Origin of the sequence: Microbacterium trichothecenolyticum, assembly GCF_030818955.1 — a bacterium.
Lineage (GTDB): Bacteria > Actinomycetota > Actinomycetes > Actinomycetales > Microbacteriaceae > Microbacterium > Microbacterium trichothecenolyticum_B.
Window position 1 is genome coordinate 2,167,062 of sequence record NZ_JAUTBF010000001.1, and the last position, 115,343, is coordinate 2,282,404.

Here is a 115,343-nt window from a genome sequence, read left to right on the forward strand (position 1 = left end):
TTGGTAGAGCGCACGACTGAAAATCGTGAGGTCACGGGATCGACGCCCGTCGGAGCCACTGGACCCTCGTGAGGCTTCTACTCACGGGGGTCTTTCTCGTTTCTGGACGCCGCGCGCGCCTCGCGCGTGCGCGGACGCACGCGCTTTCGCGCAGACGCCCGTTCGAGCACAGGCGATCACGCGAGAACAGGCCGCCCGGCGCCCAGACCGCCCTGCTTTCGCACGATGGCCTGTTCTCACCGACGCCTCCGCCACACCAACGCCTCCGCCCCGCCGACGCCTCCGCCACACCGATGCAGCCCCGCCGACGCCGCGCGCGCGTGGGTGGTTCCGCGGGCCACCGGACAGCGCTACTATTAGTTGACTTTTAGCAAGCACCTGGCGCCCGACTCCGCCTTCTCGAGCCGCCCGCCACCCCTTCTCGATGAGGACGAATGTCAGACATCACCCAGAGCCGGCGCGCGCGCACCGCCGCCACCGACACGGTCATGACCCACCGCATGATCATGTTCGTCATCTTCGGCCTGATGGCCGGAATGTTCCTGTCCGCCCTCGACCAGACCGTCGTCGGCACGTCTATCCGCACGATCGGCGACGACCTGCAGGGCCTCAGCCTGCAGGCCTGGGTCACCACCGCCTACCTGATCGTCTCGACGATCGCGACGCCCATCTACGGCAAGCTCTCCGACATCTTCGGACGCCGCCCATTGTTCCTGCTGGCGATCCTCATCTTCATCGTCGGCTCGATCCTCGCGAGCTTCTCGACCTCGATGATCGAGCTCGCCGCGTTCCGCGCGATCCAGGGACTGGGCGCCGGTGGCCTCATGTCGATGCCGCTCGCGATCATGGGAGACATGCTCGCGCCCCGCGAGCGCGCGAAGTACCAGGGCTACTTCCTCGCCGTCTTCGGTATCTCCAGCGTCATCGGCCCGCTCGTGGGCGGCCTGTTCGCGGGAGCCGACCAGATCCTCTGGATCACCGGCTGGCGCTGGGTCTTCCTCATCAACGTGCCCATCGGCATCGCCGCGCTCGCGATCGTCTGGCGCTTCCTGCACCTTCCCAAGCAGCCGCGTCACTCCGTGCGCATCGACTGGTGGGGCGCGACGACCGTCATCGTGGCGCTCGTGCCGCTGCTGCTCGTCGCCGAGCAGGGCCGCGAATGGGGTTGGGGCTCGCCGATCGCCCTCGCCTGCTACGTCGTGGGGGGCCTCGGCATCCTGGCCTTCGTGATCGCCGAGCGAGCGATGGGAGACGACGCCCTCATCCCGCTGAAGCTGTTCCGCTCGCCGACCTTCTCGATGGCGACCGTGATCGGCGTGCTGGTCGGGTTCGGCATGTTCGGCGCGATGCTCACCCTGCCGCTGTACCTGCAGCTCGTGCTGGGCTCGAACCCCACGCAGAGCGGTTTCGAGATGCTGCCGATGATCCTCGGCCTCATGATCGCCTCGATCGGCAGCGGTCAGATCATCGCGCGAACCGGCCGCTACCGGATGTTCCCGATCATCGGCACGCTGCTGATGTCGGTCGGCTTCTTCCTGCTGACGTTCCTGAAGTACGACAGCCCGTACTGGCACGTCGCGATCGCGATGCTCGTCATCGGTCTGGGTCTCGGCCAGCTCATGCAGACCCTGACCATCGCCAGCCAGAACTCGGTGGGCCTGCGCGACATGGGTGTGGCCACGAGCGGGTCGACGTTCTTCCGTCAGATCGGCGGGACATTGGGCACCGCCGTCCTGCTCTCGCTGCTGTTCACGCTCATGCCGACGAACGTCATCGGATCGTTCAGCGACCGTACGACCCTGACCGACGCGCTCGACGCCGCCCTCGACCCGACCGTGTCGTCGGCCCCGGCGAACCAGAAGATCATGTCGGCGATCTACGCCCCGATCGTGTCGCGAGCGACCGACGCCGTCACGACCCAGCTGCAGCAGAACGTGCAGCAGGCTCAGGATGCCGCGACCCAGGCCGTGGCCCAGAAGGTCGCCGCCGGGCAGCTCCCGGCCTCGGCCCAGGCGGCGGCGACGCAGGCCGCGATCGCCCAGGCTCTCACCGCCGCGACCACGCAGGTCCAGCAGCAGATGCCGGTCGCGCGCATCGCGTCGGACGGGACGGTGAGCCTCGACTTCTCCGACGCCGCGCAGCGTGCCGCCTTCGTCGACACCATCGCGACGAACCTCGAGGACCAGTTCCGCGCCGGAGACGACAACGCCTCGGTCGGCGACTCCACGCTCGACGACACCTCGTTCCTGGTGAACGCCGACCCGCGCCTGGCCAAGCCGTTCCTCGTCGGGTTCAACGCGTCGGCGGTGAGCGTCTACGGGGTGGCGATGTCGGTCCTGCTGCTGGCCTTCGTGCTGTCGCTGTTCTTCCGCACCCCGCCGCTGCGCGCCAAGTCGGGCCCTGCAGGAAGCCGCCGACGAGCGCCGCGGACGAGAAGACGAGGAGAAGCGCGCCGACGAAGCCGCCGCTCAATCGGGCGCGCTCCTCGCCCCGTGAGACGGTGGGGGCGGGCCGTCGTCCGCCCCCACCGTCTCACCCGGCCTCGCGGGCCCGCAGGTGCTTTCGCAGAACTTGCCGGATGCCGACTGCGGCACCGCGGGACGAACCCCACGCGCCGCACCTTGTTGTGCGGTGCGACCTCGGCCGCGACCAGGTCCTCGGGGGTGAGCTCGACGCCGCGCGCGACGACGACGAAGGCCTCGGGAATCTCCCGCCGGTCGTCGTCGAGGGCGCCGATGACGGCGGCATCCTGGATTGTCGGATGCGATAGCCGGACGTGGGGTCGATCAGCACGACACGGTCGAGATCGGACGCGTCCAGCGCGCCCCTGACCCCGCCTCACAGGAGGGCGAGGAGCACTCCCCCGCCGGCTCCGACGAGGACCACGACCCATGCCGGAGCGCGCAACGCCGTCAACAGCACGAATCCGACGACGGCGAGGACGAACGCACCGGTCCCGGCGATCGCGGTCGTGAACACCGGGGTGTACAGGGCCGCGCCCAGGATGCCGACCACCGCGGCGTTCGCACCCCGCATCGCCGAGCGCACCGACGCACGCCCGCGCAGGGCGTCCCAGAACGGCAGCACGCCCACCAGCACGAGCAAGCCGGGGAGGAAGATCGCGACGAGGGCGACCGCCGCGCCGACGACGCCGCCCGGGCCCACGCCCGACACGGCGCCGAGGTAGGCGGCGAAGGTGAACAGCGGGCCCGGCACGGCCTGCGCCGCGCCGTAACCCGAGAGGAACGCCTCGGGAGACACCCATCCGCTCTCGACGACGCCCGCCTGCAGCAGGGGCAGCACGACGTGCCCTCCCCCGAACACCAGGGCACCCGAGCGGAAGAAGACATCGGCGAGCGCGAGCGCGCCCGAACCCGTCACCGAGGCGAGCACCGGGAGTCCGACGAGTCCGACGCCGGCCGCCACGAGGCACGCGATCGCGACCGCCCGGGGTACACCGAACGCGACCAGGTGAGACCCGGGAGGCTCTTCGGTTCCGCGAAGGAGCAGCAGGCCCGCGAGGAACCCCACGGCCAGGGCGCCGATCTGCCCGAGCGCTCCGGGCACGAGCAGGGCGAGGGCGAGGGCGACGACCGCGATGCCCGCGCGGCGCGCGTCGGGGGCGAGGGTGCGGGCCATCCCCCACACCGCGTGGGCGACGATCGCAACCGCGATGATCTTCAAACCCGACAGCACCCCGTCGCCGACGGAGCCGCCCACCAGCGCCGCGCCCGCCGCGAACGCGACGAGCAGGACCGCCGAGGGCACCGTGAACCCGACGAAGGCGGCGAGAGCCCCGAGGGCGCCGGCACGCTGCAAGCCGATCGCGAAGCCGACCTGGCTCGATGCGGGGCCCGGGAGGAACTGGCACAGCGCCACGAGGTCGGCGTAGGCGCGGTCGTCCATCCAGCGACGTCGCTCGACGAAGTCGGAGCGGAAATAGCCCAGGTGCGCGACGGGACCACCGAACGATGTCACCCCCAAGCGCAGGAACGCGAGGAACACCTCGCTCACGCGGCCCGGTCGTTGCATCCCTCGATCATCGCGGCGTCAGGCGAACAACGGGTGAATGTCACGACAAGGGAACGCGCAACAGCTCGTCCACGAGTCGGAGCGTCACCCCCGTGAGCTCCTGGTCCGTCGAGACGTCGCCACCGGCGATGCTGTCGCGCAGTCGCTCCACCTCACCGACCATCGGATTGGCCGGCGCGTCGACCTCGATCACCTCGACCTGCCCCTCTCGGGGCGAAACGGTGAGGCGTCGCGGCGCGTCGATCGCGTCGATCGACAGCGAACCCTGTTCCCCCTGGATCTCACTCGGCAGGCCGGTGTCGGTGATCTTCGACCAAGCGACGTCGGCGACGAACCCGTCGTAGGCGGCGATCGCGCTGCCCAGGCCGTCGGTGCCGGAGGCGATACCCACGCGCACGCCCCGTATCGCGCGCGGCGCGCCGAAGAGTCGCACGAGGGCGTGCAGGGGATAGACGCCGAGATCGCGCAGCGCGCTCCCGCCGAGGGCGGGGTCGAAGATGTTCGTCTGCTCGCCCGCCAGCACGTGGTCGTAGCGGGCCGAGCGCTTCTCGTAGCGGAACGAGACGCGGCGGATCTCGCCCAACCGCGGCAGCGCCGCCCGTACCGCGGCGAGACCGGGGTCGTACGCCGTGCGCATGGCCTCCAGCAGCACGACGCCGCGCGCGCGGGCGTGAGACACCGCGGCATCCCACTCCCCCGCCGTCAGCACCGCGGGCTTCTCCACGAGCACCGGGATGCCGGCATCCACCGCCGCACGCACCTGGTCGCCGTGCAGGGCGTTGGGGCTCGCGAGATACACGGCATCGACATCGGAGGCGGCGAGCAGTTCGTCGAGGCCGACCGCGATGCCCGGTGCGCCGATCGCATCGGCGAACGCGCGGGCACGCCGGCCGTCGCGGGAGGCCACCCGCGAAACCTCCACGCCCTCGAGCTCGCCCACCGCCTCGGCAAGGCGCTCCGAGATGCTGCTGGTGCCAACGATGCCGATGCGGATCATGGGTCCATCCTCCCGTCCGGGATGCGCTCGCAGAAACCGTCCCGGAAATGCGCGAATCGTCCCGGTATGATCGGCCGGGTTCGCCACCCGAAGCCCGAGGCACCATGACCACCACCCGCGCACAGCACCGTCGCCGCGTCTCCCGGCGTGCCCGCGCCCGGCGAACGCTCTTCGCCTCCGTCGCCATCGTCCTCATCGCCGGAGGCGTCACGGCCTTCGCGCTGACCCGCGGCCAGGCCGGTTCGCCCGTGGCCGACGCCCCCTCGGCCCTCGACACCCCCTCGGCCACGCCGACGCCCACTCCCACGCCGCTCACCGCCGCCCAACAGCTGCTCGCCACCACGACCGACACCAAAGCGTGTGCGGTGTCGTTCCAGGGCGAGGGCATCTCGATCGCCCCCGCGCTGCAGTCCGAGGGCACCCGCTACCAGGCTCTGCCCATCCCCCGCGCCGACGGCCGCGTCTTCGCCGGGTGGTACGCGACGCCCGCCGACGCGACCGCGATGAACCTGCCCGCCCGTCTGAACGGCGCCGACCTCGTCTCGTGCACGGACCGGGAGCGGACGCTGTTCGCCGGGTGGACGACGCCGGCAGCGAACGAGGCCGAGAATGCCGGCATCCCGATCCTGATGTACCACCAGTTCACCCGGAACCCCGAGGGCGAAGACAACTGGCTCCGGCTGAACTACGCCTACATCGGCGACTTCGACGCGCAGATGGCCTATATCCAGGAGTCCGGCTTCTACCTGCCCACCTGGGACGAGCTCAGCGCCTTCATCGACGGCCAGCTGTTCCTGCCGAAGCACTCGGTCATCATCACCGACGACGACGCGGACAGCTCGTGGCTCGAGCTCGCGGCGCCGATCGTCGACGCACGAAAGCTCCTCACGACGTCGTTCGTCATCACGTCGGCGCGTACCGAGCCCACCCCGAATCAGTGGGTGCTGCAGCGCTCGCACACGCACGACATGCACCGCGCCGGCGCCAACGGCAAGGGCCGCATGGTCAACGAGGATGCCGACACGATCGCCGCGGACCTGGAGAAATCCGCCGAGATCCTCGGGGTGAAAGAAGTCGTGGCCTACCCCTACGGGCACTACAACGAAACGACCAAAGAGGGCATGCGCAAAGCCGGCTTCGAGCTGGGCCGCACGATCGAGTCGGGCTATGTGCGCATCGGCACCGACAAGCTCGCACTCCCCGTCGTGCGGATGAACTACGGCATGAAGGTCGACGACCTGAAGGAATACATCGGCTGAACCCCCGGCGGGTCTGCTCCTCCCCATGGGTGAAACACCCGGTACCTCTCAGGTAACTCCGAAATAATGCGGGATCGAGCACGCGTCGGCCCTTCTACGCTGTGTACTTCCGCCTTACTGAGAAAACGCGAGCATCCATGCAACTTTCCGTCATCGTTCCGACCTTCAATGAGGGTCCCAACGTCGCCGAGCTCGTGCGGCGGACGGCACAGGCGTTGGTCGGTCGCGAGGTCGAGGTGATCTTCGTCGACGACTCCACCGACGACACCCCCGACATCATCCGCGCGGTCGCGGCGACGGCGACGATCCCGGTGCGCCTGATCCACCGCGACGACCCCGTGGGCGGGCTCGGCGGCGCCGTCGTCGAGGGGATCCGCGCGGCGGCATCCGAGTACTGCGTCGTCATGGACGGCGACCTGCAGCACCCGCCCGAGGTCATCGCCGACCTGCTCGCCCGCGTCGAAGAAGGCGACGCCGACGTGGTCGTGGCCTCGCGATACATCGCCGGCGGCACCTCCGACGGGCTCGCCAACGCGGTGCGCACCACCGTGTCACGGGCGTCGACGCTGCTGACCAAGGCGATGTTCCCGAAGAAGCTGCACAACTGCTCCGACCCCATGACCGGGTTCTTCCTCATCGACCGCCGCGCGCTCGAGGTCGACGAACTGCGCCCGCGCGGGTTCAAGATCCTGCTCGAGATCCTCGCCCGCAAACAGATGCGCGTCGCCGAGGTGCCGTTCTCGTTCGCGCCGCGCTTCGCCGGGGAATCCAAGGCCTCGTTCAGCCAGGGCATGCGCTTCCTCACCCAGCTGACCATGCTGCGCTTCGGCCGCATGTCGGCATTCGCGATCGTGGGCGGTCTGGGCGCCGTCGCCAACCTCGTCATCATGTGGGCACTGACCGCGGTGGGCGTGCAGTACATCGTCGCCGCGATCGTCGCCAGCGTCATCACGATCGTCGCCAACTTCCTCGCACTCGAATACCTCGTCTTCGCCGACATGCGGCAGGAGTCGGGGCTCATGCGCCACCGCTTCATCAAGTCGTTCACGTTCAACGGCGTCGAAGCGATCGTGCGAATCCCCGTCATCTGGCTGCTCGTGAACCAAGCGCACATCCAGAGCGTCGTCGCAGCCGCCCTCACCCTGATCGCCGCGTTCGTCGTACGCTTCGTCTTCCACGCCCTCGTCGTCTACGCCCCCACCAAGAGCCGCGTCGGCAAAGCCGTCCGCGCCATCGAACCCCTCGAAGACGAACTCACCGCCTGACACCGGGCGGGCACGAGCGGCGTACGCTGGAACCATGTCCAGCGAAGCCCCCATCCGTATGTTCGGCGCCGACTGGTGCCGTGACTGCATCCGCACCAAGAAGCAGCTCGACGAGCTCGGCGTCGCGTACGAGTACGTCGACCTCGTGGCCGAACCCGCCGCAGCCGATGTCGCGAAGGAGATCTCGGGCCGCACGAGCATCCCCGTCGTCGTCTACCCCGACTCCAGCCATCACGTCGAGCCGTCGAACGCCGACGTCGAGGCCAAGTTGCGCGAGCTGTCGCTGATCTGACCCGGTCGGCATGGCCCTCACCACCGCGTGGCCGGTGCGCCGCGCGCTCACCGGCGAGGCGGGCACGGCGTTGCCCGCCTTCGTCGACCATCACGTGCACCTGCATCTCATCGATGCCGCGGCGCTGCCGTCCCGCGGCATCGCCGCGGTGGTCGATCTGGGAGGCGACCCCGCAGCCCTCGCGCGTCACGCGGCGGGTCTGCCGCGCGTCGCGTATGCCGGCGCGTTCCTGACGGCCCCCGGTGGCCACCCGCGAGGGCGGGCGTGGGCGCCGGCCGCCATCGTGCACGAGGTGTGGTCGTCGTCGCGCACGCCCAGGGAGCGCGTCAGGTCGAGCGGGCGGTCGAGGCCGGCGCCACCGCACTCGCACACACCCCGTTCGACGCACCGGTGTCACGCCACCTGCTCTCGCGAGCCGTCGCGGCGGGCCAGGTATGGATCTCGACCCTCGACATCCACCGCGGTGCCGCGCGGGCACAGGCCATCGCCAACCTGCGGGCCTTCGCCGCTCGCGGGGGACGCGTGCTCTACGGCACCGATCTCGGCAACGGTCCGCTGCCCCTCGGCGTCAACCGTCGAGAACTGCTCGCCCTTGACGAGGCCGGCATCCACGGCGACGCACTCGTGAGCACCCTCACCGACCCGTGGCCGGCCGCCTCACCGTTGGACACCGTGTCGACGTTCATCGCGGGCGCCGCCCCCGCCTCCCCCGACGACGTACCGACGTGGCTGAGCCGCGCCGCCGTCGTCCCGACCGAGGAGCTCGCCCGTGCCGGCTGAACACGCGTACGACGCAGAGGCAGCGGCGCTCGACGCCGCCGACCCGCTCGCCGCTCATCGCGCCGCGTTCGTCGGCGCAGAAACACCGCTCGTCTACTTCGACGGCAACTCACTGGGCCGCCCGCCACGCGCCACGGCCGAGCGGCTGTCGCGCTTCGTCACCGAGGAGTGGGGCGGGCGCCTCATCCGCGGCTGGGACGAGAACTGGATGGAACTCCCCTTCCTCATCGGCGATCGCATCGGCGGCCTGGCCCTCGGAGCGGCCGCCGGTCAGACCGTGATCGGCGACTCCACGACCGTGCTGCTGTACAAGCTCCTGCGCGCGGCCCTCGACGCGCAGTCCGCCCTCGACCCCGAGCGCGTCGAGATCGTCGTGGGCCGTGACGATTTCCCCACCGACCGCTACCTCGTCGAGGGCATCGCCGCCGAGCGCGGCGCCCGAGTCGTGTGGATCGAGGTCGACACCGCGCGAGGAGTGGATGCCGATCTGCTCCGCGCCGCCGTGGGTCCCCGCACCGCGGTGGTGCTGCTGAGTCACGTGTCATACCGCTCCGGCTTCCTCGCCGACGGCCCCGGCCTCACCGCCATCGCGCACCAGGCCGGCGCGCTCGTGCTGTGGGACCTGTGCCATTCGGCCGGGTCCGTGTCCGTCGAACTCGATGCCTGGGGCGCCGACCTGGCCGTGGGATGCACCTACAAGTACCTCAACGGCGGGCCCGGGTCGCCGGCGTTCGCCTATGTCGCCGCGCGGCATCAGGCGACGCTCACGCAGCCCGGTGCAGGGGTGGATGGGGGCGGCCGACGTCTTCTCGATGGGGCCCGTGTACCGCCCGGCCGACGGCATGCGCCGTTTCCTGTCGGGAACACCGCCGGTGCTGGCGATGGTGGCGATGCAGGACACGCTCGATCTGCTCGCGGCGGCCGGTATCGCCGCGGTGCGCGAGAAGTCGGTCGCGCTGACCGAGTTCGCGCTGCGCGTGGCCGACGGCATCCTGCATCCGCTGGGCGTGCGGCTGGCCTCGCCACGCGATCCCGCCGAGCGCGGCGGCCACGTGACGCTCTCGCATCCGGCGATGCGCGCCGTGACCGCGCGGCTGTGGGCGGGCGACGTGATCCCCGACTACCGCGACCCGCACGGTCTGCGCATCGGACTGTCGCCCCTGTCGACGAGCTTCGCCGAGACACTCGCCGGCATGCGAGCCATCGCCGAAGCGGTGCACGCCGAGGCCTGAGCCAGCGGGCTCCCGGTCGGTTCACGAAAACGACCGAGGGACCTCGAACCACCGCGGGCTAGCCTCGAACGGTGATCGATCCGCTCCTCATCGTCGTCGTGGGCGTGGTGGTGGTCGCCCTCGCAACGGTCATCGCGCCGCGCTTCAACATCGCCGGCCCCCTCGTTCTGCTGGCCATCGGTGCCGGGGTGAGTCTGCTGCCGTTCGTGCCGGCCTTCACGCTCGACCCCGAGGTACTGCTCGTGGGAGTGCTGCCCCCTCTGCTGTACTCGGCGGCCGTGCAGCTGCCGGCCGTGGAGTTCCGCCGCGATTTCGCCCCCATCGCCGGCCTCTCGGTGCTGCTGGTGGTGCTCAGCTCGCTCGCGCTCGGGCTGTTCTTCTGGGCGGTCGTCCCCGGTCTCGGCCTCGCCCTCGCGATCGCCCTCGGCGCGATCCTGAGCCCCACGGATGCCGTGGCCACCTCGATCGCCAAACGCCTGGGCATCTCGCCGCGTGTGGTGACGATGCTCGAGGGCGAGAGCCTGCTGAACGACGCGACGGCCCTGGTGCTCCTGCGCACGGCGGTCGCCGCCGTGGCATCCGGTTTCGCCTTCGGCGATGCCCTGACGAACTTCGCGTGGGCGGTCGTCGTCGCCCTCGTGCTGGGCGCGGTCGTCGGGTGGGTCAACCTGCGCGTGCGGGAGCGGGTGATCAACTCCGCCGCCAACACCGCGCTGAGTTTCACCGTGCCCTTCATCGCGTACCTGCCGACCGAGCACCTCGGCGGCTCGGGGCTCGTGGCGGCGGTCGTTGCGGGGATCGTGACCGGCCAGGGCGCAGCTCGGCGCTTCACCCCCGAACAGCGCATGAGCGACCGACTCAACTGGCGCACCATCGAGCTCATCCTCGAGGGCGGCGTCTTCCTCGCGTTCGGCCTCGAGCTGAAAGACATCGTCACGAGCAACCTGCGTGAGCACGAGGGGCTCTGGCACGGCACGTGGCTGGCCCTGTCGGCCCTCGGCATCACGCTCGTCGTGCGCGGGCTCTGGGTGGCGGGTCTGGTCTGGGTGCAGGGGCGCCGCAGCCGCAGGCTGGGGCTGCATCAGGGACGCATCGAAGACGCGCAGCAGCGCCTCGACCGCTTCGAACAGGCCTACCGAAACGGCTCGATCGACGCGCGCGGCCGCGGCGACGACCCGGCTCGGGCAGCGCGACGCATCGGGTGGATGCGGCGCCGGATCTCGCGCACCATGGCCGATCTCGACTACTACCGCGGCACGCCGCTGGGGGCACGGCACGGCGCGGTCATCGTGTGGGCCGGCATGCGTGGGGTCGTCACCCTCGCCGCCGCGCAGACACTGCCCGAGGACACCACGCAGCGCCCACTGCTCATCTTCGTCGCTTTCCTCGTCGCCCTGTTCAGCCTGGTGCTGCAGGGGCTCACGCTGCCGGCCGTCGTTCGCGCGGTCGGTTTGGCCGGCGATGGCGGAGAGGGCCCCTCGCGCGAGGAGCAACAGTCGCTCGACGCGGAGCTCAGGGCGGCGGCCACCGACGCCCTGCGAGCGGGCTCGCTGGTGCGCCGCGACGGCGAGGCCTTTCCCGCCGACATCGTCGAACGCGCCGGAGCGCGACTGGCGCAGCCGCCCGACGACGAGGCCACGCACCGGGTGCGGGATCTGCTCGAACTGCGTCTGGCCTCGCTCGAGGCGATGCGCCGACGATTGCAGGATCTGGGCCACGATGGCCGGTACAGCACCGCCGCCCTGCGTCACGCCCTGGCGGAGCTCGACGCCGATCAGATCAGCCTCGAGCTGCGCCTCGACGACGGCCAGGACGACTGAGGCGCATGCGGTTCCGCGGAATCCGCGGTAACGAGCACGCGACCGGACGACTCGGCACCGACAGCGAGGTCGCCACGCACATCGCGACGGGCTCGCGTCGCCGGTGGGAAGCCTCGCCATCGGATGACGATGGATGGCTGCCCCCGCCGTATCGCAGCGCGCATGCGGCACAATGGTGGCGGAGGTTTCCCATGAGTGATCCGACCCCGACGGTGCCGTCACCCGCGGATGCCGCCGGGACGAGCCCCGTTCCGCTCGCGCACGCAGCGGCCGAGTGCCCGAAGTGCTTCACCGAGTTGCAGAGCGACCGGGACTGGTGGCGTGCGCGCCCCGCCGGCTCCCGCCTCGTCGGCCTCGTCGTGGCGCGCGCCGACATGCCCACCATCAAGCAGCAGCGCGACGACCTGACCCGCTTCGGCGTGCCGATCGAGGGTTTCCGCCACCCCGCTCCCGAGACGCTCGAGGGCTGGGCGACCCGGCTCGACCGGTTCTTCGGCACCCTGACCCGGGGCGACGTCCTTGTCGTCGCGAGCGTCCACGCCCTCGGCCTCACACGCGAAGACGAGACCCGCGCGGTCGCCGACCTGCGTCGTCGCGGCGTCATGGTCAAGGTGCTTCCGCACGGCGACCGTCATCTGCACGACGCCGCGCTCAGCACGCACCCCTGAGGTGTCGGCGGTTCGCCGCGCCGGACGGGCCACGTCCGGGTGCCCCCTCAGGCGGCATCCTGGTCCACCCGTGCGCGGGCGAGCGCCGTCTAAGGACGGGAATCGCCCGCCGTCTGGGCGTCGAAGGCCTCGCGCACCGACACCGTGTCGTAGACGATGTGCAACCGCTCGATCCGCCCGTCGGGGGCGAGCTCGGCGACGTCGACCACGGTGAAGGGAGCGGGCGAGCCGTCGGCGAGCACCCAGTCGAAGTCGAACCAGAAGCTGACGACGGGGCCGCCGTCGGCATCCTGCATGACGCTGCGCAGCGTCAGGCGCGACGACTGCGTGTCGGCGAAGAGCAGCGGATAGAACTCGGCGGCGGCGAGCTCACCGTACAGCGGCGACGAGACGCGGGCGGACGGGGCGAACAGCGCGAGAACGGCCTCGAGATCGGCGTGCTCCAACGCGGTGAGGTAACGCTCCACGAGCGTAGACGGGGTCATCGAAGTCCTTCCGGGCGGCGGCGGCCCGTCGTGGGCCGACCGCCTCATCATTCTGCCCGTCGTGACCTCGTCGCTTCCGCCGCAGATCTGCCAGCCAGGCCCACACCGGCGGGGAATCTGCCGCGCCCCGCCGCGACCATGACGACGGTGCCCCCGCAGACGTATCCGCGAGGGCACCGATGGAGACGAGGTCAGCCCTGAGCGCGACGGTTGGTGCGCGGGTTGCGCGCGCCGACGACCATGCCGGTCGTGGGAGCACCGGATGCCGAGCGGCCCGCGCCCTGCGGACGGGCGGCGCCGGAGCCGGCACGCTGTGCGCCGCCGGTACCCTGGCCGCGACCGGTGCCGGAGCGCTGGCCCTGACCACGGCCGCCCTGCGAGGCGCGACCGGCGGCCGGAGCGTCGGCCGACTGGCCCGAGCCACCGCGGCCGGGACGACGGCGACCGCCACCGGCGACCGGGGCCGCGGCATCCTGAGCCTGACCGCGGGCGGCGCGCTTGCGCTGCGCGTTGGCGCCCTGCGAGCGTCCGCCGCCCTGGGGCTGCGCGACGACCGGCTCGGGCTTGACGTAAGGGGCGACCTCGCCGACGAGCGCGACGACCTCGGGCGACGTCGGGGTCACCGCGGTCGGAGTGGCCGAGATCTTGGCCTTGCGCAGGATGTCGAGGGTGTCGCGGCGCTGCTCGGGCAGCATGATCGTGACGACGTCACCGGCGGTGCCGGCGCGGGCGGTGCGACCCGAGCGGTGCAGGTAGGCCTTGTGCTCGACGGGCGGGTCGACGTGCACGACCAGCTCGACGCCATCGACGTGCACGCCGCGGGCGGCGACGTCGGTCGCGACGAGCACCTTCGCGCGGCCGTCGCCGAAGGCGGCGAGGTTGCGGTCACGCGCGGGCTGCGACAGGTTGCCGTGCAGATCGACGGCGGGGATGCCGGACGCGGTGAGCTGCTTCGCGAGCTTCTTGGCCTGGTGCTTGGTGCGCATGAACAGGATGCGGCGGGCGGTCCCCGAGGCGAGAGCCTGCACGAGGTCCTTCTTGGCGTCAGCGTCGGCCGGGGCGAAGACGTGGTGGGTCATCGCGGCGACGTGCGAGTGCGCCTCGTCGACCGAGTGCAGCACCTCGTTGCGGAGGAACCGCTTGACGAGCTTGTCCACGCCGTTGTCGAGCGTCGCCGAGAACAGCAGGCGCTGACCGTCGGCGGGCGTGCGGGCGAGCAGGCGGGTGACGCCCGGGAGGAAGCCGAGGTCGGCCATGTGGTCGGCCTCGTCGAGCACGGTGATCTCGACGTCGCCGAGGTTCGCGAAGCCCTGACCGATGAGGTCTTCGAGGCGACCGGGGCACGCGACGAGGATGTCGACCCCGGCGTTCAGCGCGTCGACCTGACGCTTCTGGTTCACGCCGCCGTAGACGGTGGTGGTCACCAGACCGAAGGGCTGGGCGAGGGGCTTGATGACCTCGTCGATCTGGTTCGCCAGCTCGCGCGTCGGGGCGAGCACGAGCGCGCGGGGCTTGCGGCCACGACGACGATCGGTGTTCGCCGCGAGGCGCGCGACCAGCGGCAGCGAGAAGGCGAGGGTCTTGCCCGAGCCCGTCTTGCCGCGGCCGAGCACGTCTCGCCCGGCGAGGGTGTCGGGCAGGGTGTCGGCCTGGATCGGGAAGGGCTCGTTCTTGCCCTGGGCGGCGAGAACGTCGATGAGGGGGGCGGGTACGCCGAGGTCGGCGAAAGTCTGGGACGTCATGAAATAACTCCTGCCGCGGCGCACGCGCGCACGGCGGTTCGGGATGCCGCGATGCTGCGGCTGCAATGGGCGAAGGCGCCGGGTGGCGCATCCGTTCGCCGTGAAGGTCAAAGGCCCGAGAAGAGGGGGCCGGTGCGTTCGACGACGCTCGGAGCGAAAGCTCCAGCCATCAGTCTAGCGGGTGGGGCGGTGTTCTCCGTCGCCCGACGGAGGCGCCGCGGTTCGCGGCCCCGTAGCGTCGACGCATGGACACCGCCTCGATGATCATGGGCGCCGCGATCGCCTCCGTGGCCTGGATCGGCTTCTATCCGTGGGCGAAGCTGCGCCGCCTCCGGGAGCTCGAAGCGCAGATCGCCCCTTCGGGGACAGCGAGCGCGCAGGACTGAGCCTCACGCCGCCGCGCGCCAACACCCCCGCACGTGGTCGTCGACCATGCCGGAGGACTGCATGAGCGCGTACATCGTGGTGGGGCCCACGAAGCGGAGTCCGCGGCGACGCAGCTCTTTGCTCATCGCCGTGGACTCCGGCGTCACCGCCGGCACCTCGGCGAACGTGGTCGGGGGCTCGTGCGTCGCGGGCGCGAAGGACCACATCAGTTCGTCGAACTCGCCGTCGGCCATGCCGGCGACGATCTTCGCGTTGCCGATCACGGCCTCGATCTTTCCGCGGTGGCGGATGATGCCGGCATCCTGAAGCAACCGCTCGACGTCGTCGGGGCCGAACGCGGCGACGGTCGCCGGCTCGAAGCCGTGGAACACCTCGCGAAAGCGCGGGCGCTTGCGCAGGATCGTGATCCAGGCGAGGCCGGCCTGGAAGCCCTCGAGGCTCATCTTCTCGAACAGCGGGCGGTCGCCGCGCAGCTCGGTGCCCCACTCTTCGTCGTGGTAGCGCTGGTACTCGGCGTCGGATCCCGCCCAGGCGCAGCGGGTGATGCCGTCGGCACCGGTGGTGAGGTCGCTCATACCCCTCAGGCTAGGGGCGACCTCCGACACCGTGTCTCGACTGCGGAGCGGCGGCGGCACCAGAACAGGTGATCGCACGAGAGCAGGCCCTCCCGCGGGGCTCCCGCCCTGTTCCGGGCGTATCCCCTGTTCTCGCGGCCTCAGGCACCGCGGTTGCGACGGCGACGGCGACGGCGACGACAGGGGATGCCACCAGAACAGGCCGCACCCACGGCACATCGACCTGTTCTCGCCGGATCCCCTGTTCTCGACGCGCGCGCCCCGCATCACAGCAGCCGCGTCGGCAGGGCCTCCTCGACCACGCCGTCGCCGTCGCGGTCGACGCGGTAGACGGCGCCCCCGGGCAGCTCGGTGACGACGTCCACGGCGCGGGAGCCCTCGTACAGCACGCCCGTGCCCTCGTCGAGGCCGAACCCGCCCGGGAGCGCCCCCGACCCCACCGCCGCGTGCAGAGCCGGGCGCCGCTGGGCTTGCGAGTCGTAGTGGACCCCGAGCGAGCCGGGGATGAAGCCCAGGCCGTCGGTGATCGTGCGGATCTCGCCGAAGCCCGAGGTCGGGCCGCCCTCGTGCCAGCAGATCGCCCCCGCGGAGGTCCCGGCCAACAGTGTCCCGCCCTCCCACGCGCGGCGCAGCACGGTGTCGAGACCGTGCGTCCGCCACACCGGCAGCAGGTTCGCGACGCTCCCGCCGCCCACCCACACGAGGTCGGCCGCGTCGACGACCTCGGCCAGGTCGGGCGCGGTGCGTCCGAAGAGGCGCAGGTGCGAGGCATCCACCCCGGCCGCCATCGCCGCGGCGAGCTCGCGCCCCTCGTCGACGCGCTGATCTCCCCCGGCGGTGTTGACGAACAGCACCCGCGGGCGCCCCTCGACTCCCGTCAGGTCGAGCGCGAAGCGCAGCAGGGGGCCGAAGCCCACGTCGCCCCACGAGGCCTCGACCCAGCCGCCGCAGGTCGCGAGGATGCGCGGCGAGGTCACGACGTCACCGCCACGGCATCCGCGTTCCACGCTCGCACGCGGGGCTCACGCCACGAAGCCCCCGCCAGGGAGAACGCGATCAGACGCTCCTCCCCCGCCTCGAGCCCGAAGGCGTTGTCGTCGAGCCAGGCCCCGGGGGCGGTGGGGAACCCGTCGACGAGTACGATCGGTGCCGGGACCTCACCGACGTTGCGAACGTGCAGCCCCCCGTCGCCGAAGCGGGCCTCGAGGCGCGTCCGCGGCTGCTCCTTCAACGGGGCCGGGCCGGTCCGGTACGGCGCGAGCAGCTCCTCGATCGGCCGCTCGGTGAGGCTCTCCAGCGGCTCGGCCTCGAGGGCTTCGACCTCGGCGCTGCGCGGCTGCGCGTTCAGCGCGTACCAGGCCGACGAGATCCGGCGGCCGTCCGCGTCGCGCAGATACACCGCCAGCACGAGCGGGCCGGCGTCGGGCACCTCGGCCTCGAGCGTGAACGCGAGGGCGTGGGCGTCGGCATCCAGATCGACGGATGCCGTGCGCTCGGCGATCACGCCGAACCGGGCGTCGTAGATGCGGGCTGTGACGGTCGCGGCGAGGGCCGCGGGAGTGTCGTTGGCGACGTGCACCTCGGCCGAGAACACCTCCCCGGCCTCGAACGACGTGCGGTCGTACACCGCGAACGCCGACCGGGGCGCACCGAACTGCCGCGCCCGGTAGTACGACAGCTTCGCGCGGCCGTAATAGTCGACGATCGCCCAGGACGCTCCGGGGAAGACCTCGCCGACCTTGTAGAACCAGTACGCCGCGGTGCGCTCCCCCGCGTGGGCGCGCAGGCGTTCCGAGGCGAAGCGGAGGGCATCGCCCTGGGCGAGCTGCGCGTACTCCACGAACGTCGCCCAGTCGGTGAGCGGTCCGTAGTGGGCGTAGCGCGCCTGCTTGAACAGGTCGAAGAGCGAGAACTGCGCCTGGTGCTGCACGATCGCGCCGTGCGCCGGCGGCGGCCACTCCTCCAGCAGCGCCGGATCGAGGAAGCGCGCCATGCTGTCGAGGTCGCACGGGCTCGACAGACCGTACTCGCCGAACACCGGCGGGACGTGCGTCGCATACGCCTCGACGGGCTCGCCCTCGTGGTAGACGCCGTAGTAGTGCTCGCTGCCGCCCCACGGGTCGGTGCGGTGGAAGGGGCGCGTCGGGTCGTACTGCCGCACGCGCGTGCCGATGACGGTGAGCAGGTCGTCGCCCGACACCGTCTCGGGGTTCTCGTTGCCCCCGCCCCACATCACGAGAGAGGGGTGCGACCGCAGCCGCCGCACGATGCGCGAGGCCTGCTCGTCGACCGTCGCGAGCGTCCGGCCCGTGGCATCCAGTCCGAAGCTCAGGGGGAACTCCTGCAGCACGAGGATGCCGCGGCGATCGCACTCGTCGTAGAACGCGTCGCTCTCGACGGTGCCGCCGCCCCACGCGCGGAGCATCTGCAGGTTCGCACGGACGCACAGGTCGAGCAGGTGCCGGTCGATTCCGAAGCCGCGGCGGGCCATGGGGTCGGTGAAGCACCAGTTCGCGCCCTTGAGGAACAGCGCGCGGCCGTTGACGACGAAGCGCCAATCGTAGACGTCGTCGCCCGACACCTCGGGGAGCGGGCGCATGTCGACGGTGCGGATGCCGACGGCCACCGCCCGCGCGGAATCCTCCACGCTCGCCTCGACGCGGTACAGGGGCTGGTCGCCGTAGCCGAACGGCCACCAGAGCCGCGCGTCCGGCACATCGACCTCGACCGCGTGCCGGGACGTGCCCGGGGAGGCCACGGCCTCCGCCGTGACGTCGGCGACGACCGTGCCGTCGGGGTCGAGCACGCGCACGCGAGTCCGGACGGCACCGCCCTCGGTGTGCGCGATCAGGTCCCACTGCACGCGGAGGCGCGCATGCCCTTCGGTCGCGGCCACGGTGGAGACGAACAGGTCGTCGAGCTCGAGGTCGGGCACGCGTTCGAGGCGGACGCTGCGCCAGATGCCCATCGAGATGAGGTGGCCGTAGTGCCAGCCCCAGCCGGGCGACGGCTTGAGGACGCCGTGCCAGTCGCGCGGCGGCGGGTCGATGCGCACGACGACCTCGTCCGTGCCGTCGCCGCGCAGGAGGGAGGTCACGTCGATCTCGGGGCCGCCGTACATGCCCGAGTGCCGTGCGATCGGTTCGCCGTTGACCCAGAAGGATGCCGTCTCGTCGACGCCGTCGAACGCCAGGCGCACGCGCTGCCCGCGCCAGGCGCCCGGAACGTCGAAGCGGCGCGCGTACCACCACTGCTGCTCCTCGACGCGGGTGCGCCGGAACTGCCACGGCCACTCACGCGGGACGCCGTGCTCGACGAGTTCGGCGTAGGTGTGGTCGTGCAGCAGCGGGTCGGGGATCTCACCCGCGGCGGTGAGGGCGGCCTGAACCGTGCCGGGAACCGCGGCGGGCATCCACCCCGAGCGGTCGGTGTCGGGGCGGTGCCAGCTGACGGGGTCCGCGGGGCGCGGACCGGCGAACCAGCGCTCGATCGCGAACTCGCGGCCGACGGGCGCGCCGGCGAGCAGCCACTCCCCGTCGAGCGAGACCACGTCGCGCTCCGCGGCCGGGATACCCGTGACCACGGCACCCGAGGCCGGCGAGGCGCCGCCTGGACGTGCCGCACCGCCCGGCGCCGCCGCGTCGAGGCCGCGGGGCCGCACCACCGTCGCTTCGCGCACGGGCAGCGTCGCATGCTCCTGCACCCACCGGTCGCCGTACAGCGGCGAGGCGAGCGAACGCGCCCGCTCGCGGTCGTCGAGCGAGGTCATCCCCTCACTTCACCGCCCCGGCGTACAGGCCGCTGACGAAGAAGCGCTGCGCGAAGACGAACAGCAGCAGGATCGGCAGGCTCATGATGAGCACGGCCGCCATGATGTTGCCCCAGTCGGCCAGGTATTGGGCCTTGAAGTACAGCACTCCCGTGGTCAGGGTGCGCTTCGACGGGTCGGTGAGCAGCAGCTGCGGCACGAGGTAGTCGTTCCACACCCCGACGCCCTGCAGCACCCAGAACGTCGCGATCGCGGGGCGCGCGAGCGGCAGGAAGATGCGGCGGAACAGGGTGAAGTAGCCCGCGCCGTCGATGACCGCGGCCTCGACGATCTCCTTGGGCACCTGCCGCATGAACGCCGCCATGAGGAACACGCCGAAGGGCAGGGCTCCCGCGATGTAGAGCAGGATGACGCCGACGTAGTTGTTGATGAGCCCCAGGTCGCGTACGACGCGGAACTGCGGCACGAGAGCGAGCTGCATGGGCAGGAAGATGCCCGCGGCCAGCAGCAGGTAGATCCCCGACCCGATGCGGGTGGCCTGGCGCACGATCGCGTATGACGCCAGCGCCGCCACGAACGTCGCCACGGTCATGCTCGTCACCGTCAGCAGCACCGAGTTGAAGAAGAGGTTGGCGAAGCCGGCATCCTGCCACGAGGTGACGAAGTTGTCGAAGGTCGGCGCGATCGGCAGACCCGTGGGGTTGGTGAGCACCTCGAGATTGGGCTTGAACGCCGTGATGACGATGATGACCAGGGGGTAGATCATCACGATGCTCAGCGCGATGAGCAGGAGGTTGATCGGGATGCGACGGGCCAGGCGCAGCGCCGACCGCGACGTCGTCCGGGTGTTCACGTGGGTGCTCATCGGTTGCCCTCCTCGTCGGCGACGCGGTTGTTCAGCTTGTTCTGCACCGCGGCGATCGCGATCAGCACGATCAGCACGAGCACGGCCATGGCCGACGCGTAGCCGAAGTTGTTGTTCACCAGACCCTCCTGGAAGACCTGCGTCATATAGAGCTGCGTCGAATTGCCCGGCCCGCCCCTCGTCATCAGGTACACGGTGTCGAACGCGCGGAGGGCACCGTTGATCGAGAGCACGAGCACCAGGCCGATCGAGGGCAGCATGAGCGGGATCGTGATGAAGCGCATCGCCTTCCAGCCGCGCGCGCCGTCGACCTTCGCCGCCTCGAGGATCTCGCCCGGAATGGTCGAGAGGCCGGCGAGGAAGATCACGACGTTGAATCCGAGCCCGCTCCACAGGTCGACGAGGATCACGCTGTAGAGCGCGAGGTCGTAGTTGCCGAGCCAGTCCTGCGCGAGGCCCCCGAGCCCGATGCTGCGCAGCAGCGTGTTGAACGTGCCCGTGGTGGGGTCGTACATGAAGCTCCACGTGAACACGATCGCCACCGGCGAGATGACCATCGGCGCGAAGAAGATCGCACGGTAGATGTTGCCGAGCCGCAGCTGACGGTGCAGCAGCACGGCGATGAGGAACGCCAGGATCGTCTGCACGACGATCTTGAAGAACCCGTAGATCGCGGTGTTGCCGATGGCTTCCATGAGCACCGGGTCGCCCGAGAAGATGCGGACGAAGTTGTCGGCCCCCACGAACTCCCACGCGCGGTTGAAGCCGCGGGCATCGGTGAAGCTGGCGACGATCACCTGCCCCATGGGGTACACCGTGAACACGGCGTAGAGCACGAGCGCGGGAGCGACGGCGATCCAGAACTTTCCCGTCGACGACCGCCCGGTCCACAGGCGCGCCTTCAGCGAGTGCGTCGTCAACGCCTGTGTCGCGGTGGGGTCGTCGAGGGCGAGGACCCGCGGGTCTTCGACGCGTGTGCTGCTCATTGCGGTCCAATCGGGTCGGAAGAGGGGATGACGACGCTCACTCCTCGGGCGGACACGTCGATGCGTCCGTCCGTGATGCGGGAGCGGAGCCCGTCGAGGTCGTCGGTCTCACCCGCGTCGAGGCCGGTGAGTCGGAGCGACAGGGGCTCGTCGTCGTACGTGGCCACCACGACCGCGCGGGCGCCGTCGGCGCCCTCCCACACGGTGAGGAGGTCGTGCACCGAGCCGTCGGGTCGATGGGCGCGCACCCCGTGGTCGACGATGAGCCGGCCGTTCCAGAGCACGTCGCGATGGCGAGCGCGAAGGGCATCCGCCTGTCGCGCGAGGGCCACCGTGGCGGGCATGTCGCCCGGGCGTCCCTTGAAGTTGTACGGCTCGAGGCTCAGGGCGTAGCCGTACAGCAGGCACTGCGCGATCATCGAGCGGTCGTCGAACCCGGTCAGGGCCGTGACGATGCGGGCGTCGGGGCGCAGCATGCGCCCGAGCGGGCGGTGCGAGGGCGAGGCGCTACGGAAGTACGACACGTCGTAGTGCGCGAACTGGTCGTCGTACGCCCCCTCGGCCGCGATGACGAAGCTCTCGCCGCGCTCCCCGAGAGCCGCGCGAATGTCGTCGACGAAGGCGTCGTCCCACGAAAAGGCGCTCGCGCCCACCTCGTGCCCGTGGTCGTCGGCGAAGCACAGCAGAGCACGCCCGTGGTACAGCGACTCGTCGGCCAGGATGCCATCCGCTCCCCAGTCCGCCAGCTGCACGACCTCGTCGGCGAAGCGTCGTCGCAGCGCCTCGACGCCGAAGCACAGCGGCACGTACCAGGGGGTGGCGATGCCGTAGCGCTTCCGGGACGAGTGATAGACCGGCCCGGGCTGCGCGTAGGGCTGGCCGTTCGCGTCGCGCGAGACGAAGGGCTCGAGATCGTCCCACAGGGGGCCGGGCTTCTCGACCCAGACGTACTTCACATAGAGCACGGTCGCGACGTCGAGCTCGCGGGCGCGATCAAGCGCCCGGCGCAGCCCTTCCTCCCCGCCGAGCTTCGCGGCGGGCCGGTGCTGCGGCACGAGACCGTCTTGCCCGCCCTCGTTCCATCCCACGATCTGGATCGCGCCGATCCCCTCCCGGGCGCACTCCTCGATGATGTCGACGAGTGCGTCGAAGTCGTAGCGGGGCTCGCCCTCCGTCGACATCAGCTGCACCTGGAGCCACGAGCGCGGTTCGTCGAGCCAGGCCGCCCGGGAGCGGCGCGTGGACTCCTGCGTCGGCAGATACGCGGCAAGGCCGCGCTCCCAGGTGCCGGCGAAAGGCACGACATCCATGTCGGGGAGGGTCGCTCCGGTGCCGTCGCCGGAGGGGAAGTGGATGGCATCCAGCGTGACGGCCGCGTCGTCGCCCGCGCGGCGCAGCAGGCTGTCGGCGAAGCCGGGCTCGAGGCTCGCGCGCCACCCGATGAACTGCAGCGTCCGCTCGGTGGGCTGCACGGTGAACCCGCCCCGCGCACCGGCGAGGACGACGAACGGAGAGGTGGGTGTGCCCACGAGCTCGGGACGCAGATTGCCGCTGGCGTAGTCGGGGAACGTGGTGCCCCAGTACGGCGCGTTCGAGTCGAACACGGGCAGCAGCGAGACGCGCGTGCCCGTGGAGTAATCCACGCCCCGCAGCTCGAGCGGACCCTCGGAGGGCCGGATGCCGCGCAGCGACGGAAAACGGACGGCTTCGACGCCGCCCTCGTCGAGGTGGAACGACAGGCTCAGGCGCACCGAGCCGTCGACGATCCGGGCGCCCACCGCGATCTCGCCGCCCAGACGCTCGCCGTTCGAGGCGACGGGGTCACGCCAGACGAGTCGCACCGCGTGGCGGCCATCGAGCTCGGCGTGCGAGAGGGTCTGCGCGGACGTCTCGATCACGACGGTGCGATCGCCCCCGCGCGGGACCTCGACGACGAAGAGCGACGCTCCCGCGGCATCCCCCCTCGTGAGGCCCGTCTCGTCCGCGACGAAGCGCACGATTCCCCCGCTGACGGGGTCGAAAGTCACCGCGATGCGATCGTCGGCGATCGTCAAATCGGAGGTCACAAGCACATCCTCGTTCTCGTTGTGTAGCCATACTACATACTTATGCGCGTAATGCGTCTAAATCGTTTCACTTGCGGCGTGGATCGCACCTGGCCCGTAGCCCAGCTACCCGCATCGCTGGGCGGCCCCGAGGCATGCGGCACGCGATCCCCGCCTGAGCCGCGCCACGGTTTGGGGCGGAGAATGTGCATTCGGGGCGGGCGATACCCGCCCCAGATGCACGTTTCGCGCCCCAAACCGTCAGTTCATGCGCAGGGACGCCGGGCGTCCGACGTCAGCCGGCGTTCGCGCGGATCTCCTCGAGCGCGGCGTCGAGCTCGCCGATGACTTCGCCTACGTCCGTGCGCCCGGCGATGAGGTTCTGCATCCCGACCAGGAGCGTCTCCTGCAGCTGCGGGTGCGCGGGGATCACCACGGGGCGGAAGGTCTTGCCCTCCCACGCCGCGACCATGTCGGGGAAGAGCGGATCGTTCGCCGTCACGTCGATCCCGGTGGTGGTGGGGAACGCCTTCACCGACGTGAGGAATTCGGTGTAGACCTCGTCTTGGAAGAAGAAGTCGATGAAGCGCTCCGCCGCGTCGACCCGGTCATTGCCGGGGTTGACGCCCCACGCCACGAGGTAGCTCCCCCACATGTCGGGCACGTCGGCGTCGACGGTCGGGAAGTTCATGTACCCCGGCTCCACCCCGGCCGCCCGCGCGTCGGAGAGGATCCACGTCGCCGGGAACATCGCCGCCTGGCCGGTGAGGAAGGCCGACTTCGCCGCCGACTGGTTCGTCCCCAGGGGGTCGGGCATGTAGTACGGCACCAGGTCCTTCACGACCTCGAGCGCCTGCGCGTACCCCGGCGTGTCGGCGAAAGTCCGCTCCCCGTCGAGCAGTTCGTCGATCGCGTCGGGATCGTCGGGGAAGACATGCTGCGCCATCGCGTAGTAGGCGATGAACTGCGGCCACCAGCTGTCTTGCGCGCTCATCGCGAACGGGGTGATGCCGGCATCCTTCAGGCGCTGCGCCACCTGCTTCAGCTCGTCGTAGGTACGCGGGACCTCGGTGATGCCGGCCTGCGCGAAGAGGGCGGCGTTGTAGACGATGCCGTTGCCCGACTGCGAGATGGGTACCGAGTAGGCGGCATCTCCCTCCGCTCCGCGACGGGCCTCCTGCGCTGCCGCATCGTCGAGCCGGCCGAAGAACTCCGCACCCGACAGGTCGGTCGCAAAGCCGTCACGCACGAAGTCGTCGATGTTCTTGGGGTCGAAGCCGTACACGTCGGGCCCGGCCCCGCCCGACAGGCGCGTCTTGAGCACGTTGTCGTAGTCGTTGGTGTTGACGAACTCGGCGTTGACGGTCACGCCGGGGTTCTCAGCCTCGAACGCCTCGATGACCTTCTCATAGGCCTTCTGGGTGTCGCCGCCGTCGCCCCACATGAGGAAGCTGAGGCTGGTGTCGCCTCCGGCCGAGGAGCCGCACCCGGTGAGGGATGCCAGAGCGAGGGCGGTCAGGGTGGTCGCGGCCGCGAGGGTGGTGGCGGTACGTCGGCGCATGGGGGATCCGTTCTCTCAAGGCGACGCCCCGCCCCGCGACGACGCGGAGCGGGGCGTTCGGCGGTGTCAGCGGTTGTTCGCTCGGTACTGCTCGAGGGCCGCGTCGAGGTCAGCGAGCACCTGCTCGGTGCTCTTCTGCCCGCTGATGATGTTCTGCAGACCCACCAGCAACGAGTCCTGGATGCTGGGGTCGGTGGGCGAGAAAGCCGCGACGAACGTCTTGCCCTCCCACGCCTGCTGCATCTCGGGGAACAGCGGGTCGACGTCGGCGCCGATCTGCACCCCGGTCGTGGTGGGGAACAGCTTGACCTTCGACAAGAACTCGCCGTAGGTGTCGTCCTGCAGGAAGAAGTCGAGGAACTTCTGCGAGGCGGCCAGCTTCGCATCGCCGTTGTCGGGGTTGACGCCGAAGCGCACCTGGTAGGTGCCCCAGATGTCGTTCGAGGGTTGGTCCACCGTGGGGAAGTTCATGTACCCGAGGTCGAGACCGGCCTCGCGGGCGTCGGAGAGGATCCAGGTCGCCGGGAACATCGCGGCCTGTCCACCGAGGAACGCCGACTGCGCCGCGGTCTGGCTCGTACCCACCGGGTTCGGCATGTAATACGGCGTCAGGTCGCGCACGACGTCGAGCGACTCGGCCCACGCGTCGCTCTGCGAGAACGTCGTCTCACCCGCGGCCATCTGCTCGCCGAGCTCCTCGTTGGCTCCGTGCTCCGCCAGGGCGTAGTACACGATGAACTGCGGCCACCAGTTGTCCTGCGCGCTCATCGCGAATGGGATGACACCGGCATCCGAGAGCTTCTTCGCGTCGGCGAGCAGTTCGCTGTAGGTGGTGGGCGGCGCCGAGATTCCCGCCTTCTCGAACAGCGCCTTGTTGTAGATGATGCCGTTGCCCGAGAGCGAGATCGGCAGATTGTAGGTGCCGCCCGCGCGCTGGCTGTCTTTCGCCGCCTCCGGGGTGAGCTTGGACAGGTAGCTCTCGCCCCCGTCCGAGAGGTCGGCGGCGAAGCCGTCGGCGACGAAGCTGTCGATGTTGCCGAGGTCGAAGCCGTAGACGTCGGGGCCGGCGCCACCCGACAGACGCGTCTTGAGGATGTTGTCGTAGTCGTTGGTGTTGAAGAACTCGGCGTTGACGGTGATGTCAGGGTTGGCCTCTTCGAACTTCGTGATCACGTCTTCGTAGGCGGTCTGCGTGTCGCCGCCATCGCCCCACATCAGGAAGCTGATCTCGGTCGGGCCGCCGCTCGAGCCTCCCGCGCACCCGCTCAGCGCCCCCACCGCGGTCAGTGCGACGACGGCGGTCGCGGTGTTCCTCAGCCACTTCGTCATGGCCAATCCCCTTATCTCCATTGATCGCCGGACGGCTTCGTACCGCGGCGTTGCTGTGGTAGCGATACTACACAATTCATGAGCTTTCGCGAGCATTTCTTGCCACATATTCGGCGAGAGCACCTCAATTGCTAGTAAGACTACGCATCGCGGCGGTTCGGTGGTTAGGGTGACCCCATGAACACCCTCTCGACGCCCATCGGCCGCCGATTGACCGTCAACACGATCGTGCGACGCCACCAGATCGAGGCAACTCGCGACCGCTCCCTCTGGGAGGACGAGACCGACCTGCACTCCGCGGAGCTGGTGGAGCGTTTCTCCGACGCGGTGCGCAACGCCGTGCCGGGAGCCTCCCTGACCTGGGCGCTCTCGTGGGGCGCGCTCACCGACGACTCCCCCCGCTACCGCGACATCCGCCGCACGATCGCACGACTGGCGGCCGACCACGACGACGACGTCACGTTCGTCCCCGGCGGGTTCTTCGCGAACCTCTACGGCACGCGCGACGAGGTCGCCCGCGACATCTCCGACGCCGTCGATCTGCTGCACACCCACTTCGACCGCGCGACCACCTCGCTCGTCGCCGGGTTCCTCTCGGCCGACAACATCGCGCGCGCCCGCGATCTCGGCATCCGTACCGTCCAGGGAAACATCTGGAGCCAGTTCGACATCGACCTGCAGGACGGCGACGGCTCACTCGCCTACCCCTACTACCCCTCGCGCGACCACTTCCTCGTGCCCGGACGCGGCGAAGACCGCATCGACGCCGTGCAGCTCGACGGATGGACGGTCGACCTCGTCGCCGCCCGCGGAGCCGGAATGTCGTCGCAGTTCAACTCGCGCCTCGGCCTCGGACCCATCGAGACGCTGCATCGCCTCCCCCGGGCCGAGGCCCTTCGGGAATTGGATGCCACGAGCGAGGCGCACTTGAACGACCGCAACGTCGCGCGAAACGGTCTCGGCTGGCTGACCGTGAACTACGAGATCAGCGAGGTCGCGCGCGGGCTCGCCCACGACCCCACGACTCTCGACGCGTGGGCCGGTTGGCTGGGCGGGCTGAAGCAGCGTTGGAGCGATCTGCAGGTCACCACGATCGGCCGCTTCGGCGACGAGTGGCGCGAGCGGCACCCCGACAACGAGGGCCTCGCCTACCTGCTGCAGCAGAGCGGCAGCGGCGTGCAGGGCTCACGGGCGGGCGAGACGGTGACGTGGTTCATGACCGCCGACTTCCGCCTCGGGGTGGTGCACACCGGCGACGACGTCGAGGTGTTCGACTACACCGCCTACGCCGACGCACCCGGCGAGCCGCGAACGCTCGGCGACCGGCGCTGGAGCCTGCTCGGCGAGATCAACCAGAAGCAGACCCGCCCGCAGGACCGCCCCGTCGCCGTCGGCCGCTTCTTCGCCGCCCACCCCGGCGTCGAGGCGGCTCTCGAACGCACGTGGCGCGACGCGCCCGAGCTCGCCGCGCTGAAGGTCGCATCGTGATCGCGGTGACGGGCCTCACGGTCGAGCACACGGTGGATCCGGTCGGCGTCCCGGCGGCGCCGCGGTTCGGGTGGACCGTCGAGGCCGACACCGCTGGCGTGCACCAGCTCGCCTACCGGCTCACGGTGCACTCCCCCGGCGGCGTCGTGTGGTCCACCGGGCGAGTGGATGCCGCGGACAGCATCGACATCCCCTACGACGGCCCCGCCCTGGCACCCCTGCGGCGCTACACGTGGGACGTCGTGGTCACGACCACCGCGGGCGAAGCCGTCGGCTCGGGCAGCTTCGTCACAGCCGTTCTCGACGACGACTGGCCAGGCGCAGCGTTCGTCGCGGGACCGCCCGACAGCGTGGCCGCCCCGTTGCTGCGCACGACCTTCGACGTGCAGGAACAACCCGCCGAGGCCTACCTCGTCGTGGCCGCGGGCGGTCTCGCTCGCGTCGAGCTCGACGGCCGTGCGCCCGACGAGAGCGTGCTGGGCCCCGGCTTCACCGATTACGACGTCACCACGCAGTACACCGTCGTCGACGTGACCGACCGGCTCACGCCGGGCCGTCACGCGATCGGCGTCGAGCTGGGCCGCGGGTTCTACGGCATGCTCGGCCGCAACACGTGGGATTGGGAGAGCGCGCCCTGGCACGACGAGCCGTGTGCGCGGGTGCTGCTGATCCTGCGCGACGGCCGGGGGGAGCACATCGTCGCGAGCGGCCCCCACTGGAGGACGACCGCCGGCCCCACCCTTGTCGACGACCTCTACGCGGGCGAGGACTACGACGCCCGCCGCGAGCAGCCGGGATGGAGCACGGCGACCTTCGACGATGAGGGATGGATGCCGGTACGCGAGGTGGAGGGCCCGCGCGGTCGACCCGTCGCGCAACGCCAGCCCCCGATCGTCGAGGGCGAGCTTCTCGAGCCCACCGCGATCACCACGCTCGACGACGGCCGCTGGGTCGTGTCGTTCGAGCGCGTGATCGCCGGCTGGGCGGAGGTCGAGGCCGAGCCCGACGACGGCGCCGTGATCGAGCTGCGCTCCGGCGAATCGCTCCGCGCCGACGGCACGCCCAACTCCGACGACGAGAAGGGGTACTTCGACGGGCGCTTCCAGACCGACCGCGTCACCCTGGCGGATCGGCCGCTGCACTGGCATCCCCGATTCACCTGGCACGGCTTCCAGCACGTCGAGGTGCGCGCCCGGACGCTGCCCGTGCTGCGCGCGCGCGTCGTGCACACGCGAGCGCCGCGCACCGGACGCTTCGCGTGCTCGTCCCCGATGCTGAACACGCTGCACGAGCTCACCGTGCGCACGATCCTCAACAACCTGCACGGCATCCCCACCGACACCCCGAAGTACGAGAAGAACGGGTGGACCGGTGACGGCATGGTCGGCGCCGAGATGATGCTGCAGAACCTCGACGTGCACGAGCTGCTCGCGAAATGGGTCGACGACATCGCGGCATCCCGTCACGGCGAGGGTGCCCCCGAGGTGATCGCCCCGCACGGTGGGTGGCACATGGACTGGTCGCCCGCTCCGACCTGGCACTCCGCGCTGCTGCTCGTGCCGTGGGACCTGTACCGCCTACGGGGTGACGAGCGCGTACTCGCCGACGTGTGGCCCGACGCGAGCGCCTACCTGCGCTTCGAGCTGGACCGCGGCGTCGAGGGCCTGTTCGACACCACGCTGGGCGACTGGGTGAGCCCCGAGACCGACGCCGGCGGCGGCAACGCCCCCGAAGACACCCGGGTGGCGGCCACGGCCTACGTGATCGCGATGTGCGACACGGCAGCGGCCATCGCCGAGGTGCTCGGCGACGACCCCGCCCCGTGGCGGGCCGCGGCCGAGACCTCGCGTTCGGCGTTCGTGCGCGAGTTCTGGGATGCCGAGGCGGCCGAGGTCCGCGGCACGGGCGACGCCGGGTACCGCCAGGCGCACACCGTGCTCGCCTTGGCGTTCGGCATCCTGCCCGCCGCGGATCGCCAACGCGCCGCCGACCGGCTCGCGCGCGACGTCGTGGAACGCGGGCACCACCTCTCGACGGGCGCGCTCGCGACCAAACACCTGCTGCCGCAACTGACGCGGTGGGGGCACGCCGACGTCGCCGTCGGGGTCGCCCTGCAGACGACGTTCCCCAGTTGGGGGTTCTGGATCGAACGCGGAGCGACGTCGCTGTGGGAGCACTGGAAAGAGGAGTCCCGCTCGCGCGGGCACTACTTCTTGGGCACGATCGAGGACTGGTTCTACGCCGATGTCGCGGGGCTCGAGGCGGGCGCGCCGGGATGGCGTGAGGCGCGCATCGCGCCGAAAGTGCTCGGCACCGAGCTGTCGTCGGCATCCGCCGCCGTCCGCACCCCCTACGGCGAGCTGTCGGTGGCCTGGCGCGTCGAGGGCGGAGAGGTGGCTCTCTCGTGCGAGGTGCCGACCGGCATCCGCGCCGAGATCGAGCTCCCGGGCCTGCGGCGGCGCGTCGACGCGGGGCGTCACGAGGTGCGGGTGACGCTGGCGTAGCGGCGGGGGCGGTCCCGGGCCCCGCACGCATAAACGCGATCGACGCGCATAAACGCGTGGAGAGCGCGTTTCCGCGCGCGAATCGCGTTTATGCGTGCGGGGACGGCGCCGCACCCCCGCCGACCCCGCCGACCCCGCCGCCCGCGCCGGCCGCGCCGACCACCCGCTGCCCCCGCGAGCGGCGCGGGGGTCACCAGGCGGCGTAGCCGCCGTCGATCAGCACGACCGAGCCGGTCATATACGACGCGGCGTCGGAGGCGAGGAAGGCCACGAGCGAGCCGATCTCCTCGGGGGCGCCGAGGCGGCCCATCGGGGTGCGGCGCACCCAGTCGTCCCACCACTGGTCGGGCACGCCCTGCTTCGTCAGCTCGGTGCCGACGTACCCGGGGGCCACGGCGTTGACACGGATGCCCTGCTCGGCGAACTCGATCGCGAGCGACTTCACCGCCAGGTGGACGGCGCCCTTCGAGGCGTTGTAGGCCGCCTGCCGCTGCGGGGCGTTGGCGAGCTCGCCCGACATCGAACCGATCGCGACGATCGAGCCGCCGCGGTCCTGCATGTGGCGAGCGGCCTCGCGCGCGCACCAGAACGTCCCGGTGGCGTTGACGGCGAGCACGCGATCCCACGCCTCGCGTTCGAGCTCGAGCGACGGCTGGTGATTGGCGATGCCGGCCGAGGTGACGAGCACGTCGATCGATCCGTGCCGCTGGGCGATGTCGGCGAAGGTGCGCTCGACGGCGCCGGCGTCGGTGACGTCGAGATGCACGTACGACACGCGGCCGTCGGGGAAGGATGCCGCGGAGGCCTCGCCGGCTTCGTCAAGCACGTCGGCGATGACGACCCGCGCACCGAACTCCACCAGGGCCGTCACGACGGCGAGTCCGATGCCGCGCGAGCCCCCCGTGACCACCGCGACGCGATCGGTCAATTCCAGCCGTTCTCGGTACATCGTCGTCCCCTCACCCGCGCTCCGCCATGGAGCGCGCGTCCGCTAAGATGTAGCCATACTACATGGAAGGAGCTCACGATGACCCTCGACGTGGAGCAGGCCAGCGAAGAGTCCACCGATACTCTCCTCGAGCGCGTCACGCGCCAATTGCCGCATCTGCGCCGCTCCGAGCAGCGCGTGGCGGCCATCGTGCTCGACGACCCCGTGGGGGCTGCCCAGTTCACGATGGCGGGCCTCGCCGAGGCAGCCGAGGTGAGCGAGCCGACCGTCATGCGCTTCTGCAGCTCGGTGGGGTGCGAGGGCTTCCAGGACTTCAAGATCCAGCTCGCCCAGACGCTCGCCCTCGGCCTGCCGGTGACGCACTCGACCATCACCGACGCCGACTCCCCCGCCGACGTCGCCGAGAAGATCTTCGACCACACCATCTCGAGCCTCGATCGCGCCCGCCGCACGCTCGCTCCCGCCGCGGTCGCCCAGGCGATCGATGCGATCCTGGATGCCAGCGACATCCTCTTCGTCGGCTTCGGCGCGAGCGGCATCATCGCCCAGGACGCCCAGCAGAAGTTCCCGCTGTTCGGCGTGCCGTGCCAGGCGCCCGAGGACTTCCACCAGCAGTTCATCGCCGCGACCATGTCGGGGCCGCGCAGCGTCACCGTGGCCATCTCGAACACCGGTCACACCGAGCAGACCCTCACGGTCGCCCGCGCCGCGCGGAAAGCCGGTGGAACCGTGATCTCACTCACGGGTCGGGTCAGCCCCCTCTCGGAGATCGCCGATATACCCCTGATCGTGCGTACTTTCGAAGACACCGATGTCTATACGCCCTCCACGAGCCGTCTCGCCGGCCTGGTGGTGATCGACATCCTCGCCACGGGGGTCGCGCTGCGCCGATCGCCGGAGCACACCGACGCCATACGGCGCATGAAGAGCGAGCTCGCCACGATGCGCCACGCCGACGAGACCACCGTGGAGGAGCCGTGAGCGGCACCGTCCTGGTGACGTCGCGGTCGTTCGGCTCGGGCGGTTTCGACGCCGAGGCGGCTCTGACGGCCGAGGGGTACCGGGTCGTGCGCGCCGGCGCCGCCCACGACCTCGGAGAGCTCGCCCCGCTGCTCGCCGATGCGGACGGGTGGATCGCCGGAACCGGCCCCGTCACCGCCGCACACCTCGACCTCGCACCCCGCCTGCGCGGCATCGCGCGCTACGGCGTGGGCGTCGACAACATCGATCTGGCCGCGGCGGCTGCGCGCGGCATCCCGGTCACGAACACCCCCGGCGCCAACTCCACGGCCGTGGCCGAGCACACGATCGCGCTTCTGCTGACGGCCCTGCGGGGGATCCCGGCGGCCGACCGGCGCGTGCGGGTCGGCGACTGGTCGGGGCGCTCGGCGCGCGAGCTGTCGGCGCTCACCGTGGGCGTCGTCGGGCTCGGCCGCATCGGACGGCTCGTGATCGAGCGCCTGCGGGCCTTCGGCGCCACCGTGATCGGCGCGGACCCGTGGGTCGACGCGGCCGATCCGATCTTCGACGCCGTCGAACGCGCCGACGCGGAGAGCCTCGCGACCCGCTGCGATGTCGTGACACTACATGCTCCCGGCGGGCAGACCGTCATCGACGAGCGCTGGCTGGCGGCCGACGACCGCCCGGTGCTGCTGGTCAACACCGCCCGCGCCGACCTCGTCGACGAAGAGGCGGTGGCCCGCGCCGCCCGGCGGGGACGCGTCGCCGCCTACGCCGCCGACACCCTCGCGAAAGAGAACGCCGGAGATTCCGCCTCCCCGTTGCTCGCCGCAGATCTGGCCGACCGGGTGGTCGTCACGGCGCACCTGGGTGCGCAGACCCGCGAGGGCGTCGACGGCATGGGACGCATGGCGGTGGCCGACATGGTCGCGCTGCTGACCGGATCCGCGCCCGCGCACCCGGTTCGCGCATGACGGGCTTCGTCCGCGCAGTCACGGGCGATGTCGACCCCGCGCACCTGGGGCACGTGGACTACCACGAGCACCTCTTCCAGGCATCGCCGCTGCTCCCGGGGGATGACCTCGACGACGAAGACCTCAGTCGCGAAGAAGCGGCCCAGCTCGCGGCATCCGGTTTCGACGCGATGGTGGATGCCACTCCCCTGGGCCTCGGCCGACGCCCCGCCGCCATCCGACGCATCGCGGAGGCGACGGGTCTGACCGTCGTGCTGACGACGGGTCTGCACCGGCGGGAGCACTACGCCGACGGCCACCCCCTGCTGGCGCTCGACGTCGACGAACTGACCGACGCCTTCACGAGCGACCTGCTGCGCGGGGCCGCCGAGCCCGGCGGCGAGCGCGACGCGTCCGTGCGCGCGGGCGTGCTGAAGGCCGGCCTCGGATACTGGCGACTGGACGCCGTGACCGGACGCGCGATCGAGGCCATCGGCCGCGCCCACGCGGCGACCGGCGCGCCCGTGATGGTGCACCTGGAGCACGGCACCGCCGCGTTCGAGGCGCTCGACGCGCTCGCGGCTGAGGGTGTGGCCGCCGACCGCGTGGCACTCGCTCACATCGACCGCAATCCCGACCCGGGGCTGCATGCCGAGCTCGCCGCGCGCGGCGCGTTCCTCGGCTACGACGGTCCGGCGCGCGCCCGCGAGCACCCCGACTCGGTGGTGCTCGCGTGTCTGCTGCAGGCGGCCGCTTCGGGCGCCGCGAGTCGCATCCTGCTCGGGGGCGACGTCGCCCGCCGCACGCGGTACGCCGCGTACGGCGGCATCCCGGGGCTGCGCTACCTCGGCGACCGGTTCGTCCCGCGGCTCCGGCGCGAGGGCGGCGAGGACCTCGCGCACGCCGTGCTGCGGCGAAACCCCGCGGCGTGGCTCACGTGGCGGTGACGGCCGACGGCGGCCTCACGCCTCGAGCGCGCCCATCGTCAGTTCCGGTTCCACGCCGGGTGGCACGGGAAACCACGCGAGGAACGTCACGCCCTCGGCGGTCGCGTCGAAGCGGCTGATCGTCTCGACGCCCGGCTCGTAGAAGGTGTCGCCGGCGTGCAGCACCGTCTCCTCGCCGTCGCCCACACGGAAGAACACCGACCCCGACTCGATCACTCCGAAGACCGGCCCGTTGTGCCAGTGCGCTCCGACGTGGAAGTCGGGCGCGATCGTGATGCGCCGCACCTCGACGGCGGCGAACCGCGGCGCACCGGGCAGGGTATGAGTGTCGAGCTTGATGCGGCGGAAGGGACTATCGCTCATGTACCGACTATCGCACCGGACGGTATGCGCGCGCCCTCGACGAGGTCGTTCGCCGACCGCAGCACGGGTGCCACAGTGAAGGCGGCCGGGTCGAGTCCGCCCGGCGCGCGCACGCGGAACACCGCGGTCTCGCCCGGCAGCAGCGTGACGAGCCCGCGGTCCACTCGCGCCGCAGCATGGACGCGGTCGACCAGCAGCGTGACGTCTTTGGCGAGCGCTCGAGCGGTCACCGTCACCTCGTACCCGTCGCCCGCGACCTCCGCCACGGCCGTGACCGCTGCGGCATCCAGGGCCAGGGCGGGATCCTCGTCGAAGAACCACAGGGCCCGCACCGACCCGGGGAGATCGGCGACGAGGACCTCGTTCGCTGTATCGATCGCGCTCGTCACGGCATCCGGGACGATGAGGATCGCCGACCCCCGGGCGGAGACGTGCACGGGCATCTCGGCGCGAGCCCGCTCCGCACCGTCCAGCGTCATCCGGCGCACCACGGCCGCTCCCTCCCAGTCGTCGTCGCGGTCGTTGTGCAGCGCCAGCACGGGTTCGCCTCCGCGCGGTTGGAACGAGGCGAACCGATCCGCGAACACCGCCCGCAGCGCATGCCAGAGGGGCTTGCGGATGCCGTGGGAGTCGACCGCCGCCCACGAGATCACCGGCCAGCAGTCGTTCAGCTGCCATACGATCGCCCCCCGGTTGAGGGGATGCAGCGAGCGGAAGTGCGCGATGCCGAACGCCACGGCCCTCGCCTGGTTGAGTTGTGTCGCCCAGTGCCAGTCGTCGATGGTCTGCGGCACGGGCAGGTGCGCCCCGAGTCCACGCTCGAGCTTGCCGTTGCCGTCCACGGCTTTCTGGTGCACGAGCATGAGCGGCCCGTACGGATCGGCGGGCTCGTCGTGCACGACCGAGAACAGCGTCGACCACGCCGGCGGGCCCTGGAATCCGAACTCCGACACGAACCGCGGTCGATACGAGCGATAGACGTCGTAGTCGACCTGGTTCCACACGTCCCAGATGTGCGTGGTCCCGTGGGCCGGGTCGTTGGGGTGCACGTAGCGAGTGAACCCGTAGGGGCTGCCGGGCGCGTAGGGCGTCGCCGGCGCGAGCTCCGCCACGATCGCGGGAAACAGCCGCTGGTAGTAGCCGTCACCCCACGTCGCGCCCTTCAGCTGCGGACGCCACTTCCAGTCGACCCAGCCCCAGATGTTCTCGTTGCCTCCGTTCCACACGACGAGACTCGCGTGGCTCGACAGACGCGTGACGTTGTCGTGCGCCTCCGCGGCGAACTCGCCCCACAGCTCCGCATCTTCGCTGTAGGCCGCGCACGCGAGCAGGAAGTCCTGCCAGACGAGGATGCCGCGCTCGTCGGCGAGATCGTAGAAGTCGTCGGACTCGTAGATGCCGCCGCCCCACACCCGCAGCAGGTTCATGCCCGCCTGGGTCGCGTCGTCGAAGCGTTCGGCCAGCCGGTCGCGCGTCACCCGCGGGAAGAAGGTGTCCTCGGGGATCCAGTTCGCACCGCGCACGTACACGTCGCGGCCGTTGATGCGGACGACGAAGGGCGTTCCCTCGTCGTCGGGAGTCGTGTCGATCTCGGCCGCGCGGAAACCGATCCGCCGTTCCCAGCGGTCCATGCCGGCCGTCACGACCAGCGCCGAGAGTGCGGGATCGCCGTATCCGCGGGGCCACCACAACTCGGCATCCGGCACCACCGTCTCCAACACGGCCGTCGTCTCCTCCTCCGCCACGACCGCCTCGAGCATCGTCCCGGCCACTTCCGCACGCACGGTCACCGGGCCGAGGGCCTCGCGCTGCACCTCCACCTCGACGCGCAAACGGCGCGGGTCGCCGCCGACGCCCGTCTGCGGCCGCACCGCCGCGATACGGCATCCACTCCAGGACTCGGTGCCGATGCGGCGCCAGATGCCGCTCGTCACGAGCGCCGGACCCCAGTCCCAGCCGAAGTTGCACGCCGACTTGCGGATCGCGTTGAAGGGATGCACGTACGAGTGCGGGCGTTCGCCGAGCACGGCCTCGCGCTCTCGTGCGAAGGCGATCGGCGAGGCGAACTCCACGCGCAGGCGGTTCTCGCCCTCGCGCAGGATGCCGTCGACCCGCCAGCGGTACACGCGGTGCTGGTTGCGGGTGCGGGCGATCTCGACGTCGTTCAGCGTCACGATCGCAACGGTGTCGAGGCCCTCTGCGACGAGCTCGTGCACGCTCTCGTCGTCGGGGCTCCACGCGAAGGTGGTCTCGTAGGCCCAGGCACTGTGGCCGATCCACGCCAGCAGCTGCTCGTTGTCGTCGACGTACGGGTCGGGGATGAGACCCGCGTCCCGCAGATCGGTGTGCACGACGCCGGGCACGGTGGCGGGGATGGCGCGCGTGGCGATCGACGCGAAGGCCGGCGGAACGTCACCGGTGACGTGCTGCAACATCCACCCGTGGGAAAGTTCGCGGAAGCTCATGCATCCAGAAGTAGCACAACTACCTCGCTCGCATCTCTCGACGCTGATTCGGGTGGGCGATTGTCTTGCAGCCGCATTATCTTGTAGTCTCACTACTCACAGCGGCCCCCCGGTCGCGTTCGAAGGAGACCGACTGCATGTGCGCCGCTGCACGACCAGCCGAACCGGCCCGGCTCACCGTCGACTCCGCCCGCGGGCTGTTCGACGGGCGGAGCGAGCGGTACGAGAAGCATCTGCCCGACCTCGTCGGCGTCTACCGCGACGACGCCGCCTTCGCGCGCGCCCTGGATCAGGATGCCGGTGAGCCGGTGTACTGGGTCGAGAGCAGCACGCCCGAGAACGGCCGAGGTGCCCTCACCATCGGGCTCAGCGTGCTGCGGCCGGGACGCGTCGGCGACGAGTTCGCGATGACGCGCGGGCACCTGCACGCCCAAGCCGAGTTCGCGGAGCTCTACTACGGCGTCGCCGGCTCGGGCGTGATGCTGCTCGAATCCGTCGAGGGCGAGTCCCGCGCGCTCCCCATCGGCCCCGGCGTCGCGGTGCACGTTCCGGGCGGCTGGATCCATCGCAGCGTCAACGTCGGCGACGATACGCTCGTCACCCTCTTCGCGTATGCGACCGAGGCCGGTCAGGACTACGCGATCATCGCCGACGCCGGGGGCATGCGCCAGCTCGTCGTCGCCGATGGCGACGGCTGGACCACCCGCCCCAACCCCGACCACGGAGGCTACCGTGCCTGATGCCGACACCGTGCTGAGCGACCTCGCCGGCCACATCGACATCAGCTGCGTCCAGGCGCAACACACGCGCGACGACGTCGACGACCTCGCCCGCCGCGCGATCACCGGCGGTTTCGTGAGCGCACACGTGCTACCCACCTGGCTCCCGTATCTGCGCGAGCGCCTCGAGGGCAGCACGGTGCTGGCCGGCTCGCCCGTGGCCTTTCCCAGCGGCGGCGCCAGCACGGCGACGAAGGTCGCCGAGGCCCTCGATCTGCTCGCGCAGGGGGTGCAAGAGCTCGACGTCGTCGTGGCGATCGGCCGCCTGCGCTCGGGCGACGACCCTTTCGTCGAGCGCGAGCTCGGCGCCGTCGTCGAGGCCGTGGACGGCCGGGTGCCGCTGCGCGCGATCCTCGAGGTCGGCCGGCTCGACGGCGACGACATCCGCCGCGGCGTGGATGCCGCGATCGCCGCGGGCGTCCCGTGGATCAAGACCGGCACGGGGTGGTCGGGCGTTCCCACCTCCCTCGACCACATCCGCTTGATCGCCGAGCGTGCAGCCGGCCGCGCCGCGCTGAAGGCGGCGGGCGGTATCCGCGACATCGAGACGGTCCGTGCGATGGCCGGGCTGGGCGTCACCCGATTCGGCATGAACGCCGAGGCCGCGCTCGTCGCCGTCTCGGCCGCGAAGGAGCAGCGATGACCTTTCCCACTCTGACGGCCGAGGCGCTTCGACCGGCCACCTCGCCGACGCTGTACTTCATCGGCGTCACGACGGGCCGTTCCTCGATTCAGCACGTCTTCCCCCGGTGGGCCGAGCACCTCGGCCTCGACGGCGCCGTGCTGCAGGGCATCGATCTGCCGCTGCACGCCCCGGCCGAGGACTACCGCCGCGTCGTGCGCTTCATCGCCGACGACCCGCTGAGCCTGGGTGCGCTCGTGACCACGCACAAGATCGACCTCTTCGCTGCCTGCCGCGACCTCTTCGATGAGATCGACGAGTTCGCGGCGCTCATGGGCGAGACCAGCTGCCTGTCCAAGCGCGACGGCCGATTGATCTGCCACGCGAAGGACCCCATCTCCAGCGGCCTGGCCCTCGATGCCTTCCTCCCCGCGGGCTTCTGGTCGCGAGGTCCGGCCGATGCGCTGCTGCTGGGCGCGGGCGGCTCGACCATCGCGATCAGCTGGTACCTCTCCCAGCGCGAGCGCGGCCTCGATCGGCCCGCGCGCATCGTCGTGACCAATCGCTCCCCCGAGAGGCTGGCGCACCTGCGCGAGATCCACGAGGCCCTGCCGACCGACACCCGCTTCGAGTACCACCTCACCCCCACCCCGGCCGACAACGCCCGGGTACTGGCCGAGCTCGCCCCGCGCTCGCTCGTGGTCAACGCCACGGGCCTCGGCAAGGACGCCCCGGGCTCGCCGCTCCCCGACGACGCGGTGTTCCCCGTCGACGGCGTCGCGTGGGACCTGAACTACCGCGGCGACCTGGTGTTCCTCGACCAGGCCCGCGCCCAGGCCGACGCGCGCGACCTGCGCGTCGAGGACGGGTGGATCTACTTCGTGCACGGGTGGACGCAGGTCATCGCCGAGGTCTTCCACCGCGACCTCCCCACCGCCGGGCCCGACTTCGAGCACCTGAGCGACCTGGCGCTCGCGACCCGCTGACCATGGGCCCGCTCGCTCTCGCTCTCGACCTCGGCACCGGGGGATGCAAGGCGTCGCTGTGGTCGGTCGACGGGCGCTCCGTCGCGGAGACGGTCGTCAGCTACCCGACGCGGCATCCTGCTCCCGGCCGTGCCGAGCAGCGCCCCGAGGAGTGGTGGGATGCCGTGGCCTCCGCCACGCGGACGGTCGTCGACGGCGTCCCGGGCGCGCGCGAGAACGTCGCGGGCATCGCCCTGTCGGGGCAGAGCCTCGGCGTCGTGCAGGTCGACGCGCACGGCCGGCTCGTCTCGGCGGACACCCCGATCTGGTCGGACACGCGAGGTCGCACCGACGACGTCTTCGACCGCCTCGACGAGCACGCCTGGTACGCGCGCACGGGCAACGGCTTCGGCCCCACGCTCTACCCGGTCTTCAAGGCCCGCACGCTTCGCGCGGAAGACCCCGACGGCTGGGCGCGCACGCGCCGACTGCTGGGATCGAAGGACTGGATCACGCTGCGTCTGACCGGTGAGAGCGTCACCGATCACTCCATGGCATCCGGAACCGGCGCGTACGACCTGCTCGCCGGCGCGTACGCCGACGACATCCTGGATGCCGTCGGCCTCGACCGCGCGCTCCTGCCCGAGCCGCGCGAGTCGGCGGAGGTGGTCGGCACGCTCCGCGCGGAGGCGGCGGACGCGCTCGGACTTCCCGCGGGCATTCCCGTGCACGCCGGAGCGGTCGACAACGCCGCGATGGCCCTGGGCTCGCGCGGCACTCGCGACGGACGCCTGTACGCCGCCCTCGGCTCGTCGAGCTGGATGACGGTCACCTCACGCGCACCCGTGCTCGACGTCGCGACGCGGCCGTACGTCTTCCGACACGCCATACCGGGGCTCTACGTCAGCGCGCTGTCGACCTTCAGCAGCGGCACGAGCCTGACGTGGCTTCGCGACATCGTCGCCCCCGGCGCCGACATCGGCGCGCTCATCGACCGTGCGGGCGAGAGCCCCCGGGGCGCGCGCGGTGCGGTGTTCGTGCCCACGCTCGCCGGCGGGACACCGCTCGAGGGCGGCAGCGACGTGCGCGGGACCCTGGCGGGGCTCGAGCTCGGCACCGGCGCAGACGACCTCGTGCGCGCGTGCCTCGAGGGGGTGGCCTTCGCTCTGGCGCGCAGTCTGGGGCACATGCGCGAGTTGAGCGGCCTGCCCGCCGGCGACGACCTGCTGATCTCGGGCGGAGGCAGCCGGTCGGCCGTGTGGAACCGTATCTACGCCGATGTCCTCGCGACGCCGTTGCTACGCACCTCCGTCGACCAGCAGGCCGCCACCCTCGGCGCCGCGGCCCTCGTCTTCACCGGTTCGGGGCTGTGGTCCTCGTTCGACGCGGTCGACGACGCCCATGAGGTTCTCGAACGCATCGAGCCCGATCCCGAGGGCGTGGGCGCCTACGCGAGACTCGCCGCCCGCTTCTGCGCCGCCGCCGACGCCGCGGCGCTGTTCGCCCGATCCTCGCCCGCGAAGGAGACCCCATGACATCCCTCCCCCTCGTCGTCATCACCGGAGCCAGCTCCGGCATCGGCGCCGCCACCGCCCGCGCCTTCTCGGACGCGGGGCACCCCCTGCTGCTGATCGCCCGACGCCTGGCGCCCATGCGGGATCTGGGCCTGCCCGACGCCGAGCTCGCCGAGGCCGACGTCACCGACACCGCAGCCGTCGCCGCCGCGCTCGCGCGCGCCGAGGAGCGCTTCGGCCCCGTCGACCTGCTCGTCAACAACGCCGGGCTCATGGCCCTGTCGGCCGTCGCCGAGCAGGACCCGGCGCTCGTTCAGAAGCAGTTCGACGTCAACTGCGTCGCCCTGGTGAAGAACAGCCAGCTCGTGCTCCCCGGCATGCAGAAGCGCGGTCGCGGCACCATCGTGAACATCGGATCCATCGCGGGCAAGCAGCTGTACGACAACCACGTCGTGTACAACGGCACCAAGTACGCGGTGCACGCGATGACCGAGGGACTGCGGCGCGAGAACGCCGCCCACGGTGTGCGGGTGCTGCTGGTCGCTCCGGGCATGGTCGACACCGGCCTGCTCGGCAACACCGGCGAGGGCGACGTGCTCGACGGCTACAACGACTACAAGAAGAGCATCGGCGGCGGACTCGTGCCCGACGACATCGCCTCGGCCATCCTCACCGCCTATCAGCTTCCGCAGCACGTGAGCTTCCGCGAGATCGTCGTGGCGCCCACCTCTCAAGACGCATGAGCCAGACCGACGTGCTGCACGGCAGCCGCATCGTCCCGGTCGTCGTGCTCGACGACGCCTCCTTCGCGCCCGACCTCGCCGACGCGCTCACCGCCGGCGGCATTCCCTGCGCCGAGATCACCCTGCGCACTCCCGCCGCCCTCGACGCCATCCGCGCGATCGCCGGACGATCCGACTTCACCGTCGGCGCCGGCACGGTGACCACGGCCGCGCAGGTCGACGCGGCCGTCGACGCGGGGGCGACGTATCTCGTCTCGCCGGGGTTCGACGACGCCGTCGCCGAGCGCGCAGCCGCCCGCGGCGTCACGTTCATCCCCGGGGTGGCGACGGCGACCGAGATCCAGCGGGCGATCGCCGCCGGCCTCGACCGCCTCAAGCTCTTCCCCGCGGATGCGATCGGCGGTCCGGCGGCGATCCGCGCCTTCGGCGGCCCGTTCCCGCAGGTACGGTTCCTGCCGTCGGGTGGGGTCTCGGCGACGAACGCCGCGGAGTACCTCTCCCTCGGCAACGTCTTCGCGGTCAGCGGCTCGTGGATGCTCCCCTCGGCGGCGCTCGCGGCGAAGGATGCCGGAACGGTGCGCGCGCTGGCAGCATCGGCGTCGGCGGCGGTCTTGGCCTCGGCGGCCTGACGGGAGCTGCGGCGCCGGGACCGTCCTGCGGAGTCCCCGCCGACACACCCAGCCCACGGCATCCCCCACCGGCGCGCCGCCGCCGGACTCCGCCCGACGGCACACCCGCACGATGGCCGACGAGCGCAGACCGGCGCGGGCGGGGGTCGGGATGCGCGTGCCCGCGAGGCCCTCTTGACAGGGGATGACTCCTCCCTCATGATCGCTCGTAGGTGGACTGTTAGCGAAAACATTCTCTGCGGCCCACCCCACGCCCCCCGCGATTCACCGGCGCCGACGAAGCAGTCGGGGCCTCGATCCTCGGCCGGAGTCCGTGTCACGCAACCGACCACGCCTCCCCGTACGCGATGGGCACCTATCCCCCGGGAGGACCACCGCGGGTGGTCCCGAAACGAAAGGCGAAGAGATCATGGCTCGGACGACGATGTCCCCCACGAAGCGGCGAGGCCGGAGGATGAGGGCGCTCGGCGCAGTCCTCGGCGCACTCGTCATCGGCCTCACCTCCCTCGGCGCGGCAGCCCCCGCCAGCGCGGCACCGACCGCACCGGTCGGCACCGGCCTCAACCAGGAGATCCGCAATCAGCAGAACACCCTCTGCCTCGACGACTACGCGTTCAACACGCAACCCGGCGCCGAGGTGCGCCAGTGGACCTGCCTCGAGGGACAGAACCAGCTCTGGGCGGTCACTGATCTCGGCAACGGGTACGCCGAGATCAAGAACACGCACAGCAACCTCTGCCTCGACAACTTCAACTTCGCGACGGCTCCCGGTTCCGAGGTGCGGCAGTGGACGTGCAACGGCGCCGACGTGCAGCAGTGGCAGCTCACCGACGTCGGAGGCGGCTGGACCGAGATCCGCAACAAGTACAACGACCTCTGCCTCGAAAGCGCCGCCTCGCCCGTGGATGGGGGCCTACTGGCTCAGCAGACCTGCAACAACTCCGGCGTGCAGCGTTGGCGCCTGACCGACCCGAGCGTGTCGAAGCTGACGTACAGCCTCGCGCGCTCGGCCAACCCCACCGAAGACGAGGCCGACGCCTACGCCCGCATCACCGACGCCATGGACCGTGCCGTCGCGCGGTACAACAAATTCAACAACACCTGGCGGCACCTGACGGTGGAATACGCCCCGTGGGTGCAGACCGCGGATGCCAGCATCAACGGCAACATCCGCTTCGGCTCCAACCGCGGGTTCATGCAGGAGGGCACGGCCCTGCACGAGATCTCGCACACCGTGGGCGTGGGCACCGCGGGACACTTCCAGGGCAAGTGCGACGCACAGGACTGGCCCTCGGCTCTTCCCCTGCTGCAGTCGTGGGACGGCCCGGACGCGAGGATCAACTGCGGCGGCGGCCACTTCTGGCCCTACGGCCTGAACTATTCCAACGAGTACAACGAGACCAGCTTCGACCGCAACGTCCGCCTCGTCCAGGCCATGCACCACGACGGTCTCTGAGAGGCATGGCGATGAATCGTGACCGCGTGACGACCGAAGGGGAGCACGCGGGACCGCGAGCCATCGCCGCCCCGGAATGAATCGCGGAGTCGCCGAGGGGCACCGTCCGGTACAACCGGGCGGTGCCCCTCGTCGTTCCTGCACGCGTGCTCGACGCTGTGGGTTCAGACCCGCGGCGTGACGTCGCGGGCGGGGAGGGATGCCGTGAGCCGGCGCCACGGGCGCCATGACGAGAGCCACGGGGCCGGCGCCGCTCCCGATTCACTCTTCGACGCAGACAGCTCGACGCCCCGGAGGCTGAACCACCGGGACGGCTGGACCCCCGAGCCGACTGAACCACCGAGCCGCCTGAGCCGCGCAGCCGACCGACCGCTCAGCCGACCGACCGCTGAGCGCGACACGGGGGTGGGCCCCGGCCGAAGCCGGGACCCACCCCCTCGTCTCTGGATGCACCGGACCGGGGCGACCAGCCGACGTGTCAGCCGCAGCGGCGCGCGCCGTAGGCCGCCTTCACCTGCGTCGCGGCACCGCCCGCATCGGTGGCCTTGATCGTCACCGTGCCGGCCGGAATCGACGACTTGCGAACCGTGAAGGTCTGCGTCGAGGTCTTCCCGGCGGCGAGCGAGGCGACCGTGCGCGACCCGAAGGCCGAGGTGAGCGCCACCGACACCGGTGCGTCATCGCGGTTGGTGACCGACACGGCCACGATCACCTTGCCCGACACGCAGCGGCTGGTCACTGCCCTCGAGATCTCGGGGCCGGGCGCCGGGACCGTCTGCGGCGCAACGCTCTGCAGCGTGGGAACGATCTTCTGCATCAGGCCGTCGGCGCCGAAGGTCACCCGATCGATCGTCGTCTCGCGATTGGTGCCGTTGCCGTTGGGCATCGCGAACCGGTGGTAGGCGATGTACCAGTCGTCGGTGCCGGGCACGTTGATGATCGAGCTGTGGGCCGGTCCCTTGATACCGAGCGCGAGATCCTTCTCGAGGATCACCCCGCGGTACGTCCACGGACCGTTCATGCTGGTCGCGGTGGCGTAGCCGACCCGGTAGTTCTCGCTGCCGGTGTCGTCGATGGCGTACGTGAGGTGGTAGAGGCCCTTCCGGTAGTTGAAGAACACGCCCTCGCGGAAGTCGGTCAGTCCGTTGATGCGCTGGTACGTCCCCGGCTTGATCGACTTCATGTCGTCGGACAGCTCCGCGAGCACGGGCGAACCGTTGCCCCAGCCCAGGTACCACTTGCCTGTCACCGGGTCGTGGAACGCCGCCGGGTCGATCGCCTGTCCCGAGGTGACGGCCTCGTTGTTGAGGATCATCGCGTTCGGCTCCGCCGTGAACGGCCCCTCGGGGCTGTCGGCCACGGCGACACCGATCGTCTTGCGGTCCAGCGAGGGGTTGTGCCCGCTGAAGTAGAAGTAGTACTTCCCGCCCCGCTCGATGATGGTCGGAGCCCACGCGTTGCCCGTCGCCCACGGCACGTTGCCGTTGGCTCCATCGAGCGTCAGGAACGGCTTGTCGGAGCGCGTCCAGTCGACGAGGTTCTTCGACTTCCAGACGTAGAACTCCTTGCCGCCCCACCCGTCGAAGCCGTCGGTCGTGGCGTAGATGTAGTAGGTGTCGCCGAACACCGCGATGTTCGGGTCGGCGTACAGGCCCGGCAGCACGGGGCTGTTGACGACGAGCGCTTCGATCTTCCAGTCGGTCTTGACACCCTTCGAGGTCGTCACGGTGTAGGTGACGGGCGAGCGCAGGTCGACCGTGGTGCCCGACGCCGGCGACGCCGTCGACCCGGGGACCAGGCCGAAGGTCGGAGCCAGCTTCGACACGTCGGTGCCCTTGACCACCGGCAGCTTCACCGTGCGCGCCGCGTTGTCGACGATCGGCGCCATCTTGAGCTTCTCGGGCTGCGTCAGCGAGACGTCGACCAGGTGGTCTTCGACGCCCGCGTTCTGCAGGACCTCGGTGCTCGAGAGCGCACGGTTGTACACGCGGATGTCGTCGTACCAGCCCTGGAAGTAGCCGTCCCCGCCGTAGAACGACCGGCCCAGGTACCCGGCGAGGTTCGAGCCGAGCTCGCTCACCGTGGCGTTGAGGGCGAGGTTCTCGTCGACCTTCACGCCGTCGATGTACATGCGCATGGTCCGGCCGTCGTACACGAGGTCGTACTTATGCCACTGGCCGCTCGAGATGGAGCCCGAGACGTCGGACTCCCCCTGCCACGTCGCCTTGGTGATGGCGTTGCGCGCCTCGTCGCCACGAACCCGCAGGAACGAGTAGCGGTCCTGGCTCTGCCCGAAGGCGAAGGTGAAGAAGTTGCCGCTCGTGCGCTCGGACTTCACGTCCATCGAGACCGTCATCGTGTTGCGACCGTCGAAGAAGCCGGTCGGGAACGAGGCGAAGCCGTTCGCGGCGCCGGTGAGGCGCAGAGCCGAACCCTTCGTGGCATCCGTCGCGACGGCGGCCGTGCCCGATGCGGTCAGGTCGGCGTCGCCGACCGAGTCGGCGAGGGATCCGTTCTCGAAGGTGTACTCCGCGATCGGGCCCTGCTGCGGCTCCTCGGGGTCGGTCGGCGTGACCGGGGCGTCGCCGTAGGCGGCGAGCAGACGCGCCTCCTCCGCCTTCGACAGGCGCAGCACCGACCCGTGACGGAAGGTCTGGTCGAACGAGAACTGGTCGGCGCCCGGCCCGCTGCTGAGCTGACGGAATTTCAGGCTCGACAGCGTGTCGGCGATGTGGGCGTAGTAGTTGAACTCGTCGCCCATGACCGACCAGCGGCCGTCGGGCAGTTGGTAGACCGTCAGGCCCTCCATGCGGGTGCGCATACCGGCGGCTGCGGCTTGTCCGGGCTCGATCTTGCGCGTCCAGGGGCCGTCGAGCGACGGCGCCGTGTCGACGAGCGTGTCCCAGTCGGAGGTCGAGAAGCGGTAGTAGGTGTCGCCCTCCTTGGCGATGGTCGAGTCGATGACGTTGCGACCGCCCTGACCGTCACCCTTGGGGTTCATCGTCGTCCAGATCTCGGGCGTGGTGAACGTGACGAAGTCGCGCGTCTTGGTGAGGTACATCCGCAGCGCCCAGTCGGGGGTGTTGTTGTCGGTCTGGTCTCGTGCCGCCCAGTAGACGTAGTACTCGCCGGTGGCCTCGTTGTAGATCGCCTCGGGCGCCCACACGCAGCCGGCCTTGTCGAGCCCCGCGAACACGATCCGCTGGTCGCTCCAGGTGACCAGGTCGGTGGACTCCCAGACGACGAGGTTCTTGCTCGCGTTCAGCTGGTCCCAGCCCGATCCGCCGGGGCCGCCCCCTTCGGCGTGCAGGTCGGTTCCGATGATCCAGTACTTGTCACCCTCGGGCGAGCGGACGAGGTGCGGGTCGCGCACACCGAGGTCACCACCGAGGTTGGCGAGGATCGACTTGTTGTCGTTGAGCTTCTCCCAGTGCAGGCCGTCAGTGCTGTGGCCGTAGAAGATCTTCTCGTAGCCGCCCTCGACGCCGAAGTGCGTCCACAGGTAGCCGGCCGAGTAGTCCTTGTCGAGGCCTGCGGGCGCCGCCTTGACGGTCACCTCGATCTGTCGGGTGACGGAGGTTCCGGATGCCGTGGCGGTCAGCGTCACTCTCGTGTCGGCGCCACCGCGCGTGACGACGCCCGCGGCCTTGCCGCCGGCGGCCGAGGTGGTGATCACGCCCGCGGGAGAGGCCGACCAGGTGATGGCGGTGCCGTTGACCGACCCCTTCGCGGGCAGCGTGATGTTGCCGCGCACGTCGTTCGCGTTGGGGATGCTGATGGCGTCGAGGTCGGCTTTGGCGAGCTCGGCGGCACCGGGCATCGGCGCGACGGTGACCGCGAAGGTCTTCGTCTGGGTGGCCGCGTTGCGGGTGAGCTTGGCCGTCAGGGTGGCGGTGGCCGCGGGCTGGCCGGCGGCGGGACGCGTGACCTTGCCGGTGGCGCTCACGACGTTGGCGTTGCTCGTCGACCATCCGATCGTCGAGCCGTTGACGCCGGTGGCGGGCAGGGCGAGGTCGGCCGTGACGGCGCTCAGGTCTCCGAGCGAGAGAGCCGCGACGTCGCGCTGCAGGCGGGTGGCGTCGGTGGGGACGAGCGCTGCGACCTCGGATGCCGAGAGAGCGGCGTTGTACACGCGGAAATCGCGCACGCTGCCGGCGAGGCGCCGGTCTGCGTCGTAGACGGAACGTCCGATGTAGTTCGCCGTGGTCAGCCCGCCTCCGATGGCGCTGGGCTTGGTCGTGACGCCGGTGGCCTGGCCCACCTGCGCGCCGTCGAGGTAGATGCGCGCGGTGTCGGTCGCGTCGTCGAGGGTGTAGGTGATGGTCTTCCACACGTCGCGCGGGAGATCGGCGTTGCTGTTCGCCGTCTGCTCCGTCTGCCAGTTGCCCGTGGCGATCGACGTACGGTAGGCGTTGCCGGTCGAGAAGAGGTAGCCGTTGCCGGCCCCGCCCGAGGTGTTGCCGAGACCGTAGATGAAGTACGGCGTGCCCTGGTCGCCGCGGATCAGCACCTCGGTGCTGATGGTGATCGAGTCGAGACCCTGGAGAAGATCGTCGGGCAGGTCGACGTAGTCGTCGGTGCCGTCGAGGCGCACACCCTCACCGCCCGTGAGGGTCGCCCCTTCTTTATAGGCCGCGTCACGGCCTTTGCCGGACGCGTCGACGGCGACGGTGCCATCGGTCTCGGTCAGCGGGTACGAGGCGACCAGCCGATCGTCGGCTGCGGCAGCTGGCTGCGCGGCGACGAGGGCGCCGGTCAGGGCCAGGGCCAGGCTCGTGACGCCCGCCAGGGCGCGACGGAAAAGGGTCTGCTCCATTGCGATCCTTCCAACCATCATTGGTCGAGGTTCAAGTCGGTGTTCATAGATGTTATCGCTCACATAGAAATCGGACAAGACCCTGCTCTCGAGCGGCTGCAACGCGGCGGCCGCGGGTCGGGCGCGGCCCGCGCGCGGAGCAGCCGAAGATCTTCCCGCCCCACACGCTCGTGTTACCACTAACATGAGGGCGTCGACCGTATGCGAGGCCCCCGGCGAACGCGCCCTTCCATCGGGACGACTGCACCGAGCACACCGATATCTGCAGAGCCGCAGAGAGGAACGACGATGTCTTCTATCCGGAAAGCGGTGGCGCTCAGCGCTACCGCGATGATGATCGCCAGCGGATTGGCGGTGATCGCCCCCACCGCCGCGACGGCAGCAACCCTCGACTCGGCCAAGGTCCTCGACCTCCGCTTCGACGGGAATCTCACCGACGCGGGTCCCGACAAGGTCGGGACGTCGATGCTGAGAGGTCAGGACACCTACGTCACCGGCATCCACGATCAGGCGCTGAACCTGCGCGGTGGCGACGCGGTGAACCTCGGCACGAGCGCTGCGCTCCAACCCGAGAACCTGACCCTCTCGTTCTGGTTCAAGCCCACGGGCTCGATGGGCGCAGGCGAGCAGGTCTTCACCTGGAACAAGAGCGCGTACAACTCGGCGGGCTGGTACCTGACCGCCGAGAACGCCAACACCCCGCTCGCCCTGTCGATCGGCCCCAGCTCGGGTCAGCCGTACAAGGTCGTGGTGAACGGTTCGCGCGATGCCTTCTTCCCCGCCGACCAGTGGACGCACGTGGTCGTCACGTACAACCAGGCGAGCAAGGCCGTCACCTTCTACCGCAACGGCGAGCAGCAGGTCTCGTCGATCGCGAACGCCATCGGCGCAGACGCCACCGGCGCGCTGACGTCCGAGAGCACGACGACGAAGTCCATCGGCTTCAACGGCCCGCAGTACAACAGCGCCTACGTCAACGGTGCACTCGACGACTACACCCTCTACAACGCCGTGGCCTCGGCATCCGATGTCGTCGCCCTCACCCAGGCGAACAACCCCGCCTTCGATCCGGCCGACGTCGCCCAGCGCGGCCTCGATCAGGTGTCGGTGCCGGCGAGCGCCTCGACCAGCTTCGGCCTGACGACGTCCGCCTCCAACGGCACCGCGTTCACCTGGACCTCGTCGACGCCGGGCGTCATCGTCGTCAACGGCGGCCAGGCGAGCGTGACGCGGCCGAAGGACGCCGAGGCCACGGTCACCCTCACCGCATCGGCGACGTACGCCGGAAGCACGCCCCGCACCAAGACCTTCCAGGTCACGGTGCCGAAGGAGGGTGTCGCGACCTCGATCTACGTCGACGACACCGACCTCAACGAGGTCCTCGTCACCGACCCGTACCTGCAGAACAGCAACGCCAAGATGGTCGACTGGCTCCTCACGCTCGACCCCAAGCGCTTCCTCTACTCCTTCGATCAGCTCGCGGGCATCCCGACCAGCGCGCAGCCGTACGGCGGATGGGAGCGCACCACGGGTGCACGCTTCCAGGGCCACTTCTTCGGCCACTTCGTCTCGGCGCTGTCGCAGGCGTACTCGACCGAGACCGACGCGGGTCGAAAGGCCCAGCTGCTGGCGAAGCTCACCACCGCGGTCGACGGTCTCGCCGCCGCGCAAGCCGCCTACGCGCAGAAGGACCCGTCGAACACCGGTTACGTCGCGCCCTTCCCGGTGTCGTACCTGCCGCACGGGGCCGATGGCCTCATCGTGCCGTTCTACAACCTGCACAAGGTGCTCGCCGGCCTCATCGACGCCTACCGCTACGCGCCGAAAGACGTCTCCGACAAGGCCCTGTCGGTCGCGAGCGGCTTCGGTTCGTGGCTGAACGTCTGGGGTTCGCGTCAGGCCAACCCCAGCGCGCTGCTCAGCACCGAGTACGGCGGCATGAACGAGGCGCTGTACGAGCTGTACAGCATCACCGAGAACGACCAGCACAAGGAAGCCGCCGAGCTCTTCGACGAGGTGCAGCTGTTCCAGCAGCTCGCCGCGAACCAGGACGTCCTGGCCGGTAAGCACGCCAACACCACCATCCCGAAGCTGGTGGGTGCTCTCAAGCGCTACACCGTCTTGACCGACAACCCGACGCTGTACGCCCGTCTGACGGATGCCGAGAAGTCGAACCTCGACATGTACCGTCGCGCGGCCGAGAACTTCTGGCAGATGGTCGTGAACGACCACTCCTACATCGGCGGCGGCAACAGCTACTCGGAGCACTTCCAGCAGCCGGGCACCCTGCACGAGTTCGCCACCAACGGCATCACCACCGGCTACGGCGAGCAGTCCACGGTCGAGGGATGCAACGAGTACAACATGCTCAAGCTCACGCACGGGCTCTTCCGCGTGAACCCCGACGTGAAGTACGCGGACTACTACGAGAACACGTACATCAACACGATCCTCGCGTCGCAGAACCCCGAGACGGGCATGATGACGTACTTCCAGCCGCAGACCGCCGGTTACGCCAAGGTCTTCGGCCGGAAAGAGGACGAGTTCTGGTGCGATCACGGCACGGCGACCGAGAGCTTCACCAAGCTCGGTGACTCGATCTACTTCCGCAAGGGCCAGTCGGTGTACGTGAACGTGTTCCGCTCGACGGAGTTCTCGTCCACGCCGCAGAACCTGAAGCTGACGCAGACGGCTGACATCCCCAACACCGACACGGCCACCTTCACCGTCGCCGCTCTCGATGGGGGAACGCTGGCGGAGGGCACCACCCTGCGCCTGCGGGTGCCGTCGTGGTCGCCGAACCCCACCCTGACGGTGAACGGCCAGACGCGCGACGTCGCGGCCGCGACCGACAAGGGGTACGTCGTGGTCCCCGTCTCCGCCGGTGACACCATCGCGTACAAGCTCCCCGCCAAGGTCCAGGTCGAAGCCGGCACGGAAGACCCCAACTGGGTCGCATTCCGTTACGGTCCCGTCGTGCTGTCGACCGAGCTCAACCGCGCGAACGTCGAGGCGACCACCCCGGCCGGCATCCTCGTTCGCATGAGCGCCGCCGACAAGTCGGTCATCAACAGCGTCCGCGTCGGCGACACCGAGGGCTTCAAGAAGGACATCGAGAAGAACCTCGTGCGTCAGCCCAACGGCCTGGACAACAACGGTCGCACCGTCATGAAGTTCACGCTGCAGAACGTCGACGCCGCCTCCGCGGGGCTGACCTTCGAGCCGTACTACAGCATGTACAACGCCCGCTACGCGATCTACATGAACCTCATCCAGCCCGACTCGGCCGCCGCCCAGGCGCTGATCAAGAGCGAGAAAGAGAAGCTCCGCATCGACGAGATGACCACGGACGCCCTCACCTCGTTCGACAACAACAACAGCGAGGCGGGGAAGAACTACAGATTCAACCGCTCGTCGGTGGGCACCTGGCTCGGACAGCAGTACCGCGACGGTGAGATGTCGGCCGAGGCGTTCTTCCAGTACGACATGGCCGTCGACACGACCGCGCCGAAGAACTACCTCGGCGTCCGGTACTTCGGAGGTGACAACGGCCGCACGTTCGACGTCTACATCAACGACGTCAAACTGAAGTCGGAGCGCGTCACCAACGCCAACGGCGCGGACTCGTTCTACATCCAGTACGACGAGATTCCCGCTTCGGCGCTGGCCGACATCGCCGCGAAGGACCGCTACAAGCGCGACCAGGCGGGCAACTACGTGCTCGATGACAAGGGGAACAAGATCCCCATCATCACCGTGCGCTTCCAGGGCACCGGCGCCAGCTACGTGGGCGGCGTGTTCGGGGTCTACACGACCACGACCACGACGTACTCGACCGACACCGAGCTCAACGCGCTGACGTTCGACGGCGGCACGCTGAGCCCCAAGCTGGCCGACGGGACCTACGACTACACCGTCACGGTCGCGCGCGACGCGACGACGGCGACGTTCGACGTCGATCCGGCCACCCCCAGCGGCCTGGTCTACGTCGGTGACATCCTCATCGACGACACGCAGAAGCGCACCGTGAACCTCAGCACGGACGGCACGCCGACCGCGCTGACCCTGCGCTCCGTGGCGCAGGACCACACGACGGCCAAGACCTACAACGTCAAGATCGTCCGGGCCGCGGCCTCCGCGATCACGACCTCGGTCACGGCCTCGTCGCGGTGCGTCTCCGGACGCGTCACGCTCACCACGACGGTGAAGAACACCAGCACCGTGCCGGTGTCGTTCGAGGTCACCACCCCGTTCGGCAAGAAGAGCGTGACGCGCCTCGCTCCGGGCAAGAGCGCCAGCCAGGCGTTCAGCACCCGGCAGAAGTCGATCACCGCGGGCGAGGTGTCGGTGACCGCCAAGGCCCAGGTCGACGGTGCCACGTCGACGGCGACGAAGAAGGCGGGGTACACCGCCCGCAGCTGCGGCTGACATGTCACCGGGCGGCTGACGCACGACGCGCAGCCGCCCGGTCCACTCCCGGAACGCCCCGGGTCATCTCCTTCGGATGACCCGGGGCGTTCCGTTGTGGGTGGGAGAGGGATGCCGCGCACGCGGCCGGCGAGAGCTGCACGCCTGCGCACACGCCGCTGTCGTGAGAACTCGGCCGCGAGCCGCACGTGTCGGCCCGTCCCTCGCCCGCGTGGGCCCCGGCCCTCCTGCCATGCTCCGCAACCTCCCGGACCGCGTGCGCGTGGCGGTGCCCCGACCGGGAAAAGGCGATCTCCGCCCCCGGGCCGTGGCTCGGGGGCGGAGATCGCCGGGGAGGTCGCTGCGCTCAGACCGTCACGAGCAGCTCCGCGCCTTGTAGGCGGCGTTCGTCTGGCTCGAGACGCTCTTGCCGCCCACGACGGCCGTGGCCGTGACCCCGACCGAGCCGGCCGAGACGGCGGCGGCGCGGGTGGTGACCGCCGACGACGCCGTCGCACCAGGGGCGAGGGAACGCATGGTCTTCTTTCCCCAGGCCGTGCTGAGCGCGACGCTCACCGACGACGAGCTCGTGTTCTTCACGGTCACCGCCAGCGTGACCTTCCCGGCGACGCATCGCGTGCTCGCGGTCGCCGCCACACTCACGGGAGCGGTGACCGTGACCGTCGTCGAGACGGTTCGCAGCGACGGCAGCACCTCCTCGTCGCGGGTCATGTCGAAGATCGGCCGGTCGCCCGCGGCGTAGTGGATGCGGGTGATGCGGGTATCGCGCCCGTTCCCACCGACCCCGTCACCCCACGTGTGGTAGACGTACAGGTCGTTGCCGTCTTCGTCGGTCGTGACCGCTCCGTGGCCCGGGCCCTGCTCGTAGGTGCGGTAGTCCCACACGCCCACCGGCATCGCCTCGCTCTTGAGCAGGGGCATGTCGTACTTGTGCCAGCTGTCGATGTCGGTCAGGTCGCTCGACTCGTCGGCCCACGCACCGCCCACGATGTACTTCGGGCTCACACCGTCGCTCGAGTAGATCAGGGTGATGCGCCCGTCGCGCTGGATGGCGAACGCCCCTTCGGCCAGGCGTTCCTCGAACGACATGCTCGGAACGATGATCGGCACGGGAGTTCCGATGATCCGGGTGGGGTTGCTCGGATCGACCTTGGCGATCCACGTGGCCGGGTCGCTGAGGGGCGCGCCCTCGGGCGTGTACCGCTGCGACCACGCGTAGTACGCGGTGCCGCCCGACTCGAAGTACGTCATGTCGAGGCTGATGTTGCGCCCGAACTCCGCGCGGCCCAGCGCCGAGCCGTCGGACTTCAGGACGGCAGCCGGCTGGGACCAGTCGGCGGGGTTGCCCGGGTCGCCGCCGTCGCGCAGCTGCATGATGTGCGCCTGCACGGTGTACCACTGCCCGCCCTCGTTGGACTGCGAGTTCGAGGGGTTGAAGCACGGAGCGAACAGGATCGACAGCTTTCCGCCGACCTCGTGGATCTCGGGCGCCCAGTAGCATCCGGCGATCACCCGACCGTCGGTGGTGCGGTCGCCGCGCGTGTAGCGATTGAGCAGATCGACCTCGCGGTCGCGTCCGCCGTTGTCGTCGGCCAGCTGATCGATCGTGTCGGCGACACGGATCGGCAGGTGCGCCGATGCGATGTTGTTGTTGTTGGTGTCATCGGTGGCGATGAACAGGTAGCGGGTCTTGCCGTCGCGCTCGTACCGGTAGATCGTCGGGTCGGCCCGGTTGTAGGCGAAGGGTTCCGCGTACTGGTGCTGCCGAACGGTCCCCGACAGGGTGTACGTGCCGGGGCCGGCCGTGGCGAGCCGCTCGAACTGCTCCTTGTTCCAATCGATCCCGAGCTTCGCGGTCGAGCCGTCGGAGTAGGCGAGGTTCGCCTTCGCCTTCGCGAGGGCAGCCGTGTCGCCCGACGTGATGGTCTGCGGGTCGACCGTGACTGCCGTGTTGACGACCCGGCCGAGCCGATCCGTGAGCGCCTTCGCGGTCGAGGCCGTCACGGCGAGCGTGCCGGCGGGTCGGGCGTCGGCGACGCGACCGGCGAAGCCGGACAGGTCGGGGGCGGCCACGGTCAAGGCACCACCCGAGCGCAGCTCGCCCCGGTTGCCCTCGGTCACGACCCAGGAACGCTTTCCGCCGTCTTCGGGCCAGAACGGCGCGGTGCGCAGCTCGGTACGGGCGAGGTCGGCGACCGTGGTCGACTTCGCCGCGCCCGTGGCATCCGTCCACGAGACGAGGTAGCGCTTCTCGGCGGAGTCGTAGACCGCGCGAGGGGCGACGACGCCGCCGGTGGTGCCCAGATCGATCAGGCCGAGCTCGTCGAAGTCGGTGGCGGCGGCGTCGCGCGCCTTGAACACGAGAGCGCTCGAGGATTCGGTGCCGTCGGCTCCTCCCCCCTGCAGCACGCGCGTCGCGATCACGCCGATCGTGCCGTCGGCGAAGGTGAACAGCGAGGGGTTCGAGATGCCGCGATGGTCGATGCGATCGACGGCGAAGAATTCACCCTCGGCGAAGACCACGCCGCCGTTCTTGTAGAGCGGGGCCGCGTCATCGACCGACGTGCCCAGCGCCAGGTGCAGGCTGCGTGCGACGGAGTCGTGGTTGGCGTCGTGCTCGCCCGTGGCGTTGCGGGTGTACGAGACCAGCTGGCGGCCGGTCGAGGCGCTCAAAACGGTCACCGAGAAGGTCTTCTCGACGGTGGTCGCCCCCACGGCGACACGCGCCGTGATCCGACGGACCTGATCGGATGCCGTGGTGTTGGTCAGCACGCGGGAGTCGAGGGTAGTGCCGTCGGCGCTCCACTGGATGCTGTACCCGCTCGCTTCGGGCAGGCTCGTGCCCGAGGCGACGACGGGCGGCACCACGAGGGCGGCGCGCAGGCGCTCGGCGGCGTCGGCGTCGCTGTCGGCGCGCACGGTGAGGGTGGCGGTCGCACCGGTGGCCGTGGCACCCGCGAAGGCGGCCGTGGGGGTCAGGGTGACGGTGGCGTCGGGAGAGCCGGCCGCGGGCCGGGTCACCTTGCCGGTGGCGTCGATCACCGCGGGGTTGCTGCTGGCCCAGGTGAGCGACGATCCGCCGGCTCCCGAGGTGGGCAGGGCGATGTCGGAGGTGACGGTGCCCGAGACCGGCGGGCGCGCGGCGTCGGCGTCGGCGCGCGCGATGGCGGTTGCGGCGGGCGCGGCGTCTTCCTTCACCTGCGCGGCGGTCAACGCCTGGTCGTAGACGTGCACGTCGTCGAGCGCGCCGACGAAGAAGGGGTCGGGCCCGTAGAACGATTTGCCGAGCAGGCCCGAGAAGGTCGAGGTGCCCACGGTGGCGGCGCCCGTCGCCGACGTCGGTGTGGTCTGGGCCAGTTCCCCGTCGACGTAGGTCGAGACGCTGACGCCGCTGCGCAGCACGACGGCGACGTGCGACCATCGGCCGACCGCTGCGGGGGCGTCGTCGGAAGCGCGTTGTTCGCTGCCGGACTTGACCGCGCCGATCAAGCGGCCGCCGCACTCGGGGGTGGTGAAGAGGTATCGGTCGGACGACTGGCCCAGCGTGTAGGCCCAGGCGCAACTCTGCCCACCCTCCCAGCGCATCCACGCCGACATCGTCACGTCGGTGGTGGCGGCCGTGGTGAGACCCGGCGCGATCTCGACGAAGGCCGCGTTGGACCCTGCGGCTCCACCCGGCAGGCGCAGCGCCGTGTCGCCGGAGCCGCGTGGGCCGGCGACGACGCTCGCGCCTGTTCCGCGTACCGTTCCGGCGTGCGCACCGGCGCCGTCGCTGACGGTGCTGCCGGCTGCGACGCCGGTTCCGACACCCGCGGAGGCCGAGAAATCGTACGACAGGATGGGGCTCGGGACCGCGGCTTCGGCGGGCGCGGCGCTCATCGTGAGCGCCCCCGTGGTCAGCGCCGCGGCCATCAGCAGCGCGAGGGGCCGTCGCCCTCTCGACGATCGACTTCTGTCCGTGTGCGTGGATACGCTGTGCGTCGTCATCGACGCCCCTTTCCGATTCGTCATCGAACTCAGATGCCCCGGACATTCAGCCGGGGAAGCGAATGGTGCTGACACCGACGGTAGCGAAGAATGTTTGCGCTAACAAGCACAGGAGATCCGCCGCCGTCCGCGAAAGGTCGAGTCGTCATGCGCACCAGTTGGGGCGCGTGCCCGGCACGTCGGCGAGGACGTCGCCCGTCGTGAGATCGACCACCGCGGAGTCACGCCCGAGCCACTCCGCCCGCGTGGGGTACTGGTCGATCTGCGCGTCGGAGCTCACGAGGCCCACCGCCGCGTATCGACCGCTCGGCGACACGCAGACCTCTTCGATGCGCTCTCCGGCACCGGAGCGGAGGATCTCGGTCCCGCCGTCCGCGGAGGTACGGCGTACCACATCGGTCGCCGTCCACCGCACGGACGACGAGTCCGAGAGGAACACGGAGCCCGTCGACGCGTCCTCGGTCGCGGCGCCCACGATGTCGGCGAGCGAGCCGTTCGTCAGGTCCAGGATCGCGGGACCCGTGGCGCCCTGGACGACGAGCGATGTCGACGCGGGGAGCACTCCGCGCAGCGCGCCCACCTCGCCGAGCGGGCGCGGAGGTGCGGAGCCGGTGGCATCCACCAGCACGAGCGACCCGACCGGCGTCTGCGCCACGAGGTACGCGCTGCCGGGGATGAAGAACCACAGGTCGGCCTGGAGCGGCTGACCGCCGATGTCGACCGCGGCGCGAGCGCCTGCCCCGGGATCGGCGGGATCGATGAGGAAGAGCGTGCTGGTGTACTGCTGCTGATCGTCGCCCGTTCCCGTGAACACGAACCCGGCGCGGCCGGCGTCGCCCGATGCCCGCAGCAGGCCCACGGTCCCCTGCCCGGGCAGGGGCAGCGGGACCGGGTCTGTTCCCGGGCCGGCACGGGTCAGACTCGCGCGACCGTCCTGGTCGAGCACCGCGGCGACCACGCCCGCTCCGTCGTCGGAGTACTCCTGGATGCGGGGTGCCGAGAAGAGGACCTCGTCGGTGTCGGACGACAGGTCGTGTCGCACGATCCGATCATCGTCGCCTCCCGACCTGTCGAAGCCGCCCCCGCGCTCCAGAGTGGTGAGGGTCAGGGGCGGTGTGGTGAAGTCGAACGCCGCGTCGGCGGTCACACCGGTCGCGCGTCCGCGCAGAGCAGGAATGCTCACGCGATAGTCCCGGGCGTGGTCGACCGTGTCGGTGAAACGCAGACGGATCGTCGATCCGGCGACCTCGACCTGGAACGGCGCCGCAGGGTCGACCCGCACCCCCTCCGCCGAGCTCGGGTCGAGGGGCTGGTCGGCGCGGAACACCAGGGTCACCCCCGCCTGCTCCACCGCGAGCGCGATGTCTCCGTCCACCCCGCGGATGCGCGGACCACGCTCGAGCGCGCCCGCGGCGAGCGCCGAACTGAGTGCGGCGAGACAGACGACGACGGCGATGGCGGCCACTGCCCAGCGGCGCGACGAGCGCGGTCGTGCGGCAGCCCCCTCACGAGAGGTACGGATCATCGGGCTCCTCCACGGCATCCACGGTGACGGGATCGAGGTGGGTCGCGCCGTCGTCGTCGGTGAACGTCCCGCTCAGGTGCACCCAGTCGCCCGAACGCAGGTCGGTCGGAAGGTCGGCGGCGACGACGGGAACCGCGAACAGTTGGGCGTCGACGGTGCAGCAGGTGACGGCGTAGCGCCCGACGCGGACGGCGCCGTCATCGTCGATGAGCAGGGAACCCCGTCACCTCGGCCTGCTGACCGACGAGGTCGGCAGCTGTGGCGCCACTGCCCAGAATGCTCGCCCAGTCCCTGATCGAGAAGCGGGTGGGGTCGTTGCCGATGAGCGAGGGTCGCGACACGTCTCCCCCGTCGACGGCGCTCTCGATCAAGAGTGCCCGTTCCGCACTCAGGGTCGTCGGCGGCGCGACCAGGAGAGCCAGCCCCGAGACGATGACGAGCGCACCCGTCGTGGCGATCGACAGGGTGTACCCGCGGCGACGCGGGGCGTGATGCTCGTGGTCGTGCTCGTCGCCGTGGCCGTGGCCGTCATCGCGACGGGTGGCCGTGACCCACACGGCCGCGGCGAAGAGCCCGGCGCCCACGACGCTGAGCACCACGGTGAAGACGACGTAGCGGGGGTGGATGTACAGCGCAAGGTCGCCCGCGGCGGCGAGGACGAAGGTCGCGACGAGGCCGATGCCGCAGAGGACCAGACCCGCCCAGCGGGAGACGGGCGTCAGACAAGCAGATTCACCCCCAGACCGAGGGTCAGGGCGCCCAGAGCGATGACCAGGGTGATCCCCGCGAGCGCGCGCAGACGGAACGTGGTCGAGAGCATCACCATCATCTTCACGTCGATCATGGGGCCGAGCACGAGGAAGGCGACGAGCGCTCCCGGCGAGAACGTCGACGCCAGCGACAGCGCGAAGAACGCGTCGACGTTCGAGCAGATGGCGATCACGAAGGCCAGCATCATGAGGGCCAGGATGCCGAGCACCGGGTGCCCGCCGATCCCCGTGAGCGTGTCGCGCGAGACGGCCACCTGGATGACGCCGGCGACGCCCGCGCCCAGGAACAGCGCCGGGAGCATGGCCGAGACCTCGTCGCGGAACATCACCGCCGCCCGCTGCAGCGTCGCCGGCGGTCGCTGCGACGACGACGCCGAGGCGCACACCGCCGCCCACTGCGGCGTGAGCAGCCGTTCCGGCTCGGGGTGCAGGCTCACCAGCCAGCCGACCAGGTTGGCGATCACGAAGCCGCCGACCATGCGCGACACCAGGATGCCGTCGTTCCAGCCGAACGCCTGGTAGGTCGTGATGAGGGTCACCGGGTTCAGGATCGGGGCCGCGAGCAGGAACGTGACGGAATCGGCCACCGAGAACCCGCGCATCATCAATCCCCGAGCCAGTGGCACGTTGCCGCACTCGCACACGGGGAGCACCACGCCCAGCAGCGACAGCACGGCACGTCGGAGCACGCCGGAACGCGGGATGACGGCATCCAGCACGCGCGAGGGGACCCAGAGCTGCACCGCGATCGAGATCGAGATGCCGAGGAAGACGAAGGGCAGCGACTCGATGACGACGCTCGCGGCGAGCGTGATGCCGTCGGAGAGGGCGCTCGGCAGGGAGGCGTCGACGTCGATCGTCACCCACCGCACGACGACGGCGATCGCGACGAGCGACGCCGCGACCACCAGCGCCCGGCGCGCACCGGCACCGATCACCGCGGGTGCGGGCAGCGGCTGCCGCGAGCGCGTCTCAGGCATATGTCGTCCTCTCGGGGACCGCCGCCCACGGCCGGACGAGCGATGACGCGAGCCCGGCCGTGGCGGGTCAGCGGCAGGTGATCGCCGCGTACGTCGCGGTCAGCTTCGTGGCGGCTCCACCCGCGGTCGCTGTGACCGTCACCTCGCCCGCGGGCATCGGGTTCTTGCGCGCCGTCACGGTCGCGCTCGTGCTCTTGCCCGCGGCGAGGGAGGCGATCGTCTTCGAGCCGTGGGCCGAGTCCACCTTCACCGCCACGGGCGCCGTGCCGCCGTTGGCGACGCGCGCGACGACGACGGGCTTGCCGGCGACGCACCGCGTCTCGGCCGTGGCCGTGACCGCCAGGGCGGGAGCGGTGACGACCACGTCTGCCGAGACCGTCAGCGCGGTCGAGCTGAACAGGCGCCGATCGGCGGCGTTGTACGCGGTCGAGCCGTTCGCCCCCACCCACTGGTTGAGATTGGCTCCGATCGTGCGCACCGTTCCGGTGACCGGGTAGGTACCGGGCCGTGCGGTGTCGACGCCGGCCAGGTTCCACGTCACCGGTTGCGCGGCCGTGCCGCGGCCGTAGGCCAACCTCACCTGCGCCTCACGGGGAAGGGCGGCCGAGACCGCCTGCGCGTTCGCGCCCTGGGCCACGGTCGCGTCGCCGAGGTCGCCGGTGACGACCGCCGCGGCATCCGCCTGGCGGATCCCGTCGTACTGCGCGAGGGTCAGCGGCACGATCCCGCCGTGCTTGGTGCTGGGCGCCATCGAGAAGGTGTCCGACACGAGCTGCGTCCAACCGGCATCCAGGTTCTCGGTCTGCATCGGCCGGTAGCCGGTCGAGGGGATGACGTCGACGTACAGGTACCAGTGGTCTTCGCCGTGGCGCTGGAACACCGCCGGGCCTTCGACGCCACCGGCGTTGCCGCCCGCCCACACGGCGCCGATGCGCTCCTGCACGGTCGTCCACGCCGTGGTGGGCTTCCACCAGTCGGTGGCCGTCGTCGACTCCATGTAGATGCCCCGGCCGAAGGCGTTGTCCTTCGTGACGCGGTAGGTCGTGCCGTCGTTCTGGATGACGGTGGTGTCGATGGCGTTGCCGCCGGTGTCGATCATCTTTCCGCCGTAGCGGTAGGTCTGCTGCGTGAAGTCGGTGGTCGCTCCCCACAGCACGCGCGAGGAGGTGGAACCCGTGTGGGCGGCGTTGTCGTACATGGTGGACGACCAGTACAAGACGAACGCACCGCTGCCGTCGGCGTTGTAGCCGGGGACCCACGTGGCCTCGGGCGCCCAGGCCATGCCGAGTTCGGCGGCCTTGGCACCGGCGGGAGAGAGAGCGACGTCGAACTGGCGCAGGTCGCTCCAGGTGACCAGATCTTTCGACTCCCACACGTTCAGCTTCGTGCTCCCCCGCGATTCCCAGTAGCACCAGTCCGTGCAGGAGCCGGTGCCGCGGTCGCCGCCGAACACGCGCAGGTCGGTGGCGATGATGTAGTACGTCTTGGTCTCGGGGTTGTAGGTCAGGTACGGGTCGCGGACGCCGGTGGTGCCCAGCTGCGACGCGAGGATGGGCTTGCCCCCGTTCAGCGGGTCCCACGCCTCGGGGTCGTCGCCGCGCGAGACGTCGAGGTAGATCTTCTCGGCGTAGCCGTTGGCGTCTTCAACGAAGTGCACCATCGCGTAGCCGAAGGCGTCGCCGGCCGAGCGGGCGGGCTCGACGGTGACGGGCACCGAGCGGGTGGCCGCCACGCCGCGCACCGTCGCGGTCGCCGTCAGCGACGTGGTGCGCGCGGCCGCACCCGGCGCGGGCTGCTGCGCGGTGACGGTCGCTCCGTCCGCGGCGACGGTGAGACCGGGGTCGGTCGAGCTCCACGACACGCTGCCGCCCGAGGTGGGCAGGGTCGTGACGCTCTCGTCGACGGTGACGGGGGCGAGAGCGTCGACCACGGCCTGCGCGGCACGCCGGTGCTCGTCGGAGTGGATCGACGCGTCAGCCGTCGACACGCGCGCGACCTCGTCAGCGGTCAGGGCCCGGTCGTAGACGCGGAACGTGGAGATTTCGCCCTTGTACATGGGGTCGGGGTAGGGCGCACGACCGATCGTGTTGAGGGTCTGATCGGTGATGTCGGCGGGAGAGAGGGCGGTGGGGGTGGATGCCACCTGCTCGCCGTCGACGAAGAAGGTGATGCGTCCGGCCGCGCCGTCGATGACCGAGGTGAGGCTGTACCAGCGATCGGCAGAGAGGGCCGAGCCGGAGCGGGCGTTGACCTCGCCACCGCCGCCGTTCGTGGTGATGACGGTGCGGGGGTTGTCGCGCACCGACGCGAAGTACGACCGCGTCGGTGAGTCACTGCCGATGTTCCAGAGGAAGTTCCAGGTGTTCTTCATCGACGCGTCGAGCTTGGTCTCGATGGTCACCGTCGCCGATCGCGCGCCGGCGAGAACGTCGCCCGGCAGTCGCACCCAGCTGGCCGTCGGGCTGGTCTTCTCACCGCCGGTGAAGACGAGCGACGATCCGGTCCACAGCGCATCGGAGCCGTTGACGACGGTGGCGGCGCCCAGCGCGGTCGGCGCGCTGTTGGGCACGCTCGAGCCGGCGGTCTCGTCGAAGACGTATTCCGCGCGCAGGTTCGTCGAGGGGATCGTCGTGTCGGCCACGGCCGGAGCCGTCGCCAGGGGCAGGAGGCCGCCGGTGAAGAGGGCGGCGCCCGTGACGAGGCCGAGCAGGGCACGTCGACGCCGACGGGGAGTCGGTGCGTCGGGCGCGGGGGGCGCGGTCGGGTGCGTGGTCATCACTCCAGCTCCTTTGCCAGGATGATCGGGGCTCCTGGGGCACAGGAACGTTTGGATGTTACCGCTCACTACGAGGTGGGGCAACACCGGCCGATCCGCGGCCCCCAGAAACGGGCTCTCGAACGCCCGCGCCGGCGCACGGCACGTCATCGGTGTTCAAATCGAGACGCAGCGGCTACTGTGAGCGATAACACAACACCTCACGGTCATTCACTTAATGGAGAGTGGACATGCACCTGCCCTTCGCGGCGCGCCCGACGACGCCCCCTGAGTGCCCCGGCCTCTCACCCGCACGCGCGCGCCGGCACCGAACGGCCGCGGTCGCCCTGAGCGCCACCGCCGCCCTCGCGCTGTGCGCGGGGCTGCTCACCCCCGGTGCGGCCAGCGCCTCCGGAGCGGAAGACGCGCTGATCGCCGACTTCACGTTCGACAGCGGCACGACCAGCTTCACGGGCGCGGGCGCCACCGCCACCACGCGCGGCACGGCGCAGCTCGCACCCGGCGTCAGCGGCAACGCGGCTCAGCTGAGCAGCAGCTTCTGGCTCGATGTGGCCAAGACCGACGGCACACCGCTGCTCGCGGGGCTCGACGACGTCACCATCTCGTACGACAGCAAGCCGAGCGCCTCGGGCAACGTCGGCTGGACGGTGTTCGCGGCCCGCAGCGCCGCGACGCAGGCGTTCGCGCAGGAGCACTACCTCGGATACCTCGACCGCACTACCAGCGTCACCGTCGAGCGGTACGACAACTCCGGCTCCCGCAACACCGCGGGCAACCTCGTTTCGACTGTTGCCACCACGGAGTGGAAGCACGTCGACCTCGTGCTGTCGGGCGCAACGGCTCGTCTGTTCGTCGACAAGAAGCTCGTCTCGACGAACACGACCGGACCCGCCCTCTCCCAAATCCTCGGAGCCTCGGGCGGCGTGCTCCAGGTGGGCAAGGCCAACTGGGGCGGCGGCGAGTACTTCGCAGGGCTCCTCGACAACCTCCGCATCTACAACCGCGCCCTGACCCCGTCGGAGCTCGGTGTGGGCGCGGTCGCCAGCGACCCGGCGGCGGCTCTCAGCATCCCGGCGCGCATCACCGGCGACCTCCCCTCCTCCGTCCTCGGAAACGCCGTGACGTGGTCGGCCACCGGCGCCGGCGCCTCGCTCGTCTCGGCCGACGGAAAGGTCACCCGCCCGGCATCCGGTCCCGTCGCGGTCCAGCTGACCGCCACCATCGCCGGCGTCGCGCAGCCCGTCACCGCCGCAGCCCAGATCCTCGATGCCGGTGGCGACATCGCCACGTACGTCAAGACCGTCACGACCACGGGCGGCGTCAAAGACGACCCGCTCGCGTACAACGACGACCGCCGCTCCGACGCGCTGTTCGTCTCGGCCCGCCCCGCGGGCGCGTCGACCTGGGAACCGCTGAACCGCTCGCAGGCCATCCTCTACGCCACCTGGAACGGGGCGCAGAACGCGAACCCGAACGCCCAGGTCGGCTCTCCCACGCTCATCCGCTTCGCCAACGGCTCCCTGGGTGCGGTGGCGGCGCAGAACAACGCGACCGACTCGGTCTTCGTGTGGGACGCCCCCGACGGCGCGACGTTCCGCAACCAGCGCACCGTCAAGATCGCCTCCGACGGGTCGATCGTGAAAGACCCGCGCATCGAGTACGACGCCGCGACGCAGAAGTACACGGCGTTTCTGGACCGACGAGCTCACCGGTGAAGGGCGCGTGGCCCGTCTCGACGGCCTCACCGGTGCCAGCACGCCGACCACGGCGACCAAGGCCGACCTGCGCACGCTCGGTGTGAGCGGAACGGGCCTGCCCGGCTTCGCGACGCAGACGCAGGCGAGCTCGTTCGCGCTGTCCAAGAGCGAGTTCGATGTGTTCTCCAAGAACTACGTCGACCTGCAGAACACCGGTGTGCGCACCCCGGCCGATGTGCGGGTCGACAACGGCAAGAAGGTGGGCGCGTCCACCCTGCCCGCCACCGTCACGCTCGACTACAACGACGGCTCCACCAAGAACCTGCCGGTGGAATGGGATGCCGCCGACCTCGCCGCCATCGACTCGCGCAAGGCCGGCGTGTACGAGGTGTCCGGAACCGTGCAGCAGACGGCCGAAGAGATGGTCAACGATGCGCGGGCCGATCCGCACCTCTTCTTCAACGAGGACGACGGCTACTGGTACCTCACCGGTTCGCACTACTCGATCCCCTCGAACGCACCCGACGACCAGCTCATCGACGCCAACGCCTATCGGAAGATCGGCCTGAAGCGCGCCACCACCATCGCGGGGCTCAAGGACGCCCCCGAGCAGATCGTCATCGACCCCGACGGCGGTACCCCCGGCAAGCAGGCCCAGTACCCCAACACCTTCTACGGCTGGGGCGGATACATCTGGGCGCAGGAGTTCCACAAGATCAACGGGCGGTGGTGGATCGTCGCCGGCATGAACCGCGGCTACGCGCCCACCAACGGCTGGTGCGACAACACCGTGCTCATCCCCTACACGGGCACCGAGGAGTCGCTGCGAAACGGGGGGCTCGTGAACCAGGCGAACTGGGGCGAGCCGACCATCCTCGAGGGCGCCGCCTTCGACGTCTCGTACCTCGAGCGCCAGGAGAACGGTGCCACCCAGGGCTACTGGGTGATGCCGAACGGCGGCCGCGTGCTGGTGGGCAAGGCCAAGATGGGCGCGACCGGCACTGTTCCGCTGCTCGACGGCGGACTGAGCGAGATCTACGCGCTCAGCCAGCCGTGGGAGTACGGCAAGCAGGCCCCGACGCCCTCCGACACGAACGAGGGCGCCGACCAGGGCATCGTCGAAGCGCCCTTCATGGTCGAGCACGGCGACTACATCTACCTCACCTACTCGGGCGGCACGGTCGACAAGTACTACGACCTCGGCATGCTGCGCGCCCCGAAGGGCGCTGACCTGACGAACCGCGCGAGCTGGACGCAGGTGCCCTCCCCCGTGCTCACCACGAACGACACCTTCACCGGCCGCATCGGTGGAGCACCGCAGGCCGGAACCGGCCACAACTCCTTCGCGACCGACCCGGCCGGCAACCTCGTGCTGGCGTACCACGCGCGCCCCTACCCGGAGCCGCACTCGGGCGACGCGGCGGGCGGCCTGTTCGACCCCGACCGCAACAGCTGGTTCAAGGCGGTCAACGTCCGCGCCAACGGCATGCTCGACCTGTCGCTCACCTCGGCACAGGAAGTCGCTCCGGCGAACCGGACGGTGACCGCACGGGTGATCGTCGCAGCTGCCCCTCCCGGCGTGAAGGCCACCGTCGCCACGCGCTGCGTCTCGGGCAAGGTGACGCTCATCACCACGGTGACCAACACCGGCGCCACCGCGGTGTCGGGAACCATCGCCAGCAGCTACGGCTCGAGCGCGTTCACCAACCTGGCCGCGGGTAAGGCCGTCTCCAAGACGCAGTCCACCCGCAGCGCCTCCGTCGACGCGGGCACCGTGACCGCGACCGTGCGGGGCAGCTCCACCCCGGTGACCGCGACCTACCGCGCCACGAGCTGCAAGTGACCGTCGGACTCGCGAGGGCGGCGGGGTCTCGAGCGCGTCCGACAGCCGCATCACCGTCACCGGGCTACACCGCACGCAGCTGCGGCTGACGACGGCGAGAACGAGGGTGCATCCGGCTTCGGCCGGGCGCACCCTCGTTCGTGTACCCGGAGGCGGGATGTCTCCCGGAGGTCGGACGTCTCGGGAAGGGAGGCGACGACCGGGGCAGCCCATGAACGCAGACGTGCCCCGATCCCGGGCAGCCCACCGCTACCGGGGATCGGGGCACGATCCGGATGCCGGGAACCCAGCGACCCGGCACGCGCCCGAGCGAACGGGACGCGCGAGTGCCGCACCGCCCCGGGGCTGAACGCGACCCGGGACGGCGGGGGTCTTACAGGCCCTGGGCCAGGCGGTAGTACGCCTGGTTCCAGCGCAGCTCGCTCTGGAAACCGCGGACCGTGGTGTCCTCGTCGATGACGACGAGCTCGGTCCCCGCGATCTCGGCGAAGTCGCGGAACACCTCGATGCCCACGGCCGTCGTCATGACGGTGTGGTGCGCGGCTCCCGCGGCGAGCCAGCAGGCGGCCGAGGTGGCGAAGTCGGGGGCGGGCTTCCACACCGCGCGGCCCACGGGGAGCTTCGGCAGGTCGGGCGCCTCGACGTTCTCGACGACGTTCGCGGTCAGGCGGAAACGATCGCGCATGTCGCTCATCGCGACGACGAGGGCGGGACCGGGGTCGGCGGTGAAGACCAGGCGCACCGGGTCGTCCTTGCCGCCGATGCCCAGCTCGTGGATCTCGAGGCGCGGCTTCTTCGACGTCAGCGACGGCGAGACCTCGAGCATGTGGGCACCGAGGATGCGCTCCGCGCCGGGCACGAGGTCGTAGGTGTAGTCCTCCATGAGCGAGGCGCCGCCGGGCAGGCCCGCCCCCATGACGTTCGCCACGCGCACGAGGACCGCCGTCTTCCAGTCGCCCTCGGCGCCGAAGCCGTAGCCCTCGGCCATGAGGCGCTGGACGGCGAGACCGGGGAGCTGCTTGAGCGCGCCGAGGTCTTCGAACGAGGTGGTGAAGGCGCCGAAGCCGCCCTCCTCAAGGAAGGAGCGCAGACCCAGCTCGATCGCTGCGCCGTCGCGCAGCGACTGGTGGCGTGCACCGCCGGGGAGGAGCTCGTCGACGACGTCGTAGCTGTCGATGTACTCCTGCACGAGCGCGTCGACATCGGCATCCGATGCCTGCTCGACGGCCGCGACGAGCTCGTTGACGCCCCACGTGTTGACCTGCACGCCGAAACGCAGCTCGGCCTCGGTCTTGTCGCCCTCGGTGACGGCGACGAAGCGCATGTTGTCGCCGAAGCGGGCGAGCTTGAGGGTGCGGGCGGCGGTCCAGCCGGCGGCGGCGCGCTCCCAGTCTTCGATCTGCTGACGCACGGCGGGGTTGGACACGTGGCCGACGACGGTCTTGCGCGAAACGCCCAGGCGCGTCTGGATGTACCCGAACTCGCGGTCGCCGTGGGCGGCCTGGTTGAGGTTCATGAAGTCGAAGTCGATGTCGTTCCACGGCAGCTCGACGTTGGCCTGCGTGTGCAGGTGCAGCAGCGGCTTCTGCAGGGCGTCGAGGCCCGAGATCCACATCTTCGCGGGGCTGAACGTGTGCATCCAGGCGATCACGCCGATGACGTCGTCGCGGCCGTTGACCTCCAGCGCCATGCGGCGGATGCTGTCGGAGTCCTTCAGCACGGGCTTCCAGACGACCTTCACGGGCAGGCCGGAAAGGCCCTCGACGACGGCCTGCGACTGCTCGGCGACCTGCGTGAGGGTCTCTTCGCCGTAGAGGTTCTGGCTGCCGGTGACGAACCAGACCTCGTAGCCGTCGAGGTCGTTCTTGAGGGGTGTGCGAGTCATGCGGATTGTTCCTTCGGTGGGAGGTGCTCGTGCGAGCGTGAAGCTGTCAGGGAGTGACCGCGATGGCGGCGTGCTCCACGGCGAGACCGGCGCGATAGCGGGTCAGATAGGCGGCGAAGCCCGGGACGTCCTCGGCATCGGGTTCGACGACGTCGACCCCCGTGCGCGCGAAGATCCGGTCGTCGAGATAGGTGTGGAGATCGGGGGCCGTCGTGTCCGCGGCGAACGCCGCGAGCACCGCGATCCCCCATGCCCCACCCTCGGAGGCCGTCGACGCGACGGCGACGGGCGCGTTCAGGGCGCCGGCCAGGAAGCGCTGCGCCACTCCGCTCGTGCGGAAGACGCCGCCGTGGGCGTACATGCGGTCGAGCTCGACGCCCTCTTCGGCCAGGACTCGCATGCCCAGGGCGAGCGTGGCGAACACCCCGTACAGCTGCGCACGCATGAAGTTCGCCAGCGTCAGGCGACTGTCGGGGGTGCGCAGCACCAGCGGCCGCCCCTCCGGCAGGCCCGCGATGGGCTCACCGGCCAGGTGATTGTAGGCGAGGATGCCGCCCGCATCGGGGGCACCGTCGAACGCCTCGCGGAAGAGCGCCTCGAACACCTCGTCGGAGCTGAGCGTGCCGCCGGCGATCTCGGCGAACCTCTCGAACAGCGACACCCACGCCGCGAGCTCGCTCGCCCCGTTGTTGCAGTGCACCATCGCGACGAGATCGCCGGACGGGGTGGTGACGAGGTCGAGTTCATCGTGGGGTCGGCGCAACGGGTGCTCGAGGACGACCATCGCGAAGATGCTCGTTCCCGCACTGACGTTGCCGGTGCGCGGAGCGACCGAGTTCGTCGCCACCATGCCGGTACCGGCGTCGCCCTCGGGAGGGCAGAACAGGATGCCGGAACGCAGCGCCCCGGTCTCGTCGAGCAGCGCCGCGCCCTCGTCGGTCAGGACGCCGGCGTCGTCACCGGCGACGAGGACGTCGGGAAGCAGCGAACGCAGTTCCAGACCGTGGGCACGCTCGGCCACGAGCCGATCGAACTTCTCAATCATCTCGGCGTCGTAGTCGTGCGTCACGGGGTCGATGGGGAACATCCCCGAGGCGTCCCCGATGCCCAGCACGCGTCGCCCGGTCAACTTCTCGTGCACGTACCCCGCGAGGGTGGTGAACGAAGCGACGTCGGTGACGTGATCCTCTTCGTCGAGCACGGCCTGATAGAGGTGGGCGATCGACCAGCGCAGCGGAATGTTCGTTCCCAGCAGCTCGGACAGCACGCCCGCGGCGCGCTCGGTCGAGGTGTTGCGCCACGTGCGGAAAGGCACGAGGAGCTCACCGGAGGCGTCGAAGGCGAGATAGCCGTGCATCATCGCCGAGACGCCGATCGCGGCGAGGTCGCTGATCACCGTGTCGTAGGCGCTCTGAACCTGCGCGCCCAGGTCGGCGTATGCCGCGCGAACGCCACCCCAGACATCGTCGAGGGAGTAGGTCCAGTTGCCGTCGCGATAGCGGTTCTCCCACGCGTGCGAGCCGGTGGCCAGGACTCGCGAGGGGTCGTCGCCGTCGATCAGGCACGCCTTGATCCGGGTCGATCCGAGCTCGATTCCCAGTACCGCACGCCCGGTGGCGATCACCTCGGCGGCGGGGGTCTGCGCCGCGCTCACCGGCGTGCGTCCGAGCTCTGGCCGTACACGTTCTGGTACCGGTTGTAGAGGGCGTCGATCTTGTCCTGCGGGATCGGGATGAGCGGCCCCGCCTCGCGTGCGATGTGCACGGTACGGGCGACGTCTTCGAGCATGACGGCCGCCTTCACGGCATCCTTCGCATTCGTCCCGATGGTGAAGGGACCGTGGTTCTGCATGATCACGCCGCGCGAGCGGTGACCGCGCAGGGTCTCGACGATGCCGCGGCCGATCGAGTCGTCGCCGATGATCGCGAAGGGACCGACCGGAATGGGGCCGCCGAACTCATCGGCCATCGCGGTGATGACGCACGGGATCTCCTCGCCGCGGGCGGCCCAGGCGACGCCGTAGGTGGAGTGCGTGTGCACGACACCGCCCACCTCGGGCATGTTGCGGTACACGTAGGCGTGCGCCGCGGTGTCGCTCGAGGGGCTCCGCTCGCTGCCGGGGGTGCCGGGGATGGCGTTGCCGTCGAGGTCGCAGAGGATCATGTTCTCGGGCGCGAGGTCGTCGTACGAGACGCCCGACGGCTTGATCACGAACAGGTCGGCACCGGGCACGCGGCCCGAGACGTTGCCGCCGGTCCAGACGATGAGGTTGTAGCGCACGAGCTCGTCGTGCAGTCGGGCGACGTCGGCGCGAACCCGATCGATCGCTGCCTGGGTGTCGGGGGTGAAGTCAGCGGAGGGCGCTGCCATGGTGTTCTCCTCGAGGGGATGACGATCGACGGTGGGGCTCATTTCCTTCGCCGCGCAGTCAGGACGCGCTGCAGCAGAACGAAGGCGAGCAGGATTCCGCCGGTGATGATGGTCAGGTACTCGGGGCGGATGCTGCCGTCCTTGGTGATGATCATCGCCAGCGTGGCGAGCACGAGGGAGCCCACGACGGAGCCCAGCACGTAGCCCGCTCCGCCGGTGAGGAGCGTTCCACCGATCACGACCGCGGCGATGGCATCCAACTCCCATCCGATGCCGGTGACGTTCTGCGCCTTACCGCCCACCTCGGCCGTGTAGACCACCGCGGCGAGACCGGCGAGCGCGCCGCTGATGACGTAGATGATCACGCGCGTGCGGGCCACGGGCAGACCCATCAACTGGGCCGAGTTCTCGGCTCCGCCGATGCCGTACACCGTGCGACCGGTGCGGGTGCGGTGCAGGAGGAAGAACGCAGCGATGACCACGAGCACCGCGATGAAGAAGCCCGGGGTGAGGATGAGGTCGTTCGTCTTGGGACCGTCGTAGAGCTTGAAGTCCGTGGCGAGCACCAGGATCGGCGAGCCGTCGGCGACCTGGACCGGGACCGTCGACAGGATCGACGCGAGTCCGCGGGCGAGGAACATCATCGCCAGCGTGGCGATGAACGGCTGCACGTTGAAGTACTGGATGAGCACGCCCGAAACCAGGCCGAAGAGGGCGCCGAACGCGATCATCAGCACGATGGCCAACCAGCCGTTCACCCCCGCGTTCGTCAACATGACGCCCGACACCGACGTGAAGGCGACCACGGCACCGACGGACAGGTCGATACCACCGGAGAGGATGACGATGGTCATGCCGACGGCCAGGATGATCGTCGGCGCGAAGCTGACGAGCAGGCTCGACATGGTGCCCGCGTGGAACACGCGGCCGTAGGCGAACTCGGCGTACACGAGCATCGCCACGAGCAGGATGACGGCCGCGAAGGTGGGGATGGCCGACTGGCTGCGCCCCCACATGCGCGAGATGGCCAGTCCCCGCACCGGGGCTTCGGTGCCGTGCGAGGGGGGTGACACGGTCGTGCTCACGCGACGACCTCCTTACGGGTACGGCGGCGTCCGGCCTGGAGGACGAAGGCCCTCACACGCTCGGACTGCAGCAGGACGAGCAGCACGATGACGATGGCCTTGAAGGCCGGGGTCGCGGCGGCGGAGACGCCGAGGAAGAGCACCGTCTTGTTCAACGTGGCGATCAGCAGGGCACCGATGGTGGAGCCGAGGATCGAGAACTTCCCGCCCGCGAGCGATGTTCCGCCGATCACGACGGCGAGGATCGCGTCGAGCTCCATCTGGTAGCCCGTTCCCGAGACGTCGACGGTCATGACCTCCGAGACGGTGAACAGACCGCCGCCGGCGGCGAGGATGCCCGACAGCACGTACACGGCGAGCAGGATCGGACGCGGACGGATGCCGGCGAGCCGGCTCGCGTCCGGGTTGACGCCGATCGACTCGATCATCAGGCCCAGGGCGGTGCGGCGCATGACGACCGAGACGAGCACGACGATCACGACGGCGATGACGAAGCTCGTCGGCAGACCCAGCACCTGCCCGTTGGAGATCTGCTGGAAGGGCGCATTGGCGGAATTGGTGTTCTGACCGCCCGTGATGACGCGTGCGATACCGCGAGCCGCGAGCATCATCACGAGCGTGCTGATGAACGGCTGCAGGCCGATCACCGACACGAGCAGGCCGTTCACGAGACCGAGCACCGCCCCGATGGCCAGGGCGATCCCGATCGCGGTGAACATGGCGCCGAACGAGCTCGGAGCGTTCAGTGCCCGCAGGGTCTCCATCGCCGCGGCACCGCCGACGGCCATGATCGAGCCGACCGAGAGGTCGATGCCCTTGGTGGCGATGACGAAGGTCATGCCGAGCGCGATCATGATGATCGGTGCCGACACGCGCAGGATGTCGAGGAGGTTGCCCGCGACCAGTCCCGTCGTCGGGTTGATGCCGATCGAGAGGTAGGTGGGGTCCTTCATCACGTTGAGCGAGAGCAGAAGCAGGATGCCGACGATGCCCCAGAACCAGGGCGTGCGCAGCAGCGTCTTGACGACGGACATCAGTGGGTCTCTCCTTCGATGAGGGACTCGGTCTGGGCTTCGGCCTTCTCGTCGGATTCGGCGGCGATGATCGACACGACACGCTCGGCCGTGACGTCGGGGCCGTTGACGATCTCGCCGACCTTCTGGTGGTCCTTCATGATCACGATGCGCTCGGACAGTCGCACGACCTCCTCGAGCTCGGACGAGATGAACACCACGCTCATGCCGCCCTCGGCCAGTTCGGCCACGGTCTCCTGGATGTCGGCCTTGGCGCCGACGTCGATACCGCGCGTCGGCTCGTCGAGCAGGAGCAGTTCGGGCTCGGTCGCGAGCCAGCGGCCCAGGAGCACCTTCTGCTGGTTGCCACCCGACAGCAGCCGGATCGGACGGTCGGGGTCGTTCGGGCGAACACTGAAGCGCTCCATGTAGGTACGCACCAGCTGGTCGACCTCGCGCGCGGGGATGCGGCGCAGCCATCCGCGCTTGGCCTGCAGGGCGAGCATGATGTTCTCGCGAATGCTGAGATCACCGATGATGCCGTCGTCCCGACGGTTCTCGGTCGAGTACGCGATGTGGTTGGCCAGGCCCGACACGGGCGAGGTCACGTTGACCTTCTTGCCCTTCAGGCGCACGGTGCCCGAGTCGGCGCGGTCGGCACCGGCGATGAGTCGGGCGAGCTCGGTGCGGCCGGAGCCGAGGAGCCCCGCGAACCCGACGACCTCGCCCTTGTGGATCTCGATGTCGGTGGGGGCGAGCGCACCCGCGCGAGCGAGTCCTTCGGCGGCGTAGACGGGCGTGGCCGAGCGGTCGCGAGCGTCGACCTGGCGGTTGGATCCGAGCGCCTTCAGCGCCTCGATGTCCTTGCCGATCATCTTCGAGATGAGCTGGGTGCGGTCCAGTTCGCGAGTGAGGTATTCGCCGACGAACCCGCCGTTGCGCAGCACCGTGATGCGGTCGCTGATCGCGTAGACCTGGTCGAGGAAGTGCGAGACGAAGAGGATCGCCACGCCCTGATCGCGGAGGCGTCGCATGACCGTGAACAGCACCTCGACCTCGGCGGCGTCCAGGCTCGACGTCGGTTCGTCGAGGATGAGCACCTTGGACTTGGTGACCATCGCGCGGCTGATCGCGACGAGCTGCTGGAGCGCGATCGAGATGGATGACAGCGGGGCACGGGTGTCGAGGTGCCCGAGGCCCATCCGGGTGAGCGCCTCGGCGGCCTGAGCATGGGTGGCCCGCCAGTTGATGCCGACCGGCCCTCGCACCTCGTGGCCGAGCATCACGTTCTCACCGATGGTGAGGTTCGTGCAGAGGTTGACCTCTTGGTAGACGGTCGAGATGCCCGCGGCCTGAGCCGAGGCGGTACCCGTGAGGCGCCGCTCCTCACCGAAGATCAGGATCGATCCGGAATCGATCTGGTAGACGCCGGTGAGAGCCTTGATGAGAGTGGACTTTCCGGCGCCGTTCTCTCCCATCAGGGTGTGGACCTCGCCGGGGAGCAGTCGGAAGTTCACCTCGTCGAGGGCTTTGACGCCGGGGAATGTGATCGATGCGCCGCGGACTTCGACGATCGGTAGGGACTCTGTCATCGCTGACGAACTTCCTCGTTGTGTACGGAGCGGGTGGGGAACCGGGAGTGGGGGTGGCCCGGGGGCCACCCCCACTGCGGAGAGATGCTTCTCGTGCGGGGGAGCGGCTTAGAAGCCGAGGCCCTCGGACAGCGCCTTGTCGGCTGCCTCGGGCGAGTCGAACGTCGCGCTGTCGACGATGATGGTCGACTCGACCGACTCACCGCGGCGATGGCCTTCTTGACGGCATCGGCGGCGATGTCGCCGAAGAAGGGGTTGTACTGCGCGACGAAGCTCAGCTGGCCCTTGGAGAGCGCCTCGAGGGCACCCTTCGTACCGTCGATCGTGGCGATCTTGACGTCGGTGCCGGGGGTCAGGCCCGCCGCGCTGACCGCCTGGGCGGCGCCGATGCCCATCTCGTCGTTCTGGGCGAAGATGAACTGGATGTTGTTGTTGTTGGCCTTGAGGACCGTCTCGATGACGGACTTGCCCTCGTCGGTCTTCCAGTTGGCGGTCTGAGCACCGACCTTGGTGAAGCCGGTCGCGCCGCTGATCGCCTCGTCGAAGCCCTCGTTGCGCTCGTTCACGACCGACAGGCCGGGCACGCCCTCGAGCACGAAGTAGTTCGCGCCGGAGGGGAAGGTGGTGACCGCCCAGTCGCCGACCGACGCCGCGACCTGCTTGTTGTCGGGGGCGATACGGGTCACGTAGAGGTCGGAAGGAGCGTCGACACCGCGGTCGAGCAGGATCACGGGGATCTGCGCCTCCTTGGCGAGCTTCAGCGAGTCTTCCCACCCGGAGGCTTCGGTGGCCGTCAGGAGGATGGCGTCGACCTCGTCGTTGACGAAGGTGGAGAACGCATCGAGCTGCGACTTCTGGTCGCTCGGGCTTGCGGCCGGCGCGTACTTCAGGTCGAACCCTGCGTCGCTCGAGAAGGCGTCCTTCACGGCCTGCTCGTTGGCGTTGCGCCATCCGCCCTCGGGACCGACCGCCACGAAGCCGACCGTGATGACGCCGTCGCCACCACCGCTGCCTCCGGCGGCCGAGCCGTCTCCGCCGGCGCAGCCGGCAAGGCTGAGGGCGACGGCTCCCGCACCGATGAATCCGACGACGCCACGCATGCGCTTGGAAATCGACATTGTGTTCTCCTCCTTGAGATCTCTCCAGTAATCGGGCCGGAGAGTGGATGCTGTGCAGCTCTGGGCAGCACTCCTTGTCCCCTCAAGTGTGCGCGCTAACATTTCAAAGCGCAAGAACTGATCCGAAGAAATTTCGACGCTTCAGATCACAACTCGGTCACGGCCACACGGGAACGATCGACCGCGCCGGACGCGCGCGCGAATTCAGGCCGATACAGCGGCCGTCGACTCGCGCACCACGAGCCTCGGCTGGATCATGTCGTGCGTGGGGTCCGTCTCTCCCTCGATGGCGGCGATGATCTGCTGCAGCGCCAGCTCGCCGAGATCGGCGAAGTCCTGCCGGACCGTGGTCAGGGGAGGAAGGAAATGGCGCGCGTCCGACAGGTCGTCGAAACCTACGACGCTGATGTCGTCGGGCACACGGATGCCGCGCTTGTGCAGTCCGTGGACGACACCGAGGGCGATCTGGTCGTTCGCGGCGAAGATGGCGGTGGTCTCCCCCAGATCGTGCGACTGAGCGACACCGAAGCCGAAATCGGACGTCCAGTCGCCGACGATGTACGGCCCCTCCGACAGACCCGCCTCGGCGAGGCACTCGCGCCACCCTTCGGCGCGCTCGCGAGCGTCGAGCCAATCCATCGGGCCCGCCAGGTGCGCGATCGTGCGGTGGCCGAGCCCGATCAGGTGCCGCACGGCGAGTCGGGCACCCTCGCGCTGGTCGACCCCGACCGTGTGCCACGACGGGTCCGCTTCGGCCTTGATGACGATGGTGGGCAGGCCGGTGGTCTGCTGGCGCAGCAGGTCGAGCGACGACTCCCTCGGGGCGATGACACACAGTGCGTCGACGCCCTGGGTAACGAGTTCCATCACGCCCGTGTCCAGCTGCGATGCGTCGTCGTCGCCGATGGAGAACGCGCTCACGGCGTAGCCGACCTCGCGGGCGGCCTTCTCCAACGCGCGCAGCGTGTTGTTCGGGCCGTTCTGGACGGGCCCGTCGATGAGAACGCCGATGCGACGGGCGCGCCGGGTGGCGAGGGCGCGAGCGATCGAGCTCGGCGTGTAGTTCATCTCTTCGATGGCCTGCAGCACGCGCGCGCGCGTGCTCTCGCGGATATTGGGGTGTCCGTTCATGACGCGGGAGACGGTCATATGAGACACACCGGCGCGACGCGCGACGTCGTAGATGCTGGGTCGTTGCCACCCGCGACTCGAGGACTGGGGCATTGTGATCATCCGATCCGAACATCATGACGAAAGCGCGCGATGGATTCCTCTCGAAGCAGCGGCACTTCGTCGACCACTCCGACAATCACCCGATCACACGGATCGATCCTATGCGTCGAGATGTCGATCACCGGTGTTCGCCCCGCACCGGTCGAGGTGTCCTGCGGCGTCCGGCGCAAGGCCGACCTCACTGCACAGCGATCATGCTCCCCTGCGCGCGGCGACGACGAGCGCGACCCCGACGGCCAGGAGAAGAAGGGCCCCGCCCGCGACGATCCAGGCCGGGTCGATCCCGGTGAGGGCGAGCCACCCGTGATCGGGCAGCTGAGACGGACTGGGGGTCGGCGAGGGCGGAGGCGTGGGCAGAGGAGTGATGTCGACGTCTACATGGAAGGCATCGTCCGGGACCGAGGCTGCCACGGGGTTCATCATTGGTGCCTTTCGAGAGAAACCGTGCCCGAAGAACGGCTGTGGGCGCGGAGGCGGCCGGAGCCGCCGGGAGCGGAGAGATCGGCGGCATCGTCACCGGCTACGCCGGTCGCTGCTGGGCCTGCGCGGTCGACGCCGGCGGCGAGGCGGCCTTCCTCGCGCGCGCGATCCAGGGCCGCCGTGAAGCGACGGCGCCGCCAGAACAGGGCGACGACGATCAGCACGAGGCCGAGAAGGACGAGGAGCTGGGGCAGGGGAACGGCCCACAGCGATGTCGCGGTCGAACGCGGTGCGACCTCGACGGCCGCGCCGCCGAGGTCGCGGGCCGCCGGGACCACATCGACGGAGCCCGGCGCGAAGAAGGTGGGCCACACACCGTCGATCGCCACGGTGAAGGACCGGGACTCGCCCGGCAACAGTTCCTGGCGGGGTGCGCCGTCGTCGGGGAAGGTCGTCGAGCCGGTGCCGATCGCCGCGGTGCCGGCGACCAGGAGGCTGGCGTTGCCGGTGTTCTCGACCGTGAACGACGCGTGGGCGGAACCGGGGCGGAACGGATTCCACGACATGTCGTAGTCCGTGCCCACCCCCGTCACGGCGAACGAGGGCACGATCTCGCCGGTGACGCGCGTCATCACGCGAAAACCCACGCGGCTCTCCACGCCCACCTTGGATCCGCCGGCATCGGTGCCGGTCGACGCGACCGATGCGGCGATACCGGCGGCGTGATCACCGGGGATGGCCCCGTCGGGCACCGTGGTGGTGAACGGCACGACGACGGTGGCGTTCGGGGCGACCGTGACGGAGCGGGGAAGATCGATCCACCGACCCGCGTCGACGGACTCGCGGTCCGCGGGCAGCATGTTGAAGCGCCCGGCGCCGGTGTAGTAGCCGTCCGCCGCGCTGAGCGCGAACGTCACCTCCGTGCGGCTGAGGTTGTGCACCGCGAAGAAGTCCTCGCGCGACGCGCCAGGGTCCAGTTCCTGCTGAATCACACCGCGATTGTCGGGTCCGGTTGCGTCCGCGGGCGTCACCGACCAGGTGATGTCCGAATCCGACGCGGCGTGGGCGGCCGGGTCGCCGAGGGCGACCAGTGCGACGGCGGCCGCGAACGCGACCGTGCCCTGCACGAGGAAGCGTGCCGTGAACATGTCTCTGTGTCACCATCCCAGATCTTCTTCGATCTCGTGAACCATCGTCGTTTGTGCGGAGCGGCGGACCGAGCCCGATCAGGACCCGGTCCGCCGACCACGCGAGCTCACGGCTGCGTGAACACGTCTTCGAAGAGAGACAGTGTCAGCTTCGAGGTGTAGGCACCCGGGGTGACGCCCGCATCGGTCTTCAGGGTGAGGGCGGCATCGGCCGTCCACGACGACTCCCCGCTCTGCTTCACGGCCGCAGACTCGAGCGCGGTGTACAGCAGCTCCTGGTCGACGAGGCCGACGGCGTCTTCGCCGGTGTCCTCGGAGGTCGCCACGGCCTCGCCCTCTGCCACGAGACCGGTGTCGCCACCATCGACGAGACGGGGAGTCCAGCCGAGGTGGTCGGCCGAGATGCTGGCGCCGTTCGGGCCGGTGAAGGCGGATGCCTGTCCGACGACGTACCAGAAGTGGTCGGCCGGGATGTCGGCGACCTCACGGGTGTCGGTGACGGTGACCGTGGGCAGGGCGCCGTCGAACTGACGCACCTCGGGGTTTCCGGACGCGCTCTCCGTCAGCGTGGCCGACGTGCCGGCCACCGTCAGGCTCAGGCTGCCGGGCCCGTCGACGGCCGGGATGTCGACACTGACGTTGACATCCTGATCTCCGACCTCGGCCGCGAAAGCAGCTCCAGCCGTGCCGACGAGCACCAGAGCACCCACCGTGGCGACGGCGATGCGCGCAGCCGCACCCTTGGAAAACTTCATCGTTTACTCCGTTTCTTCGCTCGACGTCGACGTCGAGCGATTAGCAAGCTGACCGGGGGTCCCGGTTCTCAGAGGAGACGGATCCGGGTTTTCAACCGTCGAACTCCTCTTGAATGTTAGCGAGAACACGTCGTGATCACAAGCATTTTCCGCGGCGACGGGAGGGCGGGATCGCGGCCCGTTCAAGACGCCTCGTTCGTCACGTCGCGCACGCGCCCGAGCGCCCGGCCGGCGAAGACCGAAGGCACACGGAGTCCGGCGTGAGGCCGTGAATCACCGACAATTCCCGCGAGGAGCGGCGACGGTGAACGACGTCGGAGGAGCCTGCTTCGTCCCCTTCGGCACAGCGTCGATCGATACCGTCCCGGCGTCGACAGCCCGTGCGCGCGTCGAGAAGGTCGTCGAGACGGTCTTGCCGGCGCCGACGGTCAGCTTCTTCTGGCCGAAGGCACCGATGACCGTGACGTTCGCGGCGACGGCGTCCGCGTTGGTCACCGCGACGAACTGCGTCACCTTGCCGGCCACGCACCTGTTGCCGACGGTCGCCGACAGGGCGAGTCCCATCGACAACGGTTCGGATGCCGAGGCGGCGACCCGCCCGTCGACGTACCCGTCGTAGCGCGCGGTCACCGTGCGCACCGCCGCCGGTACCTCCACCGAGGCGGAGTGCTGGTCGAGTCCCACCGTCTGCGACCAGCTCTCGCCCGAGAAGGTCACGGTGCCGACGACATCACCCCGGTCTGCGGCGGCGACGACAGCGGTGGCGGTTCGCCCCTCCCGCGTGAGGCTCGTGGTCGAGGCGACAGCCTTGACCGACGTCCAGTTCTGCATCGCGGTGAGAACCGACTGGTCGACGCTGACGAACGAGCCGTGGCGGGGGCTGGCGGGCAGACCGCCCACCGGACGCACGTTCCAGTCCGCGCGACGCGACAGACGATCGGCCTGCGAGCTGCTCGCGATCGCCTCGCCCGTCGTGACGAAGGCGCGGTAGCCGCCCGCCCCGAAGTTGTCGACGAGGAAGGCGTATCCGTCGCCCCCGGTGTTGTTCGGGTCGCCCTCGTTGAGCTTGACGATCTGCGGCCCCTCGCCCGCCTGGCCCGTCTCCAGCGCCGTCATGTTCGTATCGGTCAGCTGCCACGTCTTCTCGGGGTCGGCGTTCCAGTTCGACCGCGTCGTCGGAGCGGTCAGCACCTTCGAGCGCTCGAGGAAGATGTCCTTGCCAGCCTCGAGGCCGTCGGCCGCGCCGCCCTCCTCGTTCTTGGTGAAGCGGTAGTAGTAGTCGCCGATCTTCTGCACGGTCGAGTCGATGCGTGCGAAGCCGGTGTTCTGCCACTCGGTGGGCGGGTAGGTGAACGTCGTGAAGTCGCGCGTGAGCACGGAGAACACGCGGGCGTGCAGGTTGTCGGAGTTCGTCTTGGATGCGCTGCTGTACAGGCGCGACGAGAAGTGCACGACGTACGACTGCAGCGCGTCGTCCCAGTACGCCTCGGGCGCCCAGGTCATGCCGGCCGCCGGCTGGTTGATCGTGATGCCCTCGTTCTTGCCGTTGGTGCGCGTCCACGTCACGAGGTCGGTGGACTCCCACACCTCGATCTTCAGCGAGCCGTCGGACTGCGCGGGGCCCCAGCCGGTGCCGCAGCTGATGCAGAGGTCGGTGGCGACCATGTAGTACTTGTCGCCGTCCTTCGACCGCAGGATGTAGGGGTCGCGCAGACCCTTCGTGTCGGTCGTCGAGGTGATGACGGGCTGCCCGCCGTTCACGGGCGAGAACGAGAAGAAGTCGTTGCCGTTCGTGGCCGCCTGGTAGATCTTCTCGTCGCCGTCGGATGTAAAATAGGCCGCCGCGTATCCGGCATCCGGAGCCCAGCGCCCCTTCTCGGCGACGGTGACCTCGAAGGTCTTCTGCGCGGAGTGCCCGTTGAGCGTGGCTGTCGCCGTCAGCGTCACCTTCGCGTCGCCCGCGCCGTACGCGGGGCGCGCGACGATGCCGCCCCCACGGAACGGGTCGGCCGCACCGACCGCCGGCGCCACGTAGTCGGCCTTCGTCGCAGAGACCAGGGCCTCATCCGACGAGGTCCACGTGATCGCCGCGCCGTCGACGGCGCCCTTCGTCGCCAACGGGAGGTTCTCGGTCGTCCGGGATGCCAGGGAGATGGCATCCAGGTCGGCGGAGACGTTGGGGGCGATGACCGTCACCTCATAGGTCAGCACACCGAGGGAGCTCGTCGCGGTGAGGGTGACGGGGGTGTCGGTCGTGATCGAGCGCGACACCACGCCGGTGTTCGACACGACGCTCGGGTCGGACGACGACCACGTCAGAGCGACGCCGTTCACCGAGCTCGCGAGATTGAGGTCGCTGGAGACGTTGTCGAGCGAGGGGTTCGCCCGCAGCATCGTGGCCTCGACGTCACCGCGCAGCAGCGCGGATGTCGTCGAGGACTTCTGCGACGCCGTGGGCATGCTCGAGGCGACCTGGTCGGCGGTCAGCGCCGAATCCCAGAACTTCACGTCGCTGACGTCGGCGCGCAGCAGCGCGTCGCCCTGGTAGAGCGAGCGGCCGAGGTAGCCGAGAACGTTTCCCGACGGGATGATCGAGCTGAGCGAGTCGGCGTGCGTGAGGGACGAGATGACGCTGCCGTCACGGTAGAGCGTCAGCGTGTTCCCCGCGCCGACCATGGTCAGCGTGGTGAAGCCGGGGTTGAGCCCGCCCCCGGCCGGCATGCGTGTCTCGCCGTTGTCGCCGCCGTTCTTCACGCGGACGGCGGCGAGCACCTGGTCGGTGTAGCCGCCCTGCGCCGAACGGGGGCTCAGGAAGATGTGGTTGCCGAGCTGCGTGGTGTTCCACGGCCCGACCCCGTCGCCGATGACCCAGCCGAAGTGGTTGGCCGAGGTCTGGGTGGCGACGGTGTACTCGACCGTGAAGTCGTTGTCGGTGCCGGTGACGAGCCCCTTCGGCAGCGCCGCGTACCCGTCGGCCTTGAAGCGCAGCACCGCGTCGCCACCGGCATCGGCGAACGATGCGTCGGTGAACCCGGTGAGCACGGCGTTGCGGCCATTGCCCGACACGTCGATCAACGACGTACCCGTGTGCGACATGTCGTAGTGCGCGGTGGGCGTCGGCACGACGGCGGCGTGGGCGGCCGGCGCGACGAGACTCAGCGTCGAGGCGACCAGCACGCCGGTCACCGAGAGTGCGAGCCCCCTCGAGAAGCGGGCGGCGCCAGGCCGGTGGGCGTTCGATGATCTCATCGGTGAGACCTCTCTGTGTGGTGCGGGGGGGCGATGGGGGATCTCGATCCCCGGTACGCCGAGATGAGCCTGTCGCCGGCGCCGCTGCGGGGTGAGAGTCCGCCGGCTCCGTCGCGGCGGGAATGACCCGGCGCGGAGCCCCGAGACAGTCCGCATCACGTTAGCGGTAACCGGCGCACGCTCACAATGTCGTGATCACCCCCGGGAGGTCGCCTGAACTCCGCGCTTCCCACCCGATCCGCACGCGACGAGCGCAGCCTTCGCGGTGTCGCCGTCGAGCGTTCTCGGAGCAAACAGGGGGCGGGAAGCACTTGTCTCCCGCCGATTGTGAGCGATAACGTAACCGACGAGAGTCCACCCGAAACGGACTCAGCGGGCAACCCCACCCGCGATTCATGTCTCGAGGAGGAGACGATGACGACGTTTGCAGCACCGAGGACCGCGGGTTCTCGACGAGGAAGAGCGGGGTGGGCGTTCGCGGCGACAGCGGCGTGTATCGCGTCGATGGTGACCGTCGGCACGCCCGCCGCATTCGCGGCGGAAACGGTGCCCGCCCCCGCCCTCGAGTACACCTTCGACCAGATCGACGCTCGCCCCGCGAACGGTGCCGTCATCGCCGACAGCGCACCGGGGAACCACCCGGGCACCGTGGTCAACGGCGGGGCGACGAGTGTCGCCGGACCGAGCGGCGCCGCGGGCGACCTGGCTCTGTCGCTCCCCGGTGGAGCCAGCACGTCGGCCGCGCCGCACGTCAGCATCGCCCCCGGGCTCGTCCCCGCGGGCACCACCGACGTGACGATGTCGGCGTGGATCCGCTGGAGCGGCGCGCCGCAGTGCACCTGGCCGTTCACGCTGGGATCGGGCGTCGACGCCCACATCCTCGCCACCACGCAGTGCGGCACCTCGGGCTACGGCGCGATCAAGAGCGGCTACGAGGTGCGCGCCTCGGGCACCGCGCCGGTCGCCGCGTCGCGCTGGGTGCACATGGCCGTGGTCGTGGCCGGCGGCAAGACCGTCTCCACCTACCTGGACGGGACCCTCGTCGGACAGGCCACCACGACGCACACCGCCGCGGCAGCAGTCGGCTCATCGACCTTCTCGGGCTTCCTGGGCAAGTCCTTCTACGGACCGGATGCCTACTGGGCCGGCGCCATCGACGAGGTGAAGGTCTGGACCTCGGCGCTGACCGCGGGCCAGCTGCAGCAGGCCGAGAGCGACGTGCACGCGGGCATCGCGCAGGGCGATGCAGCTGTCTCGCTCGGCGACACCTCGAACGTCACCGCCGACCTCGCGCTGCCGACCACCGGCGCGGGCGGATCGACGATCACCTGGGCCTCGAGCGCTCCGGGCGTCGTCAGCACCAGCGGAACCGTCGTACGCCCCGCCGCCGGCTCCCCCGACGCCACGGTCGTCCTCACCCCCACCGCCACCCACGGCGGGGTAGCCGTCGCGGGCAGCGGCATCACCGTCAAGGTGCCCGCGTACGCGCAGGGCGACAGCGCGCAAGCGGAGCTCGCGCGCGCGATCGCCGACGCCGTCGCCGCCGACCCGGCGTTGGCCGGCCCCATCCGCGGCAACGTCACGCTGCCCTCGAACGGCGCCGACGTCGAGGCGACCAAGGACCGGGCGGGCGCGTCGAACGCGACCATCACCTGGGCGTCCTCGAACGAGACGGTCATCTCCAGCGTCGACAAGGGCACCGCACCGAACGTCGTCGCCAAGGGCGCGATCGTCCGCCCGTCCACCGACACGCAGGTGACGCTGACGGCGACGGTGACGGTACCTGGCGCGGCCGCCGTCACCCGCGAGCTGGTCCGCACGGTTCCGGCCGCCGCACCGGTGGCCGCGAGCGACCTCGACGCGTACCTGTTCGCCTACTTCACCGGCGACAACGTCGAGGGCGAGAAGATCCGCTTCGCCACGACGGACGGCAACGACTCCCTCCGCTGGAAAACGCTGAACGACGCGCAGCCGGTGCTGACCTCGACCAAGGGCACGACGGGTCTGCGCGACCCGTTCATCCTCCGATCGAAGGAGGGCGACCGCTTCGTCCTCCTGGCCACCGACCTGTCGGTGGGGACGAGCGGCTGGGGCGGCTCCACCGACCGCGGGAGCCACTTCCTGGAGATCTGGGAGTCCACCGACCTGGTCAACTGGGGCGAGCAGCGTCACATCGAGGTCAACCTTCCCAACACGGGCATGACCTGGGCACCCGAGGCGATCTACGACGAGAGCATCGGCGCCTACACCGTGTACTGGACCTCCACGGTCTTCACCGACGCCAGTCGCACGACGCCGGATGGCAACGGTCCGCAGATCCTCATCTCCACGACGCGCGACTTCCGCGACTTCACCACCCCGCAGCCGTGGTTCAAAGCGAGCGACGTGGCCGGACTCAACCAGGGCAACGGCCTCATCGACTCGACCGTCCTGAAGGAAGGCGACACCTACTACCGCTTCACCAAGGCGACCGAGACCAGCGGATGCGCATCACCCGACATCATCGGCCAGAAGTCGACGAACCTCCGCGCCACCACCGCCTCGGGAGCATGGTCGCTCATCGACACGTGCATCGGCCGGACCGCCGGCACGCCCGAGGTCGAGGGCCCGGAGATCTTCAAGGCCAACGAGGGCGACCGCGCCGGGTACAAGTACTTCCTGTGGGTCGACAACTACGGCGGCCGCGGGTACATCCCGCTCGGCACGAACTCGCTCGAGGGCGACATCCAGTGGACGATCCCGAGCAGCTTCTCGCTCCCGGCCTCTCCGCGACACGGTTCCATCCTCGCCATCACCGCCAAGGAACGCGACGCCCTCGCGGCAAAGTGGAACCCCTCGCTGCTGGTCACCTCGGTCGACCCGGTCTCGGCCACGGTCCCAGCCGGCGCTTCGGAGGTCACTCTGCCCGGCACGGTGCAGGCGTCGTTCCAGGACGGGCACCGAGAGACGGTAGCGGTGACCTGGGACAAGGCCGACCTCTCGTCGCTGAAGAAGGAGGGCGACACGGTGCAGGTGCGCGGGCAGCTCGCCAATTCGGCGGCGACGCCGGCGGTGGCCACCATCACCGCAACGACTCCTCCCGGGCCCGCCGTCAAGGCCGTCGCATCGTCGCGCTGCGTCGGCGGCAAGGTGGTGATCGCGACGCGCGCCACCAACAACAGCGACGCGGTGGCGAAGATCACCATCGCATCGGCGTGGGGGTCCAAGACCTTCACGTCCGTGGCGGCCGGCTCCACGGTGTCCACGACCGCCACGGTTCGGGCCTCCTCCGTCCGGGCGGGCACGATCGACGTCACCGCCGAGGGGGCCTCCGGCTCCCGCACCGTGAGCGCACCGTTCGCGGCGATCACCTGCCGCTGAGCACCACCACCGAAGCGCAGGGAGGGGATTCCCCTCTCTGCGCTTCGGTGTTCCGGCGCCGTTTCCCTATCTTCGATCCCCTCAATACGTAGCAAAACTACTCGAACCACGGGGGAACGAGAACGGCGACGCCGTATTATCGCCCCTTGCGCCCGACACTCCTTCGCGCATACCCTCGCTCACGTCACCCCGGCGTAGCTTTACTACAGATTCACCCCTCGAATCCGCGCGACGCCTCCCATCACCGGCGATAGGAGAACCCATGAGACGACGGCGCACCACCCTCGCCCTCACCGCGACGACCAGCGTCGTCGCCGCTGCCCTGCTCGTGCCCGCGACCGCGGCATCCGCGGCCGACGAGCAGCGCAGCGTCACCGTCCACCTCGACCAGAGCGTGCAGGAGGACTACCTCGGCGTCGGCGTAAACGTCATCCCGTGGAGCCTGCTCGAGGGCACCACGAAGTACGGTTACGACGACGCCGACTGGGAGGTCGATGTCGAGCGCATCCACACCCTGCAGCCGAAGGTCGCCCGCATCTGGTTCCAGATCGACTGGATGGAGCTCGAGAAGGGGCAGTACGACTTCGAGAGCCCCGAGATGCTCGCTTTCTACCGCTACCTCGACGCGTTCAAAGACGCGGGCACCGAGGTCGAGCTGAACTTCGGGTGGAAGGTCGGCGCACGCGTGCACGACTGGTTCACGATCCCCGGCGCACCCGACCCGTACATCTCGGCCCCCGCCGACCTGCCCGCCTACGGCGCCTCCGCCTCGGCACTGCTGCAGAACCTGTTCGGCCGCGGGTACGACAACGTCGACCACCTCACGTTCTACAACGAGCCGAACGGCAGCTGGGACTTCTGGGCGCCGGGCGACGAGAAGGCCTACTACGCCGACATGGCCCGCGCGGTGAGCGACCGCCTGACGGCCGACGGCCTGCGCGACGACGTGCAGATCTGGGGACCCGAAGAGGTCAACGCGGTGGCCTGGACCCAGTACATGGCCGAGAACGCCGGCGACGTGTTCGACCAGTACTCGTTCCACCTGTACGGCGAGTCCTACGACGCGATGGGGGATGCCATCGCCGAGCGTCGCGCGGTGATCGGCGACGCTCCGCTCAACCTGTCGGAGATGGGCTGGACCAACCCCGGCACGAGCGTCTGGGAGACCGGCTACGCCAACTACATCATCCGCAGCGCCAACGACGGGGTGCACTCCAACCTCATCTGGCAGCTCAACGGTGTGATGACCGGCGACCCCGCCGGCGACACCAACGGCTCGTACAACCTGTGGGACTCCGTCATCCTGGGCCTGGAACCCACCGCGGCCTTCTCCGAGGCCGGACCCCTCCTGCGTTACGTGCCCACGCACAGCACCGTGCTCGGCACGGAGGTCTCGGATGCCGACGTGCGGGCGACCGCGTTCCGGGCACCGGACGGCGAGCTCACGGTGCTCGTCGAGACGCAGTCGGGGTCGCCGAAAGACGTGCGCGTGCAGTTCGAGGGCGGGAACGCCACGGACGACTTCACCCGCATCGCCTACACGGATTCGATCGCACAACCGGGTGAGAACGCGCTCCTGCCCGCCGCCAGCGGCATCCTGACCCCGGATGCCAACGCCTTCACCGACACCGAGATCGGCGACGAGCACACCTACGCCATCTACACGACGGCTCCCGCAGCCACGCAGGTCGCGATGACGCCCGTGCGGACGTCGGTCGCCGGCGGCGCGCAGGTGCAGCTCGGAGCGACCGTCATCGACGGCACCGGCACCCCGACCTGGTCGGTGGTCGGCGACGCCAACGGCAGCATCGACGCGAACGGTCTGTTCACAGCCCCGTCCGTGACCACCGAGCGCACGATCGCGGTGCGGGCGACCCTGCCCGACGGCGAGTACGGCGTCGCCCAGGTCGAGGTGACCCCGGCCAGCACGCCCGGCGTGACCGACGCCCCGGTGTTCAGCCTGGAGCGCGGTGTCTATCCGTCGATCGAGGCCGTGACCATCACGAGCACCACCCCCGACGCCGGGATCTTCTACACGACCGACGGCAGCGAGCCCACGGCATCCTCCACCCCCTACACCGGGCAGATCTTCCTCGAGCCGCTCGAGACGACGTACCTGCGCGCCGTCGCGATCGCACCCGGCTCCGACGCCTCGGGCATCACCTCGAGGCTGTACAAGGTCGCCGACGTGCAGAACGCCCCCGACGGGTACACCTTCTGCCAGTACGCCGACGGCGGGCAGTGCGCCTTCGAGGGCGAGGCCAACGTCGCCTTCGGCTCGGACGGACAGTTCGTCTTCGGAACCTTCACCGACGGCGTGGACTGCGCGGACGCCTCGTTCGGGTCGAACCCGAACCCGGGCGGCGACAACCGCTGCTTCGTCAACCCCGACGTGTCGCAGGAGCCCCCGCTGGTGAGCATCCTCAACGCCGGCTTCGAGCGGCCCGCCACCGGCGGCACGGCGAACGGTCCCATGGTGAACGGCTGGACCTTCAGCGCTCGCGCGGGCATCCAGCACAACGACAGCGTGTTCGTCCCCGCCTCACCCGCCCCGCAGGGCGAGCGCACGGCGTACCTGAAGTCCGACTCGGGTCTTGCCAGCCGCATCGACCAGACGGTCGTGTTCCCGGCCGGGACGTTCGCCATCACCTTCGCCGCGGCCAACCGCGTCGGCTACGGCGGGCAGCAGGAGTTCGACGTGCAGGTCGACGGCCAGACGCTCGGGCACTACGTACCGGTCGGCGGAACCTACGAGTACTACGAAACGGCGCCATTCACGGTGGCGCAGGGCGAGCACACCATCTCGTTCGTGGCGACGACGACCGAGGGCGACAACACCGGCTTCGTCGACGACGTGCGCGTGATCACCGCAGGCGACGCCGACACCACGGGCCCGACGGTCACGGTGAAGCAGGGCGCGGAGTTCACGGTCGGCAGCGCCGAAGCCTACGACAAGGTGAGCTACAAGCTCTACGACGCCGGAAAGGTCGACCGCGTGACGATCAACGGCATCGTGAAAGACCTCGCCGACAACGAGTGGTCAGACGTGAACTTCCTCGCCCCCGGCGTCTTCGGCGCGGTGGCGGGCGCGAACACGCTGGTGGCTCAGGATGCCGCCGGCAACACCACCACGGTGACCTTCACGCTGCGCTGACCGCCCGCCCCCGGGCCCTGCCCCGGTCCCCGGCCTGGGTCCCGGGCCTTGGCCCCGGCCTGGGTTCCGGGCCTTGGCCCCGGGCCTCGGTCCCCGGGTGCCAGGGCCGGGGCCGGGGCAGGCGTTCACGCGAGACCGGCGCCGGCCCGTCCGGTGTCACCGAGAACAGGGGATCGTCCGAGAACAGGCCCCTCCCCCACCAACCGCCCTGCCCCCAAACGATCCCCTGTCCTCAAACGCCTCACACCCCCGCGACAGCGCCTCACCGTCACGGTCAACCCGCACACGGAACGCGCAGCGGCCCCACCGGCGGCATCACCGAGAACAGGCGATCACACGAAAACAGGCCCCTCCCCCACCAACCGCCCTGCCCCCAAACGATCCCCTGTCCTCACGCGCCGCCCGCGGCCCGCACCGCGGACGCGTGCGGCGCCGGCGCGGGTCAGCGCGCGGGCTTCTTCTCCGGCGTGGGAGCCGCGCCCGAGGCCTTCAACTGCGCGTAGTACGACGCGGCCTCGTTCTGGCGCTCGTCCTCGACGCCCGACGCGATCGACGCGCGAATGTGCTCGGGGCCGTAGCCGAAGGCGTCTACCAGATCCTGGGCGTGCGGCCGCAGCCGCGCGCCCAGCCGGTCGATGTAGCTCGACACCGCCGCGGCACGCTGCGTCGAGAGGCGCCCGTTGATGAGGTACCAGGCGAGGTGCTTCTCGATCAGCTGCAGGCCGAACAGGTCGCGCAGCCACGTGAGCACCCGCGAGGTGCCGGGATCGGTGAGGCGGTTGATCGCGTCGGTGAATGCCTCCCATTGCAGCAGCTCCCCGTGCGCCCGTGCGGCCTCGATCAACTGCGCCTGGTTCTCGTTGAACAGCGCCGCCGCGTCTTCGCGGGAGAGCTTGGATGCCGGACGCAGCCGCCCCGCGATATCGGCGATCATCTGCTGCACGCGGCCGGCCAACAGCTCGTGCTGCTGCTCCGCGCGCAGCCCCTTCTCGACCGAGCGGGCCGTCGAGCCGAAGTCACTCACCGCCTGGCCGAGCTGACGCAGGCCGGCGCCGTGGAAGAGCTTGCCGGCGGTCTGGCCGACGGCGAAGGCGGCGAGCTGTTTGGCATCCTTGCCCTTGAACTGGCGGGCGTAATCGGCGAGCAGGCGCTTGCCGACGAGCTGCAGCAGGATGTTGTTGTCGCCCTCGAAGGTGACGTAGATGTCGAGGTCGGCGCGCAGGCCCACCAGGCGGTTCTCGACCAGGAAGCCCTGCCCGCCGCAGGCCTCACGCGACTGCTGCAGCGTGTCGAGGGCGTGCCACGTCGACAGGGGCTTCAGCGCGGCGGCAAGGGTCTCGAGATCTTCGCGATCGGCGTCGGTGTCGAGGCGACCGCTGAACACGCCGTCGAACTTCTGCAGGAACTCGTCGTGCGCGAAGATCTCGGCATAGGTCGTGGCCAGGCGCGGCAGCAAGCGGCGCTGGTGCTTGCCGTAGTCGAGCAGGGTGACCTCGGGGGTGCCGCTGCCGGAGTCGAACTGGCGACGCTGGTTGCCGTAGGTGATGGCGATGGTCAGGCCGATCGCCGAGGCCCAGGCCGCGGCACCGTCGAGCGAGACGCGACCCTGCACGAGGGTGCCGAGCATCGTGAAGAAGCGGCGACCGGGGCTGGCGATGTCACTCGAGTACGTGCCGTCGGCGGCGACGTCACCGTAGCGGTTGAGCAGGTTCGTGCGGGGAACGCGCACGTGATCGAAGTGCAGGCGCCCGTTGTCGATCCCGTTCAGTCCGCCCTTGAGCCCGTCGTCTTCTCCTCCGATGCCGGGGAGGAACGCCCCCGTCTCGTCGCGCAGCGGCACGTAGAAGCAGTGCACGCCGTGGTTGACGCCGTCGGTGATGAGTTGCGCGAACACCGTCGCGGCCTTGCCGTGCAGCGCGGCGTTGCCGAGATAGTCCTTCCACGCCCCGCGGAAGGGGGTGTGGATGACGAACTCCTCGGTCTCGGGGTCATAGGTGGCGGTCGTGCCGATCGCGGCGACGTCGGAGCCGTGCCCGGTCTCGGTCATCGCGAAGGCGCCCGGGATCTCGAGGCTCATGATGCCGGGCAGCCACTTCTCGTGGTGCTCGGCCGTGCCCAGTTGCAGCACCGCGGAGCCGAAGAGACCCCACTGCACACCGGATTTGATCTGCAGGCTGGGGTCGGCGGCGACGAGCTCCTCGAAGCCGGCGATGTTGGCGCCGTTGTTCTCTTCCCCTCCGAAGCGCTTCGGGAAGGCGCGGTGCACGGCCCTGTTCTGCACGAGCAGGTGCAGCTGGCTGAGGGTGCGCTCGCGGTGCGCGTCCATACCGAGGCTGTCGTCGCGCCAGAGAGCGGGGTCTTTGATCATCTCGCGCGCTTCGCGGCGCGTGTCGGCCCACGTTCCGAGCAGGAGGTCGGTGACGCGATCGACGTCGATACGCGCTTCGGCCGCCTCGGCGGCGGAGTGGGGGGCGGCCGGAGCACCCCCGACGGGCGTACGCGTGCTCGTGGCGGGCGTGGTGGGACGGACGGCGGCGTCGGTCATGTTCGGCACCTTTCGACGTTGCAAAGGGATGCCACCACGGTAGGTCTCCCACAATGACAGGGCAATCATTATGTGCGATGACGACAAGAGGGCACCGCGGCGTCGGGCGGGATCGTTGTGGAGGGTCGACATCCCCTCCGATGCGCCGTGGCACCGGCGCGAACCCGCGATGTCGGACGACGGATCCGCGCCGGCCTTCCACGGGGCGCGCCGATGACGCGGCGCCGTGCGAACGCAGCGCCGACCGCGCCGCGAACGGCCCCATCGGCGAGGACGCCCGCGGTCAATTCGCGGCGACCACCGCGAGGATGCCATCGCCGTAGGCCTCGCGCTTCTTGGCGCCGATACCGGTGATGCCGTCGAGATCGCCGACGGAGGCCGGGCGCGCTGCGGCGACGGCGCGCAGGGTCGCATCGCCGAACACGATGTATGCGGGCACGCCCTGCTCGCGCGCCTTCTCGGCGCGCCACGCGCGCAGGGCCTCGAACAGATCGCGGTCACCGGGCGCGACGTCGTCGGCGCTCGACGTGCGCTGACGGCTTCCGCCGCCCCCGCCGCCGGCGCGGCCGAGGACGTCGCGGCGCAACGGAACGGGCGTCTCGCCGCGCAACACTCCGGCCGACGCCTCGCTGAGGGCGAGGGTGCCGTAGTCGCCCTGCGCGACGATGATCCCGCGAGCGAGGAGTTGCCGAATGACGCTGCGCCAGTCCTGATCGGAGAGGTCAGCACCCAGCCCGTACGTGCTCAGGCGATCGTGACCCTGCTGCGCGATGCGCTCGGTCTTGGCTCCGCGCAGAATGTCGATGAGGTGTCCGGCGCCGAAAGCCTGGCCCCGCTCGCGCTGCAGGCGAACGATCGTCGACAGCAGCTTCTGCGCGGCGATGAGGCCGTCCCACGTGTCGGGCGGGGTGAGGCAGGTGTCGCAGTTTCCGCACGGCTCGGACTTCTGTCCGAAGTAGCCGAGCAGGTTCTGACGGCGGCAACCGACCGTCTCGCACAGCGCGAGCATGGCGTCGAGGTGCTGTCCCAGTCGCATCTTGTACGAACGGTCGCCGGGCGACTGGTCGATCATGCGGCGCTGCTGCACGACGTCGCCGAGGCCGTAAGCCATCCACACCACCGACGGGTCGCCGTCGCGACCGGCGCGCCCGGTCTCTTGGTAATAGCCCTCGACCGACTTGGGCAGGTCGATATGGGCGACGAAGCGCACGTCGGGCTTGTCGATGCCCATGCCGAAGGCGATGGTGGCGACCATCACGACGCCGTCGTCGCGGAGGAACCGTGACTGGTTGGCCGCGCGCACCGAGGCGTCGAGGCCCGCGTGGTAAGGCAGGGCGTCGAGCCCCTGGGTGCACAGGTATGCGGCCGTCTGCTCGACGCTCTTGCGACTGAGGGCGTAGACGATACCGGCCGAGTTCGCGGGCTGCGCCTTGATGAACTGCACGAGCTGGCGACGGGGGTCGACCTTGGCGTCGATGCGGTACTGGATGTTGGGGCGGTCGAAGCTCGCGACGAAGCCGCGGGCGTCGCGCAGGCGCAGACGTTCGACGATCTCTTGCGCGGTGGCCGGGGTGGCGGTGGCGGTGAGGGCCATGCGCGGGACGCCCGGGAACCGATCGGCGAGGTCGCCGAGCGCCAGGTAGTCGGGGCGGAAGTCGTGGCCCCACTGCGACACGCAGTGTGCCTCGTCGATCGCGATGACGCTCAGACGCCCGCGCGAGAGCAGGCCGAGGGTCTGCGCACCGTTGAGGCGCTCGGGAGCGACGTACAGCAGATCGAGCTCGCCCGCGAGGAACGCTTGCTCGACCGCCTGTCGTTCGGCCGGGGCCTGGGTGGAGTTGAGGTAGCCGGCCCGCACGCCGTTGGCGATGAGCGCCTCGACCTGGTCGTGCATGAGCGCGATCAGAGGGCTGACGACGAGACCCGTACCGGGCCGCACCAGCGCGGGCACCTGGTACGTGACGCTCTTGCCACCGCCCGTGGGCATGAGCACCACAGCGTCGCCGCCGTCGACCACGTGCTGGACGATGTCGGCCTGGTCACCACGGAATGCGTCGTAGCCGTAGACCTCGTGCAGCACCTCGCGCGGGTCGCGGCCGGTGAAATCGCGCACAGCCGGCAGTTCGCGAGCCGTTCCGGTCGCCGCGACCGCCCGCGCGAAGGGAGACGACGGGTCGACGGGCGGCGGCGGCGCATCGAAATCTTCCGGCGGAGCGAACTGGTCGGGGTCCCAGCCGACGCCCGCGTAGGGATCGTCGGGGACGTCGTACGGCTCGGGCGGCACGTCGGCGTACGACTCGGGTGCGGCGCCGGGATATGTCACCCCTCCACGGTAACCCGGGCCACCGACACCGACAGCGCCCCGACATCCATCGGTGGATATCGGGGCGCTGCGTCGAACGGTGGAGGACGGGTGATCAGTGCGCAGGCGGCGAGAACACCAGCTGCGAGGCGATGAGGCCGTGCTCGCGGCTGACGATCTGCGCGCGCCCGGGAGCGGCGCGCTCGGGCTTGACCCGGCCGATCAGCGCTCCCTCTTCCGGATTGCCGCCGAGCAGGATGCCGGTGACGCCCAGGTCGGTGAAGCGCTGGATGATCGGATCGTACGCCGCTCGGCTCGCGCCACCCGATCGCCGGGTCAGGATCACGTGCAACCCGAGGTCGCCGGCCTGGGCCAGCAGGGGCTGCAGCACCGCGAGCGGGTTGCCCTGACTGGTGGCGACGAGGTCGTAGTCATCGACGAAGATGAAGCCCTCCGCGCCCTTCCACCAGCTGCGCTCGCGCAACTGCGCGGGTGTGACGTCGGGCCCGGGAATGCGCGTGGAGAAGTACTGTGCGAGGTCGTTCATCCCGCCGGTGGCCAGATCGTGCGACGTCAGGTAGGCGCCGAGGTAGTCGTCGGGGATCTCCCCCAGCAGCGCGCGGCGATAGTCGACGACGAAGATCTTCGCCTCGGCGGGCGTGTAGAGCCGCTGGATCTCTTTCGCCACGCCCCGCAGAAACGACGACTTGCCCATGCCCGAATCGCCGTACACGAACAGGTGCGGCTCTACGCGCGGATCGACGCCGAACGGCGCCAGCTGCGCCTCTTCGATGCCGAGCAGCAGACGGGGGTCGCCGGGCTCGACGAGCGCGCGCACCTCGTCGAGCGTGATGCTCTCGGGCAGCAGGCGCAGCTTGGGTCCGGGCTCGCCCCGCCAGGCCGCCGTGACCTTGCCGATCATGTCGGCGACCCCGTCGGCGATCGTGGCGGGGTCGTCGGATCCGTCGATGCGCGGCACCGACGTGAGCATCTGCAGCTTGGTCGCGCTGAGACCGCGACCGGGCTGGCCGACGGGGACGTTGGCGGCCTGCTTGCGGTCGACGTCGGAGTCGGTCGGGTCACCCAACCGCAGCTCGAGGCGCGTCTGGACGAGGTCTTTGAGGGCAGCACGGATCTCGAGCCAGCGGTTCGCGGTCACCACCACGTGCACGCCGAAACTGAGGCCGCGCGCGGCGATGGTCTGGATGCGGGCCTCGAGCGCCTCGAACTCCGCCCGCAGGGTCGACCAGCCGTCGACGACGAGGAACACGTCACCGAAACCGTCGTCGAGACGCCCCTCGCGCCGACGCGACCGGTACGTCTCGATCGAATCGACCGCGTTGCGGCGGAAGTACTGCTCGCGCGCGTCGAGCACGGCCTCCACCTCGGCGACCGCGCGGCGCACCGCCTCGGGCTCGGTGCGGGTGGCGACGCCGGCGATGTGCGGGTGGCGCTGCATCGCCGTGAAACCGCCGCCGCCGAAATCGAGCACGAAGAACTGCAGCTCACGCGGGCTTCCGGTCAGCGCCAGCGCCGACACCAGCGTGCGCGCCAGGGTGGATTTGCCGCTGAGCGGAGACCCCACGATGGCGACGTGGCCTGCAGCCCCGCCGAGCGAGACCGTGAGGTGGTCGCGGCGCTGTTCGAGGGGGATGTCGACCACGCCGATCGGAACCGTGAGGGCCCCGGCATCGCGCCAGCGGCGCGAGACGAGGCCGAGCTCCGGGTCTTCCGCGAGGTCGGGCATGAGCTCGTCGAGGGGCGCGGGCTCGGCCAGCGGCGGCAGCCACACCTGGTGCGCCTCCGGGCCGCGGTCCTTCATGCGGTCGACGGCGATCTGGAACGTGGAGCGCTTGTCGGCGACGGGCACCGCGACGGCCTCCGGTTCGGCATCGGTGTCGTCGGCCCGTTCGTCGTCGGGCTGGACCATCGCGGTGAACACCTCGACGCGCGCGGGACCGGTGCCGGCGACATCGACCTCGTCGACGGACAGCCCGGCGGTGCCCTTCGGCCGCCCCGAGACGTACGCCGCGCGGAACTGCACGAGGTTCTCGGTGTCGCTCTTGAGGAAGCCGACGCCCGGCTCCTGCGGCAACGTGTAGGCGTCGGGAGTGCCGATGATCGTGCGCGACTCGGCGGCCGAGAAGGTGCGCAAACCGATCCGGTACGACAGGTAGGTGTCGAGTCCGCGGAGTTTTCCCTCTTCGAGGCGCTGGGATGCCAGGAGCAGATGCACGTGGAGGGAACGGCCGACGCGACCGATGTTGAGGAAGCTGTCGACGAACTCCGGCTTGGCCGACAGCAGCTCCGAGAACTCGTCGACGACGATGAGCAGGGCGGGAAGCGGAGCGAGATCGGTGCGGCCACCGCGACGCGCCGCCTCGTACTCCCCGACGTTGGCGAAGTTGCCCGCGGCGCGCAACAGCTCCTGACGGCGGACGATCTCGCCCTGCAGGGCATCCTGGAACCGGTCGACCAGGGCCAGCTCGGCGCCGAGGTTGGTGATGACCGCCGAGACGTGCGGCATCTCGGCCATTCCGGCGAAGGTGGCACCACCCTTGAAGTCGACCAGGACGAAGTTGAGCTGCTCGGGCGAGTGCGTCATCGCCAGCGCGAGCACGAGCGTGCGCAGCACCTCGGACTTGCCCGAGCCGGTCGCTCCGACCATGACGCCGTGCGGGCCCATACCCTGGGATGCGGATTCCTTGAGGTCGAGCACGAGCGGAGTACCCGACGGCTCTTGACCGATCGGCACGCGCAGACGGTCGCGCTCGAGGCGGGGGCTCCACGCTCGGTCGAAGTCGATCGTTCGCACATCGGGCAGGCCGAGCAGCTCGGTCAGCTCCGCCTGCCCCTGAGTGGTGGGCGCGTCGGTGACGACCATGGGTGCCGGCCGCAGCGGCATGAGCCGGCGCGCGGTCGCCTCGGCCTCGGCGATGGACATGGCATCCGGGAAGAACGTCTGCGCGCGGCCCGCACCGTCGATGAACTCCGCCGGGGCGACGATCTCCTTCGCCTCGCCGCGGCGCGAGCGGGCCGGGGCGACGGCCTCCGCGAGCGCGACGCGCGCGACGGCGGGGTCGTCGAGCTCGTCCCAGCGGGTGGGCAGGTCGATGACGGTCACGCCCTGGGCGTTCTCGAGGCCTCCGAGCGAGCCGACGGCAGACACGTCGACACCGTCGACCACCAGCACCACGTGCGGGGTGACACCCCCGCCCGGCGCGAAGCGTGGACGCGACGCGAGCTGCGGCGGCAGCATGTCGACGAGCTCGTCGAGCGATGCCGAGATCATGCGTGCGGGCCCGAGACGATCCTGCACCCGCGACGACATCGCGTGCGGGAGCCACTTCACCCAGTCCCACGCCGGCGTCTGGGCGGGCCCAGCGAGCACCGCGATGATCACGTCTTCGGGGTCGTGCAAGGTGGCCGCCGACGCCACCAACGAGCGGGCGAGGCTGCGCACCGCCGCTTCGTCGGTACCGACGAGCTCGATGCGCGCGTAGTCGCCGAGCGGAAAGCCCAGGGGAAGCTCGCGCTGGATCTCGTGCGTGAGCATGAAGCGGTGCGCGGCGGAGGCGGCGACGGGATCGAGCTGCGCCAACGGGGGCAGCTCGGGGGCCTCGAGCGTCAGGCTGAGGGGCTGGTCGGCGACGCCGATACGGGCGAGCAGGAACGTCTCGTCGCCCGGCTGGCGCTCCCAGACGCGCGAGCGTTCCTCGGCGATGTAGGGAAGCGCGGCGGGCGCGGGCATGATCCACCCGCCGTGCCGACGCTGCTTGCGCGCGGCGACGCGCACGGTCTCGCGCAGGTCCGACAGATACGCGAGGTATTCCCGGCGGTTGCCGAGCACCTCGGCGTTCCGCTGCGCGCGCTGGCGCCACCCGTTGACCGCGACGAAGCCGAGCGACGACAACAGGAACATGCCGCCGATGAGGAAACCGGTCGGTCCGCTGTTCGAGATCGTGACCATGACGATCGCGCCCACGCTGCCGAGCATCGGCAGCAGGGAGGTCAGGATGCCGCTGCCGCCCTCGTTCGGGACCAGCTCGGGCGGCGGTTGCAGCACGATCCGCCCGTTGGGCAGCGACGGCGGGGCGATGCGCGGACCCGTGCTCACGCGGGACCTCCGATCAGACGGCTGAGGGTGAACACGCGCTCGCCGAGGCGCACGCGCGTGCCGTCCTCGAGCAGCGTGCGCGCGCCGGGGGGCAGCGGGTGGAGGACGCCGTCGTCGTCGATGAGCTCGGAGCCGTTCGTCGAACCGGCGTCGATGACCCACGCGGTCTCGCCGTCGTGCTCGAGACGCAGGTGCGTCTTCGACACGAGACGGTCGGGGTCGTCCACCGCGACGAGAACGTCGCCGGGCTGATCCGCGACGGGGGCGCGACCGAAGTTGACACTCGCGGGCAGGTCGAACTGCGCCCGCTGACCCGTGTCGAAGACGACGAGCATCTGCATCCCCCCGACGCGGGGCACGGCCCCTGCCTGCGGAGCGGCAGGGTGCGCATCGGCCACGGCTTCGGGCACCACCGCTGCCGGGCGCGCGCCGGCCGACGTCGGCGCCTCGATCGCGATGATCGGGGAGTCCCATTCCGGGGCGGGAGGAAGAGACGCCGCGGAGGCGGAGACCCGCAGGGGCTCGCGCGGCGACGCCGGGCGAGCATGGACCGTGGGCTCCGACAGGGCGGCGGAGTCATCGGCATCCGGGATTTTCTGCCCGCGCGGGACGAACACCAGGATCGTTCCCGCAGCGCGATCGGCCCACGAGCGCCGACGACCCGAACGGTCGAACGCCGCGGAGGCGACGACGACCCACGCCCCCGCGACGAACACGAGCCCCCCGAGCACGACGAGCATTCCGCGCACGAACGCGCGCCCGGCACCGGGCACCAGCGGCGCGTCCACCCGTGACGTGCGCAGACCGAAGAGCAGGGCGCCCGGGGTGCGGCCGCTGCGCGCCTGCAGGATCCACAGCCCCAGCAGGACCTCGGCACCGACCGCGCCCGCGAGCACCGGGGAACCGAGCAGGAAGGCCGCGCCCGCGGCGATGACCACGAGGGCCGCATCGACGCTGAAAGCACCCACACGCACCCCCACGGCCGCGGGCGCACCGAGAGGCGACGTCTGCGTCATGTCGCCATCATCGCACGCGCGATCTCCACTCCTCCGGCGGCGAGCATGCCCGCCGGAAGCGACAGCGCCGTCGCGAGCGCCTCGATCACATCGCCGGTGCGCGACCAGCCGAGGGAGCGGAACCCGCGTCCGATCGGCACCGTGAGCAACGCGCACCCCAGACCCACCGCGAGGCAGACGCCGGCGACGATCACGAGCAGTCCCGAGGTGACGGCGGGAAGCAGCGCCACCAGCACCGCGGCGACGACCACCGCGGCCCCCGACCGCTCGACCCAGCGCAAGAAGGGCACGGTGCTCTTGCGCGACCCGAGCAGCAGCGACAGCACCACAGTGGATGCCAGGGCGATACGACCACCGAGGATGACGGGGTCGTCGCCGGGGAACGACGGCAGCGCGGTGAACGCGCTCGCGGCTCCGGCGGTCACGAGCATGACCACCCCCACGGTGAGCCGCGCCGCGGAGCGTTCGACGAGGGCGTCGGCGTCGGCGGCGTCGATCGTGCGCACCTCGTCGGGGAGGCTCTGTCGTACGGTCCACCGCGTCGTCTGGAAGCGGGCGTAGTCGACGAACGTGCCCGGGGCGACGTCGACGAGACTGGCCTGCAGCACCCGCTGCGCGATCGGGACGATCCCGAGGGTCACGGCGGCGGGCGCCGTCGCGTCGAGGTGAAGGAGCAGACCGAGACCCCAGATCGCCGCCAGCACCGCGGCCACGATGGCGGCCGTGCGCCCCTGGGCGCGAAGCGCCGCGGTGGCACCGAGAACGCCCGTCACCCCGGCCACGACGGAGCCGCTGAGCAGCCCGGTGAACACGGCCACCAGGGCCGACGACGCCGGCAGGTCGGGCACGAGGGCGGCGCCGCCGCCGAAGGCGAGCGCCACGAGGCAGGCGACGGGGACGAGCGTCGCCGTCCGATCGCGCACGGCCACCGAGAACACCGCCGCCGACGCGAGCGCCGCGGCGAGGGCGATGAAGGCGACCGGCACACGCACGGGCGCCGTAAGAGCGTCGCCGCCGAGCAGACGGAGCAGGGCCAGGATGCCGCCCCCCACCGCCAGCGCTGCCCACGCCGCCGGGACGCGGCGGGCGACGTTCGGCGACTCGGGGGGCTCCGCCGCCGCGCCGGAGGACGCCGACGGGTCGACGAGGACGAGGACGACCCCGTCGTCGAGGGAGCGCATCGTGGTGGCGCGATCGATCTCGCGACCGGCCACTCCCACGATGCGGATGCCGTCCGGGGAGACGGCAGCGGCACGCAGCACATCGTCGACAGACGCGTGAAGGGGGACGACGAGGTCGTACCGTGACGCGCCGTCGACGAGCGCAACGCGTCGCCCGTGCACCACCTCAGCGCTCAACGGTCCCCCTCGTTCTCGCCGTACGCCCACCCCGGAGGGCGCGCGAACCGCACCAGCGTAGCCGTCCCGCGACCGCGCCGTCGCCTGCCTGTGGACGGCTGCGAAGATGAGAATTTTGTCATCTTCGAGTTTGCGCAAGAGGGTTGATGCCTCCGTGCGCGTTACGTACATTCGTGAGGTCGGTGGGGGGCTCCGGTTCCTCAGCGATCCCGCGCACGGGTTCCCCCGCGCGTGAAGACCGATCCGCAACGCCCGGGCGCGCGGAGGAACAACGAGGAGACAGACGTGGCAGATCTCATCGCCGCCCAGGAGGGTGCGCTTCGTCGTGGGGCCGAGGCGGTCAACACCGCGAAGTCGGGTATCGACGAGCAGGTCCGAAAGGTGCGCAGCGAGCTCGACCAGGTGTCGGGCTTCTGGACCGGCGCCGCCGCCGGTTCGTACACGCAGCTCATGCAGCGCTGGAACGAAGAGACGACGAAGCTCAACAACGTGCTCGTCACGCTCGAAGACGCCCTGCGCGGCACCGAGCGCGACCAGGCGGCCTCGGAAGAGTCGCACCAGCAGACCATCGGCAACCTGGGCTCGCTGCTCGGCTGACCCCGCTCGACACGAAAGAAGGAACTCTCATGCAGTCCATGTCCGTTCGTCCCGAGCAGGTCATCGCGCTCTCCGGTCAGATCCGCAATGGCGCCGCCGGCATCCGCACCCGTCTCGACGAGCTCGAGTCGCAGGTCAACGCGCTGCGCTCCTCGTGGGACGGCGAAGCGCAGGTCGCGTACGACCAGGCACAGGCCCAGTGGACCCAGTCGCTCACGCGCTTGAACGAGCTGCTCCAGCAGATCGCCGGCAAGACCGACGAGATCGCCCAGGGCTACACCTCGACCGACAAGTCCGCCGCCGGCCGCTTCGCCTGAGTCGGCTCGAGCCGGCGGTCGCTGCGGCGATCGCCGGCTCTTTCGACCCCACCGGCCACCCCCACATCATTTTGCCGGCGCTTCGGCGTCTCCGGTTGCGTTCGTCGATCGCGGAGAAACGAGTGATCCCCATGAACCAGTTCATCAGCCTCGACGGCGAGGTCGTACAGCACAACCTGTCGCTCATCGCCCAGGTGCACGACGAGGTCGCTCTCTCCGCGGTGGACGACGTACAAGGCAACCGCGTCGGCGAGGTGGCCGGGGCATACACCGATCACCTCGATTCGCGGGCATCGGAGCTGCAAGCCCGCGTCGATCTCATCCTCGCCTACGTGCGAAAGCACGCCGATGCGCTGACCCAGGCCGTCGCCGCTCTGCAGGAGAGCGATGCGCTCAACGCGACCGACGCCCAGCAGACCCTCTCGCTCGTCGAGACCGCATCGCGACCGCCCGCCGACCTGGGCGCCAGCGCCGGGGGTTCCGGCGGAGCCCGGTCCGCGCTGCGCGGGATCCAGCCGTGAGGCGCCGCCGACTCGGTCGGTGCGCCGTCGCCGGGGCGATGGCCGCCGCGCTGCTGGTCGGATCGGTGCCGTCCGCCGCGTTCGCCCTCGACACCGACGCGGAGTTCTGGGCGAACGCCTACGGGGTCGAGACGGCGCACGCAGCCGGGCTCACCGGCGCCGGGGTGAAGATCGCCGTGATCGACAAGCAGATCAACCCCGCTCTCCCGGTGTTCGCGGGCCGGAATCTCACGGTGTCCGACATGCAGGTCTGCAAGACGCCGACGAGTGCCGTGTCCGACGTCGCAACCTCAGACTCCCGCCACGGCTCCTTGATGGCCGCTCTGATCATCGGCAACGGACAAGGCCCCGGCTCGATCAAGGGCATGGCGCCCGACGCCGATATCACCTTCTACGGATACGGCCCGTCCGACAGCGGAACCTGTCGCCCCAACACCGATCTCGAGATCTCGACCTTCGGCTATCTGGTGAAGACGGCCGTCGACGACGGCGCGGAGATCATCACGACCTCGGTCACGACCGGCGCCGACGAGAGAGACGCGTCCGCCATCGCCTACGCGCTGGCACGCGGGGTCGTCATCATCACCGCGGAGCCGAACGCCGACATCCTGGCCGACATGGAGACCGACATCGGAGGGATGAACGGCGTCGTGGCGGCCTCCATGATCGACCCGAACGGCGATCTTCAGAAAGACAACACGGGCGCGGCCTTCGTCATCCCGCAGACGACGGTGGTGGCGGCGGGGAGCATCTTCCCGTCTGCCGGGATCGACGGGGACTGGAACACCGCGGCTCGCACCGGCGGATCGTCGCTGGCTGCCCCCCTGGTGGCCGGGATGCTCGCGCTCGCCGCCCAGAAAACGCCGCAGGCCACGGGGAACCAACTCGTGCAGGCGTTGCTGGCGACGACCAACGCGTCTGTTCACGAGCCCACGCGCACCGAAGATGGCTACGGCTACGGAGCTGCGTGGCTGCCGACGCTGTTGAGCGTCGACCCGACCCAGTTCCCCGACGTATCGCCCCTGATGGGCGAGTCCGCCGGCAAGACCGTGAGCTTCCCGACGCAGGAGCAGATCGACACGGCCGAGGCCGAGGGCTTCGTGCCGACGCCGGCACCGGGGAAGTTCTTCGACCTCTACGAGGATTCGGCGGAGCCGGTCGGCTTCGACGTGATGTCGCTGGTGCCGTGGGTCGTCGGGGGCATCGTCGTCCTCGTTCTGATCGGCGCGGCCATCACGCTGATCGTCGTCATCACCCAGCGCCGCAAGACGGGGAAGGGACGCACCTCATGACGGGTACTTGGGAACAACGTCTGATCGACTTCGCCGAGCGCGGTCCGAGCTGGGATCTGCCCCACCGACAGACGCTCCTGGAGGGCCTGCAGTCCCTCCGACAGGTGCTGCAGAAGGTCGCCGACGACCCCGGCCTCCTGGGCGAGTCCGGCCGGGCCGCGACGGCGTCCTTCGCGAAGACGGCCGGCAAGCTGAACGATCAGATCACCTACGTGCAGGTGCACCTCCCGCTCAAGCTGCACTTCGCCAACCTGGCCCGTGAGAACGCTCGCGAATCCCTCGCGTCGCTCCCCCCGGGCGAGATGTCGCCGCAGCAGCAGGCCCTGGTCCGCGGAGCCGCGGTGGGTTCGATGTTCGTACTCGGGCCATGGGCGTTCGTCGCCGGCGAGGGCGCCTCGCTCGCAATCAACAACCATCTCGCCGGTCAACGCGAGGCCGCCGCGAAGGCCGCGATGGAAAGGCACTCCGCCGAGATCGACGAGGCGAAGCTCGATGCGCCGCCCGAGTTCGACCCGGAGACCGAGTGGGACACCACGACCGAACCACCGTCGGGCGGGGACGGGGGTGGCACAGCAGGCGGGGGCGACAGTGGACGCAGCTTCGAACGCTACCCGGACTGGAACGTCTCCCCGGTTCCGACCAGCCCGGGGAGCGGGGGCGACGGCGGCACGCAGCTCCCGTCCGGTCAGACACCCGAGGGAATCGGCACGCTACCGGGACACCCCGGCCCCTACGGGCCCTACCCGGACGGCGTGCCCGGCCTCCCCGGCAAGCCGCCCATCGATCTGGGGAACCTCTCTCCGGCTCCGACCCCCGACGGCCCGATCTCCGGATCGCCGACGCTGCCCGGGGGCATCCCCAGCCTGCCCGGCGGAGGCGGTGGACTCGTGGGGACGCCCGGGGGACCCGGCGCGGGCATCGGCTCGGGTCTGGCCGCGGGCCTGGTGGCCGGTGGAGGCGGCGCACTCGCGCTGGGTCGCGTCGGCAACCCGGCGGCCGGTGCCGGCGCAGGACTGTTCGGCCGACCCGCGGGTGGGGCCGCGACCGGTGGCGGCGCCCGTACGGGCGGTCTGCTGGGGCGGTCCGCGGCTTCCGGCCTCGGGGCGCGCGGCGTCGGCGGACTCGGAGGCGTCGGCGCCGGCAGCGGGTCGGGGTCGTCCGCGGCACGCGGCGCCGGAACCCGCGGTGGTATCGGCTCCGGTGGAGCGGCCGGCACCGCCGGCGGTGGGCGCCCCGGAGCATCGGCTGCGGCCGGTGGTGCCCGCGGTGCGGCGGCGGACGGGGGCCGCGGTCGTGCGACGGCGGGCGGCGCGCGGGCCGCGGCCGGCGCCACGCGAGGTGCCGGCGGCTCGGCGCGTGTCGGCGGCATCGGTGGCAGCGGATCACGGTCCGAACGCGAAGACGAGAAGGCGAGGGGGCTCGGCGGCCCCATCGCGCCGCGGATGGAAGACGACGCCGAGGTCGGCCCGCGTTCCGAGAACGCGCAGGCCGGCGGGCGCGAGAGCTCCGAGGGGGATGGTGACGATGTCTGAGCGCATTTCGGCGGCGGAAGGCGCGCTCGCGCGCGGGGCCGAGGCGGTGATGGGCGCGCACGCCGATATCGCCGACAGCGCGCGCCGCGTGTTGGCCGAGCTCGACGAACTGAGCGCCACCTGGTCGGGCGAGGCTGCGACGTCGTACGGCGTCTTGGTGAACGAGTGGACCGCCGGCGCAAACCGCCTCAACGACGTGCTGATCACCCTCAGCACGGCTCTCACCGCGACCGCCCGCGACCAGGAGGCCGTCGAGGAGCAGCACCGCACCACCATCCACGGACTGGGCGCGCTGTTGGGAGGCGAATGAGATGAGTGATCTCCGCGTCACCCCCGAAGCCCTGCATGCCGCGGCCGCGCGGCTGCGCGCCGAGAGCGCGCGCATCGATTCCGCTCTCGCCGGCCTGGATGCCGAGGTCGCGCGGCTGCGCGGCGACTGGGAGGGCACCGCTCAGGTCGCCTATAACAACGCCCAGCAGCAGTGGAGCGCCACGCTCGAGCAGATGAGAGACGCGCTGCAGCGGATCTCGACCGCGACAGACGGCATCGCCGACGACTACGTCAGCGCCGATCGCGCGTCCGCGGCGCGCTTCGGCTGAGCGGGGTGAGAGAGCGTACCGTTCGCGCGCTCGGGCGAGCGCGACGAAGCACCCCGGCGATAGGATTTCGACGTCTGAGCGCAGGGGGCTTCGGTCCGGGAAGAGGGGGCCGCCGATGGCTGACGTCATGAACGCGACGCGGGCGCTGCTGCGACTGTCGGTCCAGAGCGAAGGGCGGCGACTCGACATCGCCATCCCCGCGCAGGTGCCCCTCATCGAATTCCTTCCCGGCTTCGCGCGGTCGCTCGGAGTGCTCGACCCCTCGATGACCTCCGCCGGCTACGCGCTGCAACGAGCCGACGGTGGCACCGTCGATCCGTCGCGCGGCGCATCGGCGCAGGGCATCGTCGACGGCGAAGTGCTCACCCTCGTGCGCGGCGGCCTCGTCGCCCAGCCCCGCGTGTACGACGACATCGTCGAAGCCGTGATCGACGCCACCGCGCAACAGAACCGTCCCTGGACGACTCGCGACAACGCCCGCACCGCGCTCGCGGTCAGCCTCGCGCTGCTCGGCGTCTGCGCGGTGCTCCTGCTGGCCGCCGGTCGAGCGCTGCCCTTCGGTGCGCTGGTCGCCGGCGGCGGCGCGCTCGTGCTGCTGGTCGTGTCGGCCGTGATCGCCCGTCTGGGCCAGCGCGAAGCCGGGCAGGGCCTGGGCATGGCGGCATCCGTCTTCGCCGCCGTCGCGGGTTTCCTCACCGCACCCGCCTCGGCCGATGTGTGGGGATGGCCGCTGGCCGCCGCAGGCGGCGGCGCGTTCGTCGTCGCGGGCGTCGCGCTGGCCCTGACCCGCGACCGGGCCGAACTGCAACTGGCGCCCCTCATCGCGGGTGGCGTCGTCGGCGTGACGGGAACGTTCGCCGCGTTCTTCCCCCCGGCGACGGTCTGGACCCTCATGGTCGGGATCGTCGCGACCCTGGGCGGAGCGCTGCCGTGGCTCGCGCTCGGAACGACCCGACTGCGCGTCGTCTCACCGCAGAGCGACGCCGAGGTGTTCGCCGAACCGGAACCGATCGACGCCGACGACGTCGCCGAGCGCGTCGCCCAGGGAAAGCGCATCCTCATCGCCCTGCGCCTCGCGCTGGCCACCGCCGTGCTCGTCGCGGTCCCGCTGGTGGCGGCGTACAACGCCGCCGGGGCGCTGCTGGCCGCCCTCGCCTTCGCGGGAATGATGTTCCCCTCCCGCCAGACCTTCGCACGCTCGGGCGTGCTCACGGTGATGGCCACCGGCATCCTGGGACTCGTGGTGTCGGGCGTCGTCGCCTCGCTCGCGCAGCCGGGCCTGCGGGTGGGCATCCTCGTGGTGCTCGCGGCCGCTACGGTCAGCGTGGTCACGGTGACCCTGCTCGCCCCGAAGACCCGCCTGCGGCTCATCCGCGTCGCCGACACGGCCGAGCTGCTGGTGCTGGCGTCGTTGCTGCCCCTGTCGGTCATCGCCTCCGGTCTGGCGTGATCCGTGGCCACCAAGGGCGACCTGATCGAGGCGCAGAACTTCTCGCGCCGACGCCTGCTCACCGCGTTCGTCAGCGGCGCGCCGGGCGGCAAGGAACTGCAACCGACCTCGCCGCTGCGCGCGGTGATCGCCGCGATCGCCCTCACCGTCATCGTCGTTCTCGTGGGCGTGTTCTACGGTCTGATCCGCCCGGGCCTGCCGACCGGGTGGGAGAACGGCAAGCTCGTACTGGTCTCCGACACCGGCGCCCGTTTCGTCACCGTCGACGGCGTACTGCACCCGGTGATCAACACCGCGAGTGCCCGTCTGCTGCTGCCGGCGAACGACTTCGGGGTCATCTCGACCGACCAGGCCACCCTCGCCGGCACGCCCGTGGGTGACACCCTCGGCATCACGGGGGCGCCCGACGAGCTCCCGCCGGCGTCGAACCTCATCAACGCCGGGTGGAGCGCATGCGTCACCGACGACGCGGCCCTCGACGTGCGCATCTCGACCTCGGGCGGACCCGCGACCGCGACCGACCGTGCCGTCGTGGTCTCGGTCGACGGCATCCTGCACGTCGTGCGCGGTGGCCGCAGCTTCGCCGTGTCGAGTAGCGACCCCGACGCCGTGCTGCGCGCGGCGGGCATCTCGGCCCTGTCGCCGGTGAGCGTGCCCGCATCGTGGCTCGATCTGTTCACGGCGGGCACGCCGCTCACCCCGTTGACCCTGCAGAACTTCGGCACCGCCGTGCCCGGCACCAACCTGAGGGTCGGTCAGGTGATCCGCCAGGCCGGCTCCGCCGACGACGAGCGGTTCCTCGTGCAGACCGGGGGTGTGCTCGAGGCACTCACGCCCCTGGCCTGGCAGCTGTACCAGCTCGGCAGCGGCAGCGCCCTGTCGGGATCGGTGACCGAGGTCACCGCCGACGAGATCCGCGAACTCTCCACCGCCCCGGAGGGTCTCGGCGACGAGTGGCCCCGCACCGGTTTCGAGACCGTCACCGCCGGGCAGCGCCCGTGCGCGATCCTGACGCCCGGCGACGGACAGAGCACCGCCGTGCTCGCCACCCAGCCCACGTCGACCGCGGTGACCGCGGGGGTACAGGTCGCCCCCAGCCACGGCGCCCTCGTGCGGGCGGGCGGGCGCGGCGACCAGAGCACGAGCGTGCTGACCTTGGTGGATGCCACGGGCACGGCGTACCCGCTGCCCAACGCGACCGACGAGACCATCGCGCGCCTCGGCTACTCCCCCGCCGATGTGGGCGCCGTCACCGACGGCTGGACGGCGCTCCTGCGCACCGGCCCGTCGCTGAGCCAGAGCGCGGCGCAGCGCTCGCCGACCACGGAGGCGAAGTGACGCGTCTGCGGCGAGCCGGTCGCCTCGGTGCGACGGCACTCGTCGTGGGCCTGCTGGTCTCTGCGGCTCCCGCCGTCGCGCACGCCGGGGGCCCGGCATCCGGGGTCGTCGCCGCCTCACGCGACCAGTGCGTCGCCTCAACGCGCATCAGCCAGACGCCGCCCGCCCTCGACCAGTTGCAGAGTGCCTCCGCATGGACCTTCACACGGGGCGCCGGGGTGACCGTGGCGGTCGTCGACTCCGGCGTCGCCCCCAACCCCCATCTCGACGACGCGATCGTCGCGGGAGTGAACCTCGTGCCCGACGGCACCGACGGCATCGGGCGCACCGATGTGTACGGCCACGGGACGGTGATCGCCGGGCAGATCGCGGCCCGGGTCATCCCGAAATCCGGCGTGCAAGGACTCGCGCCGGAGGTGCGGATTCTGCCGGTGCGCGTCTACGCGGGCGACTCCGATCAGCTCGTCGAGGCGGGGTTCGGTCCGAACACCGCGCGCATGGCCGAGGGCATCCGCATCGCCGCGGATCGCGGCGCGCAGATCATCAACGTCTCGATGAGCACGACCGAGAAGAACGCCGCCCTCGGCGAGGCCGTGGCGTACGCCCGTGATCGCGGCAGCCTGGTGGTCGCCAGTGCCGGCAACCGCGACTCGACCGCGGCCGTCGAAGACGACGACACCGACGGCGTGCGCTATCCCGCGGGCTTCCCCGGGGCCGTCGGCGTCGCCGCCACCGACACCTCGGGCGTCGTGACGAACGCCAGCATTCGCGGTTCGCACGTGGCCCTCGCGGCCCCCGGGCAAGACATCGCCTCGGCGTGGCCGCAGGGCGGCGACTGCGCGGTCGCCACCGACGGGCCCGCCACGAGCTACGCCGCCGCGTACGTCTCAGCCGCGGCGGCGCTCGTCGCCGCCGCCCATCCCGACGAGACGCCGGCGCAGTGGGCCTACCGCCTCGAGGCGACGGCCGTGCGGCCACAGCCCGACACGCGCTCGAACGCCTCGGGCTGGGGGGTCGTGCAGCCCTACGACGCGATCGTGCTCGTTCCCGGTGCGGGGCTCCGCGGTCCGTCGAGCCCGTTCCCCGGGGCGACCGCGACGCCCGCTCCCACCGGGACACCGGCACCGGTCGCCGTGGTCGTCGGGCCGGGACCGGATGCCGAGGCGATCACCCTGGCGACCGGGATCGGCGTCGCAGGACTCGTCGTTCTTGCAGCGATCGGGGCGCTGGCGATCCTCGTCAGCCGGCGTCGCGAAGACGACGCGCCCCCTCGACCCGCGCCTACGGGGCGAGGGCTGTACGGCGACGATCGCGGGATGTGACCTCGGGCACACACCCCGGGGTTCGGGACTTCTTCGCCCGGGCCGAGCTCTCCACATCGAGGGCGACGCACGCGCAGGCAGACCGTCGTGGCAGTTCGTCACCGCGGAGCGACGAACGACGAAATACAGACACGCCTCAGGCGCTCCCCGCCGGGAGCAGCTCGAGCTCGGCGTCGCCGAGCCGGAAACGCGGCGTCGCGAGCGTGGGGGCGTCGGCCCGCACGCGCTCGGCGCGCCCGTCGTCGTGCAGCAGCGTGACGCCGTTCGTCGAGCCGAGGTCGGTGATGGTCCAGCCCGTCACCGCCCAGTCCAGGCGGGCGTGCTGCTTCGACACCGTGCGCGTGTCGTCGGCGACAGCGATGTACTGCACACCGTCGTCCTGCACCGGCGGTCTGCGTCCGAGCACGACGGCGCGACCGGTCACGGCCACGCGTTGCCCGTCGGGGAGGCCGAGCTTCCACTCGCCGCGACGACGAGTGCGGGGACGAGCCGTCTGGGTCGATTCGTCGACCGCCGCGCTCACCGGCACCTCGGCGGTACCGGTACGGGAAGCGGCGGTAGGGTCGGCGGCATCGGTGGTCTCGACGACCGGGGCGGCCTCGATCGCCGCCGCCCCCTCCTGCGTCAGGCCGGCGCCTCCCGCCGGCGAAGCCACCTCGGCCGGTCCCGCCAGCGTCACCACGATGCTCGGGGCCTCGACCGATCGGGCGGCCCGCCGGGAGCCGGCGGCGGCCGCGGCACCCTCCCCGCTCGCCGCGCCCGGGATCGACGAGATCGGTCCGGAGGGCGCCGCCCCCGACACGGAGGCCTCCCTCGGGGAAGGATCCGATGAGTCCTCTCGGGGAGCATCGTGCGACACGGCCGCGTCCACGGCATCCGGGTGCGCGGAAGCCGTGGCCAGGATCCCCGCCCACACCGGAGGCAAGACGAGAGCCAGCGCCGTCGTGCCCGCACCGCGCCCCGTCGCGACGGCGAGCCGGTGGGCAGCCGTCGCCTTGAGCACGAGGCCGTACACGTTGACGAGGGGGACGATGAGCAGCACGGCTCGGACCGGGTCGATGCGGCCGAGCCGGAACACCTCGGCATCGTTGACGAGCGGCACCCACGCGCGCCAGGTTTCGGCGCCGCGCGCGGCGAACACGCGAGACAGGCCGATCGCGTACCAGACGTGCAGCGCGAGGGCGACGACGAGCACGGTCCCCACGGCCATGGCGGTCAGGCTGCCAGCATCCATACGTCCTCCGTCGACGATCTGTCTCGACGCTACCCTGCCGTGCCGGGGTCGCGACGGTCGCCGCAGATCGGGCGGGTCAGTGGCGTCGGCGGCACGGTCGCGGGCGCATCGAGGTCGACGCGACGCACGGCGCACCCGGCGCAGCGCACGTACCGCACGCGCCCCGCACTCGTCACGTGCACCGACTCGGTGAGCCATGCGTGCTCGTGAGCGGATGCCGTGACGGCGAGCGAGGAGGTCGGAGAGGCGGTCATGAATCCAGCGTGATGTCATGCCATTGGTTAATTCAACCCTTACAGAGCGGCGTGTTCGCGCCCTCGACACGATCCCGGCGCGCGCCGGTGCGGCGAGCGGAACGCGACGTCTGATCGCTTGCATCGCGCGGGCGCCGGGCGATGCGGCGGCGTCGAACGCTCGACGATCTCGAACCGCGTAACCGCCTCGAAACAACCGCCCAGTGTTCATGAAATCTACATCTCGTAGCGTCGGGCACAGCTGGCATCGCATATTCGGATGCCGCGCCCCCACCCATGAAGCACCAATGGCTTACTGGAGACACAGCAGATGACCTTCCTTTCCTCCCGACGCGCCAAGCGCGTCGCCGCTGCCCTCGCCGGGGTCGCCCTCACCGCCCTCACCCTCACCGCGTGCTCGGGAGGGTCCGGCTCGAGCAGCAGCTCGACCGACTCCGCCGCCCAGGGGTACGGCGAGCTCACCCTGCAGCTCAGCTGGATCCTGAACGAAGAGTTCGCCGGTGAGTACTTCGCCGACAGCAAGGGCTACTTCACCGAGGCCGGCTTCTCGGGCGTCAACCTGGTGCCCGGCCCGTCCACCGGTGTCGCCGAGTTGCTCTCGGGCAGTGCCGACGTGGCACTCAGCGACGCCGTCTCCGTCGGCTCGGCGGTGGCCTCCGAAGGTGCGCCGGTGAAGATCATCGGCTCGACCTTCCAGCGCAACCCCTTCACGATCCTCTCCCTCAAGAGTGGCGGCAACATCACCACCGTCGCCGGCCTCAAGGGCAAGAAGATCGGTATCCAGGACTCGAACACGTCGCTGTTCAATGCGTTCCTCAAGGCCAACGGCGTCGACCCGAGCGAACTGACGATCGTGCCGGTGCAGTACGACCCGGCGCCGCTCGTCAACGGCGAGGTCGACGGTTTCATGGCCTACCTGACCAATGAGTCCATCACGGTCGCTGCGCAGGGCCTGGAGGTGAGCAACCTCCCGTTCGCCGACAACGGTCTGCCGTTCGTGGCCGAGACCTTCGTCGCGACCGACGAGACGATCGCGAAGGAGCCCGAGAAGCTCAAGTCGTTCCTCACGGCCGAGATCCGCGGGTGGACCGACGCACTGAAGGACCCGCAGGAGGGCTCGCGCCTGGCCGTCGAGCAGTACGGCAAGGACCTCGGCTTGAACCCCGCGAACTCCCTCGCCGGTGCGAAGGCGCAGAACGAGCTCGTGGTCTCGGACGAGACCGCGAAGAACGGTCTGTTCTCCATCAGCGACGCCCTGCAGGCGGCGACGGTGCAGAGCCTCGCCGACGCCGGTCTCACGCTGGAGGCGTCGCAGCTGTTCGACCTGAGCCTGCTGCAGCAGGTCTACGAAGAGAACCCCGACCTGAAGAACTACGCGGGCTGACAACTCCGCGGGAAGAAGCCATCGTGAGCGACTCGGCTCTCCAGACCGGTGCCCAGGCGAACAGCCTGGGCACCGGCCTCCAGATCACCGACCTGAACAAGGTCTTCAGCGTGGGACGCAAGAGCGTCGTCGCGCTCCAAGACGCCAACCTCCACACCGACCAGGGCACGTTCCTCGCCCTGCTGGGACCGTCCGGATGCGGCAAGTCCACCATCCTGCGCATCCTCGCCGGACTCGAGGAGCCGACCAGTGGCACGACCCGCGTAGACGGCAAGAGCCCGAAGGAGCTGCGCCGCGGCAACCAGCTGGGCATCGCGTTCCAGGACTCCGCGCTCCTGCCGTGGCGAAGCGTCCAGTCCAACATCCAGCTGCCGTTCGAGGTCGCCGGCAGGCCCGTCGACAAGGCGTACGTCGCCGAGATGATCGAGCTGGTCGGGCTCAAGGGCTTCGAGAAGGCCAAGCCCGCACAGCTGTCCGGCGGCATGCGCCAACGCGTGTCCATCGCGCGGTCGCTCATCATGAAGCCGTCGGTGCTGCTGTTCGACGAGCCGTTCGGCGCGCTCGACGACATGACGCGGCAGAAGCTCAACCTGGAGCTGCTGCGGATCTGGACCGAGAAGCCCGCGACCACGCTGCTGGTGACCCACGGCATCTCGGAGGCGATCTTCCTCTCCGACCAGGTCGCGGTCATGAGCCCGCGGCCGGGCCGGATCAAAGAGGTCATGCAGATCGACCTGCCGCGACCGCGGACGCCCGAGATGATGCGCACGCCCGAGTTCCACGCGTACGTCGATCAGGCCTCCGAGCTGCTCTTCGGCGTCGGAGGCGCCGCCGCCGATGACCACTGAGGCCCGTAAGAGCCGTGCGATCGAGTGGGAGGACGTGCGGCTGCCGGCGTGGCTCTCCGGCCTGATCGGCGGGCTGGCCATCATCCTGCTGTGGTGGATCCTCGCCGCGACGGTGTTCTCGAACGTGGGACCCGGCGGGGTCCAGGCGATCCCGACCCCGCTGCAGGTGGTTCTCGAGTTCGGCGAGACGGGATGGGACTTCTACGCCCGAAACCTCAGCGTGACTCTCGCCGAAGCGGGAACCGGCTACCTGTGGGGTAACGGTCTCGCCCTCGTGCTGTCGGCGCTGGTGCTCGTCGTGCCGCGTCTGGAGGGGGTGGTGATGCAGATCGCGATCATCACGTACTGCATCCCGATCGTCGCCCTGGGCCTGCTCCTCATCGTGATCGCGCCGGCGCCCCAGCCTGGGCAGCCGTCGACGACGGCGATCTTCCTCGCCGCCCTCAGCTGCTTCTTCACGACGGTGGTCGGCGCCCTGCTGGGCCTCAAAGCCGCGGATCGGGCGAGCCTCGACGTCATCACCGTGTACGGCGGCTCGCGGCTCACGCAGCTGCGCAAGGTGCGGCTGATCGCCGCGCTGCCCGCCACCCTCAACGCGCTGCAGATCGCCGTGCCCGCTGCCTTCCTCGGCGCCGTGCTGGGTGAGTTCTTCGGCAAGATCACCGTCGGCGTCGGTCCGGCGATGATGGCCGCACAGCAGGCGCTCAACGCCCCGCGCGTGTGGGACATCGCCCTCGTCTCGGGTGCCGTGGCTCTCGCCGGCTACGGACTCCTGGGGCTGATCTCGCGGGCCGTCGCGCCTTGGTCGAAGGGAACGAACCGATGACAGATGCCGCCGTGGCCTCGTTGAGCACGCCCGCCTCCGAACAGCAGCCGTCCGAAGCCGGACGTGCCACGCCGCCGCTTCCGGAGGGTCCGCAGTCCGGTCTGTCCGCCGACATCCGCCGAGCGACGCGCCGCGCGACCCGTCAGGCCCTGGGGCGCAGCCTGCTGACGTTCGCCCTCACGATCGTCGCGGTGCTCCTCATCTGGGTGGGCTCGCTCGCCCTGTTCGGCGTCTCGACGTACGTCGGCAAGGGGCCGCTGGACGTGTGGAACTTCCTGTTCACCGTTCCCGCCGCCGAGGCCAACCGCACGCAGCTGTTCGGCCAGCTCGGCGTGACCATCGGCCACTCCGTCGTCGGCTTCGGTGCGGGACTGCTCGTCGCCCTCGTCGTCGCCACGGCGTTCCAGCTCAGCAAGGGCGTCGAGCACGCGCTCATGCCGCTCGCGATGCTCCTGCGTTCGGTGCCGCTGGTGGCGATGGCGCCCGTGATCATCCTCATCTTCGGACGCGATTTCGCCTCCGTCGCCGTGATCGGCGGCATCGTCGTGCTCTTCCCGGCGCTGGTGAACATCGTCTTCGGCCTGAGGTCCGTGACGCCGCAGATGACCGACCTCGTCACCGTGTACGGCGGCGGCGCCTGGACGCGCCTGCGCAAGGTCGCCCTCCCCAACTCGCTGCCGGAGTTCTTCGCAGCGGTGCGCATCTCGGTCCCGGGCGCCATCACCGGTGCCCTGCTGGCCGAATGGCTGGCCGTGGGCGGCGGCATCGGCGGCTCGGTCGGCGGATACATCGCGGGCGCGCAGTTCTCCGCCGTCTGGACGGCGGTCGTCCTCGTCACCGGGACGGCGCTCGTCATCTACAACCTCGTGCAGATCGTCGAGTCCGTCGTCCTGGCACGCATGGGGATGGCCTCTCGCACCTGACCCGCGGATGCCGCGTCCTCCCACACTCCCCCTCGTCATCTGTCCGACGCGGCACCGCCCGCCCCTGCCCGGAAGCGCCTCATGACCGACATCACCGCCTTCGCGTTCGGCCTGCCCAAAGCCGAGCTGCACCTGCACCTGGAGGGGACGCTCGAGCCCGAGCTGAAGTTCGAGCTCGCCGCCCGCAACGGCATCGAGCTCGCGGAGAAGACCGTGGACGAGGTGAAGGCCACCTACGACTTCACCGACCTGACCAGCTTCCTCGCCGTGTACTACCCGGCGATGCGCGTGCTGCAGACGGCGGAGGACTTCCACGATCTCGCGTGGGCCTACCTGCAGAAGGCGAAGGAGCAGGGCGTCGTACACGTCGAGATGTTCTTCGACCCGCAGGCACACACAAGCCGGGGCGTGCCGTTCGAGAACGTCATCACCGGCTACCGACGCGCCGCACTGCGCGCGCAGCACGAGCTGGGCGTCTCGGCCGAACTCATTCTGTGCTTCCTTCGTGACTTCTCGGCCGAGTACGCCATGGCCACCCTCATGGAGGCGCTGCCGTACAAGGCGTGGATCCTCGGCGTCGGGCTCGACTCGGACGAGCGCGACAACCCGCCGACGAAGTTCGCCGACGTCTTCGCGCGCGCCAAGGCCGAGGGCTTCCTGCTGACGATGCACTGCGACATCGACCAGGTCGGCTCGATCGACAACATCCGCGCGGTCATCGAGGAGATCGGCGTGGACCGCATCGACCACGGCACGAACATCGTGGAGGATCCCGCGCTGGTCGCCCTCGCCAAAGAGCGCGGTCTGGGGTTCACGACATGCCCGGTGTCGAACTCGTTCGTGACGAGCCAGATGAAGGCCGACGAGATCGTGAGCCTCCTGCGGGAGGGCGTCCGGGTCATGGTCAACTCCGACGACCCGGCCTACTTCGGCGCCTA

79 protein-coding genes, 1 tRNA gene and 3 pseudogenes (2 of these 83 cut by a window edge) are annotated in these 115,343 nt (G+C 70.3%); 42 read left to right on the plus strand and 41 right to left on the minus strand.

The window, feature by feature from the left end; genetic code table 11:
- Both QE412_RS10385 and QE412_RS10390 read left to right on the plus strand, forming a co-directional pair.
- Positions 1-58: transfer RNA gene (locus tag QE412_RS10385), tRNA-Phe, on the plus strand (it extends 15 nt beyond the left edge of the window).
- 376 nt (positions 59-434) lie between these two features.
- Positions 435-2,496 (plus strand): annotated as a pseudogene (locus QE412_RS10390) (MDR family MFS transporter).
- A gap of 157 nt (positions 2,497-2,653) precedes the next feature.
- On the opposite strand, the pseudogene QE412_RS17730 reads toward QE412_RS10390, so the two are convergent.
- From QE412_RS17730 to QE412_RS10400, 3 genes and pseudogenes are all read right to left on the minus strand, one after another.
- Positions 2,654-2,893, minus strand: a pseudogene (locus tag QE412_RS17730) (AMP-binding enzyme); the annotation flags it as partial.
- Positions 2,839-4,032: a chromate efflux transporter gene (gene chrA, locus QE412_RS10395; protein ID WP_307483167.1), complete on the minus strand. Its 1,194-nt coding sequence runs from the start codon at positions 4,030-4,032 to the stop codon at positions 2,839-2,841. The pseudogene QE412_RS17730 and the gene chrA, both read right to left, overlap by 55 nt.
- 40 nt (positions 4,033-4,072) lie before the next feature.
- Positions 4,073-5,029: a Gfo/Idh/MocA family protein gene (locus tag QE412_RS10400; protein ID WP_307483170.1), complete on the minus strand. Its 957-nt coding sequence runs from the start codon at positions 5,027-5,029 to the stop codon at positions 4,073-4,075.
- Positions 5,030-5,133: 104 nt separating this feature from the next.
- On the opposite strand from QE412_RS10400, the gene QE412_RS10405 reads away from it, so the two are divergent.
- The 7 genes and pseudogenes from QE412_RS10405 (at position 5,134) to QE412_RS10435 (ending at position 12,345) form a co-directional block, all read left to right on the plus strand.
- Positions 5,134-6,288 (plus strand): polysaccharide deacetylase family protein, encoded by a 1,155-nt coding sequence (locus QE412_RS10405; RefSeq protein WP_307483172.1) that lies wholly within the window; start codon positions 5,134-5,136, stop codon positions 6,286-6,288.
- 137 nt (positions 6,289-6,425) lie between these two features.
- The gene (locus QE412_RS10410; protein ID WP_307481834.1) at positions 6,426-7,553 is read left to right on the plus strand and encodes a glycosyltransferase; all 1,128 of its coding nucleotides are present in this window, start codon (positions 6,426-6,428) and stop codon (positions 7,551-7,553) included.
- 34 nt (positions 7,554-7,587) lie between these two features.
- Positions 7,588-7,845: a glutaredoxin family protein gene (locus tag QE412_RS10415; protein ID WP_307483175.1), complete on the plus strand. Its 258-nt coding sequence runs from the start codon at positions 7,588-7,590 to the stop codon at positions 7,843-7,845.
- A 264-nt stretch (positions 7,846-8,109) separates the two neighbouring features.
- Entirely contained in the window at positions 8,110-8,625 is a 516-nt protein-coding gene (locus QE412_RS10420; protein WP_307483178.1) for a hypothetical protein, read from the plus strand.
- Positions 8,615-9,857 (plus strand): annotated as a pseudogene (locus tag QE412_RS10425) (kynureninase). Before QE412_RS10420 ends, QE412_RS10425 begins: the two are co-directional and overlap by 11 nt.
- A gap of 71 nt (positions 9,858-9,928) precedes the next feature.
- Positions 9,929-11,677 carry a cation:proton antiporter gene (locus QE412_RS10430; RefSeq protein ID WP_307483181.1) on the plus strand — a complete coding sequence of 583 codons (1,749 nt, stop codon included), beginning with the start codon at positions 9,929-9,931 and terminating at the stop codon, positions 11,675-11,677.
- A gap of 191 nt (positions 11,678-11,868) precedes the next feature.
- Positions 11,869-12,345 carry a dehydrogenase gene (locus QE412_RS10435; protein ID WP_307483183.1) on the plus strand — a complete coding sequence of 159 codons (477 nt, stop codon included), beginning with the start codon at positions 11,869-11,871 and terminating at the stop codon, positions 12,343-12,345.
- 89 nt (positions 12,346-12,434) lie between these two features.
- Here QE412_RS10435 and QE412_RS10440 read toward each other — a convergent pair whose 3' ends face one another.
- Together QE412_RS10440 and QE412_RS10445 are read right to left on the minus strand one after the other, a co-directional pair.
- Entirely contained in the window at positions 12,435-12,830 is a 396-nt protein-coding gene (locus tag QE412_RS10440) for a nuclear transport factor 2 family protein (RefSeq protein ID WP_307483186.1), read from the minus strand.
- 191 nt (positions 12,831-13,021) lie between these two features.
- Positions 13,022-14,572, minus strand: coding sequence for a DEAD/DEAH box helicase (locus QE412_RS10445; RefSeq protein ID WP_307483189.1), 1,551 nt, complete (start codon positions 14,570-14,572; stop codon positions 13,022-13,024).
- 245 nt (positions 14,573-14,817) lie between these two features.
- On the opposite strand from QE412_RS10445, the gene QE412_RS10450 reads away from it, so the two are divergent.
- Entirely contained in the window at positions 14,818-14,958 is a 141-nt protein-coding gene (locus QE412_RS10450; protein WP_307483192.1) for a hypothetical protein, read from the plus strand.
- A 3-nt stretch (positions 14,959-14,961) separates the two neighbouring features.
- On the opposite strand, the gene QE412_RS10455 is transcribed toward QE412_RS10450, so the two are convergent.
- The 8 genes from QE412_RS10455 to QE412_RS10490 form a co-directional block, all read right to left on the minus strand.
- On the minus strand, positions 14,962-15,534 hold the full coding sequence (locus QE412_RS10455) for a DNA-3-methyladenine glycosylase I (RefSeq protein ID WP_307483195.1): 573 nt from the start codon (positions 15,532-15,534) through the stop codon (positions 14,962-14,964).
- Between the two features lie 266 nt (positions 15,535-15,800).
- A complete protein-coding gene (locus tag QE412_RS10460; protein ID WP_307483198.1) occupies positions 15,801-16,511 on the minus strand; it encodes a Type 1 glutamine amidotransferase-like domain-containing protein in 711 nt (236 codons plus the stop codon).
- Complete coding sequence (locus QE412_RS10465) at positions 16,508-19,303, minus strand: beta-mannosidase (protein WP_307483200.1); 2,796 nt, start codon at positions 19,301-19,303, stop codon at positions 16,508-16,510. Before QE412_RS10465 ends, QE412_RS10460 begins: the two co-directional genes overlap by 4 nt.
- A gap of 4 nt (positions 19,304-19,307) precedes the next feature.
- Positions 19,308-20,168 (minus strand): carbohydrate ABC transporter permease, encoded by an 861-nt coding sequence (locus QE412_RS10470; protein WP_307483203.1) that lies wholly within the window; start codon positions 20,166-20,168, stop codon positions 19,308-19,310.
- Positions 20,165-21,154, minus strand: coding sequence for a carbohydrate ABC transporter permease (locus QE412_RS10475; RefSeq protein WP_307483206.1), 990 nt, complete (start codon positions 21,152-21,154; stop codon positions 20,165-20,167). Before QE412_RS10475 ends, QE412_RS10470 begins: the two co-directional genes overlap by 4 nt.
- Positions 21,151-23,220, minus strand: a complete 2,070-nt coding sequence (locus QE412_RS10480; protein WP_307483209.1) for a DUF6259 domain-containing protein — start codon at positions 23,218-23,220, stop codon at positions 21,151-21,153. Before QE412_RS10480 ends, QE412_RS10475 begins: the two co-directional genes overlap by 4 nt.
- A 274-nt stretch (positions 23,221-23,494) precedes the next feature.
- Positions 23,495-24,760 (minus strand): ABC transporter substrate-binding protein, encoded by a 1,266-nt coding sequence (locus QE412_RS10485; protein WP_307483212.1) that lies wholly within the window; start codon positions 24,758-24,760, stop codon positions 23,495-23,497.
- 66 nt (positions 24,761-24,826) lie between these two features.
- A complete protein-coding gene (locus QE412_RS10490; protein ID WP_307483214.1) occupies positions 24,827-26,089 on the minus strand; it encodes an ABC transporter substrate-binding protein in 1,263 nt (420 codons plus the stop codon).
- A 177-nt stretch (positions 26,090-26,266) separates the two neighbouring features.
- Here QE412_RS10490 and QE412_RS10495 point away from each other — a divergent pair, with 177 nt between their 5' ends.
- Both QE412_RS10495 and QE412_RS10500 read left to right on the plus strand, forming a co-directional pair.
- Positions 26,267-27,577 carry a DUF3863 domain-containing protein gene (locus QE412_RS10495; protein WP_307483216.1) on the plus strand — a complete coding sequence of 437 codons (1,311 nt, stop codon included), beginning with the start codon at positions 26,267-26,269 and terminating at the stop codon, positions 27,575-27,577.
- Positions 27,574-30,081, plus strand: a complete 2,508-nt coding sequence (locus QE412_RS10500; protein WP_307483218.1) for a family 78 glycoside hydrolase catalytic domain — start codon at positions 27,574-27,576, stop codon at positions 30,079-30,081. The genes QE412_RS10495 and QE412_RS10500 overlap by 4 nt, the downstream gene beginning before the upstream one ends.
- 190 nt (positions 30,082-30,271) lie before the next feature.
- Here QE412_RS10500 and QE412_RS10505 read toward each other — a convergent pair whose 3' ends face one another.
- The gene (locus QE412_RS10505; RefSeq protein ID WP_307483220.1) at positions 30,272-31,030 is read right to left on the minus strand and encodes an SDR family NAD(P)-dependent oxidoreductase; all 759 of its coding nucleotides are present in this window, start codon (positions 31,028-31,030) and stop codon (positions 30,272-30,274) included.
- Between the two features lie 78 nt (positions 31,031-31,108).
- On the opposite strand from QE412_RS10505, the gene QE412_RS10510 reads away from it, so the two are divergent.
- Genes QE412_RS10510 through QE412_RS10520 form a run of 3 tightly spaced genes read left to right on the plus strand, consistent with a single transcriptional unit; the run spans position 31,109 to position 33,890 of the window.
- Positions 31,109-32,011: an SIS domain-containing protein gene (locus tag QE412_RS10510; RefSeq protein ID WP_307483222.1), complete on the plus strand. Its 903-nt coding sequence runs from the start codon at positions 31,109-31,111 to the stop codon at positions 32,009-32,011.
- On the plus strand, positions 32,008-32,964 hold the full coding sequence (locus tag QE412_RS10515) for an NAD(P)-dependent oxidoreductase (protein WP_307483224.1): 957 nt from the start codon (positions 32,008-32,010) through the stop codon (positions 32,962-32,964). The genes QE412_RS10510 and QE412_RS10515 overlap by 4 nt, the downstream gene beginning before the upstream one ends.
- Positions 32,961-33,890, plus strand: coding sequence for a phosphotriesterase family protein (locus QE412_RS10520; RefSeq protein ID WP_307483226.1), 930 nt, complete (start codon positions 32,961-32,963; stop codon positions 33,888-33,890). Before QE412_RS10515 ends, QE412_RS10520 begins: the two co-directional genes overlap by 4 nt.
- 15 nt (positions 33,891-33,905) lie before the next feature.
- On the opposite strand, the gene QE412_RS10525 is transcribed toward QE412_RS10520, so the two are convergent.
- Together QE412_RS10525 and QE412_RS10530 are read right to left on the minus strand one after the other, a co-directional pair.
- Positions 33,906-34,253: a cupin domain-containing protein gene (locus tag QE412_RS10525; RefSeq protein ID WP_307483229.1), complete on the minus strand. Its 348-nt coding sequence runs from the start codon at positions 34,251-34,253 to the stop codon at positions 33,906-33,908.
- On the minus strand, positions 34,250-36,718 hold the full coding sequence (locus QE412_RS10530) for a glycoside hydrolase family 2 protein (RefSeq protein ID WP_307483232.1): 2,469 nt from the start codon (positions 36,716-36,718) through the stop codon (positions 34,250-34,252). The genes QE412_RS10525 and QE412_RS10530 overlap by 4 nt, the downstream gene beginning before the upstream one ends.
- Before the next feature lie 137 nt (positions 36,719-36,855).
- Between QE412_RS10530 and QE412_RS10535 the strand changes: the two genes are divergently transcribed.
- From QE412_RS10535 to QE412_RS10565, 7 genes are all read left to right on the plus strand, one after another.
- On the plus strand, positions 36,856-37,458 hold the full coding sequence (locus tag QE412_RS10535) for a glucose-6-phosphate isomerase family protein (protein WP_307483234.1): 603 nt from the start codon (positions 36,856-36,858) through the stop codon (positions 37,456-37,458).
- A complete protein-coding gene (gene deoC / locus QE412_RS10540; protein WP_307483236.1) occupies positions 37,451-38,140 on the plus strand; it encodes a deoxyribose-phosphate aldolase in 690 nt (229 codons plus the stop codon). The genes QE412_RS10535 and deoC overlap by 8 nt, the downstream gene beginning before the upstream one ends.
- The gene (locus QE412_RS10545) at positions 38,137-39,105 is read left to right on the plus strand and encodes a shikimate dehydrogenase family protein (protein ID WP_307483239.1); all 969 of its coding nucleotides are present in this window, start codon (positions 38,137-38,139) and stop codon (positions 39,103-39,105) included. The genes deoC and QE412_RS10545 overlap by 4 nt, the downstream gene beginning before the upstream one ends.
- Before the next feature lie 2 nt (positions 39,106-39,107).
- On the plus strand, positions 39,108-40,619 hold the full coding sequence (locus QE412_RS10550; RefSeq protein ID WP_307483242.1) for a xylulokinase: 1,512 nt from the start codon (positions 39,108-39,110) through the stop codon (positions 40,617-40,619).
- Positions 40,616-41,341, plus strand: coding sequence for an SDR family oxidoreductase (locus QE412_RS10555; protein ID WP_307483245.1), 726 nt, complete (start codon positions 40,616-40,618; stop codon positions 41,339-41,341). Before QE412_RS10550 ends, QE412_RS10555 begins: the two co-directional genes overlap by 4 nt.
- The gene (eda, locus tag QE412_RS10560) at positions 41,338-41,970 is read left to right on the plus strand and encodes a bifunctional 4-hydroxy-2-oxoglutarate aldolase/2-dehydro-3-deoxy-phosphogluconate aldolase (RefSeq protein ID WP_307483248.1); all 633 of its coding nucleotides are present in this window, start codon (positions 41,338-41,340) and stop codon (positions 41,968-41,970) included. The genes QE412_RS10555 and eda overlap by 4 nt, the downstream gene beginning before the upstream one ends.
- A gap of 454 nt (positions 41,971-42,424) precedes the next feature.
- The gene (locus tag QE412_RS10565) at positions 42,425-43,426 is read left to right on the plus strand and encodes an RICIN domain-containing protein (protein ID WP_307483251.1); all 1,002 of its coding nucleotides are present in this window, start codon (positions 42,425-42,427) and stop codon (positions 43,424-43,426) included.
- Between the two features lie 478 nt (positions 43,427-43,904).
- Here QE412_RS10565 and QE412_RS10570 read toward each other — a convergent pair whose 3' ends face one another.
- Positions 43,905-48,242, minus strand: a complete 4,338-nt coding sequence (locus QE412_RS10570) for a family 43 glycosylhydrolase (protein WP_307483254.1) — start codon at positions 48,240-48,242, stop codon at positions 43,905-43,907.
- A gap of 288 nt (positions 48,243-48,530) precedes the next feature.
- On the opposite strand from QE412_RS10570, the gene QE412_RS10575 reads away from it, so the two are divergent.
- The gene (locus tag QE412_RS10575) at positions 48,531-52,670 is read left to right on the plus strand and encodes a beta-L-arabinofuranosidase domain-containing protein (RefSeq protein WP_307483257.1); all 4,140 of its coding nucleotides are present in this window, start codon (positions 48,531-48,533) and stop codon (positions 52,668-52,670) included.
- Between the two features lie 354 nt (positions 52,671-53,024).
- On the opposite strand, the gene QE412_RS10580 is transcribed toward QE412_RS10575, so the two are convergent.
- The 5 genes from QE412_RS10580 to QE412_RS10600 form a co-directional block, all read right to left on the minus strand.
- Positions 53,025-56,549 carry a LamG-like jellyroll fold domain-containing protein gene (locus QE412_RS10580; RefSeq protein WP_307483260.1) on the minus strand — a complete coding sequence of 1,175 codons (3,525 nt, stop codon included), beginning with the start codon at positions 56,547-56,549 and terminating at the stop codon, positions 53,025-53,027.
- A gap of 253 nt (positions 56,550-56,802) precedes the next feature.
- Complete coding sequence (locus QE412_RS10585; protein WP_307483263.1) at positions 56,803-58,182, minus strand: hypothetical protein; 1,380 nt, start codon at positions 58,180-58,182, stop codon at positions 56,803-56,805.
- A 197-nt stretch (positions 58,183-58,379) separates the two neighbouring features.
- Positions 58,380-58,904 (minus strand): DUF1980 domain-containing protein, encoded by a 525-nt coding sequence (locus tag QE412_RS10590; protein ID WP_307487165.1) that lies wholly within the window; start codon positions 58,902-58,904, stop codon positions 58,380-58,382.
- Positions 58,901-59,932: a permease gene (locus QE412_RS10595; RefSeq protein WP_307483265.1), complete on the minus strand. Its 1,032-nt coding sequence runs from the start codon at positions 59,930-59,932 to the stop codon at positions 58,901-58,903. The genes QE412_RS10590 and QE412_RS10595 overlap by 4 nt, the downstream gene beginning before the upstream one ends.
- A gap of 67 nt (positions 59,933-59,999) precedes the next feature.
- A complete protein-coding gene (locus tag QE412_RS10600) occupies positions 60,000-62,708 on the minus strand; it encodes a LamG-like jellyroll fold domain-containing protein (protein ID WP_307483268.1) in 2,709 nt (902 codons plus the stop codon).
- A gap of 230 nt (positions 62,709-62,938) precedes the next feature.
- On the opposite strand from QE412_RS10600, the gene QE412_RS10605 reads away from it, so the two are divergent.
- A complete protein-coding gene (locus tag QE412_RS10605) occupies positions 62,939-64,423 on the plus strand; it encodes a LamG domain-containing protein (protein ID WP_307483271.1) in 1,485 nt (494 codons plus the stop codon).
- Between the two features lie 7 nt (positions 64,424-64,430).
- Positions 64,431-66,248, plus strand: a complete 1,818-nt coding sequence (locus tag QE412_RS10610) for a family 43 glycosylhydrolase (protein ID WP_307483274.1) — start codon at positions 64,431-64,433, stop codon at positions 66,246-66,248.
- A 373-nt stretch (positions 66,249-66,621) separates the two neighbouring features.
- Here QE412_RS10610 and araA read toward each other — a convergent pair whose 3' ends face one another.
- The 12 genes from araA to QE412_RS17840 form a co-directional block, all read right to left on the minus strand.
- Positions 66,622-68,133 carry an L-arabinose isomerase gene (araA, locus tag QE412_RS10615; protein ID WP_307483277.1) on the minus strand — a complete coding sequence of 504 codons (1,512 nt, stop codon included), beginning with the start codon at positions 68,131-68,133 and terminating at the stop codon, positions 66,622-66,624.
- Positions 68,134-68,179: 46 nt separating this feature from the next.
- On the minus strand, positions 68,180-69,787 hold the full coding sequence (locus QE412_RS10620; protein WP_307483280.1) for a xylulokinase: 1,608 nt from the start codon (positions 69,785-69,787) through the stop codon (positions 68,180-68,182).
- Entirely contained in the window at positions 69,784-70,503 is a 720-nt protein-coding gene (locus tag QE412_RS10625; protein WP_307483283.1) for an L-ribulose-5-phosphate 4-epimerase, read from the minus strand. Before QE412_RS10625 ends, QE412_RS10620 begins: the two co-directional genes overlap by 4 nt.
- A gap of 38 nt (positions 70,504-70,541) precedes the next feature.
- Positions 70,542-71,588 (minus strand): ABC transporter permease, encoded by a 1,047-nt coding sequence (locus QE412_RS10630; RefSeq protein WP_307483286.1) that lies wholly within the window; start codon positions 71,586-71,588, stop codon positions 70,542-70,544.
- A complete protein-coding gene (locus tag QE412_RS10635) occupies positions 71,585-72,622 on the minus strand; it encodes an ABC transporter permease (RefSeq protein ID WP_307483288.1) in 1,038 nt (345 codons plus the stop codon). The genes QE412_RS10630 and QE412_RS10635 overlap by 4 nt, the downstream gene beginning before the upstream one ends.
- Positions 72,622-74,193 (minus strand): sugar ABC transporter ATP-binding protein, encoded by a 1,572-nt coding sequence (locus QE412_RS10640; protein ID WP_307483291.1) that lies wholly within the window; start codon positions 74,191-74,193, stop codon positions 72,622-72,624. Before QE412_RS10640 ends, QE412_RS10635 begins: the two co-directional genes overlap by 1 nt.
- Positions 74,190-75,311: a substrate-binding domain-containing protein gene (locus QE412_RS10645; RefSeq protein ID WP_307483294.1), complete on the minus strand. Its 1,122-nt coding sequence runs from the start codon at positions 75,309-75,311 to the stop codon at positions 74,190-74,192. The genes QE412_RS10640 and QE412_RS10645 overlap by 4 nt, the downstream gene beginning before the upstream one ends.
- A gap of 204 nt (positions 75,312-75,515) precedes the next feature.
- Entirely contained in the window at positions 75,516-76,544 is a 1,029-nt protein-coding gene (locus QE412_RS10650) for a LacI family DNA-binding transcriptional regulator (RefSeq protein ID WP_307483296.1), read from the minus strand.
- Between the two features lie 192 nt (positions 76,545-76,736).
- The gene (locus QE412_RS10655; RefSeq protein WP_307483299.1) at positions 76,737-76,955 is read right to left on the minus strand and encodes a hypothetical protein; all 219 of its coding nucleotides are present in this window, start codon (positions 76,953-76,955) and stop codon (positions 76,737-76,739) included.
- 8 nt (positions 76,956-76,963) lie between these two features.
- Complete coding sequence (locus QE412_RS10660; protein ID WP_307483302.1) at positions 76,964-78,112, minus strand: hypothetical protein; 1,149 nt, start codon at positions 78,110-78,112, stop codon at positions 76,964-76,966.
- Positions 78,113-78,219: 107 nt separating this feature from the next.
- A complete protein-coding gene (locus QE412_RS10665) occupies positions 78,220-78,867 on the minus strand; it encodes a hypothetical protein (protein ID WP_307483304.1) in 648 nt (215 codons plus the stop codon).
- Between the two features lie 273 nt (positions 78,868-79,140).
- A complete protein-coding gene (locus QE412_RS17840) occupies positions 79,141-82,116 on the minus strand; it encodes an immunoglobulin-like domain-containing protein (protein WP_307483307.1) in 2,976 nt (991 codons plus the stop codon).
- 504 nt (positions 82,117-82,620) lie between these two features.
- Here QE412_RS17840 and QE412_RS10675 point away from each other — a divergent pair.
- Together QE412_RS10675 and QE412_RS10680 are read left to right on the plus strand one after the other, a co-directional pair.
- Positions 82,621-85,476 carry an immunoglobulin-like domain-containing protein gene (locus tag QE412_RS10675; RefSeq protein ID WP_307483310.1) on the plus strand — a complete coding sequence of 952 codons (2,856 nt, stop codon included), beginning with the start codon at positions 82,621-82,623 and terminating at the stop codon, positions 85,474-85,476.
- Positions 85,477-85,738: 262 nt separating this feature from the next.
- Positions 85,739-88,630, plus strand: a complete 2,892-nt coding sequence (locus QE412_RS10680; RefSeq protein WP_307483314.1) for a chitobiase/beta-hexosaminidase C-terminal domain-containing protein — start codon at positions 85,739-85,741, stop codon at positions 88,628-88,630.
- Between the two features lie 442 nt (positions 88,631-89,072).
- On the opposite strand, the gene QE412_RS10685 is transcribed toward QE412_RS10680, so the two are convergent.
- The 5 genes from QE412_RS10685 to QE412_RS10705 form a co-directional block, all read right to left on the minus strand.
- Positions 89,073-91,175: an acyl-CoA dehydrogenase family protein gene (locus QE412_RS10685; protein ID WP_307483317.1), complete on the minus strand. Its 2,103-nt coding sequence runs from the start codon at positions 91,173-91,175 to the stop codon at positions 89,073-89,075.
- 283 nt (positions 91,176-91,458) lie between these two features.
- Entirely contained in the window at positions 91,459-93,459 is a 2,001-nt protein-coding gene (recQ, locus tag QE412_RS10690; RefSeq protein WP_307487168.1) for a DNA helicase RecQ, read from the minus strand.
- A 133-nt stretch (positions 93,460-93,592) separates the two neighbouring features.
- On the minus strand, positions 93,593-97,594 hold the full coding sequence (gene eccCa / locus QE412_RS10695) for a type VII secretion protein EccCa (protein WP_307483319.1): 4,002 nt from the start codon (positions 97,592-97,594) through the stop codon (positions 93,593-93,595).
- Positions 97,591-98,610 carry an FHA domain-containing protein gene (locus QE412_RS10700; protein ID WP_307483323.1) on the minus strand — a complete coding sequence of 340 codons (1,020 nt, stop codon included), beginning with the start codon at positions 98,608-98,610 and terminating at the stop codon, positions 97,591-97,593. The genes eccCa and QE412_RS10700 overlap by 4 nt, the downstream gene beginning before the upstream one ends.
- Positions 98,607-99,968: a hypothetical protein gene (locus QE412_RS10705; RefSeq protein ID WP_307483326.1), complete on the minus strand. Its 1,362-nt coding sequence runs from the start codon at positions 99,966-99,968 to the stop codon at positions 98,607-98,609. The genes QE412_RS10700 and QE412_RS10705 overlap by 4 nt, the downstream gene beginning before the upstream one ends.
- A 285-nt stretch (positions 99,969-100,253) precedes the next feature.
- Here QE412_RS10705 and QE412_RS10710 point away from each other — a divergent pair, with 285 nt between their 5' ends.
- The 10 genes from QE412_RS10710 (at position 100,254) to QE412_RS10755 (ending at position 108,936) form a co-directional block, all read left to right on the plus strand.
- On the plus strand, positions 100,254-100,565 hold the full coding sequence (locus QE412_RS10710) for a WXG100 family type VII secretion target (RefSeq protein ID WP_307483330.1): 312 nt from the start codon (positions 100,254-100,256) through the stop codon (positions 100,563-100,565).
- 29 nt (positions 100,566-100,594) lie between these two features.
- Positions 100,595-100,882 (plus strand): WXG100 family type VII secretion target, encoded by a 288-nt coding sequence (locus tag QE412_RS10715; RefSeq protein WP_307483332.1) that lies wholly within the window; start codon positions 100,595-100,597, stop codon positions 100,880-100,882.
- 131 nt (positions 100,883-101,013) lie between these two features.
- Positions 101,014-101,403 carry a hypothetical protein gene (locus QE412_RS10720; RefSeq protein WP_307483333.1) on the plus strand — a complete coding sequence of 130 codons (390 nt, stop codon included), beginning with the start codon at positions 101,014-101,016 and terminating at the stop codon, positions 101,401-101,403.
- Positions 101,400-102,695 carry a S8 family serine peptidase gene (locus QE412_RS10725; protein WP_307483336.1) on the plus strand — a complete coding sequence of 432 codons (1,296 nt, stop codon included), beginning with the start codon at positions 101,400-101,402 and terminating at the stop codon, positions 102,693-102,695. The genes QE412_RS10720 and QE412_RS10725 overlap by 4 nt, the downstream gene beginning before the upstream one ends.
- Positions 102,692-104,227: a hypothetical protein gene (locus tag QE412_RS10730; RefSeq protein ID WP_307483338.1), complete on the plus strand. Its 1,536-nt coding sequence runs from the start codon at positions 102,692-102,694 to the stop codon at positions 104,225-104,227. Before QE412_RS10725 ends, QE412_RS10730 begins: the two co-directional genes overlap by 4 nt.
- Positions 104,220-104,537, plus strand: coding sequence for a WXG100 family type VII secretion target (locus tag QE412_RS10735; protein ID WP_307483340.1), 318 nt, complete (start codon positions 104,220-104,222; stop codon positions 104,535-104,537). Before QE412_RS10730 ends, QE412_RS10735 begins: the two co-directional genes overlap by 8 nt.
- A gap of 1 nt (position 104,538) precedes the next feature.
- Positions 104,539-104,826 (plus strand): WXG100 family type VII secretion target, encoded by a 288-nt coding sequence (locus QE412_RS10740; RefSeq protein WP_307483343.1) that lies wholly within the window; start codon positions 104,539-104,541, stop codon positions 104,824-104,826.
- Between the two features lie 115 nt (positions 104,827-104,941).
- Entirely contained in the window at positions 104,942-106,276 is a 1,335-nt protein-coding gene (gene eccD / locus QE412_RS10745; RefSeq protein ID WP_307483346.1) for a type VII secretion integral membrane protein EccD, read from the plus strand.
- A gap of 3 nt (positions 106,277-106,279) precedes the next feature.
- A complete protein-coding gene (eccB, locus tag QE412_RS10750) occupies positions 106,280-107,614 on the plus strand; it encodes a type VII secretion protein EccB (RefSeq protein ID WP_307483349.1) in 1,335 nt (444 codons plus the stop codon).
- On the plus strand, positions 107,611-108,936 hold the full coding sequence (locus QE412_RS10755; protein ID WP_307483352.1) for a S8 family serine peptidase: 1,326 nt from the start codon (positions 107,611-107,613) through the stop codon (positions 108,934-108,936). Before eccB ends, QE412_RS10755 begins: the two co-directional genes overlap by 4 nt.
- A 136-nt stretch (positions 108,937-109,072) precedes the next feature.
- On the opposite strand, the gene QE412_RS10760 is transcribed toward QE412_RS10755, so the two are convergent.
- Together QE412_RS10760 and QE412_RS10765 are read right to left on the minus strand one after the other, a co-directional pair.
- Complete coding sequence (locus QE412_RS10760) at positions 109,073-110,170, minus strand: FHA domain-containing protein (RefSeq protein WP_307483354.1); 1,098 nt, start codon at positions 110,168-110,170, stop codon at positions 109,073-109,075.
- A 29-nt stretch (positions 110,171-110,199) separates the two neighbouring features.
- Positions 110,200-110,424 (minus strand): hypothetical protein, encoded by a 225-nt coding sequence (locus tag QE412_RS10765; RefSeq protein ID WP_307483356.1) that lies wholly within the window; start codon positions 110,422-110,424, stop codon positions 110,200-110,202.
- 310 nt (positions 110,425-110,734) lie between these two features.
- Between QE412_RS10765 and QE412_RS10770 the strand changes: the two genes are divergently transcribed.
- The 5 genes from QE412_RS10770 to add all read left to right on the plus strand — a co-directional run.
- On the plus strand, positions 110,735-111,808 hold the full coding sequence (locus tag QE412_RS10770; RefSeq protein WP_307483358.1) for an ABC transporter substrate-binding protein: 1,074 nt from the start codon (positions 110,735-110,737) through the stop codon (positions 111,806-111,808).
- A gap of 23 nt (positions 111,809-111,831) precedes the next feature.
- Positions 111,832-112,656: an ABC transporter ATP-binding protein gene (locus QE412_RS10775; RefSeq protein ID WP_307483360.1), complete on the plus strand. Its 825-nt coding sequence runs from the start codon at positions 111,832-111,834 to the stop codon at positions 112,654-112,656.
- Positions 112,646-113,482 carry an ABC transporter permease gene (locus QE412_RS10780; RefSeq protein ID WP_307483362.1) on the plus strand — a complete coding sequence of 279 codons (837 nt, stop codon included), beginning with the start codon at positions 112,646-112,648 and terminating at the stop codon, positions 113,480-113,482. The genes QE412_RS10775 and QE412_RS10780 overlap by 11 nt, the downstream gene beginning before the upstream one ends.
- Positions 113,479-114,405: an ABC transporter permease gene (locus QE412_RS10785; protein WP_307483365.1), complete on the plus strand. Its 927-nt coding sequence runs from the start codon at positions 113,479-113,481 to the stop codon at positions 114,403-114,405. Before QE412_RS10780 ends, QE412_RS10785 begins: the two co-directional genes overlap by 4 nt.
- A gap of 81 nt (positions 114,406-114,486) precedes the next feature.
- Positions 114,487-115,343, plus strand: partial view of an adenosine deaminase gene (gene add / locus QE412_RS10790; RefSeq protein ID WP_307483368.1) — the 5' portion only. It continues 175 nt past the right edge of the window; 857 of the gene's 1,032 nt are visible here — the first part of the coding sequence; the start codon lies at positions 114,487-114,489; the stop codon falls past the right edge of the window.

What these genes read in the sequence shown, in the direction of transcription:
- chrA (WP_307483167.1), bottom strand. Translation starts at nt 4,032, where the DNA reads ATGCAACGACCGGGCCGCGTGAGCGAGGTGTTCCTCGCGTTCCTGCGC.
- QE412_RS10400 (WP_307483170.1), bottom strand. Translation starts at nt 5,029, where the DNA reads ATGATCCGCATCGGCATCGTTGGCACCAGCAGCATCTCGGAGCGCCTT.
- QE412_RS10405 (WP_307483172.1), top strand. Translation starts at nt 5,134, where the DNA reads ATGACCACCACCCGCGCACAGCACCGTCGCCGCGTCTCCCGGCGTGCC.
- QE412_RS10410 (WP_307481834.1), top strand. Translation starts at nt 6,426, where the DNA reads ATGCAACTTTCCGTCATCGTTCCGACCTTCAATGAGGGTCCCAACGTC.
- QE412_RS10415 (WP_307483175.1), top strand. Translation starts at nt 7,588, where the DNA reads ATGTCCAGCGAAGCCCCCATCCGTATGTTCGGCGCCGACTGGTGCCGT.
- QE412_RS10435 (WP_307483183.1), top strand. Translation starts at nt 11,869, where the DNA reads ATGAGTGATCCGACCCCGACGGTGCCGTCACCCGCGGATGCCGCCGGG.
- QE412_RS10440 (WP_307483186.1), bottom strand. Translation starts at nt 12,830, where the DNA reads ATGACCCCGTCTACGCTCGTGGAGCGTTACCTCACCGCGTTGGAGCAC.
- QE412_RS10445 (WP_307483189.1), bottom strand. Translation starts at nt 14,572, where the DNA reads ATGACGTCCCAGACTTTCGCCGACCTCGGCGTACCCGCCCCCCTCATC.
- QE412_RS10450 (WP_307483192.1), top strand. Translation starts at nt 14,818, where the DNA reads ATGGACACCGCCTCGATGATCATGGGCGCCGCGATCGCCTCCGTGGCC.
- QE412_RS10455 (WP_307483195.1), bottom strand. Translation starts at nt 15,534, where the DNA reads ATGAGCGACCTCACCACCGGTGCCGACGGCATCACCCGCTGCGCCTGG.
- QE412_RS10465 (WP_307483200.1), bottom strand. Translation starts at nt 19,303, where the DNA reads ATGACCTCGCTCGACGACCGCGAGCGGGCGCGTTCGCTCGCCTCGCCG.
- QE412_RS10470 (WP_307483203.1), bottom strand. Translation starts at nt 20,168, where the DNA reads ATGAGCACCCACGTGAACACCCGGACGACGTCGCGGTCGGCGCTGCGC.
- QE412_RS10475 (WP_307483206.1), bottom strand. Translation starts at nt 21,154, where the DNA reads ATGAGCAGCACACGCGTCGAAGACCCGCGGGTCCTCGCCCTCGACGAC.
- QE412_RS10485 (WP_307483212.1), bottom strand. Translation starts at nt 24,760, where the DNA reads ATGCGCCGACGTACCGCCACCACCCTCGCGGCCGCGACCACCCTGACC.
- QE412_RS10490 (WP_307483214.1), bottom strand. Translation starts at nt 26,089, where the DNA reads ATGACGAAGTGGCTGAGGAACACCGCGACCGCCGTCGTCGCACTGACC.
- QE412_RS10495 (WP_307483216.1), top strand. Translation starts at nt 26,267, where the DNA reads ATGAACACCCTCTCGACGCCCATCGGCCGCCGATTGACCGTCAACACG.
- QE412_RS10505 (WP_307483220.1), bottom strand. Translation starts at nt 31,030, where the DNA reads ATGTACCGAGAACGGCTGGAATTGACCGATCGCGTCGCGGTGGTCACG.
- QE412_RS10510 (WP_307483222.1), top strand. Translation starts at nt 31,109, where the DNA reads ATGACCCTCGACGTGGAGCAGGCCAGCGAAGAGTCCACCGATACTCTC.
- QE412_RS10520 (WP_307483226.1), top strand. Translation starts at nt 32,961, where the DNA reads ATGACGGGCTTCGTCCGCGCAGTCACGGGCGATGTCGACCCCGCGCAC.
- QE412_RS10525 (WP_307483229.1), bottom strand. Translation starts at nt 34,253, where the DNA reads ATGAGCGATAGTCCCTTCCGCCGCATCAAGCTCGACACTCATACCCTG.
- QE412_RS10530 (WP_307483232.1), bottom strand. Translation starts at nt 36,718, where the DNA reads ATGAGCTTCCGCGAACTTTCCCACGGGTGGATGTTGCAGCACGTCACC.
- QE412_RS10535 (WP_307483234.1), top strand. Translation starts at nt 36,856, where the DNA reads ATGTGCGCCGCTGCACGACCAGCCGAACCGGCCCGGCTCACCGTCGAC.
- QE412_RS10545 (WP_307483239.1), top strand. Translation starts at nt 38,137, where the DNA reads ATGACCTTTCCCACTCTGACGGCCGAGGCGCTTCGACCGGCCACCTCG.
- QE412_RS10550 (WP_307483242.1), top strand. Translation starts at nt 39,108, where the DNA reads ATGGGCCCGCTCGCTCTCGCTCTCGACCTCGGCACCGGGGGATGCAAG.
- QE412_RS10555 (WP_307483245.1), top strand. Translation starts at nt 40,616, where the DNA reads ATGACATCCCTCCCCCTCGTCGTCATCACCGGAGCCAGCTCCGGCATC.
- eda (WP_307483248.1), top strand. Translation starts at nt 41,338, where the DNA reads ATGAGCCAGACCGACGTGCTGCACGGCAGCCGCATCGTCCCGGTCGTC.
- QE412_RS10565 (WP_307483251.1), top strand. Translation starts at nt 42,425, where the DNA reads ATGAGGGCGCTCGGCGCAGTCCTCGGCGCACTCGTCATCGGCCTCACC.
- QE412_RS10570 (WP_307483254.1), bottom strand. Translation starts at nt 48,242, where the DNA reads ATGGAGCAGACCCTTTTCCGTCGCGCCCTGGCGGGCGTCACGAGCCTG.
- QE412_RS10575 (WP_307483257.1), top strand. Translation starts at nt 48,531, where the DNA reads ATGTCTTCTATCCGGAAAGCGGTGGCGCTCAGCGCTACCGCGATGATG.
- QE412_RS10580 (WP_307483260.1), bottom strand. Translation starts at nt 56,549, where the DNA reads ATGAGCGCCGCGCCCGCCGAAGCCGCGGTCCCGAGCCCCATCCTGTCG.
- QE412_RS10585 (WP_307483263.1), bottom strand. Translation starts at nt 58,182, where the DNA reads ATGATCCGTACCTCTCGTGAGGGGGCTGCCGCACGACCGCGCTCGTCG.
- QE412_RS10595 (WP_307483265.1), bottom strand. Translation starts at nt 59,932, where the DNA reads ATGCCTGAGACGCGCTCGCGGCAGCCGCTGCCCGCACCCGCGGTGATC.
- QE412_RS10600 (WP_307483268.1), bottom strand. Translation starts at nt 62,708, where the DNA reads ATGACCACGCACCCGACCGCGCCCCCCGCGCCCGACGCACCGACTCCC.
- QE412_RS10605 (WP_307483271.1), top strand. Translation starts at nt 62,939, where the DNA reads ATGCACCTGCCCTTCGCGGCGCGCCCGACGACGCCCCCTGAGTGCCCC.
- araA (WP_307483277.1), bottom strand. Translation starts at nt 68,133, where the DNA reads ATGACTCGCACACCCCTCAAGAACGACCTCGACGGCTACGAGGTCTGG.
- QE412_RS10625 (WP_307483283.1), bottom strand. Translation starts at nt 70,503, where the DNA reads ATGGCAGCGCCCTCCGCTGACTTCACCCCCGACACCCAGGCAGCGATC.
- QE412_RS10635 (WP_307483288.1), bottom strand. Translation starts at nt 72,622, where the DNA reads ATGTCCGTCGTCAAGACGCTGCTGCGCACGCCCTGGTTCTGGGGCATC.
- QE412_RS10640 (WP_307483291.1), bottom strand. Translation starts at nt 74,193, where the DNA reads ATGACAGAGTCCCTACCGATCGTCGAAGTCCGCGGCGCATCGATCACA.
- QE412_RS10645 (WP_307483294.1), bottom strand. Translation starts at nt 75,311, where the DNA reads ATGTCGATTTCCAAGCGCATGCGTGGCGTCGTCGGATTCATCGGTGCG.
- QE412_RS10650 (WP_307483296.1), bottom strand. Translation starts at nt 76,544, where the DNA reads ATGATCACAATGCCCCAGTCCTCGAGTCGCGGGTGGCAACGACCCAGC.
- QE412_RS10660 (WP_307483302.1), bottom strand. Translation starts at nt 78,112, where the DNA reads ATGTTCACGGCACGCTTCCTCGTGCAGGGCACGGTCGCGTTCGCGGCC.
- QE412_RS10665 (WP_307483304.1), bottom strand. Translation starts at nt 78,867, where the DNA reads ATGAAGTTTTCCAAGGGTGCGGCTGCGCGCATCGCCGTCGCCACGGTG.
- QE412_RS17840 (WP_307483307.1), bottom strand. Translation starts at nt 82,116, where the DNA reads ATGAGATCATCGAACGCCCACCGGCCTGGCGCCGCCCGCTTCTCGAGG.
- QE412_RS10675 (WP_307483310.1), top strand. Translation starts at nt 82,621, where the DNA reads ATGGTGACCGTCGGCACGCCCGCCGCATTCGCGGCGGAAACGGTGCCC.
- QE412_RS10680 (WP_307483314.1), top strand. Translation starts at nt 85,739, where the DNA reads ATGAGACGACGGCGCACCACCCTCGCCCTCACCGCGACGACCAGCGTC.
- QE412_RS10685 (WP_307483317.1), bottom strand. Translation starts at nt 91,175, where the DNA reads ATGACCGACGCCGCCGTCCGTCCCACCACGCCCGCCACGAGCACGCGT.
- QE412_RS10700 (WP_307483323.1), bottom strand. Translation starts at nt 98,610, where the DNA reads ATGACGCAGACGTCGCCTCTCGGTGCGCCCGCGGCCGTGGGGGTGCGT.
- QE412_RS10715 (WP_307483332.1), top strand. Translation starts at nt 100,595, where the DNA reads ATGCAGTCCATGTCCGTTCGTCCCGAGCAGGTCATCGCGCTCTCCGGT.
- QE412_RS10720 (WP_307483333.1), top strand. Translation starts at nt 101,014, where the DNA reads ATGAACCAGTTCATCAGCCTCGACGGCGAGGTCGTACAGCACAACCTG.
- QE412_RS10730 (WP_307483338.1), top strand. Translation starts at nt 102,692, where the DNA reads ATGACGGGTACTTGGGAACAACGTCTGATCGACTTCGCCGAGCGCGGT.
- QE412_RS10735 (WP_307483340.1), top strand. Translation starts at nt 104,220, where the DNA reads ATGTCTGAGCGCATTTCGGCGGCGGAAGGCGCGCTCGCGCGCGGGGCC.
- QE412_RS10740 (WP_307483343.1), top strand. Translation starts at nt 104,539, where the DNA reads ATGAGTGATCTCCGCGTCACCCCCGAAGCCCTGCATGCCGCGGCCGCG.
- eccD (WP_307483346.1), top strand. Translation starts at nt 104,942, where the DNA reads ATGGCTGACGTCATGAACGCGACGCGGGCGCTGCTGCGACTGTCGGTC.
- QE412_RS10760 (WP_307483354.1), bottom strand. Translation starts at nt 110,170, where the DNA reads ATGGATGCTGGCAGCCTGACCGCCATGGCCGTGGGGACCGTGCTCGTC.
- QE412_RS10765 (WP_307483356.1), bottom strand. Translation starts at nt 110,424, where the DNA reads ATGACCGCCTCTCCGACCTCCTCGCTCGCCGTCACGGCATCCGCTCAC.
- QE412_RS10770 (WP_307483358.1), top strand. Translation starts at nt 110,735, where the DNA reads ATGACCTTCCTTTCCTCCCGACGCGCCAAGCGCGTCGCCGCTGCCCTC.
- QE412_RS10780 (WP_307483362.1), top strand. Translation starts at nt 112,646, where the DNA reads ATGACCACTGAGGCCCGTAAGAGCCGTGCGATCGAGTGGGAGGACGTG.
- QE412_RS10785 (WP_307483365.1), top strand. Translation starts at nt 113,479, where the DNA reads ATGACAGATGCCGCCGTGGCCTCGTTGAGCACGCCCGCCTCCGAACAG.